Below are 112207 nucleotides of genomic sequence, written 5' to 3'. Positions count from 1 at the left end.
TCGGCGATCAGGTTGCCGGTGAGCTCGGCCTCGGCTTCCTTGAAGCCGCGCGTGGTCATGGCGGGCGTGCCCAGGCGTATGCCGCTGGTCACGAAAGGCTTTTCGGGGTCGTTGGGGATAGCGTTCTTGTTGACCGTGATGTGGGCCTGGCCCAGCACCGCCTCGGCTTCCTTGCCGGTAATGCCCTTGGCGCGCAGGTCCACTAGCATCACGTGGCTTTCGGTGCGGCCCGAGACGATACGCAGCCCGCGCTTGACCAGGGTGCGCGCCAGCACGTCGGCGTTCTTGGCCACCTGGGCCGCATATTCCTTGAATTCCGGCGCCAGCGCTTCTTTGAAGGCCACGGCCTTGCCGGCGATGACATGCATCAGCGGACCGCCCTGGATGCCGGGGAAAATCGCGGAATTCACCGCCTTCTCGAATTCGGCCTTCATCATGATGACGCCGCCGCGCGGCCCGCGCAGCGACTTGTGTGTGGTGGAGGTGACGAAATCGGCATGCGGCACGGGGTTGGGATACACGCCGCCGGCCACCAGGCCCGCATAGTGCGCGATGTCGACCATCAGCAGCGCCCCGTTGTCGTGGGCGATGCGCGCCATGCGCTCGAAGTCGATGCGCAGCGCGTAGGCCGAGGCCCCGCCCACGATCAGCTTGGGCTTGTGTTCCTTGGCCAACTGCTCGAGCTGGTCGTAGTCGAGCTCTTCCTTGGCGTTCAGGCCGTAGGACAGGAAGTGGTACAGCTTGCCCGAGGCATTGACCGGAGAACCGTGCGTGAGGTGACCGCCCTCGGCCAGGCTCATGCCCAGCACCGTGTCGCCCGGCTTGAGCACCGCCATGTACACGCCCTGGTTGGCCTGCGAGCCCGAATTGGGCTGTACGTTGGCGGCTTCGGCGCCGAACAATTGCTTGAGGCGATCGATGGCCAGTTGCTCGACGATGTCCACGTATTCGCAGCCGCCGTAATAGCGCTTGCCGGGATAGCCTTCGGCATATTTATTGGTCAACTGCGAACCCTGCGCCTGCATCACGGCCGGGCTGGTGTAGTTTTCCGAGGCGATCAGCTCGATGTGCTGTTCCTGGCGGACGTTTTCTTTCTGGATCGCGGCCCAGACGTCGGGATCGACTTTATCGAGGGTAAGTGAGCGGTCAAACATTTGGCATCCTAGATTGGCGGGTATGGCGGGAAGCAAAGGAGGGAATTTTAGCGCGATCCATGGCCGAGCCCCAGGCAAGCGCACTGAAATCTCTATAAATGCGAGCTTTCTGACCCGTAACTTCGGCCAAATGGCAATGGTTTCATGCCAATTTGCGGAAAATTCATATAAAGGGCCGGGCCTGGATACGCCCGCCGCTCCCGAGCCCGTCGTGGTTACGGCCCATCCCGGCCAGGGCCCATCCTGCAGAGCCGTGCCGGGCGGCAAACCTTGCGCAATAGCCCCGCAAGCGCGCGGGGCCGCCCCGGCCCAGCCCCGAACAGCCCGGGGCGGGCCGATACGAAACACGCAGGACTATTTGGCGGCGCCGGCCAGGCGCGGGTTCAGCGTATAGGTGCCGGTAAGCGTGGCCTGCGCCAGCACGTGGCCCTGCATCGCCTTGAGCGCCTGGCCGCCGCTGAAGCTGCCTTCCAGGCCCAGGCTGGCGACGTCCAGCGCATACACGGTGAACACGTAGTGGTGCACCAGGGCGTCGTTCCAGGGCGGGCACGGGCCGTCGTAGCCGAAGTAGTCGCCGCTCATGTCGCGATCGGCGGCGAACCACGAGGTGTAGTCGTTGATGCCTTGGCGCGCGCCATTGGGCGCGACGGCGCCGCCCTTGCCGCGCGGGGTAATGCCGTTGGAATAGGCGCCTTCGGCGATTTCCGTGACCGATGGCGGCAGGTCGGTTATGACCCAATGGTAGAAATCGGCGCGCGGCAGGTCGGCCGGCACCTCGCGCCCTTCCTGGTTGACGTCGTCGGGCTTGGTGGGCACATCGGGGTCATGGCATATCAGCACGTACGACTGCACCGCGGCGGGCGGTTCGGACCACGCCAGGTGCGGATTGAGATTATCGGACAGGGCTACGTGGGATGCCTCGTCGATCTTGCCGAAGGCATACCTCTGCGGGATGCTCTGCTGGTCGGAAAACGATGCACTATTGAGCTTCATGGATTCCCTCCTGAGATGATCGAATCAGAATCAATAAGGCCTGTTCACGCCAATGTGACCCTGGCGAACTTGCGCTTGCCGACCTGCACCACATAGGTGCCGGCGGGCAGCATAAGCGCCTTGTCCTCGATGCGGTCACCGTCCACGCGCACGCCGCCTTGCTCGACGTTGCGCTGCGCCTCGGCGCCCGAAGCCACCAGCCCGGCTTCGCGCAGCACCTTGAGTATGCCCAGGGGCGCGGCCCCGAGCTGGACCTCGGGCATGTCGTCGGGGATGGCGCCGTCGCGGAAACGCGCCTCGAAATCGGCCAGCGCGCCCTGCGCCGCCTGCTGCGTGTGGAAGCGGGCGACGATTTCCAGCGCCAGCATGACTTTAGTATCGCGCGGATTGCGGCCTTCTTTCACCTGCTTTTGTAACAACGCGATTTCGTCCATCGAACGGAACGACAGCAGTTCGTAGTAGCGCCACATCAGCGTGTCCGAAATCGACATGAGCTTGCCGAACATGGATGCGGGGCTCTCGGAAATGCCTATGTAGTTGCCCTTGGACTTGGACATCTTGTCCACGCCGTCGGTGCCCTCGAGCAGCGGCATGGTCAGCACGCACTGCGGTTCCTGGCCGTATTCCTTTTGCAGTTCGCGCCCTACCAGCAGGTTGAACTTCTGGTCGGTGCCGCCCAGTTCGAGGTCGGCCTTGAGCGCGACCGAATCGTAGCCCTGCATCAGCGGATACAGGAATTCGTGCACGGATATCGGTATGCCGCCCTTGTAGCGGCGCGTGAAGTCTTCGCGTTCCATCATGCGCGCCACGGTGTAGCGCGAGGCCAGTTGGATCAGGCCACGCGCGCCCAGCGGGTCGCTCCATTCGGAGTTGTAGCGGATCTCGGTGCGCGCCGGGTCCAGCACCAGGCTGGCCTGGGCGTAATAGGTCTTGGCGTTTTCCTTGATCTGCTCGGCCGTCAGCGGCGGACGCGTAGCGTTGCGCCCGCTGGGATCGCCAATCATGGACGTGAAGTCGCCAATGAGGAAGATGACGGTATGGCCGAGGTCCTGCAACTGGCGCATCTTGTTGAGCACCACCGTGTGGCCCAGGTGTATGTCGGGCGCCGTCGGATCCAGGCCCAGCTTGATGCGCAGGGGCACGCCGGTAGCGCGGCTGCGAGCCAGCTTGCGGACGAATTCGGATTCGACCAGCAATTCGTCGCAGCCTCTTTTGGCGATGCGCAGATCGGCTTGGACTTCCGGGGTGAGCGGGGATTCGGGGGACGACATGAGGAACCGTAAGCAGGAATTGGAAAAAAATGCTCGAAATTTCAAGCATATTACGTTAGGATAGCGTGCTAATGAAATCACTGCACAGCGGGTTTGCCGCGTACCGCGGCCCCAGGCAGGATATTATCAGAGCGCTTGCTGCCAGGCCGCAGACAGGCGCCTGCTCTCGGGGAAACCCCGGGGCGCAAGTTTCCACCCCCCACGATCCAGGTTTTGCTTTATGTTCGAAAAAGGGACGCTATTTCATCCCTCCAAGGCGGAGGCTCATTCCGCCCACCACTCCAGATTCCTGTACATCCGTAATGGCTTCGTGTGCCTGACGCTCGGGCTGTTCGTGGCCGCCGCCGCGCTGGCGGTGGTCAAGCCCGGCGATACGGACACCGCAATGCCGCTGGTGCACGCAGTGCGCCGGACGCTCGCGCTGCCTGAACCGTTCCCGGCGCCCTCCGCCAAATTCGACCAGCCGTTCGTCAACCAGACCCAGATCCGTGCCGGCGACACGCTGGCGGCATTGCTGCAGCGCCTGCGCGTCCGGGAACCGGGGCTGCAGAAGTTCCTGACCTACGACAAGAACGCCCGTTCCATCCATATGCTGATGCCCGGGCGCAGCATGGTAGCGGCCGTCGACCGGGACGGACACCTGGCCTGGCTGCGCTACGAGCACACTCCGGGCGTCCGCGAAGGCGGGCGCTATGTCGCCAAGTGGCTGGATGTCGAACCCGACGGCAGCGGCTTCGTGGCGCAGGAATCCAGCGAGGAAGCGCATCCCCAGGTGCGCATGGCCGAAGGCAGCATCGACAGCTCGCTGTACGCGGCCACGGACGAGGCCGGCATTCCCGACGCCATTACCCAGCAGATGACCGACATCCTGGGCAGCAAGATAGATTTCCTGCAGGATCTGCGCGCCGACGACCGGTTCCGCGTCGTCTACCAGTCGTATACGCATGACGGCACCGAGGTGGGGACGGGCCGCATACTGGCATTGCAGTTCATCAACCGCGGCCATCCCCACGAAGCCGTGTGGTTCGACGGCAAGGACGGCAGCGGCGCCTACTACGATTTCGACGGCCACAGCCTCAAGGGCGCGTTCCTGCGCACCGCACTGCAGTTCACGCGCATCAGCTCCACTTTCGGCATGCGGCTGCACCCGCTGCACCGCAAATGGACCAGCCACCAGGGCGTGGATTACGCGGCCCCCAGGGGCACGCCCATACATTCCACGTCGGACGGCACGGTCGAATTCATCGGGCGGCAGAACGGCTACGGCAATGTCGTCATCATCCGCCACGACCGTCACTATTCCACGCTGTACGCCCATCAGAGCCGCTTTGCAGCGGGCCTGAAGCGCGGCGCCAAGGTGAGGCAGGGCCAATTGATCGGCTACGTGGGCGCCACCGGCTGGGCCACCGGCCCGCACCTGCATTATGAATTCCGCGTCGACGGCCATCCGGTCGATCCGCTATCCGTGAAGCTGCCCATCGCCCGCCGCCTGGAAGGGACGCAGCTCGCGGCCTTCGAACACAAGGTTGCGCCCTACCGCCAGCACATTCGTATGCTGGCCGAACTGCAGCGCCACGACATTCAGGTGGCGAGCCGCTGATCGCGGAGCGCCCGCCGATGCCCGGCCTGCCGCAAACCATGAATCCCCGGACAGGGAGTCGGCCATGAGCCAGGAAGTCTTGTACATAGGATTGATGTCGGGCACCAGCACCGACGGCGTGGACGGAGTGCTGGCCAATCTGGCGGAAGCCACCCGGCCGCAGATCCGGGCGCATGTGTCCTTGCCCATGCCCGAACGCCTGCGCCAGGAATTCCTGGCGCTGAACCTGAGCGGCCCCAACGAGCTGGCGCGCGCCGCCAGCGCCGGCAACCAACTGGCCAGGCTGTATGCCGCCGCCGTGCAGGACCTGCTCAAGCAAAGCGGCGTCACGGCGGCCAGGGTGCGCGCCATCGGCGCGCACGGCCAGACCGTCAGGCACGATCCGGCCGCGGGCTACAGCCTGCAGATCAATGCGCCGGCGCTGCTGGCCGAATTGACCGGCATCGACGTGATCGCCGACTTCCGCTCCCGCGATGTGGCGGCCGGAGGCCAGGGCGCGCCGCTGGTCCCGGCTTTCCACGAGGCCGTGTTCAGCAGCGCCGAGATACCGCGCGCCGTATTGAACCTGGGAGGCATCGCCAACGTGACGCTGCTGCATCCCGGCCGGCCCGTGCGCGGCTTCGACACGGGGCCGGCCAATGTGCTGCTGGATCTATGGAGCAAGGAACGCACCGGCAAGGACTATGACGCCGGCGGGCGCTGGGGCGCCAGCGGGCGCACCGACCCCGCCCTGCTCGAGTCCCTGCTGCGCAGCGAGCCCTGGTTCGACGCGCCGCCGCCGAAATCCACCGGACGCGACCTGTTCAACCATGCCTGGCTCGCCAGGCGGCTCGCGCCTTTCCAGGCGCTGGCCGACAACGACGTGCAGGCCACCTTGCAAAGCCTTACGGCGCATACCGTGGCGCAGGCGATAAACCGCTATGCGCCGGAAACTCGCGAAGTGCTGGTATGCGGAGGAGGTGCGCTGAACCGCGCGCTGATGCACGAACTGGAAAGGGAACTGCGGCGGCCCGTATACCCGACGACGCGCCTGGACGTACCCGTGCAACTGGTAGAGGCCCTGGCCTTCGCATGGCTGGCGCAAGCCCATGAACTACGCAAGCCGGCCGGACTGCCGACCGTCACGGGCGCCCGGCATCGCAGCGTGCTGGGCTGCCGTTATCCCGCCTGACAGGCCCCGACAGCAAGGCCCAGGGCATCAGGGTGGCGCCGAAGGCGCCGCGGGGCTACAGGGCCCGGCGGGCCGAATCGGCGGCGCTCAGGCCGAGAACGAAGAACCGCAGCCGCAGGTAGACGCCGCATTGGGATTGCGGATCACGAACTGCGCGCCTTCCAGGTCGTCTTTGTAGTCGATCTCGGCGCCCACCAGATACTGGAAGCTCATGGGGTCGATGAGCAACTGGACCCCGCCCTTATCGACAGTGGTGTCGTCGTCGTTGATGGTTTCGTCGAACGTGAAGCCATACTGGAAGCCGGAGCAGCCGCCGCCCTGCACGAACACGCGCAATTTCAATTCGGGGTTGCCTTCCTCGGCCAGCAGATCCTTGACCTTGGCAGCCGCCGCATCGGTGAAGACGATGGGCGAGGGAGGGGCTTCTTGCAGATCGACGGTTTCAGTCGCGGTACTCATGTGGCACTACTCCAGTGCAAGCGTCTCGCTTGCGCAAAATCCATGGCGTTCAAAAGAAGAACGCGGTCAAGGGCCGTCGCCCAGCGGCACGTCGGCGCTGCCGGAGGCCCGCAGCGTCTTGCCCTCGAAAATATCGAGTGTGACGGTCTGGGGAATGAAACCGTCAGGCAGGCTCAGCAAGCCCTGGCTGCGCTGAAACTGATCGAATTCGATAGCCAGGGCGCCGGGCTGCGCGCCCTGCCCGCCGGCGGCCTGGGCCGGCTCCAACTCTATTTTAACCGTTTTGCCCTGCCTCAGCCCCGTCGCCACGAACTGCATGCGGCCTTTGAAAGGCGCGTCGCCCGCGGCATTGCGCATCAATAGCACGCGGTAGTGCAGCACGGGGCCCTGGGCCCGCACCTCGAAGGCGCGTATGCCGATGCTGCCCTTGGGCCCGGGAGGCAGCAACTGGTCGTAGAACGCCAGGCGGTCGCGCGCGCGGGCCAGTTCATCCTGGGCGTGCTGCAGGCTGGCTTCCAGGCCGCTGCGGGTGCTCTGCTCGACCGAGAGCTGCCCCTGCAGCAGGTCGACCTTGGCATGCAGCCCGGCCAGGTCGTCGGCGCTGCGCGCCACGCTCTGCTGGTATTGGGCCTGCAGGCGGGCGTAATCGCGGCCGGCATCGTGCCGGCCCCAGAGGCGGCCGATCGCCGCCCCGGCCGCCAGGCTCAGGACGAGCACAGCCACGATCGCCCACGGCCGCCGCCCCGTCGTTGCGGGACGGGTTGGCGCCGGCTTGATGTCTTGCGTCATGGATGCACAGACCGGTGCGCGGCCGGGGAGTTCCCCGCCGCCGCCATTACGGCAGCACGGCCACGTGCTCCAGGCCGGTGGCTTCGGGCAGGCCGAACATCAGGTTCATGTTCTGCACCGCCTGGCCGGACGCGCCCTTGACCAGGTTGTCCTGGATCACCAGCACGACCAGTTGATCGCCGCCGCCCGGACGGTGCACGGCGATACGCAAGTGATTCGAGGCGCGCACCGAACGGGTTTCCGGCAGGCTGCCGGCGGGCATGACGTCGATGAAAGCCTCGTCGGCGTAGCGCTGCTCGAACAAAGCCTGGAAGTCGGTGTCCATGGCCTCCGGCAAGATGCGGGCGTAGATCGTGGAGAACATGCCGCGGATCATGGGCACCAGGTGCGGCACGAAGGTCAGGCCCAGGCCGTCGCCGGCGATGCGCCGCAATTGCTCGAGGATCTCGGGGTGGTGGCGATGCCCCGCCACGCCGTAGGCCTTGAAATTATCGCCGGCCTCGGAATAAAGCGTGCCGACCTCGGCCTTGCGCCCCGCGCCGGACGTGCCGGACTTGCAATCCGCAATCAGGTGCGAGATATCGACCAGGCGCTTGCCGCCTTCGATCAGCGGCGCCAGGCCCAGGATGACGGTGGTCGGGTAGCAGCCCGGGTTGCCGACGACCCGCGCACCTGCGATGCGTTCGCGGTTGAGTTCGACCAGGCCGTAGACCGATTCTTCCAGGATGTCCGGGCAGGAATGCGGCATTTTGTACCACTTCTCGAAGACTTGCGTGTCGCGCAGGCGGAAGTCGGCCGCCAGGTCGATCAGGCGCACGCCATGGCCCAGCAATTCCTGCGCCTGACTCATGGCCACGCCGTGGGGCGTGGCGAAGAAAACCACGTCGCACTGGTCCAGCGCGGCGCTGTCGGGCGTCTGGAAGCGCAGGCCGACACGGCCGCGCAGGTTGGGGAACATGTCGGCCACCGGCATGCCGTCTTCCTTGCGCGAGGTGATGACGGTGAGCTCCACGTTCGGGTGCTGGGACAGCAGGCGCAGCAGTTCCACGCCCGTATAGCCCGTGCCGCCCACTATGCCTGCCTTGATCCGAGGAGATGCCGCCGTCATGATGTTTCACCCAGAAAGAAATGCGATATGCGTTGAATATATGCCCGCCGGCCCGAAAGGCCGGGGCCCGATGATTGATTATGCAACAAGCCTGCGGCTTGCGCAGGGTACATGGACAAATACCCGGGGCTCGAAAGCCCAAAATCCGAAAACCCGAAAATCCGAAAATCCGAAAACAAAAACCCCGGCGCAAAGCCGGGGTTTTTGCAACTTGGCGAGGCGCATGGCCTCGCACCGCACAGCTTAGCGTTTGCTGAACTGTTTGCGGCGTCGGGCTTTGTGCAGACCGACCTTCTTGCGTTCGACTTCGCGGGCGTCGCGCGTGACCAGCCCGGCTTGCGACAGCGAGGGCTTGAGCGTCGCGTCGTAGTCGATCAGGGCACGGGTGATGCCGTGGCGCACCGCGCCGGCTTGGCCGCTTTCGCCGCCGCCATGCACGTTGACCTTGAAATCGAACGATTCGAGGTGGCCGGTCAATTCCAGAGGCTGGCGCACGACCATGCGGCCGGTTTCGCGGGCGAAGTATTCATCGACGGGCTTGCCGTTGACGACGATGCGGCCCGATCCTTTCTTGAGGAACACGCGAGCCACCGAAGTCTTGCGGCGGCCGGTTCCGTAATTCCAGTTACCGATCATGAGCTATCCTTAGAATTCCAGCGGTTTGGGCTGCTGAGCCGTATGCGGGTGCTCGGCGCCGGCATAAACCTTGAGCTTCTTGATCATGGCGTAACCGAGGGGGCCCTTGGGCAGCATGCCCTTGACAGCCTTCTGGATCGCGCGACCGGGGAAGCGCTGCTGCATTTTCTCGAAGTTCGTTTCGGAAATGCCGCCCGGATAGGTCGAGTGACGGTAGTACTTCTTGTCGTGCGACTTGTTGCCGGTAACGACGATTTCGGCTGCGTTGACGATGACGATGTAGTCGCCAGTGTCGACGTGGGGCGTGAATTCCGGCTTGTGCTTGCCGCGCAGACGGCGTGCGACTTCGCTGGCCACACGACCGAGGACTTTGCCCTTGGCGTCAATCACGTACCAGTCACGCTGGACTTCATGCGGCTTGGCCACAAAGGTCTTCATGATGGTTCCTGATAAATGTTCAAAATGCACGCCTTAAATAAGAGCGCGCCGCTTGTTTTCCAGCGCCTGAAGGGACCCGTCTAGGCGTTATGTTCCGCCCGTACACGATTCTTTCAGCCCGGCAATGCCATTGATTCGGCCCGCAGTTTGACCTGCTGGCGGTTGGCCCTGCTTCCTACTTACTCTGTTCGGCCCTGCTGTTGGCCCTGTTCGACCTACAACGACAACCTGCAGTTTGGGGACCATCCCGCCGCCATCTAGCCGCTAGGGCTAAGGCATACACCACTGGAAAGCCAGCCATCATAGCATAATTCCTTGATTTTTCAAGCCCTATAGCATGGGCCGGGGCATGCCCGGAGGCTGCGGGCACGCGGCCGCGACCCCCTGACGACGGCTCCGCGGCCTGCCCCGGATTTCGCCACAAACCCCAGCTACCGGGATTTCGCCTCTTAAATAAGGTAACCGCCGCTAAATTATCGTTTTCCACGGGTTTCAATCCGCAACGAATTGCGTGATAATCCGATCCTTGCCTGGCCCGACGGGGCCCAGGCGGCGCAGGAATGCCGGGGATACACCCATTCCCGCGTATTTCAAACTGAATACCAATACAAGGGCATTCACCATGCACAGCACCCGCAAGATCCTCCTGGCATCCCTCATCGCCGCAGGCAGCATTTCCATGGCCCAGGCGGCCGACATCAACATCGGCATGGCCGAAGCCCTGTCGGGCGGCGCGGCCCAGTACGGCCACTCCATCCGCAACGGCTTCGAACTGGCCGCCTCCGAGATCAACGCCGCCGGCGGCATCAACGGCAGCAAGATCAAGCTGGTCGTCGAAGACGAACAAGGCAAGAAAGAAGAAGCCATCAACGTCTTCAAGAAACTGATCTTCCAGGACAAGGTCCTGATGGTGTTCGGTCCCACGCTGTCGAACTCGGCACAGGCCGCCGACCCGATCGCCCAGGCTGCCAAGACGGTCGCCTTCGGCACGTCCAACACCGCCGACGGCATCACTTCCATCGGCAACTATGTCTTCCGCAATTCCGTCACCGAAGCCGACGTGCTGCCCGTGACCATCTCCACCGCCCAGCGCAAGCTCGGCATCAAGAAGGTCGCGGTGCTCTACGGCAACGACGACGTCTTCACCAAGAGCGGCTACGACAACTTCAAGAAGGCCCTGGCCGACCTGAAGATCCCCGTCACCGCCACCGAAACCTTCGCCAAGGGCGACGTCGACTTCAAGGCCCAGCTCACCAAGATCCAGAGTACCCACCCCGACGCCATCGTCCTGTCGGCGCTGCTGGCCGAAGGCGGCCCCATCATGGTGCAGGCCCGCCAGCTCGGCATCAAGCTGCCCTTCATCGGCGGCAACGGCATGAACTCGGTCAAGATCTTCGACCTGGCCCCCGGCGCAGCCTCCAACGACCTGTGGGTCGGCAGCCCCTGGTCCATCGACAACAACACGCCTGAAAACACCAAATTCGTGGCTGCCTACAAAGCCAAGTACAATACGGCCCCCGACCAGTTCTCGGCGCAGTCCTACGACGCCATGTACATTGCCGCGCAGGCCCTGAAAAAGGTCAAGCTCACCGGCAACCTGGCCGCCGACCGCACGGCGCTGCGCGATGCGCTGCCCGCCGTCAAGTGGACCGGCGCCACCGGCGCGTTCGAATTCACGCAAGCCAAGAACAAGGCGGGCAAGCCTGCCGGCTACGACGCCAAGCAGACCGCCATCATCAGCGTGACGCACGATGGCAAATACATCATCGAGAAATAAGCAATAAGCGCCCGGCGCCGAGAACGCCGCCGCTTCGGAAACCTGCATGCTGGAACAGCAATTCATCAATGCCCTGTCGCTAGGGTGCGTATACGCCTTGTTTGCCTTGGGCTTCACGCTGGTTTTCGGCGTTCTCGGCATCATCAACCTGTCGCACGGCGCCGTCTTCATGGTCGGCGCCTACGCGGCGCTCTACGCCATCGCCACCCTGGGCCTGCCCCTGTGGGCCGGCCTCATCGTGGCCTTCATTGCCGCCGGGGTGCTCGGCGCCCTCATAGACTGGCTGGTGCTGCGGCCCTTGCGCCACCGCGGCGCGCCGCACCTCATCCCCATGATCGCCACCATAGGGATAGGCATCATACTGACCAACGGGGCGCAGGGCATCTTCGGCGCCAACAACCTGCGCTTCCCGCAAGGCACGGTTCCCAACCAGACGCTGCTGATCGCCGGCATGCACATGACCGTGGTCGAGATCGGCATCATCTTCGTTTCGTTCGCCCTGATGGCGGTGCTGATGTATGTCATGCGCCGCACGCGTTTCGGGCGGGCGCTGCGCGCCGTCGCCGAATCGCCCAAGGCCGCGTGGCTGCTGGGCATCGACGTCGAGCGCCTGTTCCTTACCACTTCTTTCGTGGCTGGCGGCCTGGGCGGCATCGCCGGCGTGCTGATCGGCCTGTACTCCAACGCACTCTATCCGCTGATGGGCGAACCCATATTGCGCAAGGGCATCGCCGTGGTCATCCTCGGCGGCCTGGGCAACATACCCGGCGCCATGATAGGCGGCCTGTTCCTGGGTTTTTCCGAAGTCCTGTCGGTGGCCTATATCGGCTCCACCACGCGCGACGCAGTGGCTTTCGGCTTGCTGTTCCTGGTCCTGCTGCTGCGTCCGCAGGGCCTGTTCGGCAAAGTAGTGCAGCGCAAGGCGTGACGACATGAGCAGTCTGGCAACTTTCTGGGCCATTTACGGCAATGTGGTCATGTCCCTGGGCACCAATGCCCTGCTGGCCCTGTCCATCTGGCTGACCCTGGTCTGCGGCATGCTGTCCATCGCCAACGCGGCTTTCATGGGCATAGGCGCCTATGCGGCGGCCATACTCACCATGAACTACGGCGCGCCGTTCGGGGTCTCGCTGGCCGCGGGCATGATAGCGCCGGCAGTCCTGGCGGCGATCATCGGCCTGCCGACCATACGCCTGTCGGGCGTCTACCTGGCCATGGCCACCCTCGCCTTCGGCGAAGTCGTGCGGGTGATCGTCCTCAACACCGAATCGGTCACCGGCGGCGCGCTGGGCCTGAACGGCATTCCGCAACTGACGCAATGGTGGCACGTGCTGCTGGCCGTGGTGATCGTGCTGCTGGTGCTGTGGCGCCTGCGCGTATCGAAGATCGGCCGCGCCTTCGACGCCATACGCGGCGACGAAACCGCCGCCAGCCTGATGGGCGTGAACGTGCGCGCCAACAAGCTGCTCGCCTTCGTGCTCGGCGGCGCCATCGCCGGCCTGGCGGGGGCCCTGAACGCGCATCTGACGTTCTTCATCGGCCCCAACGAATATGGCTTCGAACGCGCCGTCGAGATTCTGACCATGACCATACTCGGAGGCATCAGCGGCCTGATCGGGCCGCTGCTGGGCAGCACCATCATCACCTTGCTGCCCGAAGTGCTGCGCGGCTTCGACAGCTTCCGCCTGGTCGCCAACGGCCTGATCCTGGTGCTGATCGTATTGTTCCTGCCACGCGGCATCTGGGATCCGGCCCGCTACGCGCAATGGCTGCGCAAGGGAGGCAAGCGCCGTGCTTGAACTCTCCAATATCTCCATGCATTTCGGCGGCCTGCACGTCCTGCATGATGTGAACATCAAGGTCCCGCAGGGCTCGATCTTCGGACTGATCGGCCCCAACGGCGCGGGCAAGACCACCGTGTTCAATATCATCACGGGCCTGCTCACCCCCAACGGCGGACGCATCACCTTCGACGGCCAGAATCTCATCGGCCTGAAGCCGCATCGCATCACGCGCCTGGGCATCGCGCGCACCTTCCAGAACATCCGCTTGTTCAAGGAAATGACGCTGCTGCAGAACGTGGTGGTGGGCGCCTATCGGCACATGCAGTACGGCGTGCCGTCGCTGCTGTTCGGGCTGCCGGCGTTTCGCCGCCAGGAAGCCCAGGCGCGCGAACGCGCCATGGAACTGCTCGGCTGGATGAAGCTGGACCACAAGGCCCACGACCTGGCCGACAATCTTTCCTACGGCGAACAGCGCCGCCTGGAACTGGCTCGCGCCCTGGCCACCGAGCCCAAGCTGCTGCTGCTGGACGAACCCGTGGCGGGCATGAATACCGGCGAGCGCGCCGAACTCATGCATGAAATCCAGGCCATACGCGCCCGCGGCTATACCATCCTGATGATCGAACACGACATGCATTTCGTCATGGGGCTGTGCGACCAGATCGCCGTGCTGAACTTCGGCAAGATCATCGCCTTCGGCCAGCCCGAAGCCATACGCAACAATGAAGAGGTCATCGAGGCCTACCTGGGCCGCGACGACGAAGAAGAAGACGCGGCCACGGAGGTGCAGGCATGAGCGCGCCCGCCCCAGCCGTGCACGCAACGCCTGCGGGCGCCGACGCCGCGCAGCGGCCGGCGGCCGCGCTCGAGGTGCGCGGCCTGACCGTGCACTATGGCCACATCGAGGCGGTGCGCGGCATCGACATGGCGCTGGAACCCGGCGGCATCACCGCGCTGGTGGGCGCCAACGGCGCCGGCAAATCGACCACGCTGCTGGCGCTGTCGGGCCTGCTGCCCAAAGTTTCCGGCTCGGTGATCTTCGAAGGCGAAGACATCACGCGGCTCGCGCCGCACCAGATCGTGGCGCGCGGCATCGTGCAGGTGCCCGAAGGCCGCGCCATCCTGACCACCATGACGGTGCGCGAGAACCTCGAACTGGGCGCCTATCGCCGCGGCAACAGCGGCACGCCCAAGGATTTCGACTACGTCTTCGCGCTGTTTCCCAGGCTGAAAGAACGCCTGGACGGCGTGGCCGGCAATCTGTCCGGCGGCGAACAACAAATGCTGGCCATCGCCCGCGCGCTGATGGCCAAGCCCCGCCTGCTGCTGCTGGACGAGCCGTCGATGGGCCTGGCGCCCATCGTGGTGCAGGAAATTTTCCGCGCCCTGCGCTCCATCAACGCCGACGGCCTGACTTTGTTCCTGGTCGAACAGAACGTGCGCCAGGCCCTGAAGATAGCGCAGCGCGGCTACGTGCTGGAAAACGGCAGCATGGCCCTGTCGGGCTCGGGCAAGGAACTGCTCAATCACCCGCGGGTGCTGCAGGCCTACCTGGGGGTCTGAGGCAAGGCGCCCTTGCCTCTTTTTCCCCCGCCGTCCCGCTAAAGACCCATATCAGGTACCGGCGATCGACATCTGCTCGATGAGTATGGAACCAGTGGTCTTGGAGCCGCGCGTGATGGTGTCGGCGCCTACCGCCGCAACCTGCCTGAACATTTCCGCCAGATTGCCGGCGATGGTGATTTCTTGCACGGCGTGGCGGATTTCCCCGTCCTCGACCCAGTAGCCGAAGGCGCCGCGCGAATAATCGCCGGTGACATAGTTCACGCCCTGGCCGATGAGTTCGGTCACCAGCAGGCCCCGGCCCATCTTGCGCAGCATGGCCGACAGGTCGTCGCCCGGGCGCGTCAGGCGCGAGGACAAGGCCAGGTTGTGCGAGCCCCCGGCATTGCCGGTGGTGCGCATGCCCAGCTTGCGGGCGGTGTAGCTGGACAGGAAATAGCCTTGCAGCACGCCGCCGGCCACGACCTCGCGCGCCTGGGTGCGCACGCCTTCGTCGTCGAACGGGGAGCTGCCCATGGCGCCGTCCACGTATGGGTCTTCGGCCACGTCGAGGTGCCCGGCCATTACCTGCTTGCCCATGGAATCCACCAGGAAGCTGGTCTTGCGATACAGCGCGCCGCCGCTGGTGGCCTGCACCAGCGCCCCCAGAAGGCCGACGGCCAGCGGCGCCTCGAACAGCACCGGGTAGCGGCCCGTGGCCACGCGCCGCGCCGACAGGCGCGACAGTGTGCGCTGCGCCGCATAGCGGCCCAAGGCGGCCGGATCGGCCAGCCGGGCAGGATCGCGCTCGGAGCTGTACCAGTAGTCGCGCTGCATGTGCGCGCCGCGCCCCGCAATGGGCGCCACCGACAGGCCGTGGCGCGAATACGGATAGCCGCCCATGAAGCCGCGCGAATTGCCGAGCACGAAATGGCCTTCGTAGGCGCTGGCGGAGGCGCCTTCGGTGTTGGTGATGAGACGGCTGGTGGCGCGCGCCGCGCGCTCGGCCTGCAGGGCCAGCTCGGCCGCCTGCTGCGACGAGATGTCCCAGGGATGATGCAGGTGCAGGTCGGGATAGTCGTGCGCCAGCAGCTCGGCCTCGGGCAGGCCTGCGGCCGGATCTTCCGCCGTATAGCGCGCAATATGCCAGGCGGCCTCGACGGTTTCCTGCACCGCCTTGGTGGAGAAATCCGAAGTGGAAGCCGAACCGCGCCGCTGGCCGGCGAACACCGTGACATCCAGCGACCGGTCGCGGGTCTGCTCGACGGTCTCGATGTCGTCATTGCGCACCGACACCGACAGGCCGCTGCTTTCGGAGACTTCGGCCGCCGCGTCCGAGGCGCCCACGCTGCGGGCGTGCCGCAAGGCCTGTTCCACCAGTTCGCGGAAACGCGCCTGGTTTTCGGCTATGGGCAGACGGGTATATGAATGTGTATGTTGGGTCATTGCGGCTCTTTCAATCCTGCTCTTTCAGGTCAGGCGGTTATCATAGCCAATTAAAGAAGAATGTTTTCGTCCCCGCCATGCCCAATCACCCCACGGAACCCATCGAAACCGACGCCGAGCGTCCCAGCAAATCGCAGGTCAAGCGCGAGATGCATGCCTTGCTGGATCTCGGCAAGCGCCTGGTGGAGCTGTCCACCGACAGGCTGCGCGAGCTGCCTCTGGAAGAAAAGCTGTACGACGCGATCCGCGAGGCGCAGCGCACCCCGGGCCGCGAAGGCCGGCGCCGCCAGGTGCATTACGTCGGCAAGCTGATGCGCGCCGCCGACGCCGATGCCATCCGCAGCCGCCTCGACGCCTGGGAAAACGGTTCGCGCGAGCAGACCGCCGCCATGCATCGCCTGGAAAGCCTGCGCGAGCTGCTGCTGCGCGACGACCAGGCGCTGACCAAGCTGCTGGACGAATACCCTGGCGCCGATACACAGCAACTGCGCACCTTGATCCGCGCGGGCCGCAAAGAAGCCCAGAACAACGCCGCACTGGGCCCCGGGCAGGAACCCCAGCGCAAGCACTACCGCGCGCTGTTCCAGGCCCTGAAGGCCCTGGCCGAGGCGCAGGACGGGGACAGCCCATCGACACAGGAAACCGCATGAACGCTCCGCTACTGGACTGCCTGGAAATCGAAACCGCGCCGAACCCGAGCCATGCGGTGATCTGGCTGCACGGCCTGGGCGCCGACGGCCACGATTTTGCTCCCATAGTCCCCGAACTGCGCCTGGGGGCGGCACCCGCCGTGCGTTTCGTCTTTCCGCACGCGCCAGTGCGGCCGGTGACGCTGAACAACGGCATGGCCATGCGCGCCTGGTACGACATCACGCTGCTGGCCGCGGGCGCCCGCGAGGACGCCGGCGGCATACGCGCATCGGAATTGGCGGTGCGCGCCCTGATCGAGCGCGAGAACCAGCGCGGCGTCCCGACCGACAAGATCGTGCTGGCCGGCTTTTCGCAGGGCTGCGCCATGACGCTGCACACCGGCACGCGCCTGCCGCAGAAGCTGGCGGGCATGATCGGGCTGTCCGGCTACCTGCCGCTGGCGGATACCTTCGCGGCCGAGCACAGCGACGCCAACCTGGACACGCCCATTTTCATGGCGCACGGCCTCTTCGACCCGGTGGTACAACTGGCGCGCGGGCAGGCCTCGCAGCATATATTGGCCGAGGCGGGGTTCGACGTAAGCTGGAAGACCTACCCCATGCCGCACTCGGTGTGCGCGGACGAAATCGCCGATATCGGCGCCTACCTGAGGCGGGTGCTGGCCTAGGGCCTGTTCACCCTGAGCCAGACCGCGCCGCGGCAAGCGCGCGGCGCTCAGCCGCCCGAGCCTTCTCCCAGATCGAGCCAGACGCGCCGCATGGTCGGGTCCTCGGGATCGCCGTCGTTGCGCAGGCCCAGGCGCGTCATCAGGCTCAGCATGGCGTGGTTGGACGCCAGCACCAGCCCGTCTATATAGGTCAGGCCCTGCGAGCGGGCCGCCTCGATCAGCGCCTGCATCAGGCTCATGCCCAGGCCGCGGCGCTGCCAGGCGTCGGCGATCACCAGCGCATATTCGGCGCCGCGCCCGTCGGCGTTGCGCAGGTAATGGGCGAAGCCGATGATCTCTTCGCGCGGGTGCCCGCGATGTTCGGGATTGGGCACCTGCATGGTGGCCACCAGTGCCAGTTCCTTGTCGTAGTCGATGCGCGTGTAGCGCTCGAGCATGCGCGGGGTCAGTTCGCGCAGCATGGACACGAAGCGCATGTAGCGCGATTCATCGGACAGGCCGCGCACGAAGTTTTGCAGGGGCTCGGCGTCTTCCGGACGTATCGGCCGCAGCGTCCAGGGCTGGCCGTCGGCAAAATGCCGATACTGCACCAGGCGCGCCGGGTACGGGTGAATCGCCATGTGCCGGTAACCCGACTGTTCCGGCAATTGCTCCGCGGCGCGGGCCGTGAGCTTCAAGTCTATGGCGCCGGCCTGCAAGTGGGTCGAGCCCGCATACAAGGGCTCGATGCTTAGCGATTCCACGTCGTCGAGCAGCGTCACCAGGTTGGATATGTGTTCCAGCGCCTCGCGCAGCAGCTCGAAGGCCGCGGGACTCATCTGGCGCGACAGGACGCGGCGCCAGAGCGCGCTGCGCTCGACCAACTGGCGCGCCAGGAAACTGTTGAAAGGCGGCAGGTCTATGGCCCGGTCGTGGACCTGGTCGAGGCTGCCGTCGCCCGTCCCGAATTGCACATAGGGTCCGAGCCGCGCGTCGCGCTTCACGCGTATCGCCATGGGGGTGGCGATCTCGGCCGCAAGCGCCGGATCCCGGGCCGGGGCGTCGCAGCGCACCGGAATGGCGAAGCAGTCCAGCACCTGCTGGCACTCGGCGGCGCCGAGCCGGGTGCGGCCGGCGGCGCGCGCGGCGCGCAAGACAGCGCGCGCCTCGTCCACGCGCGGCGGACGATCCAGCGGTTCAGGCGGCAAGGTCTGCTGCGCCAGCACCTGGTTGTAGTGGTAGGCGGCCAGGATGCCGAAGGCGTGGGCCGCCGTCTCGGGGGTGCGGAATGCCGGGGTGCCCACATCGTCGAGCAGATGCCGCAAGCCGCGCATGCTGGCGTCCCCCATGAAGCAGGTGATGATGGGCTTGCGCGCCTGCGGGGCCAGCGTGGCCAGTTGCCGCGCGACAGCCGACATATCGCTCAGGGGATCGGGCGCCAGCAGCACCAGCACGCCGTCCACCCCGGAGTCTTCGACCAGCGCGCCAAGAATCTGCGCCACTCGGGCCGGATCCAGGGCCGCATGGGTAACTACCGGATTGTGCGTCTCCGCACCCGGCTCGAGCAGCTCGCGCAAAGTCTTGAGCGTGGGCGCGGAGAATTCGGCGCGCAGCACCGCGGCAGCCGGCCCCATGATGTCCAGGGCCAGGTGCGTCGCGCCATTGCCGTTGGCCAGCAAGGCGATGCGGCGGCCGCGCGGGCGCCGGGCATAACCCAGCACCTTGAGCGCCGAGAACAATTGCACAAAATAGCTTACGCGCACTGCGCCCACGCGCCTCAGCAGCGCATTGAACACGGCATCGTGCTGCGGATCGGCGGCACGCCCCGTGCGCAGCACCACCACGGGCTTGACGCTGGCTGCCGCACGCAAGGCACTGGCGAAGGCCCGCACCGAATCGACGTCCTCGACGTACAGGGCGATGCTGTCGGTGTGGGCGTCCATGGACAGGTATTCCAGCACCTGGGACACGTCGATGATCGCCTCGTCGCCCACCGATACCACTGCCGAGAACCCGAGATTGACGTCCTCGGCCCAGTCCAGCACCGCCGCGGTGATGGATCGCGACTGGGCCACCAGCGCCACGCGGCCGGCCAGGGCGGGCACAGGTTGATGCGTGAGATTGAGGCCCAGGTGCGGGCGCTGCACGCCGAAGGAATTCGGGCCGAGCACCAGGCAATCGTTCAGGCGCCCCCAGGCGCGGCAATAAGCCATGTCTTGCAAGCGGTCGGCCGAGGGCTGCCCCTGCGGCAGCAGGATCAGGCAGTGCGGCCGCACCGCGCGCACGGCCTGCAGCGCCTCGGGCAGGCGCGCCGGAGCGACGCACACCAGCGCGAGATCGGCGCGGCCTCCCCAGGCAAAAGCCATGTCGGCCTCGCTCAGCTCGATAGGCCCGTCCGCCGGCGCCCTCACGAAGCTGCTGCGCCCGGCCCACAGGCGGACATGGGTCGGGCTGCCCTGCGCGCCCGCGGCCGCGGGCGCCGATGACTCGGCATCCTCCATGGGCAGGCGCCGATCGCTCAGCACCAGCAGGGATTGCGGCTCGAACAGGGCCGCCAGACGATGTCGCAACATGCTTTATCCGGATTCCTGATTGGCTGGATCGCACCCGCCGGCCGGACCGTAGCCGGACGCCGGGCGCGTTCACACTAAAATACTGTTTTACCTACGATGCCATCGCACCGCGGCCATGCCGCGGCCGACGGCCGAACCACGATACACCATGACCTCTGCCCAAACCCCTGTCGTCCGCACACGCTTTGCGCCCTCGCCCACCGGCTACCTGCACCTGGGAGGCGCCCGCACCGCCCTGTTCTCGTGGGCCTATGCCCGCCATCACCAGGGCGTGTTCGTGCTGCGCATCGAGGACACCGACCTGGAACGTTCCACGCCCGAGGCCGTGCAGGCGATCCTGGACAGCATGCAGTGGCTGGAAATGCAGCCCGACGAAGGCCCCTACTACCAGATGCAGCGCATGGACCGCTACCGCGAGGTCGTGGCGCAAATGCTGGCCGCCGGCACCGCCTACCATTGCTACAGCAGCCCTGAAGAAGTCGAAGCCATGCGGGAACGGGCCCGTGCGCGCGGCGCCAAGCCGCGTTACGACGGCACCTGGCGCCCCGAGCCCGGCAAAGTGCTGCCGCCCATACCCGAAGGGCGCAAGCCCGTGGTGCGCTTCAAGAACCCCCAGGAAGGCGCCACCGGCTGGAACGACCTGATCAAGGGCCCGATCAGCTTCGACAATGCCGAACTCGACGACCTGATCATCGCCCGGCCCGACGGCACGCCGACCTACAATTTCTGCGTCGTGGTGGACGACTGGGACATGCGCATCACCCACGTGCTACGCGGCGACGACCACGTCAACAATACCCCGAGGCAGATCAATATTTTACGCGCGCTGGGCGCCGAGCTGCCGCAGTACGGGCACGTGCCCATGATACTCGGGCCCGATGGCGAAAAACTGTCCAAGCGCCACGGCGCGGTCAACGTGATGGAATACGACCGCGAAGGCTACCTGCCCGAGGCCATGATGAACTACCTGGCCCGTCTGGGCTGGAGCCACGGCAACGACGAACTGTTCAGCCGCGAGCAACTGATCGAGTGGTTCGACACCCGCCACCTGAGCAAATCGGCGGCGCAGTGGGACCCCAAGAAACTGAACTGGGTCAATGCCCACTACATCCGGCAGATGCCCGATGCGCAACTGGCCGAACGCGTGGCCCCGCGCATCGCGGCCCTGGGCGGCGACCCGGCCGCGATCGACCTGGCGGCGGCGATGGGCCTGCTCAAGGAACGCGCCGAAACCCTGAACCAACTGGCAGAGGCGGCCATGCTGTTCTGCGGCCCCTACCAGCCCGCCGACGAGGCGCTGCGCGCCCAGCACCTCGACGAAGCCGCACGTGCCGTCTTGCAGGATTTCGCGCAGCGCGCGGCGGCGCTGCCCGTATGGACTACCGAAGCGATATCCGGGGTGGTGCACGATGTCCTGGAAGCCCGGGGCATCAAGATGCCCAAGCTCGGCATCCCGTTGCGCGTGGCCGTCACCGGACGCAAACAGACGCCCGCGGTGGACGCCGTGCTCGCCCTGATCGGGCGGGAAACCGTGCTGCGGCGCCTGGCCGAGATATAAAAAAAAGCGCGCACGCCCGAGGGCGTGCGCGCCGTCTTGCTGCCGGCTGGCTTATTTCAGGCCGAACAGCCCGCGCAGCCGCGACAAGTCTTCGGCCAGTGTCTGCACCGGGCCGACCAGCGCCTTGCGGTCCGCGGACGTCAGCTTGTCGTAGGTCTCGAAGCCGCCCTGGGGCGTCTTGTACTTGGCAAGAATGGCGTCGACGGTGGCGAAATTCTTCGCGATCTTGTCGGCAAAAGCCGGATCCTGCTTGCGGATCAGGGGATCGAGCAACTTCACGATCACCTGGGCGCCGTCCACATTGGCCTGGAAGTCCCACAGGTCGGTGTGGCTGTAGCGGTCTTCCTCGCCGGAGATCTTGGTCGCCGCAACTTCTTCCATCAGCGCCGCGGCGCCACCCACCACCTTCGAGGGCGGGAACACCAGCGTCTTGATGCGGCTCTGCAATTCGAGCACGTCCTTCATCAGCTTGTCGGCAAAGGGCGCCAGGCCCTCGGTGCTGTTCTTGGCGTACAAGCCGTATTCGATGCGGTGGAAGCCGGTGAACGCCGGGTCGCTCTCGCGTTTTTCATGATCGTCGGCGCGCGAGTCGATGGAGCTGTCCAGGTCGCTGAAGAGTTCGGCGATGGGTTCGATGGACTCGTAGTGCGTGCGCGTAGGCGCGTACAGTTCCTTGGCCTTTTTCAGGTCGCCCGCCTTGACGGCATCGGTGAAGGCCCGCGTCTGCGTGACGAGCTGGCCGACTTCTTTCGAGACATATACCTTGTAATCCGCGATCGGCTTGACCAGATCCAGCGGCGAGACCGCCGCGCCGGCTACCGTCGCCACGCACAAGGAAGCGACTGCCAACAAGGCCGCCAGGCCCGTTTTTATGCTCATTGCTTGTTTCTCCCAGATTGTGAAATACAGCCTATTTGATATTTAAGTAAAGCCCCGCGGCCCCTCAGGCCCGCAGCAGCCCCTGCCCTAGAAAATCGCCCTCGCGCTCGGCCCCCGGCAAGACGAAGAAATAACCGCCGCCGACCGGCTTGATGTATTCCTCCAGAGGCTCGCCATTGAGCTTGCTCTGTACTGCGATGAACCCCTCGGCGAGATTGGCCTGGTACACGATGAACAGCAGCCCCATGTCCATCTGGCCGTTCTTGGCCACACCGTTCGAGTAATTGAACGGCCGGCGCAAAATGAGATGGCGCCGCGATTCCGGCGTACGGTCATCCGCCAGGCGGATGTGCGAATCCAGCGGCGTGACCTTGCCCTTGGGGTCACGGCTGTAGTCGGGCTCGTCGAATTCCTTCTTGCCGTCCATCGGCGCCCCGCTCGCCTTGCGGCGTCCGAAGATGGATTCCTGTTCTTGCAGCGGCGTACGGTCCCAGCGCTCGACGAACATGCGGATGAGGCGCACGGCCTGGTAGCTGCCATGCGTGGCCCAGGCTGGCTCGCCGTCTTCCGGCCCGACCCAGACGACGCGGTCCATCATGTGCTCGTCGCGCGAATCGGGGTTGGCCGTGCCGTCGTGGAAACCGAGAAGATTGCGCGCACTGCCGGGACGCTGGCCGGCCACGGCGGGAACGGTAGGCACCGTCCCTTCCTGCTTCCACCTCAGATACAGCAGGTCGGGCGTATTCTTGACGATGTCGCGCAGGGCATGGATGTTCGAGTCCGGCGTGTGCGCGCAAAACTGCAGCAACAAATCGCCGTGGCACAGGCTCTCGACCAGCGCATCGTTGGGAAAACCCGTCATGCGCGTCAGGTGGCGCGGCTTGTGGGCAGCCAGGCCGAAGCGCTTGTCGAACAGCGACTCGCCCACCGACACGGTGATCGTCAGGCCGTCGGGCGTGATCACCGGCCCCAGGATGCCCGAATCGGGCGGCGGGTAATTCGGGTCGATCTCGGGCACCGGGCCGCCCTGGGTAAGAAAGGCGATGCGCTCGGTCAAGGTGCGAAACAAACGTTCCAGGCCTGCGCGGTCGCTGGCCAGCACGTCGAAGGCTGCCACCATGCCGGAGGCCGGCCGGGGCGTCGTGATGCCCTGCTGGCGCAGGCCATGGAAGGGATATTTATCCTGCAGGCTGGCGCCGGTAGTGGGCGCATCGGTAACCATCGCCTCGTCGGAGGCGGGCCGGGCAGCGGGCTGGGCAGACGGGGCCGCGCGCGCCAGGTCGGCGGCCAGGGCTCCGCCCAGCGCCCCCGCGCCGGCCAGCAAGCGCCTGCGTTTGGGCGAACCGAGTGTTTCGAGGGTATCAACAGTAGGTTTTGTCATGGAATTCCCTGGCATTCATGGGTCCGGGCGGTGGCGGCAATGCGCAGGATCGCTGCGTGGGCGAGCAGCAAGGGTACGCCCACCAGGCCGGTCCAAGGCTTCATTGCGCCGACCCGTTCAATCAAAGTCCGAGAGCGGGGTTGATGCGTCCGAGATCGGCCGACAGCGCGTGCAACTGCTTGGCCAGCGTAGCGCGCACGGCCGGGGCGACGCGGGCATCATCGGGGTATCCCGAAGCATCGCGCAAGGGCTGCAGCGTACCGGCCGCCGCCGCGAAGCCATCGGCGACCGATTTTTCGAGCGCGGCCTGGTTCTTGAGCAGCGGCTGCAGCAGCCTGTAGATCTCGTGTACCCCGTCGAGGGTCGCGGCGGCCTGGGCCACGCCGTCCTGGGCGTAGGGCTCGGGCTTGACGTCCAGCGCCGAAGCCATTTGTTCGAGGCGCCTGGCGCCCAGGGTCGCCAGTTGGGCGGGCTTGAGAGACAGTTCGTCGATGCGGCCGGACAGCGTGTCCACGTCCGCCACCAGCGCCCGGGCCACCGGCACCAGGGACTGGAGCTGGCCTTGCGCATACAGGCCGTATTCGATGCGGCGGAATCCGCTGAACGCGGGATCGGACTCGCGCTGGTCGAAATACGCCGCGCTGGCGTCCAGGCGATGGTCGAGATCGGCGAACAAGCCGGCCACCGGCCCGACGCGGGCATAGGCCTGGTGCGCGGCAAGGTAGGCGGCACGCGCCTGGGTCGAATCCGCCGCCTCGATGGCGTCGGCCAGCTTGCGGGCGGCCTGCGCCAGCGCGGCCGACTGGGTTCCCAGATAGACCCGGTATTCGGACAGCGGGCCGACGAAATCGGCCAGCGAGGGCGCCGCCGCCATGCTGGCTTGCGAGGCCTCGGTCGGCGTCACGTGCAGGCGACCGCGGGGGTTGCTGAGCAGGCCGCAGGTAATGGCGTAATCGCCGGGCGCCAGGTTGGCCGTCAGCGTCTGGGTGAAGCCGGGCACGATGTTCTCGCGCTCTTCGACCACCATCACGCCGTCCAGGATTTCCCATTCCACCGCGCGATCCGAGGTGTTCTGGATGCGGAACACGGTCTTGCCGGCGGGCACCGTCAGGTTCTCGGGGGTGCAGGCGTGCGCGCCCACTTCCACGGACACGACGCGGTCTTCGCTCGCGCGGTTGAGCTGGGCGTGACGCGTGCCTATATAGAAAAGTACGAATCCGGCCAGCACGAACAGCACGGCAAACAGCAGCGCAAGGCGCAGGCCGCGCATCGAAGGGGCCGCAGCGGCCGGATTGGAGCGTTGATTCATGACCGCGAGTACTCCGCCGCCACGGCGGGGACCCGTGCCGGACGCAAAAACAGATATAAAGTGACGACCAGGAACACGCTATAGGCGCACACCTCGCTGACCGTCGGCGTGTCCTGGTAGCCGAATATGCCCGAGAAGAGCGTACCGACGGCGCTGCCCACGGGCAGGATGCCGCTCAGGTCGACCACCACGCTCTGGAAATGGTTCCAGAGGCCCGCCTCGTGCAGCGCACGGATCGAGCCGGCCAGGATGCCCGCCGCCACGACCAGGATGAATATGCCGGTCCAGCGGAAGAAGCGCCGCAGGTTGAGCCGCACGCCGCCGACGTAGATGCCATAGCCGATGACCGCCGCGCAGACCAGCCCGAGCAAGGCGCCGAGCGGCGCGGCCAGGCCTTCGCTCTGCTGGAAAGTAGCCAGCAGGAAAAACACCGATTCCAGCCCTTCGCGCGCGACCGCAAAGAAGATCATGGCGATCAGGCCATAGGCCTTGTGTCCCGGCTGTGCCAGCGCGGCGTCCACCGAGGCCCGCAATTCATTGGCAATGGAGCGGGCCGCCTTGCGCATCCAGAAAACCATGGAAGTCAGCACGCATACGGCCAGCAGGCCGACCAGGGCTTCGAACAATTCCTGGAGTTTCTGGGGAAATTCGGCACTGGCGAACTGCAGCGCGGCGCCGACGAACAGCGACAGGCCCGCGGCCAGCAATATGCCCAGCCAGACCACGCCGAGCCACTGCCCACGCCCGGTCTGCTTCAGGTAGCCGGCAACGATGCCCACGATCAAGGCTGCTTCGATACCTTCGCGAAGCATAATGAGAAACGGAACGAGCATGCCCTAGATATACCCAGTGATTCGAATGCAATAAGCGCGCAAGGCGCTTATGATGTCACAGCGCGAACATTAAGGCAAATGATTCTCATTAAGCGGATAGATAGGCAGCAAATGCAGAAGAATAAGCCTGTGCAAACGGGAGGGGCCGGCCTCAGTAAGGCAGCCGATAGCCCTGCGGCATGCGCCGCGCCTTGAGCACGCCGTCGCGGCCGCGCAAGGTCAGGGCCGAGCCGGCCTGCGACACTATGGCATAACGATTGACGTAGATCGGGTCGTGCAGGTCCACGGCCGCGCCATTGGACTGCGTGGTGCGCAGCACCAATGCCTGCCCTTCGCGATGCCAGCAGCCCGATTCGTCCAGGCCCTGGGGCGGCCGCTTGCCGCGCACCAGTTGTTCGGCATAGGCCATGGTGCCGTCGGGATGCAGCACGAAGAGAGTGCGCAACTGGCCGGCGATGCCTTTTTCGCGGCCCACGCTGAGCCAGGTGCCGATCAGCGCATCGCCCTGCGGCGCGGCCCGGCACTGCACGGTTTCGGCATGCTTGACGGCGGGTGCAGGCGCGGGCTTGTGCACGGCACAACCGGCGAGCAACGCCAGCAGGGAGCCGGCACACAGTGCGGGAATGCGGGATCTATATAAAGGAATCATCGCGAGAAGCCTTAGGTAACAGTCGCGGCAGGCACCGGTTATCGTAGCAGAACTGCCGGACGCCCGGACACGCCCGCACGCCTTGGCGGCCGGCTGCTTGATCTGCATCAATGACAAGGGCCGGGACGAGTGACAGGATGGGGAAGCCGCAGACGCCGCGGCATGGCGCAGGCACAAGCCCCGCGCGCCGGCCATGTGGGCCGGGTGCGAGCACGGCCTGGCCGCCCAGCCGGCGCCGCGGAAACGACATGGACACGAACAAAGCATGAGTTATCCCGTACTGGTCACGCTGCATCTGTTTGCCGCATTTATCTTCGTAGGCACGGTCTTCTTCGAAGTGCTGATGCTCGAAGGCATACGCAAGCACGTCCCCGCCGAGGCCATGAAACAAGTCGAGACCGCCATAGGCCAGCGCGCGCGGCGCTTCATGCCCTTCGTGCTGCTGGTGCTGTACGGGGCCGGCATCGCCATGGCCTGGCAGCACCGGGACGTGCTGGCGCACCCTTTTGCCAGCAGCTTCGGCACCCTGCTTACGCTGAAAATCGTCCTGGCCCTCAGTGTGCTGGGCCATTTCATCACCGCCGTCACGCTCAGCGCCAAGGGCAAGCTGCGCTCGCGGCATTTCCGGCGCATCCACTACAGCGTATTCCTGCACATGGTGGGCATCGTGTTCCTCGCCAAGGCCATGTTCTACCTGCACTGGTAGCAAACGCGACACACATAGATCGAATTGGCTTCTCTTATCGGGCATTGGGCCCTATCATGCCAGCCATGGATGCCCTCTCGCCCAATTCGCCCATGCCTCACGCTCCCGGCCGTCCACCGGCAACGGGCCGCCCGCCCCGTTACGACTTCAGCCTCATCGACCGCCTGCCGAGCCTGGACGTGGCCGGCTGCCGCCTGTATTTCGGGCACGATGCGGCGGCCCCGGCGCCGGCGCTGCTGTTCGTGGCCGGCGCCTACCATGGCGCCTGGTGCTACAGCAATTACCTGGATTACTTCGCGCGCCGCGGCGTATCCTGTTTTGCCATAGACCTGCCGGGGCACGGCAATCTGGCACAGGCGGGCGCGACAGACCTGGACATCACAACCCTGGGCAGCCACCTGGAACAAGCCTGCCGGGCGCTCGGCCGCCCCCTGGTGCTGGTCGGGCACAGCATGGGAGCCCTGCCGGTCATGCTGGCGGCCAGCCGCGGCGCCGCCCATGCCATGGTGCTGATGGCGCCCTCGCCGCCCGGCAACCTGCCCGGGGCCCGCGCACTGCCCGAAGTCCCGACGGACAGCCTGAAGGCGCCGCCGGCGGAATCGGAAATCCGCCGGCGCTTCCTGGCCGTGGGCGACGAGCGCGACGTCACCCCCATCGTCGAGCGGCTCACGCCCGAAAGCCCCGCGATCCTGAACGACCGCTACCTGCTGCGGGTAGCCGTGGACCCCGCTGCGATACGCTGCCCGGGCGTCTGCCTGGAAGCCCAATTGGACACCCCCGACCGGCATCCCGAAGGGCAGGACCGGGCCATTGCCGATTTCCTCGGCCTGCGGCATGCGGTGCTGCACGGCCAGCCGCACTGTATGATGTACTCGGACCGATGGGCGCAGAGCGCCACGGCGCTGCTCGAGTGGTATCGCAGCCTGACTGCCGAGGCCGGCGGCCGATACTGAGCCGCAGGCCGCCGGGGCGCCCGGCGGGCCGGACCCGGACCATAAACCCATGCGCGGCCTCGACCGCGCGCCCAGGAGGAAGACATGCCCACGATCCCATCCCTCGCCCGCTACGCCACCACCCTGCTGGCGGCCGGCGGCTTGTGCCTGCCCGCGGCCGGCTCGGCCGCCACGGCCTGGCCTTCCAAGGCCATCACCATAGTCGTGCCCTCGGCTGCGGGTGGCGCCGCCGACCTGTCGGCCCGTACGCTAGCGCACTTCCTGACCGGGAAATACGGCGCCAATGTCGTGGTCGAGGACAAGCCCGGCGCCGGCGGCATCATAGGCACCACGGCGGTCAAGCAGGCGGCGGCCGACGGCTATACCTTCCTGCTGTCGACCAACTCCACCCAATCGGCCAACCAGTTCCTATATAAGAAGCTGCCCTACGACGCCGCGCGCGATTTCGTCGACGTGGGCATGCTGGGCAAGTTCGGCACCGTGGCCGTGGTCGCGCCGAGCAGCCCCATCGGCACACTCGCCCAACTGGTGGACGAAGCCCGCAGCAAGCCCGGCAAGGTGTTCTTCGGCTACTACAGCTCGTCCTCGCGCGTGCCGCCGGAACTGCTCAAGCACTACGCCAAGATCCGCATCGAAGGCGCCGCCTACAAGAACATCACGCAGATCCTCACCGACCTGCGCGGCGGCCTGATCCAGTTCGCCTTCGTGGACTACCTGACCGCCATGGGACAGATCCAGGGCGGCAATCTCAAGCCCATCGCCGTGACGGGCGCCAAGCCCAACCCGGCCTGGCCCGGCGTGGCCACTACCGCCAGCGCCTATCCGGGCTTCGTCGTCGAAGGATGGCTGGGGATCTCGGCGCCCAAGGGCACGCCGGCCGATATCGTCGCGAAAATGAACCAATATATGAAGCAGGCCATCGCCGACCCCGCCACCCGCGAGCAGTACGCCAAGCTTGGCCTGCAACCGGAAAGCATGGATGTGGCGCCCTTCCAGGCCTTCGTGAAACAGGACGTGCAGCGCTGGAAGGAATGGGTCAAGACTGCGCAGATCCCGCCGCAGTAGACACCACCGCCGTAAACAGCAAGCATGGTCCAGTAAGTATGGCCGGATAAAAGGCGCGGCCCCCAGCCTGGGACGCGTCACGGCCCTCCGCGGCCAGGCTCCACGGCACTTCCGCGCTTTGTAGCATCAGCCTCCATTCGCGGCGACTACCTCATTCCGCGGCCGGTCTCGCAGGGCCGCCTCAGGGCGCCGGATACCCTTCGCCCGGGCCTGCTCCCCCAGGTCGACGAGCCCGGAAACCGGCGCTAACAATTTTTTGCATCAACACGATAATGGCCCCGGCCGGCTCCCGAAAATGGCGCGAGCCGCGCCGCACGGGCCTTGCCGCCACGCTGCTGTTTCCGTCCCCCGAAAAGACAGAAAATCAAGTGTTTTTTGCACTTGCCTAGGCGCGCGGACGCCACTACAATTAGTAGAACAAAAACAGAAAACCACTACATATAGTGGTTTCGTTCAAAGACTTAATCCACTTTCTGAAGTATCGGACAGCGGTCTTTTTCACCCGCCACCCACGCCAAGAACCCCTTCTGGGCCCGCCATCCGCGGCGGGCTGCAGCATCTTTCAGGAGCATCCATGCAGACCACTCAAATTGCCGACTCACGGCCCGAAGCTGCGCCTTCCCCCGTTCCCGCCCCGGCCAAGCAGAGCGCCGGCAACGTGGGCCAATGGCACAACTTCCACATCATCCGGCGCAACGGCGCCGTGGTGGGGTTCGAACCCGGCAAGATCGCCATCGCCATGACCAAGGCCTTCCTGGCGGTCAATGGCGGCCAGGGGGCCGCTTCGGCCCGAGTCCGCGAACTGGTGGAAAAGCTCACCGCCCAGGTAGTCGGCGCGCTGGTGCGCAACCGTCCCAGCGGCGGCACCTTCCATATAGAAGAAATCCAGGACCAGGTCGAACTGTCCCTGATGCGCTCCGGCGAGCACGACGTGGCCCGCGCCTACGTGCTGTACCGTGAAAAGCGCTCGCAAGAACGCGCCCGCAGCGGCCAGGCCCAGGCGCCCGCCCAGCAAAGCACGCTGAACGTCACCGACAACGGCACGACCCGCCCGCTCGACCTCGCCCACCTGCGCAGCATCATCGACGAAGCCGGCGACAATCTGTCGCACCTGGTCGACACCGACGCCATCCTCAAGGAAACGGTCAAGAACCTGTACGACGGCATTCCCGTCGACGAAGTCTTCAAGTCCGCCATCCTGTCGGCCCGCGCCCTGGTCGAGAAAGAACCTGCCTATAGCCAGGTAACGGCCGGCCTGCTGCTGCACACCATCCGCAAGGAAGTGCTGGGCGAAGAAGTCTCGCAGTCCGACATGGCCACGCGCTACGCCGAATACTTCCCGCGCTTCATCAAGGCCGGCATCGAAAACGAACTGCTCGACCCCAAGCTTCGCCAATACGACCTGCCGCGCCTGAGCCAGGCCCTGAAGGCCGAACGCGACCACCAATTCAACTACCTCGGCCTGCAGACCCTGTACGACCGCTACTTCCTGCACGTGCGCGGCCGCCGCATCGAACTGCCGCAGGTGTTCTTCATGCGCGTGGCGATGGGCCTGGCGCTCAACGAGATCGACCGCGAAACCCGCGCCATCGAATTCTACGAAGTGCTGTCGTCCTTCGACTTCATGAGCTCGACGCCCACGCTGTTCAATTCCGGCACCCTGCACTCGCAGCTTTCCTCGTGCTACCTGACCACGGTCTCGGACGACCTGGAAGGCATCTACGACGCCATCAAGGAAAACGCCCTGCTGGCCAAGTACGCCGGCGGCCTGGGCAACGACTGGACGCCGGTGCGTGCCCTGCGCAGCCACATCAAGGGCACCAACGGCGAAAGCCAGGGCGTCGTGCCCTTCCTCAAGGTGGTCAACGACACGGCCGTCGCCGTCAACCAGGGCGGCAAGCGCAAAGGCGCCGTCTGCGCCTACCTCGAGACCTGGCACCTGGACATCGAGGAATTCCTCGAACTGCGCAAGAACACCGGCGACGAACGCCGCCGCACCCACGACATGAACACCGCCAACTGGATCCCCGACCTGTTCATGAAGCGGGTCATGGAAAACGGCGAGTGGACCCTGCTGTCGCCGTCCGACGCCCCCGACCTGCACGACAAGTACGGCCGCGCCTTCGAACAGGCCTACCTCGGCTACGAAGACAAGATCGCCCGCGGCGAACTGAAGCTGTACAAGAAGATCCCCGCCGTCTCGCTGTGGCGCAAGATGCTGTCCATGCTGTTCGAAACCGGCCACCCCTGGCTCACCTTCAAGGATCCTTGCAACATCCGCTCGCCCCAGCAGCACGTGGGCGTGGTGCACGGCTCCAACCTGTGCACGGAAATCACGCTCAACACCAGCGACACCGAAATCGCGGTCTGCAACCTGGGTTCGGTCAACCTGTCGGCTCACCTGCGCCCCAACGACGCCGGCGGCTACGAGCTCGACCACGACAAGCTCCAGCGCACCATCGACATCGCCATGCGCATGCTGGACAACGTCATCGACATCAACTACTACGCCGTGCCCAAGGCGCGCAATTCCAACGCCCGCCACCGCCCGGTCGGGCTGGGCATCATGGGCTTCCAGGACTGCCTGCACAAGATGCGCGTGCCCTTCGCCTCGGACGCGGCGGTGGAATTCTCCGACCGTTCCAGCGAAGCGGTGTGCTACTACGCCTACTGGGCTTCCAGCAAGCTGGCGGCCGAGCGCGGCTCGTACTCCAGCTTCAAGGGCTCGCTCTGGGACCGCGGCATCCTGCCGCAGGACACGCTGGCCATGCTGCGCGAAGAGCGCGGCGGCCACGTCGAGATCGACGACAGCAGCACGCTGGACTGGGACAGCCTGCGCGCCCACATCCACCAGCACGGCATGCGCAACTCCAACTGCGTCGCCATCGCACCCACGGCCACGATCGCCAACATCATCGGCGTCTCGCCGTGCATCGAGCCCAACTACCGCAACCTGTACGTCAAGTCCAACCTGTCGGGCGAATTCACGGTCGTCAACGACTACCTGGTGCGCGACCTGAAAGACCGCGGGCTCTGGGACGAAGTCATGGTCGCCGACCTGAAGTACTTCGACGGCAGCCTGGCGCGCATCGACCGCGTGCCCGACGACCTGCGCGAACTCTATGCCACCGCGTTCGAAATCCATCCGCGCTGGATCATCGAGTGCGGCGCGCGCCGCCAGAAATGGATCGACCAGTCGCAATCGCTGAACATCTTCATGACCGGCGTATCCGGCAAGAAGCTCGACGAAACCTACAAGCTCGCCTGGGTGCGTGGCCTCAAGACCACCTACTACCTGCGCTCCAACAGCGCCACCAACGCCGAGAAATCCACCGGCCGCGGCGGCGAGCTCAACGCCGTCTCGACAGGCTCCGGCCAGCCCGCGGCGGCGGCCCAGGCTGCGGTAGCGCTGCCCGAGGCCGAGATCGTGGGCACGGTGTGCACGCTGCGCCCGGGCGACGAAGGCTTCGAAGAGTGCGAAGCCTGCCAATGAATGAAGTAGACCGGTGTCCCGCCTCGCGGGACACCCACAGAACAGGAAACACATCATGCTGAATTGGGAAGAAGACGTTTCAACACCGGCTGCGGCGCCCGCTCAAGCGCCCGCGCCGGCCCCAGCGGCCGCGCCTATCCGGGCCGCAACCCCGGGCACCGACAATGCCATCGCGGCCCCGGCCGCCGCCGCAGCGGCGCCCAGCCAGTCCGCCAGCCGCGTGCGCGCGGCCGACAAGCGCGTCATCAACGGCAGCACCGACGTCAACCAGCTCGTGCCGTTCAAGTACAAGTGGGCCTGGGAAAAATACCTGGCCGGCTGCGCCAACCACTGGATGCCGCAAGAAATCAACATGTCGCGCGACATCGCCTTGTGGAAGAACCCCACGGGGCTGACCGAGGACGAACGGCGCATCGTCAAGCGCAACCTGGGCTTCTTCGTGACGGCCGACTCACTGGCCGCCAACAACATCGTGCTGGGCACCTACCGCCACATCACGGCGCCCGAGTGCCGCCAGTTCCTGCTGCGCCAGGCCTTCGAAGAAGCGATCCACACCCACGCCTACCAGTACATCGTCGAAAGCCTCGACCTCGACGAATCCGAGATCTTCAACGCCTATAACGAGATCCCCTCGATACGCGCCAAGGACGAATTCCTGATCCCCTTCATCAACGCGATCGCCGACCCCGACTTCAAGACCGGCACCCCCGAGGCTGACCAGAAACTGCTGAAGTCCCTGATCGTCTTCGCGTGCCTGATGGAAGGCTTGTTCTTCTATGTCGGCTTCACGCAGATCCTTGCGCTGGGCCGCCAGAACAAGATGACCGGCGCCGCCGAACAGTACATGTACATACTGCGCGACGAGTCCATGCACTGCAACTTCGGCATCGACCTGATCAACACGATCAAGCTCGAGAACCCGCACCTGTGGACCAGCGAATTCCGCGAAGAGATCCGCGCCCTGTTCTCGCGCGCCGTAGACCTCGAATACGCCTACGCCGAAGACACCATGCCGCGCGGCGTGCTGGGCCTGAACGCCTCGATGTTCAAGTCCTACCTGCGCTTCATCGCCAACCGCCGCTGCCAGCAGATCGGCCTCGAACCGTTGTTCGCCCAGGAAGAAAACCCCTTCCCCTGGATGGCCGAGATGATCGATCTGAAGAAAGAGCGGAATTTCTTCGAAACGCGGGTTATCGAGTACCAGACTGGCGGGGCGCTTAGCTGGGAGTAGGTGTCAGACACAGCATTAAGTGACTCTGTTCACACCAACATGTGACTTTTGAGAGTAATTCTCATTTGTAAACTATTGCTGTCTCAAGGCCGCCAGTGATTCTGCTGGCGGCCTTTTAATTGCACATGAAGGGGATTTTGGCCCCAGAACCGGGGCCAGGAAGCAAGCAGATGAGGAGTCCGATCAGGAGACCGGCTCTGCGAAGCGGTCTTGCTCCGCCGCTAGGCAAATTCCACTTCCACATGGCCGACCGTGGTCCTGCGCCGGACGGGACCAATAACGATAGTCACGTCCCGGCCCAAGCGGGCCAGGCAGTCCAGCATCTTGGTTTCGCTGATGCCATGGAACTGCCCGCGCAACATCATGGACAGCTTAGGCTGGGTGATGCCCAGCACCTCGGCCGCGCGCCGCTGGCTCCACTTCCTGGCCTTGATGGTTTCATCAATCTTCGCGGCAAGCAGTGCTTTGCGGTGCATCGCCTCGGCGTCTGGCATGCCCAGGTCGGCATAGACGTTGCCGCTGCTTTTTTCAATCTCGATCATTTCTTTGCTCCGTGGCTTTGCGCGTGCTCTTGCGCTGCCTTCATCCTGTCCCGGATCAAGTCCATATCCGGCTTCGGGGTTGAGATTCCGTGCGTGGACTTCTTCTGAAAGCAATGCAGGACATAGATTGCATCGCCGATCTTGAGCGCGTAGACGGCTCGGTACGTGCCGCCTTGCGCATCCTCGACGATTTCAAGAACTCCCGCCGAGCCGAACCCCTGCATAGACTTCGCCTGCCGGTGCTTCTTCCCAGCCTGTGCCAGATGCAACGCATAACCAAAGGTGTGCTGCACTTCGTCCGGCATGGCTTTTAGGTCTTTCTTGGCAGACGAGATCCAGAGTAATTCTCTCATCTGTCTAATTATACCTATTTAGGGATAATTCACCAAGCTTAGCCGCCCTGGGACTGGCTGCACCGCATAGGCGAGTGAAAGCCGCCAGAAGGATTTCTGGCGGCTTCAGACTGCTGATAAACCCCTGGTTTTTATGAGCCAGGGGTTTATTTTTAAGGGCAGGCTGCGCAGGGGATTTTGGGGTGGGATCTGAGTCAATCAAACGCTGACGCGCTTGAACAGGCCGCACTGGCTCGGATAGGGGTGGCATAGGGCCGTCAAGAGGCGTAAAAACCGCGCCAGCAGCAGCGCGATCTTCTTCATATTCTGGGCGGTAGCGGCCATCAGGCATTGCTCAAGCACCTTGGATAAACCGCGCATGCGGGCATAGCGATGCCCATGCAACTGTTTGGCGTCGGCGAAGCTGCGCTCGACCGTCTCCTTGCGCCGGGCATAAACCCGCTTGCCCCACTGCGTCAGCCGCCTGGCATCGACCGCCTCCTTGGCTGCCTCCCAGACGTGACGCATCACGATCTTGGTGGGGTTGGCGCTTTGCGTACAGCGTTGCCGCTGGGGGCAGGCCTGGCACTGCCGGGGGTCAGAGTGGTACTGCCGATAACCTTGGCGATTGGTCGTGTGATAGCTCAGCTCCTGGCCTTCTGGGCAAGTGTAAAGGTCGCGTTGGGCATCGTAGACATACTGCCGCTTGTAGAAATAGCCCGGCCGATGGTTCGGCGTGCGGTAGCCGATGATACCGGCTACATCCCGTTGCTCCAGCCCCCAACACACCTGGGGCGTGAAGTACCCCGCATCCAGCCCGACCATGTCCGGCGCAAACCCGAAGCGTTCGCACTGTCGATCCAGGCGCTTCAGATACGGTTGGCTGTCGTGCACATTAGCCGGGGTGACGTAGGTGTCGGTGATGATCGCATGCTTGCCGTCGACCGTGCGGTGGTCCAGATAAAAGAACCCGCGGGGCTTGTCGTCACGCACCATATAGCCGCTGTCCGGATCGGTGCGGCTGACCTTGACCTGCTTGGTCTTGCCTGAGCTCGCATCGCCCGAGCCTCCCTCATTGTGGTCATCCTTGCGCGCCTTCAATGGCTTCTTGCCCGAGGCTTGGCGATCCGCACCCACCGCGGCCTCCAGCTCGGCCAGATAGGCCGCAGGCGCCTGCTCAGCCGGCACGATGTCGTGCTTGTTCTTGTTGGCGCTGGCCTTCAGGTGGGTGCTATCGCTGTACAGCACTCGGCCATCGACCATGCCTCGGCCCATCGCCTGCAGCACGATCTCATCGAAGATCTCTTGATAAATCCCGCTGTCGGCGAACCGGCGTCGCCGGTTCTGGCTCAGGGTCGACGCATCCGGCACCTTGTCCGTCAGACGCAGCCCCAGGAACCACCGATACGCGACATTGACCTGCACCTCACGTATCAACTGCCGCTCGCTGCGGATGCCGAACAAGTACCCCAGCAACAGCAGCTTGAACAACAGCACCGGATCCAAGGCCGGGCGCCCGTTATCCGCACAATATAGATGGGCCACGCGCTCCCGGATGAACTCCAGGTCGATCGCCGCGGCAATCTTGCGCACCAAGTGATCGGAGGGAACCAGCGATTCCAGCGTCACCATCTCCAGCTCATGCTGGTAAGCAGTCGGGGCTCTTAACATGCCTCCATTATGAACAAACCCTCCGTTTTGGGGGAGGGTTTGTCAGCAGTCTGAAGCCGCCAGAAGGATTTCTGGCGGCTTTTTATTGATTACGGTTTATCTTCCAATCAAGGCCCCCTGGCGCTATAGTAATCCGCGCCATCGGGGTATTGCTCCCCGAGCAACTTCGGTGACGATCAAGCTACGCGGGAGGCCTCGGCCGGACCCCGGCGGGGCGGAGATCATGCAAAATGACCGGCCACTAGTCCAAGGAGACGACATGGATGCGCAGATCACACCGAAGGAACAGGAACTGGACGACGACGGCCGCCGACGCAGGGATTTCGTTCGCGGAGGCTTCTCCTTGGGTGGAGCGATCGCGCTCGCAAGCACCGCCTCTGCAGCGCCGAAAGACGAGCACAGGGCGACGGCGACCCGCGCACGTACCGGCGGCAAGCTGCTGGTGCGCTGGCTGGGCGGCGGCGTCACGGAAATCGCCACGCCCGACTACAAGCAGATTGCGTATGGCGACGCGTGGATCTGGAACAACGCAGGCTGGGATCGTTTCGGCGTGAAAAAGCCGCCCGAATACGCCAGCGCCAAGGGATTCGCCGACTATGTCGCGAGCAAGAAGCCCGATGCGGTCTTTGTGCTGCTCACTCACGACCACGGCGACCACATGGGCGACTACTTCGAGATGCTCAAAGCGCTGAGCGACGCCGGCCTGCCGGTCAAGACTAGCGGGCAGAGCGACATGATGCGCTCCGACCTAGGCCTGGTGCCGAAGTTTCGCAAGGCGGGCCTGGAGCCCTCGAAAATCGTGGTGAACGGTGGAGCGGGGATGAACTTTGGGGGAGTGTCGCGGCACGGCGAGATGGTGGCGCACCTGATCCCCGCACTGCATAGCAACCTGTGCTGCTATCCAGCGGCCGGCTTCATACTCGACATCGGCGGCGTCCGTGTGTACCTGAGCGGAGACACCGACCTTTTCGGCGACATGCGCTTGATCGGCGAACGCTATAAGCCCGACCTGGGCGTTGTGTGCGTGGGCGGCGGACCTTTCACGATGGGGCCGCAGGACGCGGCACAGGCCAGCGCCTGGGTCGGGGTTTCCCATGCCATCCCCGTGCATTATGCGCACAACGGGCTGGTGCTCGGTGTCGAGGCGGGCGAGCAATACCGCCAGGCCGCCTCGCACGTGGTGCCCTCGGTGCAGGTCTCGGTAATGAAACCGGGGGAGCAGAAGCTGATCACGGTCTGACGGTGTGCGCCATACCGGCTCGCACGCCTGAAGTAAATTCTAGCGAAACGTTTCTGCTATCTGGTTCGCTGCGTCCCGTAGCGGTTCCAGGTGCGTCATGAGCTTTTCTATGGTCGTACGCTCGGCCGGAGCCTGAATGGCAACGGCCGCGCAGGCGCGTGAGCGGTCGAGCATGACCGGGACGGCGATGGCGATGATGCCGGTCATGTATTCTTCATTATTGGTGCTTACGCGCTTTCGGCGGACTTCGACCAGTTCCTGGCGCAGCTTGTCGAGATCGGTGATGGTTTGGCGAGTCGTGCCGCGCAGGGGCAGCTTCTTCAGCAGGTGTTCTCGTTGCGAACGCGGCAGGAAACTCAGCAAGAGCTTGCCGCTGGATGTGCAGTGATAAGGGACGCGAGAACCTGGGTTCAGTTGGACGCGCAGCGGCCAATTTACCTGCACACGGTCAAGATAGACGATGTCGTCCCTGCTCGATATGGCCAGGTTGCAGGTTTCCTGCACGGTTTCCACCAGTTGCTGCAGGATGGCCCGCCTGGCGGCTGCGGGGCCAGCCCCCATCAGCATGTGGACAGCCATGTTCCGTACGCGAGAAGAACACTCATAGCGGCGGTCGGGCATGTTGCGCGTCACAATCCAGGCGCATTCGAGCTGTTTGATGAGCCGATGCACGGTTTGTTTCGGCAAATCGATTCGTTCCACGATCTCCATCAAAGACAGTGGTTCCCGTGCTTCCGAAATGATTTCCAGGATGCGGAATGCCCGAATTGCTGCGGCATTGGCGTTTGTCGAAGACATCGATCGTGCTTCCATGGTGGGCCGTTTTCCCCATGCTTCGCTGCAGCACGGGCGGTGATTCCACAAATTTAGTCCCGAAAATTGAATATTCCTAGTCTGGCCGGCGGATACGTCATGAAAAGTTCAAATATCGGGACTAGAGACCAGGCCCGTCGAGGTACTTTGGAGCGCATGTAAGTAGGCCATCCAAGAGGGCATCATGGCGTGTGGGACAACACGGATGCCGCCGAAGAGCGAAGTTTCGCAGGACGTCGGCGCATTGATCGAGCGGGCGCGAGCCGCCCAGGTTTCTTATGCGAAAGCGGGGCAGGAAGTACTGGACGAAGCAGTCGCCGCGGTTGCCTGGGCAATCCTCGAGCCGTCCAGGAATCGCCAGCTGGCGGAACGGGCGGTCAAGGACACCGGCTTGGGGAATGTCCCCGACAAGATATTGAAGAACCACCGCAAGACCCTGGGCCTGCTTCGGGACTTGCATGGGGTCAAGACTACAGGCGTCGTTGCTCGTGACCGCAACACGGGCATAACAGAGATCGCCCGGCCGGTGGGCGTCGTCGCCGCAGTGACACCATCCACCAATCCGTCGGCAACGCCCGCCAACAACATAATAAATGCGTTGAAATGCGGCAACGCCGTGATCGTGGCGCCGTCTCCGAAGGGCGTTGGAACCGCCATGCTGCTGCTCGAGTTCATATACGAACAATTCGATCTCTGTGGCCTGCCCCGCGATCTGGTCCAGGTGCTGCCTGCGCCGATCAACAAGGAAACGACTGCCGAACTGATGCGCCAGGCGGATCTCGTCGTGGCCACGGGGTCGCGTTCGAATGTCCACATGGCCTATACCTGCGGGACGCCGGCCTTTGGCGTCGGCGTGGGTAATGTCGTGGCCATCATTGACGAAACTGCCGATATCGAGGAGGCGGCCCGCAAGATTGCCAGATCCAAGACGTTCGACAACGCAACCAGTTGTTCTTCGGAAAACCACCTGGTGATTCTCGACGCTGTCTATGATGCCGCCCTCGATGCGCTGGAGGCGTGCGGCGCTGTGCTGCTGGACGAGGATGAAAAGAGCCGGCTTCAAAAGGCCATGTGGCCGAAAGGAACACTGTCGTCGTCCGTGGTGGGCAAGGATGCGGGCTCCCTCGTGCTGCAGGCCGGCTTGGATCGGATCGCCGCCAGGCAGCCGGCCCCCACGTTCCTGCTGGTGACCGAAACCGGGATTGGCGAGGCATATCCCTATTCCGGCGAAAAGCTGTCTCCTGTCCTGACGATATACCGGGCTCGTAATTTCAACGAGGCGCGGGACACGGTGCGGGCGATCTACGGCTATATGGGGGCAGGCCATTCCGTGGGGCTGCATTCCGCCAAAAAACAGCGTGCGCTGGTACTTGGGGAAACACTGCCGGTATCGCGCGTGATCGTCAACCAGTCCCACTGCTTTGCCACAGGGGGAAATTTCGACAACGGCCTGCCGTTCTCGCTGTCCATGGGCTGCGGTACCTGGGGCGGCAATAATTTTTCCGAAAACATGCACTACCGCCAGTTCCAGAACCTGACCAGGGTGTCCGTCCCTATCGTGGCGAATACCCCAAGCGAGGGCGATTTGCTTGGTACTTATTTCAGGAAGTACGGGCGATGATGATGCAGGCGGATTCCGTGGGCGATCTCGTCACGCTGCGGGCGCAAGACTGCCCGGAAAAGGTCTATTACGTGTGCGCGGAAAGCGGCAAGGAATTGTCGTATGCGGGCCTGCTGCGTACATGCCTCTGGCTAGACCGAAAACTGTCGTCGCTGGGAGTCCGGCCCGGAGATACCGTGTCGGTCTACATGCCCAACGGCGCCAGTACGGCCACGCTGTTGTTGGGAATCATGGCGCTGGGCTTCGTGGCCAACCCCATCAACCTTCTTTGCCAGCCATCCCAGCTCCGGCATGTCCTGCTTCATTCCGACACCCGGCTGGTGTTCACGACGGATAAGCTGGCGGGACAGTTGCATGCACCGCTTTCGGACCTGGGCAGGAATATTGCATTGCAGGTCGTCGATGCTGAAATGCTCGTTGAGGAGGGCGATATCCGTGCAGGCGACCTCCACGTCGAGGCCTTGCACCGTGTCGGGTCGGCCAGCAATGCGCTGCTTATGTATACCTCGGGCACGACAGGCGTACCGAAAGGCGTGATGCTGACGCACGGGAATTTGCTTGCGAGCGCACAAAATCTTTCCCGGGAGCATCTGCTGTCGGAAACGGACAGAGTGTTGGGCTCGCTGCCGCTCTACCATATCAATGGCTTGGTAGTCACCCTGATTGCTCCGCTGGTGCACGGCGGGACGGTGATCATGACCAGCCATTTCTCGGTCTCGGGGTTCTGGCGCGATGTCGCGCGCTACCAATGTACCTGGATCAATGTCGTGCCCACCATGGTCGCCTATTTGTTGAACGATCAGCGTGGCGCGCAGGAGGCTGATCTTGGTGCCGTCAGATTCTGCCGATCTGCATCGTCGGCGCTTCCACCCGAGCATTTGCGGGCTTTCAAGCGTCGCTTCGGAGTCGGCATCATCGAAACCATGGGTCTTACCGAGACCGCGGCGCCGGTCTTCAGCAATCCGTTTCCCGAATCTCAACGAAAGGCGGGCAGTGTCGGGCGCCCTTCCGGTACGCAGGCGCGAATTGTCGACGACGATGGCAATCCTGTCGAAATCGGCCAGCGTGGAGAAATCATTGTTTCGGGAAAGAACGTCATGCCGGGTTATTACAAGGACCCGGAACGCACGCGAGAAGCCTTTACGAAAGATGGCTGGTTGCGGACCGGCGATATCGGCTACCAGGACAAGGATGGATATTTTTACGTTATCGGGCGAGCGAAGGAACTGATCATAAAAGGGGGAGAGAACATTGCGCCGCGTGAAATCGACGAGGCCGTCGTCAAGCATCCCAGCGTGCTGGATGCCGCCGCGGTCGGCATGCCTCATCCTGATTATGGGCAGGACATCGCCGTCTATGTCGTGCTGCGGGAGAACGCCGTGTTCGACGGCGAAGACCTGCGCCGCCACTGCGTGAAAGAATTGGGTAATTTCAAGGCGCCCAGCAAGTTCGTCGTGGTCGATGAGCTGCCAAGGGGGCCTTCGGGCAAGGTTCAGCGCCTCAAGCTCGCCATCCCGGCCTGAGGAATTTTTGACAACTGGAAGTGCAGGTTTCGAAGGAGACATCGATATGCCTCAGTAACGATCCGACAGAACAGACCTTTGGATTTGGACATGGAAAACAGACCATCCTGGGCGATTGCTCGATGCTAGAATCGCCGCAGGAGGAGCATAAGGGGACAAATCATGGCTCCAGTGTGTGAGACAAGCTTCACCTTTCCGGGCGCATCGAATGACGCGGCGCCTCATTCAGAATATTTCTTGACGCCAGGCGGCGGTGGCGGTTTTGCCGGACACGGCAAGAGCGTGCCGCAGCGGCCATTTCGGGCTGTCATGAAGGCATCGCTTCGCGGGCGTCTTTGGCGCCTCGGGGCGGTTGCCGTTGTAGCTTTGGCGACGCAGATGGCGCCTGCCGGGCAGGCCCGGGCGGCCGATTCAGCGCAAAAGCTCATCCGTATCGGCGTGCAGCAGGGCTTGTCCGGCGCAACGCCCCTGAAGTATGTAAAGTGGATCGAAGAGCAAGGCTACAAGGTGGAATGGACCACGTTCCAGAACGCCGGCGCATCATCCACTGCATTGGTCGCGGGTTCCATAGACATGCAGGCTGCCGGGCTGGCTCCCGAGATGGCTCTGGCCACCAAGGCGCCCAACGTCTGGCTGGTCGGCACATCGGAGCTGAACAGTTCCCAACTGGTTGTTTCCGAGAAATCCGGCATATCGAAAGTGGCCGATCTCAAAGGGAAAACCATTTCCACGGCCGGCCCCGGCTCCCAGCAATATGCCCTGTTGGTTGCCGCTCTGGCCAAGAACGGCCTGACAGTCAGGGACCTGCGGTTGATTTCCACGCCTGCGAACACCATGCCCGCATTGCTTGAAAAAGGGTCGATCGACGGCTTTTTTGCCTGGCCTCCCTTTACCAGCCAGGTGCTGCAACAGGGCAAAGGAAAGCTGCTCATTTCCGCAACACCCGAGTTCCATGCAAGCATAGGCGGAAAAGGGCCCTGGGTTGGCGAGGGCTGGGAAGTCAATTCCAAGTTTGCCCAAGCCCATCCCGATGCGGTGATCGCCGTGCTGCGCGCCGAAATCAGGTATTTCGACTTGCTGCACAAGTCGCCCGAGCAAGGGTATGAGCTCATGGCCAAGGCGGCGCACATCTCGCCCGAACATGTCGCCTACATCATCAAGCAGGGCTATGACGCGTATCCCACCGATATCAGGCCGGATCCGGAGGTGATCAAGAGCATGCTGAATCTCATCCAGAATGCGGGGCTGATTTCCCAGGCCAACGACCTGGACAAAGAGAAATTCATCAAGAATTTCATCCACCCCGAGTTTTCCGAAGAGGCGCTGAAAAAGGAACAAGCTGCAGGGAGGACAGGAGCAAAGTGACGCCGGCACTCAATGCCCCCGCAGCCCGGTCTGCGCAAGGCATGGTCCCAAAACTGGGGAACATCCTTGCTGCAGTCTGGATTCCCGTGTTGTTGCTGATCGGCTGGCAGGCGGCCGGCGCCGCAGACCCGGTGGTGCGGGGCGTCATTTCCTCGCCGCTGGATGTAGCGCTTGCCCTGGCGAAAGGCGTGGCCGACGGATCCGTTCTGGCCGATTTGTCGATCAGCCTGCAACGGGCGCTGCTGGGCTGGGCTCTCACCTTGCTGATTACGGTACCGCTGGCGATCGCGGCGGGCCGCTTGCGCCTGTTCAGCCGGATGCTGGTCCCCGTGGTGGATTTGCTCAGGCCTATTTCCCCCATCGCCTGGATTCCCCTGGCTGTCCTGTGGTTCGGGATAGGCCTGGGAAGCAAGCTGCTCATCGTGTTCGTGGTGACCTTCTTCGTGATTTTCCTGAATGTATATGACGCCGTCATACACATTCCTCCGGTGTTCCTCAACGTTTGCCGCACCTTTACACTGTCCCGGTGGTTTTTGCTCTCCAACGTGGTCTTGCCTGCAAGCCTGAGGGGGGTCGTGCTGGGGGCCCAGTACGGCTTGTCGACCGCCTGGGGCGGCGTGATCGTGGCGGAAATGGTGGGGGCGAATCATGGCGTCGGATATCAGATGCTGGCGTCGGCGAACCAGTTCGATCCCACGGGGGTCATCTCTTATATGGTGCTGATCGGCCTGGTCGGCATGACCCTGAACAGCCTGTTCCTGTTGGCGTGCCGCCGAGTGCTGTTGAAGTTCCCGGAGGCATCGGCTTCCCATGGATAATATTATGGTGCGACATCGAACCGGTTCCCTGGACTCGACGCCTGCGTCGCACGGCACGGTGCAGGGTCGCGGCCTGGAAACCCCGGCTCCGCAGCCTGTCCGGCCGCGGCGAGCGGATTGGCTAGCCAGCGGTTCACTGCGCCACTACCCTGCCCTGGTCGGCTTGTTTCTGGTGCTGGTGGTTTGGGAAGGCATCGTGCTGGTGGCAAATCCGCTGCCCGTCATCTTGCCGTCGCCCGCGAACGTCGCCGGCCGGCTGGTAGCGCTTCTGTCGACGCCCGTGGTCTGGGCCGACCTCGGGATCAGTACCGGGCGTGTTCTGGCGGGCTTTATCCTCGGCGCCTTGTCGGGGGTGTTCATTGCCGTGGTGCTTGCAATGAATCCTTTCGTGAACCGCAGCCTGCGCTACTTGCTGATTTCCATGCGTTTCGTGATCCCGTTCGCCTGGGTGCCTATTGCGGCGTTCTGGTTCGGACTCAGCGAAACAGGAAAGGTATTCATCACCTGGTATGCCTCCTTCTTTGTGATCGTGTTCCAGGCTCGTGCGGGCATTGCCGCGGTTCCTGATCTGTATGTCAAGGTCGCGCATACATTCGGCCTGTCTCCGCGCCGGATACTGTGGCAGATCACCTTGCCTGCGGCCTGGCCCAGCCTCGTGGTCGGCATGCGTCTCGGGCTGTCATTTTCATGGGTGGCCATTCTGGCGGCAGAGATGGTCAACGCGAATTCGGGTATCGGCTATTTCATCAATTATTCCGGCCAGTTCCTGGCCACCAATGATGTCATGGCAGGCATGATCATCATTGGTGTGCTTGGCTTCTGTTCCGATCAGCTGTTGTCCTGGCTGGGCCGGCGGATCCTGCCGGGAACGCTCACAGCCATATGAAGCTGCGTCGATTTCCTGTTCGCGCCACTTTGTTGAAGGGGAGCTTTGGTGCTTGATATATCCATCGATCATGTCTACAAGACATGGAAAACTTCGGGCGGACGCGAAGTCAGCGCGCTCGAGGGGGCATCGTTCAATGTGCCGCGAGGAAGTTTCTGCTGCATAGTCGGGCCCAGCGGTTCCGGAAAGAGCACCTTGTTCGACATCATTGCGGGGCTTATTCCCGCCGACGAAGGACAGGTGCTCGTGGGCGGCAAGGCGGTCGAGGGCCCGGGGGCGGAACGAGGGGTCGTATTTCAGGGCCAGTCGCTATTTCCCTGGAGAACAGTCCAGGGAAATGTCGAGTTCGGGCTTGCGGCCCGTGGGATGGGGCGCGCCGAACGCCAGAAAATTGCACGCTCGTTCATTGAGCTGGTGGGCTTGTCGGGGTTCGAAGATGCCTTGCCGAGCACATTGTCCGGCGGCATGTATCAGCGCGCCTCGGTTGCCAGGTCGCTGGCCACTTCGCCGGACATACTTCTCATGGACGAGCCTTTTGGGGCCCTGGATGCCCAGTCCCGGGAAATGATGCAAGCGGAACTTATTCGTATCTGGCAAAGCCAGGGCACCACCATCTTGTTCATCACGCACTCGGTGCAGGAAGCCGTGTTCCTCGCCGACAAGATCATAGTCATGTCCGCCCGGCCCGGCCGAGTCGTTTCCGATATGGAAGTCACGTTGCCCCGCCCACGGGATCGTACCGGCGCCGACTTCGGGCAGGTCATGCGCGACGTGTACGAGCACCTGCATGCGCCCGCCGTCGTATAGCGTTGGAATGGAACATCATGCCTGCAGGATGCCATGTCAGCCTGGATGTCCATGCTTCGACCGATTTCGCAGGCAGGACGCCGTTCGGGCAGAGCGGCAGCTATAAGAAAATCGTCGGGCGCGCTTGTTTCGCCATAGACCCCCATGATCCCGGCTATGCAAGCCTAACGGACTTGCATTTGCTCGCCCCCGGCAAAGATGGCTTGATCCGGTTTGCCGGCGATTTCACCATTCTGTGCCCAATGACGGCCGCTCGGGGCAATCATCGCTTGCTGTTTGAGTGGTGCAATCGTGGCAATAAACTGGCGCTGGGCTGGTTCAACGATGCGCTCCTGTCCAATGAGCCGGCCACCCCGGCCGATGCGGGTAACGGTTTTCTGTTTCGACGCGGCTACGCCCTTGCCTGGCTTGCATGGCAAGGCGACTTGCTCCCTGGGGATGGCCGCATGCTGCTCGATGTGCCGTCTGTACACGCCAGTCCGGCGGTGACGGGGCTTGTGCGGCGCGAGTTCATTGTCGAGGAACCCGGCATTACCATGTTGCCGCTAGGCGGCTCGGCATGCACCATGGCTGCGCGCCCTGCAGGCCGAGATCCATCCCGGGCAAGCCTGGTGCGCCGGCGATATCCCGGCGACCCGCCGCAGCGCATCGACTCTTCGTGCTGGGCCCTTGTCGATGATGAATATCTCTCCCTGGACGGAGGTTTCGAACCGGGATGGATTTATGAGCTGGTGTACGACGCTCGGGATCCACGCGTATTGGGCCTGGGTTTTGCTGCCGTGCGCGAATTTATCGCGTTTCTACGGCGCGAACCGAATCCGGATAAAAACCCCTTGGCAGGGTCTCTGGCCCGGGTCTATGGCTGGGGGCACTCCCAGTCGGCGCGGGCACTGCGCGAGTTCATCTATCGCGGCTACAACGATGACGGGACCGGCAAGCGCTTGTATGACGGGGTGCTGGTGCATGGCTCAGGCGCAGGACGAATCACCCTGGCCGAGCGGTTTGCCAATGGGTCCGCCATGGGCGGGCAGCAGTATGAAGAACATTTCAATAGCGCCGACCGCTTCCCCTTTTCCTACGCGCCTTGCACCGATCACAACACGGGCAAGAGCGACGCGATTCTGCGGCATGCCGAAACCGACCCCCTGGTGATGCATGTGCAGACTGCCAGTGAGTACTGGCAGCGGCATGCATCCCTGGTACACACTGACACGCGAGGCAAGGACCTCGACCAGCCTGCCGGCGTGCGCATATATCATGTGTGCTCGTCCCAGCATGCGGCACCGGTGGCTGCAGCGCCCGTGCCGCAGGGAATATGCCAACTGCCGGTCAACGCCCTGCCGTCCACCTATTTCTTGAGGCCCATGCTCGATGCCCTGGATGCCTGGGCCGGCATGGGCACCTTGCCGCCGCCCAGCCTTTACCCGAAGCGCAGCGACGGTACGCTGGTGGAATACGAAGCGTGGCGCCGTCAATATCCGGACATCGGGGCGCATGCCCTGCCCACGGCACCCAATCGACTGGCATTGCTGGACTTCGGCCCCAATGAGCAGCAGGGCATCCTGAGTATTCAGCCGCCGCGCATCATTGCTGCCGATGCGTATGCAGTGCTCGTCCCTGCCGTGGATGACAATGGCAACGAAACAGGTGGCATCAGGGCTCCGGCACTGCAGGTTCCACGCGCTACCTATACGGGCTGGAACCTGCGTGGCGCCGGCCAGGGCGAAGGCGCCATGTACCTGTTTGCCGGAAGCATGATCCCGTTCCAGAAGGCGGCTGGCGAGGCATCGAGCCAGGGCTCCCGGAAATCTCCGCCTGCCCTGCGTTCTGATGAATCGGCCCTTCATGCGGCCTTGACATGTGCAGCCGAGCATCTATGCCAGCAGGGATTCTTGCTGGAAGAGGATGTCGAACTGGCTAGCCGCAGCGACGGGCTGGCGCCGGAAACCGTATCGATGCCGGGCGCGCGGAATGCTCCAGTTTAGTGTCCGCCGGCCTCACGGCGCAGAGTCGGCAAGCCGACGCCTGCCGCATCGAATCCGCCGTCGACGGCGAGCACTTGGCCATTCACATAGCTGGCGTCCGGTGTACACAAAAAACCGACCGCCGACGCAATTTCTTCCATAGTGCCATAGCGACCGAGCGGAATACTGTCGTAATAGTCGGCCCGGATTGCTGCCGAATGGACTTGCTTGGCCATTTCGGTTTCGACGGGCCCCGGCGCGATTGCGTTGACCCGGATTCCCATGGTTCCGAATTCAACCGCCTGTTGGCGCGTAAGGTGGATGAGCGCGGCCTTGCTGGTGCCATAGGCAACGCGCAAGGTGCTGGCGCGCAACCCCGAGATCGACGCGATGTTGACGATTGAACCGCCGCCGTTCTTTAACATCACGGGTACGCAGGCTTGCGAGCAGAGGAAGGCGCCATCCAGGTTTGTCGCCATCACGTAGCGCCACTCTTCGAACGAGGTCGTGCCCAAGGTCTTGAACACGGCAACGCCGGCATTGTTCACCAGCGCATCGATGCGGCCAAAGTGCGCCTCGATCCGCGCCATGGTCTCTTGCACTTGCTCGGGGTTCGACACGTCGCAGGGCAGCGCAAGTACGCGCTCGTCACCTTGATATTCGAGTGCGGCTTTTGTGAGTTCCTCGGCATTGATGTCGAGCATAGCCACCTGGTGGCCGTGAGCCAGAAACCATCGAATGGTTGCGAGCCCGATGCCGCGCGCGGCGCCAGTTACGACACTGACCGGTAGAGAAGAGTTGGGGATTGTCATATTAAGTTTTGAAGATATTCAAGGCAGTTGGAGATAGTCAGGGTTTGCGCCGCAATTCAAGGCAAGGCAGCTAAACCCATAGCCGCCCCAAAACCCGGCGCGCCGCCCCTTACAAGCGCGACACGTCTGTTTTCCGGATCGTGGGGGGCAGTTGTATCCGGTGAAGTACAAGTTCTTGCTTCATTTTGATTAAACCTTAAGGTGGCATCTTAACGCCCCTTGGAAACAGGGGCTGGCGCGATAGCGGAACTCGCCAGAGCGCGATGTATGGCTTCCAAAGACGGCCTGATATTGCCCGGACCGGCCAGAGTCGGGAAATGCCGTGTCCAGGGTATGGGGAGAACCGCAGTTGCCGGTCTCCTCGAACCCAGCCTGTCTATCGACCGCGCCCGGCAGCGTCTGCCCGTAGCACCTTCTGCAATACCTGGTCCAAGGCGTTGGCAAATGCGCGCCTGTCCGCCTGGCTGAAAGCCGGCGGGCCGCCGGTATCGACGCCAGCGCTGCGCAATTCTTCCATCATGTCCCGCATCGACAGGCGCTCGTTTATGCTGTCGGCGGTGTAGCGCTCGCCGCGTGGGCTGAGCACCAGCGCCCCTTTGCGCAGCACCTCGCTCGCAAGGGGAATATCCGCGGTAATGACCAGGTCTCCGGTAGACGCGTGCTCGACGATATAGGCGTCCGCCACATCGAATCCTCGCGGCACCTGGACGGCCCGGATCAAAGGCGACGGCGGCGTGCGCAGCATCTGGTTGGCCACCAGGGTGAGTGGCTGCTGCGATCGCTGCGCCGCCCGATACAGAATGTCCTTGATGACGGCGGGACAGGCGTCGGCATCGACCCATATATTCATGGATTAAGCCTTCAGCGCCTCGGCCAGCAGCTTGTTCACCAGTTCGTTGACGCTGATGCCGTCCGCCTGCGCCTTGGCATTCAAGGCCGAAATCAATGGCTGGTGCAGTTTGACGGGAAAGGACACCAGGCCTGCGGCCTGGTCCAGGCGGCGCTGTTCGCGCCGATCCACAGCAGGGGCAGCGCCGGCATAGCGGCCCGGCGGCGTGGCAGCATTGAGCTTGCCCATGAGTTTCAGGGCTTTCTGCTTTTCGAGATCGGTTTTTTTCATGAAGAGTCCGGTGTTGCGGCCTGCCAGCGGCAAACTCGCCAGGCAGCATCTTAGAGGATATCGAGAATCGACAGATTACTGCGTCGGAAGCGCAACTCGTGCCCATGTCCGGATGCCCTGGCATATCATTGCCCCCCGGACAAGCTGCAATAAACTACGGGTAACAGCAAATGCTGCCTTATCCCAAGCATACACACCGGACACCATGACGAACAATCTTTTGCCTTCCCGGCGCTCTCCGCACCCCGCCTGGGGTATCGCCGTCTTCGTGCTCATTGCGCTGGCAGGCCTGTTCTATGTGAAGTGGTCGCCGTATTACGGCCGCGCCTTCGTGGCGGCCGATACTCACTCCATCGGCCGTTCAATCCTGACCGGCGCCGATGGCGCCGTGCCCGCCCCTTCCTTGCGGGCGGCGCTCGATTATGCGGTGACCTATGGGCTGGCAATCTGGAAAGCCCTGCTGCTCGGCCTGCTGCTGGGCTCCGCGGTGCAGGCTTTGCTGCCGGGACACTGGATCAAGCGCTGGCTGGGCGGCCTGGGCATGGGCAGCGTCATGACGGGCAGCCTGCTGTCCATCCCCAGCATGATGTGCACGTGCTGCTCCGCCCCGGTGATAAATGGATTGCGCAAATGCCAGGCCGCCCCCGGCGGCACGGCGGCCTACTGGCTGGGCAACACCATGCTCAACCCGGCTACCCTGGTATTCATGGGCTTCGTGCTCGGATGGCGATGGGTAGGGCTGCGCCTGGTGCTGGGGCTGGTGATGGTGATCGGCCTGGGCTGGGTGCTGAACCGCATGAACCGGGGCAGCAATGCCACAGTGGACGTGCCTGCCGGGGCTGACGAACAGGCATCGAGCGACGGGCAGGACATGAGCCCGGCGGCCATACTGCGGCGCTGGGCTCGTGCTTTCTTCAGCATGACGCTGCGCTTGTTGCCTGAATACCTGATTCTCGTGCTGGTGCTGGGCGCCGCGCGTGCCTGGCTGTTCCCGATGATCGGCGCCAGCGTCGACAACAGCGTGCTGTGGATACTGGGCGCCGCGGTGGCGGGCATGCTGTTCGTCATCCCTACCGCGGGCGAGGTGCCTATTATCCAGGCCATGCTGTCGGCGGGCGTGGCCGCCGGCCCGGCCGCGGCACTGCTCATGACGCTGCCGCCGGTCAGCCTGCCGTCCCTGGCCATGGTGGCCCGCTCGTTCCGGCGGACCGATCTGGCTGTGCTGGTCGCCGGGGTCCTGGTCATGGGCGTGCTGGCCGCCGGCGTCGCCATTGCGCTGGGTTTCTGAGCCCCCGGTTTCCACAGGGGCGCCAGAGGCCCGGGCCTATCAAGCTTGCTGCTTGCCTGCAGCCCGGTTCAATTCACCGTGGCGTGGGATTGCTTGACAATCTCGCGCCAGCGGGCGATTTCGCTGGCCAGGTATTTCTTGAAGTATTCCGGGGATTCGGTGATCGGCGCCATGCCCAGGTCGACGAAATGCTTGCGCAGGTCGGGTTCTTCCATGGCCTTGTTGATGGCCTTGTTCAGCTTGTCGACGATTGCGCGCGGGGTGCCGGCGGGGGCTACGATCGAATACCAGGTGGCGACTTCCATTCCCTTGATGCCTTGCTGCGCCATGGTGGGGACGTTGGGCACGGCGGGGAAGCGTTTTGCGGCGGTAATGGCCAGCGCCTTCACTTTGCCGCTTTCCACCAACTGCTTGGCGCTGGGAATGTTGAGGAAGCTGAAGGCCGCCTGGCCGCCGATCACGGCCGCCAATGCGGGCGCCGAGCCCTTGTAGGGCACGTGCGTGGCTTCGAAGCCCCCTTTCAGCTTGAAGAGTTCGCCCGCCAGATGCTGGGTGCTGCCGATGCCGGCCGACGAAAAGTTCAGCTTCCCGGGGTGGGCCTTGCCGTAGGCGATCAGGTCGTGCACCGAGTTGATGCCCAGCTTGGGATTGACCACCAGCAAGTCGGGCGCCTCGGCGAACAGGGCGACAGGTTCGAAGTCCTTGACCGCGTCGTAATCCAGGTGGGGATAGAGGCTGACGTTGATGGCGAGCGCCGTCGACGACAGCGACAGCGTGTATCCGTCCGGCGCCGACCTGGCGACATACGAAGCGGCAATATTAGTGCCCGCCCCCGGCCGGTTTTCCACCACGATGGATTCATGCAGGATGGGCGATATCGCCTTGGCCAGCAGGCGTGCCGAGATATCGTTGCCGCCGCCCGGCGCGTAGCCCACGACAAGCTTGATCGGGTGATCGGGATAGTTGGCCGCCGGGGAAGCCGCGCAGGCGACGCCAACCGAGGCCAGGCAGCCCAGCACGCCAGCGGCTATGGAACGATGGAATTTCATGATGTGTAGTCTCCTTGTGTAGTAGTTAGTGGTACTGATTTACGTCTTAGGTCATGCGAGTTTCCCGCCGGACAGGGTGTCCCGCCGCGGACAAAAGCACGCCGTCCTCGCGGGCACGGGCCAATTCGGCGATCGAGTTGTAGCCGATCATGCCCAGGGTCCGCACCACCTCGGCCTTCAGGATGCGCATGGCATGCGTGACGCCGGCTTCGCCAGCCACCACGTTGGCGAAATTGAAGGGACGGCCGATGAAAACGAAGTCCGCTCCCAGGGCGAGCGCCTTGACGATATCAGTGCCGCGGCGGAATCCCCCGTCGACCATCACGGGGATCTGCGATCCGGCGCCCCTCAGTGCGTCGATGATCGCGGGCAGCATGCGCGTGGACGAGGGGCTGCCGTCGAGCTGGCGGCCGCCATGGTTGGAAACGATGAGGGCGTCCGCGCCCAGCTCGCTCGCAATGCGGCAATCGTCGGGATGCAGTACTCCCTTGACGATGAGCTTGCCCTTCCAGAATTCCCGGATCATGGAAAACCGGTCCCAGGTCATATGGTCTTTGGAGGCATGGTCCCGAATGGCGCTGGCCGAGACGATGGGCGCGCCGCGCGAGGCGAAGGAGTTCTCGAAATGGGGCATGCCGCTGCGCCAGAGCGTCCGCAAGAAGACTTGCGCCAGCCAGCGGGGATGCGACAAGCCGTCCCACATCAGGCGCAAGCCCGGGCGCAGCGGGGTGCTGAACCCGGCGCGAACCTGGTTTTCCCGGCTTGCGCCGATAAAAGTGTCGAAGGTGAGGACCAGGTTCTTGTAGCCGGCGGCCTGTATGCGCTGCAGCAAGGGGGTGGTGCGCTCGAGGTCGCCGGGCAGATAGGCCTGGAACCAGGCGTCGGGATTGGCGGCGATCATGTCCTCCATGCGCACCGTGGAGGTGCCGCTGACGATCATGGGAATATGGAAGGCATGCGCGGCACGCGCGAGCGCTATGTCGCCCCGGTAGGCCGACAGCCCGCAAAGCCCCATCGGGGACACGCCGAAGGGCGCCGCCCATTCCGCGCCGAGCAAGGTCCTGGATATGGATCGCTGCGAAACGTCCCGCATCACGCGGGTCAAGAGCATGTAATCGGCAAAGACCGCCCGGTTTTCTCTCAAGGTATGGGTGTCTTCGGTGCCGCCGGCCACGTATTCGTATATGGCGCGGGGCAAGAGGCGGCGAGCCCTGCTTTGGAAATCATCGAGCGAGAAGATGCGTTTCAGGGCCCTGGGTTCCATTGTCTGTTGCGTCTAGTGCGGGAAAAGGCGGCTCGGAGGCATATATGGGCCGTCGCGGTGCCCAGGCAGCAGCCTCTTCCTTGGCAACAGCGGTCATCGACGCAATACCCAGGCGGCCAAAACCGGAACCAGCGCGGACGAAAATAGTCTCTGTGCCCGGCCCGGCAGGTGGCCATCGCGTTTTAGTATGAGCCTTCGCCGGCAAACCCGCATTCGGTCTGGCCGAACGCCTGTTTAATATAAATGAATGGTCGCGCGGCCCTGCCGGGCTGGGTACGGGCAGTCCCGAAAGCATGGCGGGCCCGTGGACGATCGCGGCGCCGCGAAGCAGGTCATTTGCAGGTATACCGGCGCCAAGGCTTGGATCATTTCCCCTCTCATATATTATGGGCGCGCAGCACATGCTTCTGCCCCGAACCGGATCGACATGAATACCCGCATCGACTTTCCCAACCCGCGCGACCCTGCCGCGGCCCGCCTGAGGCGGCGCTTCGGCGCTCCGTCGGCGGTGCTGGCCGCTCATCGCGCCGACGACGTGGTGCCGCTGCTGAATGCAGCCGAACAGGCTGCGCGAGCCGGGCACTGGTGCGTGGGCTGGCTGCGCTACGAAGCCGCGCAGGCCTTCGACGCGGCCTTTGCCGATGCACTGCATGAGGTACCGCAAGGAGAACCTCTGGCATGGTTCGGCGTGCACGAACAGGCGGAGGACTGGCCGGAAAAAGACTCCACCGCCACGGATGCGCCACCGGCAGTCTGGCAGCCCGGCATCGAGCGAGCGGCATTCGATGCGGCGGTGGCCGCCATCCAGGAAGGGATCGCGGCCGGCGACTGCTACCAGGTCAACCTCACCACACAACTGGCGGGCAGCCTGCAGGGCGATGCATCCGCACTGTTCGCGGCGCTGCACAAGGCGCAACCCTCGGGCTACGTGGCCGCGATCGACAGCGGCGCGCAACAGGTGCTGTCGGTATCGCCCGAGCTGTTCTTTGACTGGGACGGAGCACGCATCCTGACCCGGCCGATGAAAGGCACCGCCCCGCGCGGCGCCACGCCGGATGAGGACGCGGCCCGCGCGGACGCCATGCGGGCTTCGCCCAAGGAACGCGCGGAAAACGTGATGATCGTGGATCTGCTGCGCAACGACCTGTCTCGCATCGCGCTGCCGCACAGCGTACGGGTGCCGCGCCTGTTCCATGCCGAGCCACTGCCCACGGTCTGGCAGATGACCTCGGATGTCGAGGCCATCACCCGGCCCGGTACGCGGCTGGCGGACGTGTTCGATGCGCTGTTTCCCTGCGGCTCGGTCACCGGCGCGCCCAAGCGCCAGGCCATGCGCTGGATCCGGCAACTGGAACCCGGCCCGCGCGGCGTCTACTGCGGCGCCGTGGGTGTGCTGCGGCCGGCCCGAACGCCGGGCGGCGTACATGCCACCTTCAACGTGCCGATCCGCACGGTGGCGGTGCGCGGCACCGAGCTGCGCTGCGGCATCGGCAGCGGCATCACGTCCAGCAGCAGCGCGGAAGCCGAATGGCAGGAATGGCGCCACAAGCGCGCGTTTCTGGGCTGAAGATATGCAGGATCCATGTTCGGGAGCTTCCGAGGCGTAAACGATGACGAATTCGACGAAGGACTTCGACATTCTCGAAACCCTGGCGCTACGCGGCGGCTCCTATATGCATCTGCCGCTGCACCTGGCTCGCATGCGGGCGGCGGCCCGCCATTTTGCCTATCCCTGGCCCGAATCCCGCATCGCGCAGGCGCTCGCGCTGCTGCGCGAACGGCATGCGCAAGGCGACTGGCGCATACGCCTGGCCTTGAGCGGCGACGCGCACATGGAACTGGAAGCCCACCCGCTGCCGCCCACCGCCACGCCCGTGCGCCTGCAACTGGCCCGCGAACCGCTGGCCAACGCCGTGGCCCATGGCGACTGGGTGCGCTTCAAGACCTCGCGGCGCGGGCACTATACCGATTTGCAACCAACCGATGCTTCGGTATACGACACCATACTGTTCAACGAGGACGGCGAATTGACCGAGACCACGCGCGGCAACATTGCCGCCCTGCTGGACGGCCGCTGGGTCACGCCGCCGCTGCGCTGCGGCCTGCTGCCCGGAGTCGGCCGGCAGGTATGCCTGGATCGAGGACGCCTGGCCGAGCAAGCGATCAGGCTGGACGACGTGCCGCGCACGCAGGGCTGGGCCTTCGTCAACAGCCTGCGCGGCTGGCTGGATGCGGAACTGGCGGATTGAGTCCTGCCGGCGGCGACCCGGGCCATATCCCTATCCCGCAACAAGAGCATCGGAATCTACCCCGGCAATCATCCGCCGAGGCAAGCGCCCCAAGCTATTGGATCAGGGGCGTGCAGAGTCCACGTAGAGGCCCAGCAAAGCCGCCAGCCTGTCGGTTCTTTCAGAGGCCGTTGCGCCGCCTTGGCCTATGGCCACACATTCGCCCGCGACGCGCTCGGCCAAGTCTAAACGGTCTACCGGAACACCGGTATCGAGCAACTCGTCCGTCTGCGCCACCAGCACCAGCGCGCCGACATCCTTGTTCATGAGCAAGGCCATGCAGCGCGCAAAAAGCCCCTGCGCGGCCAGCGGCACCAGGCCGCCGTCCGGCCCCACCGTTTCCATGTGGCTCGTGACATAACAGGCGTGCCCCTGGGCCATCCACTGCTGTTGCAGGGTGAGCGCCCTGGCCGCCGCACCTTCGGCGCCCATCACGATCGCGACGGGAATGCGGCCATCGCCCTCCATCAGCCGCCCCATCAACTCGTGCAAGGTACCCAGGGAGCTTGGGCTGGCGCCCAGCAAAGGAGCAAGGTTGACCTCGTTGATGGCGGCGCCGTTCTCGTGCCAGGGCCGTGTGATGTCGGTGGAAATGATATCGACGCCGGCGACGTCCAGTCCGAACAACGCCGCGGCGCGTATCGCGATGGCCGCATTATCGGCGTGCAAGGTGCGCGAGTAATCCTCGTCCAGGCCGCCCCACTCCGTCGATTCGATGCGGCGCAGCGCAGCCCATTGCCCCGCGCCCAGTATGCTGTCCGGCGCCAGGCCGGCGCGGGCCAGGGCAGCCCTGGCCAGATCGTCCAGCGGATAGGCGGGGGGCCGGTTCCAGGCCGGCAGGCTCATTTGCCGTTCGTTGGCGGCCTGAATACATTCCGCAACGCTCATGCGCCCGTCGCCTTCGACGGCGATGGGCTGGCGCTTCACGGTATACAGCACTCGCCCGCGCACGACCAGCAGGCGATGACAGACGCCGGCAACGGCGCGCTCGACCAGCACTTCCTTGGAAAATTGCGCAGCATGACGAAAAGCGTCGCGCATTGCCTGCGCGGAATCGACATCGACCGTCACGCCTTCGCCACGGTCGCGGTCGACGGGCTTGACGACCAGCAAGCCGCCCAGATTGCGCGCCGCCTGCAGTGCGCCGTCTTCATCCGCGACCAGATAGTGATCGGGCACCGGCAAGCCGGCCTGGCGCATCCACTGCGCCGCGATGAACTTGTGCTGGGCCGCTTCGGCGCCTATCAGGGAATCCGTTTCCACCTTGCTGCGCCGGGTGCGCAGTGCGCGTTTGCCCCAGCCCAGTTGGAAAATGCCATTGCCCAGATGGCGCCACGGAACCCGGCATTCCTGGGCGGTCCGAAGTATGTGGATGGACGATTTTCCCGCCGGCAGGCTCGCCCGCAAGGGCTGCAGCACGTGCTCTTCCAGTTGCCGGTACAGCGCCTCGGGCCGGGCGGGACGCTCCGGCGCCACGGCCATCTCGAGCACCAGCGAGGTCGCCCAGTTGTAGGCCAGGTGCGTGGACTGCGCGGGAATGAAATCCACGCGCGGCACCGCAACCGTGCACAACCAGGCTCCCGCCTCTTTTTCGTCGGCGCGGCAGGACAGGATCCGGCCCGGCTCGAACACCGGAATGCGCGCGGCGCGCTGCAGCCCCGCCGCAATCTGCAATATGCGCCACATCGCGCGGGCCGCGTCATGCCCGGATGCGGAATCCTCGGTTTGCGCCAGCAAAGGGATGTCCAGCTTCCCGGACCACCAGGCATCGAACGCAGCCCAATCGACGGCCGACGGACATTGGCCCAGCCTTATCGTCAGCACCTGGTCGGGCTGCCGCAGCCCATGGTGAAAACCGGAATAGCTGATGCTGTCGATGATCATGAGTTCGAGTCCGGACGCGCAGCAACGAAACGATATCGGACGCCGGCCGACCCGGCGCCCGCGCCGCTCACCATGCCCCCTTCTGTTCCGGCACGGAGCGGACCAGGGGCAGCGCCGCCAGGCGCAGCAGCGCCAGGAAAGCATAGACCCATGCCTGGACTGCGCCCTGGTGCTCGTTGCCGACCAGGATCGCCGTAACGATAGACACCGTGACGATCGCGCCTGTCTGCAGCGACAAGGTGCGCAAGGCGGCCAGCATGGAAGACGACTCGGGCGCGAGCTGCAGCCCGGCGTTGCGCATGGCCGGATTGATGCTGCCGTTGCCCGCTCCCACCAGGAAAGCGGCAAAGGCCAGCCACGCATAAGGCGAAATGCCCCACTGCGGAGGCAGGGCCAGCAGCAACAGGCCCGCCACCGACAGCACGCTGCCGACATACAGCGGCAGGCGATAGCCGCTGCGACGCAGCAGCATCACCGCCGAAAGCGAACAAATCATGGCGGCCGCGCCCTGGGCGGTCAGCAGCGAACCCGAGCCCACCGCACTGATGCCGTAGCGGTTGACCGCATATAGCGGCACCAGCGCCATGGCTCCGATTATCGAGCCGCTGAAAATCATGTTGACGAGATTGACTGCGCCGAACCCCGGGCCGTAGATAAAACGAGGAACGATGAACGGCGCCGGGACGCGCTGGATGTGCCGGAAGAACATCACAAAAGCCACGCATGCCAGCACCAGCAGCCCCACGAACCAGGCCCAGCCCACGCCGAAGCGCATTTCGCCCAGGGCGCTGATCGACAGCATGCCGGCAAGCAGGCCCATGCCAAGCAGCACGATTCCCGGAATATCCATCTTCCGCAGCCGCTTGGCGCCGCGCGGGCGATCGTGCGGAAGGTAGCGCAGCGCCAGGAACAAGATCAGCAGGCCTATGGGCACATTGACGTAGAACACGTCGCGCCAGGACAGCCAGGTGACGAAGAAGCCGCCGAAGATCGGCCCGATCATGGCGCCCACCGGAAAGATGCTGCCGAACAGACTGACATAGCGATCCCGCGAGCTGCCGAAATGATCGACGATGATGCCCGTCGCCGACGGCGTGAAGCCGGCGCCGCCCGCGGCCTGCAGCACCCGCAGGACAATGAGCAGATATATGTTGTCGGCCAGCCCGCAACCCAGGGACGCCAAAGTGAAGGCCACCGTCGAGCCGATGAAGATCCGCCGGCGTCCGAAACGCTCGCTCAGTTTGCCGCTGATGGGCAGCATCAGCACGAAGCCGAACGAATAGGCGGTGATGGTCCAGCCCGCCAGGTTGACGGACGCCTGCAGGCCATGCTGGATGGCGCGCAGCGCCGTGGCTACGATGGTCGAATCGATCGCCATCATGAGCAACGCCATGGAAATGACGGTGAAGATTCGAACCTGTTGGACTGGCTTTTGTGAGTGATCCATCATGCGATGCGCAGCGCACGGAAATAAGCAGGGCCCGATTGTACTGCCGCGGTCCGGCGCGAACTTCGCGCGCCGCCGTGCTTTCGAACAGCCCAAGGCGCGCGTTTGCGTGGATGAATCGCGCACTTCGATTGATCTCATGCAGCGTGCAATAGTCAGTTAAAGCGCTGTCTTCGGCTATTAAACGGTGTGATAAAAACAACAGGCGATGTACGCCGCAAACAACGCGCGCAAGTGATCGCCGCATCGATCGACGCGCGCGCAAAGTCGCCGAACGCAATGATTTCGCGCATCGCCAAATGTCGCGATGTTTTTTCAGGCCGATGGAAATGCCGAGATTCGAGGATCACTTCTTTCCATAGTTGTCAATAATGCTTGGTATTGAGTGACGCTTACGTTAGACTTTAGGCGTACGAAGCACAGAGTGCTTTGTACGCTTGCGCCATTTGAGATGGGTCGCACCCTTTTCGTGGGGGCCATATCAAATGGGTGAATGTGCCAAACCACTCGATCCCAAGGAGCTTCACTATGGCAACTGCCAAAAAGGCCGCCAAGAAAGCGGCAGCAAAGAAAGCCGTAAAGAAAGCAGCACCCGCAAAGAAAGCAGTGAAGAAGGCCCCCGCTAAAAAAGCGGCTGCCAAGAAAGTAGCAGTCAAGAAAGTCGCCGCGAAGAAAGTAGCGGCCAAGAAGGCGCCGGCGAAAAAAGCCGCCGCCAAGAAAGCAGTCAAGAAAGTAGCAGCCAAGAAAGCCGTAAAGAAAGTCGCGGCCAAGAAGGCAGTCAAGAAAGCCGTCAAGAAAGTAGCAGCCAAGAAGGCGCCGGCGAAAAAAGCCGCTGCCAAGAAAGCCGCGAAGAAGGCGCCGGCAAAGAAAGCCGCCGCCAAGAAAGCGCCGGCGAAAAAAGCTGCGGCCAAGAAGGCGCCGGCAAAGAAAGCCGCCGCTAAAAAGCCCAGCGTGAAGGCTGCCGCCAAGACGACCAAGGCTACGACTGCTGCACCGGCCGTCAAGAAAGCCGTCAACCCGGTCGCCGCTTGGCCGTTCCCCACGGGCGGCCGCCCGTAAATCGCGCGTCGCACGCATCGACGTGAGCGGCTGAAGCAAGCCGCGGCCTGCGCCGGCAACAATGGCGCAGGCTTCGACGACAGACTGAACTGCCCGCAATGCCGGGCAGTTTTTTCATGCGACAATGGGCGACTGCAATAGCTCTTACCGGCCCATCATGTTCGGCGACGCTCTACATTTCATTCTCAACATCGCCTGCACTCTGTTCGGGATCGCCCTGATCGTCCGTGCCTGGATGTACGCGATCCGCCTGCATCCCTTCAATCCCTATTCGCAGGCCGTGCTGCGCATCACCGACTGGCTGGTGCAGCCCTTGCGCAAGATACTGCGGCCCAGCGGCCGCATCGACTGGCCCAGCCTGCTGGCCAGTTGGCTGACGGCCCTGGTGTTCCTGCTGCTGAGCTGGCTGCTGCTTACCGGCGCGCTGCCGCCTCCGGGCACTATCGTCCCGGCCTTGGTGGCAAGTGTCTTCACCGTGCTGAAATGGGCGCTGAACCTGGTGCTGTGGCTGACGCTGATACAGGCGATTCTTTCCTGGGTCAATCCGCTGGCGCCGGTCATGCCGGTGCTGCACACGCTCACCGCGCCCTTGCTCGATCCGATACGCCGGGCGCTGCCCAATACCGGCGGCCTGGACTTCTCGCCGCTGGTGCTGCTGGTGCTGGCGCAATTGGGCATGATGCTGCTGGAACACCTGAGCTTCAGCGTGTTCGGGGTCTAGCCCCGCGCAGCTCGGCCGGCGCACTGCGGCAGTCGCGCGGATGGCCGATGGTGGCGGCGGTCGCCGCCCCTATTCCGTATGGGTTCGTGCCGGCGATACGCATGCCGGCTGTGCGAATGCCGGCGATATGAACGGCCGGCGCTTGAATCGCCGGCCAAGCGCGATGCCGGCGCGCAGCCGCCGGCACCGGATTCCCGCCAATTACATCGGCACGACGCGAGTCGGGCCGCCGCCGCTGATCAGGCGCACGCGCTGCCCCGGAGAAATCGGCACGTCGGCCGCTTGCGCGATGACGCGCGTTTCGCCGTTGTCCAGGCGGATGGTGATTTCCAGGCCCTGGGTGCGGCCGGCCTGGTTCTCGACGGCGTTGCCGAGCAGGCCGCCGGCGATGGCGCCGCCGACCGTGGCCAGCACATTGCCGCCGCCCCGCCCTATGGTGCTGCCCACCGCGCCGCCGAGCACGCCGCCGGCCAGGGCGCCGACGCCCGACGTGCCGCGCTGTTCGATGAGCACCGGCCTGACGGATTGCACCGTGCCGGTGCGCACGACCTGTTCGCGCTGCGCCTGGTCGTAGGTGTACACGGACCCGGAGGCCGTGTCATTGACGCAGCCGGCGAGCATGGAGGCCGCGGCGAGCGTTGCGGCCAGGGCCAGCAGCCGAGGGGCGCGTATCGCGAGCGAGGGATATTGCAGATTCATGGAAAACTCCTGACGGACGCCCATGCTGTATGGCGGTCCGGCCGCGGCCGCAGGCCGCGAACGGGGGGTGAAAAAAATATGCGATGCAAGATGCCGAAACCTGTGATTACAGATCCAGACCATAGTGGCGCTGCAAGGCGGCGCCGATCTGCTCGCGGCTGGGCCGATGGTTCTGCGGCCCCCGTGAGGCAATTTTAAAAGCCCCCATGACGTTCGCCAAGCGGCAGGCATCGGCCAGCGGCCACTGCCGCACCAGGCCGTAGAGCAGGCCGGCGCGATGGGCGTCGCCGCAACCCGTCGGGTCCACGACCTGCTCGGCCCGCAGCGGCGCGATATCCACCTGGTCGCCGTCCGTATACAGGGTAGCGCCTTCGGCGCCGCGGGTCACGACCACGGCGCGCAAGCCGCGCGCGATGTCCTGCATGGCGCGGCCGGTGCGCTGCTCGACCACGCTCGCCTCGTAATCATTGGCGGTGAGGATGTCGGCCAGCCCCAGCATCTCTTCGATATCGGCGCCTGAAAACAAGGGCATGGCCTGGCCCAGGTCGAATATGAAGGGGATGCCGCGATTCTTGAGCCGGCGGGCGTGGGCGAACATGCCCTCTTTGGCGTCGGGCGCGACAATGGCCCAGGCCGCCTCGGCCTGCCCTATGTCGTTATCCGCCGAGCACTGCATGGCGCCGGGATGGAATGCGGCGATCTGGTTATTGTCCAGGTCGGTGGTAATAAAACATTGCGGCGTGTACATATCGGGCATGACGCGCACCAGCCGGGTGTCTATGCCCTGCTCGCGCATGCGCGCCAGATAGTCGGCGGCGTCGGCGCCCACCGTGCCCACCGGCAGCGGGTTGCCGCCGAGCAGGCGCAAGTTGTAGGCGATATTGCCCGCGCAGCCGCCGTATTCCTTGCGCATGGTCGGCACCAGGAAAGACACGCTCAACGACTGTACGTTGTCGGGCAGAATATGCTCCTTGAAACGCCCCTCGAACACGGCAATCGTGTCGAAGGCGATCGAACCGCAAACCAGCACCTGATCAGACATCCTCATCCTTTGGAAGTTCAGAAAAACGGGGTGGAAAGATAAAGCTCAGGGAAAGAACTTGCCGAGCTGATAGCCGTTCACGTGGTAGCCGGTGACGGTCAGGGGAACGGCCAGCGCCACCTCGCTGTGCGGCGCAAAGGGCGAGCCGCGCAGCCCGGACGGCAGGTATTCATTGGGCGCCAGGTTCTTCTTGGACACCACCGACCCGGAAAAGTCGACCAGGTCCAGCGTCAGGGTGGGCCATTCCTGCGCGCGTGCGTCATTGTTGCGCAAGGTCAGTTGCAGCAGCATGCGGCTGCTGTCCTTGCCGCCGTTCGCGTTCTTGGCACCGGCCGGCGCGCCGCTCTCGGGCAAGGCGCGCAGCGACGAATTGGTGATGGAGATGAGCAGGATGCGGCGCGCATAAGGCACGTCGCACTTCAGTGAAGCGCAGACCTGCTGCAGCAAGGGCCGCAACTCGGGGGAATGATCGGCGATCTGGCCGCGATAGATATAGGCGAGCTGGCCCAGCAGCGCAAGCAAGGCAAGCAAGGAAAGCCCGCCCCAGAATACCCGCAGCACGCCGCGCCAGCGCCGATCGCGGGTTTCCAGGAATTCGGGCAGAGATTCTTCTGCTTCGTCGCGCCGCGGCTCTATGTAGACGGAGGGCCGTTCTGTATGCCCGCGCTCGGGGTCGGCGTAGACGGCCGGACGCGCCTCGGCGGCTTCGTCCCATTCGTCGGCATGCTGCCCGGCGTCATCCGGTACCAGCATGTCCGGGTCTGTCTCCGGCTCGTCCGCATCTACGCCCAGCGAGGGCTCGGACCGCTGCCGCGGCGGCAGATGCGCCGACGACAGCGTGAAGCGCGGACCGTCGTCGCCTTCAGCGTCGGCGGTCATGCGGAATCTGCTATCGGCAGCCGGTTCCTGCGGCGCCGCGCTCGCCCGCGCCGCGGGACGCTGGCGCAGGACCTGAGGCATGGCCGCGGCTTGCGCTTCGTCCGGCTCGGCGGCCGCAGGCTTCGGCGCAGCCGCAGACGCGACCGCCGGCCGCATGGTCGACCAGGAACGCGCGGGCTCGGACGGCGGGTCGTTCGGCACCTGAACGGGCGCGGCCTGCGGCGGCGATACCGGAGCCACAGCGGGATCCGGCGCGGATCCGGCCGCCGCATCCCTGGCCTGTTCGCCCGCCACCACGGCCTCGTAGCCGTCGAAGATATGCGCGCAATTGACGCAACGGATATAGCCCTTGCGCAACTGCAGTTGCTCGAGGGTGGCCGGAAACACCGTTCCGCAGCGGGGACATTGCGTGCTCAGTTCCATGGGCCGATTTTATCGCCTAGTGGCGCTGCCCATGCAGGCACACCCAGCCGTCGCGTGCGCGCCAGACTCGCAGCTCGAGCCACGGCGCATAGGCCTGGGCCACTTCCTCGGCCTGGCGTTCCAGGACGCCGGAAAGCACCAAGTGGCCGCCCGGCTCCACGCGGCCGGACAGCATGGGGGCAAGCAGCTTGAGCGGGCTGGACAATATATTGGCCACCACCAGTTGCGACAGCCCGGCGGGCAGTTCGTCCGGCAACAGGGCCTGCAGCTCGACGCCATTGGCGCGCGCATTGTCGCGGGTCGCCTGCACCGCCTGTTCGTCGATGTCGACCGCCCAGGTGCGGCCGGTGCCGAGCATGCGCGCGGCGATCGCCAGGATGCCAGAGCCGCAGCCATAATCGAGCAGCGTCTCGCCGCCCGCTACATGTTCGGCCAGCCATTCCAGGCAGAGATGTGTAGTGGGATGGCTGCCGGTTCCGAACGCCAGCCCCGGGTCGAGCTCCAGGCGCACCGCTCCTTCTTCGCGAGTCTCGGCCGGCGCCGGGATTTGCGGATCGTCGCGGTGCCAGCTCGGCACTATCCAGATGCGGCGGCCCACTTGTATGGGCCCGAACTGGGACTGGGTCAGGCGCACCCAGTCGGCGTCGGGCACCTCGCGCAGCGACCAGGCCGGATCCGGCGCCACGCCGGATTCGACTGTGGCCTGGGCCAGGATTTGCGCGGGATCGGCGCCGTCGGGCAGCAGCGCAACGATGCGGTTGCGCTGCCAGGCCTGCACCTCGGGCTCCAGCCCGGGCTCGCCGAACAACGGGCGCTCGGCCTCGGTATCGGTGTCGGCGTCCTCGACGCAGACCGAGAGCACGCCCGCTTCGAGCAGGGCATCCGACAAGGCCTCGGCCTCGGACTGCAGGCAATTCAGGACGAGTTCACGCATAGAAATTCCGACGGAAAGCTGCGGCCGGGGTTGACGCGGATTGCGCGATCAGGCGGCGGGCCGCCTTCGATCGCGGATAGACTGCAGGCCCGCCACAACCCGGCCGCGCAGGGCGCTCAGGGACGCTGCGCCAGTTTATGCTCGAGATAATGGATGCTGGTGCCGCCTTCCCTGAAGCGCGCGTCCTGCATCAGTTCCCGGTGCAGGGGGATATTGGTCTGGATGCCCTCGACGACCATTTCCGACAACGCGATGTCCATGCGCGCCAGGGCCTGCTCGCGGGTGTCGCCGTGGGCCACCAGCTTGGCGATCATGGAGTCGTAGTTGGGAGGCACCGTATAGCCGCTGAACACGTGCGAATCCATGCGTACGCCCGGCCCGCCGGGAGTATGCCAAGTGGTGATGCGCCCCGGGCTGGGCATGAAATTGAACGGATTCTCGGCGTTGATACGGCATTCGATGGCATGGCCGCGTATCTCGACGTCGCGCTGGCGCAAGGTGAATTTTTCGCCCGCCGCGATCAGGATCTGCTGGCGTACCAGGTCGACACCGGTGATCATCTCGGTAACCGTGTGTTCCACCTGTATGCGGGTGTTCATCTCGATGAAATAGAACTCGCCGTTCTCGTACAGGAATTCGAAGGTGCCGGCGCCGCGATAGCCGATCTTGCGGCAGGCGTCGGCGCAGCGTTCGCCGATGCGCTCGATCAGGCGGCGCGCAATGCCGGGCGCCGGGGCTTCTTCGATGATCTTCTGGTGGCGCCGCTGCATCGAACAGTCGCGCTCGCCCAGCCACACCGCGTTGCGCCCGCCGTCGGCCAGCACCTGGATCTCTATATGGCGCGGGTTCTCGAGGAACTTCTCCATATAGACTTCGGGGTTGTTGAAGGCCGCGCCCGCCTCGGAGCGGGTCAGGGTCACCGCGTTGAGCAGGGCGGCCTCGGTGTAGACCACGCGCATGCCGCGCCCGCCGCCGCCGCCAGCCGCCTTGATGATGACCGGATAGCCGACCTCGCGGCCGGTGCGCAGGATTTCCTCGGGATCGTCGGGCAAGGCCCCGGCCGAACCGGGCACCACCGGCACCCCGGCCTGGATCATGGCCTGCTTGGCGCTGACCTTGTCGCCCATGACGCGTATGGATGCCGGCGTCGGGCCGATGAAGACGAAGCCGCTTTTCTCGACACGCTCGGCGAAATCGGCATTCTCGGACAGGAAGCCGTAGCCGGGGTGTATGGCCTCGGCATCGGTGACTTCGGCCGCCGAGATCAGCCGCGGCATGTTCAGGTAGCTGTCGCGCGCCGCGGCGGGACCGATGCATACCGATTCGTCGGCCAGGCGCACGTACTTGGCGTCGCGATCGACCTCGGAATACACGACCACAGTCTTGATGCCCATCTCGCGGCAGGCCCGCTGTATGCGCAAGGCGATTTCGCCGCGATTGGCAATAAGAATTTTTCCAAACATTGGTGGACTCAGCCGATGACAAACAGGGGTTGGCCGTACTCGACAGGTTCGCCGTTCTCGACCAGGATTTCCTTGATCACGCCGGACTTGTCGGCCTCTATCTCGTTGAGCAGCTTCATGGCCTCGATGATGCACAAGGGCTCGCCTTCTTTGACTGCCTGGCCCAGTTCGACGAAAGCCGAGGCGCCGGGGTTGGGCGAGCGGTAGAAAGTGCCCACCATGGGCGACTTGACCACATGGCCTTCGGGCACAGCCGGCGCAGCCGCCGCGGGCGCTGCAGCCGGCGCCGCCGCTGCGGCGACCGGCACGGCCGCCACGGCGGGCTGCAGCGGAACCGCCGCAGCCGTCTGCGAGAACTTGACGATTCTCACCTTGCCTTCGCCCTCGGTGATTTCGAGCTCGGCGATGCCCGATTCGGCGACCAGGTCGATCAGGGTTTTAAGTTTTCTGAGGTCCATAAATACGTCCCGTGACGATGTCCGGCGCCCGCGGCGCAGGACTGATGATGATGTTGATGAAAAACGCCGCCTAGGGCCTGTTTACACTAAAAGAGGAGCCGCACTGGTGGGTCAAGGCATAGCGCAAGGCCGCCTCGTACCCGTAAGCCCCGAGCCCCACAATCACCCCTTGCGCGGCATCGGACAAATAAGAATGGTGACGAAAGGATTCGCGTTTGTGCACATTGGAGAGATGCACTTCCACGAACGGTATGGCCACCGCCGCCAAGGCATCGCGCAGCGCCACGCTGGTATGCGTATACGCCGCGGCATTGATGATGATGAAATCGACGCCCTCGCCGGCAGCGGCCTGGATCCGGTCGACCAGCGCGCCTTCGTGGTTGCTCTGGAAGACGCTGCAGCGCACCTGCGCTTCGCCGGCCACGCGCAGCAGGCCGGCATTGATGTCATCGAGGCTCTGCCGGCCATAAACCTGAGGCTCGCGCGTACCGAGCAGGTTCAGGTTCGGTCCGTGCAGAACCAGGATATGCTGCGCCATAATGTGTATCCGTGTCCGAAAGTTCGCTTTTTACGCTAAAAAGCGCCATTTGTCTATTAAATATAGATAATTCACAATCGGTATTGGGGGCAATCGCTATTGAAAGGCGGGTTCTGGAGCGCCCTGCGGCCCAGCGAGGCGGCCTTGGGTTTCCGCGTAGCGGCCGGCGCGCCATGGAGCAAAGACTACGAGCCGCGGCCTTGCGGCAGGGTCACGCGGCCAGGCCTTGGATGATCCGCTCGAACTGCGCGGGCTTGATCTGCCCGAGCACGCGATCGATCTGGCGGCCTTTGGCATCGAACACCACCGTAAACGGCAGGCCGCCCGCCTGGTTGCCCAGATCGCGCATCAATTGTATACCGTCGTGTCCCGTGACCAGCAAGGGGTAGGAAACGTGCACCTTGTGCATGAAAGCGCGGATGTTGACCGCAGTATCCACCCCCAGCCCCACGAACTGGACCGACGGATACTTTTTGTGCAGGGCGTCGAGTTCGGGCATTTCCTTGACGCAAGGCGGGCACCATGTGGCCCAGAAATTGGCTACTACGGGCCGGCCGGCCCAGCGCGACAAGGACACCGCCGCGCCTTGCGTGTCGGGGAAACTCTGCGACAGCAAGGGCGCCGGGCCGAAGTCGTCGGCGCGGGCCGCAACTGGGCCCAGCGCCGCCGCCAGCGCGACGGCGGCGCCGCGGCCCAGGAAAACGCGCCGCGAGGCGGCGTGCCCGGAATTCGTTTGGAATGCGGATTTCATGATCTTTTCATCATACACCGGCGCGGGTCGCGAGCAGCGGGCCGGCGCCCGGCGTCCGGTCAATATAGTTACCCACTTACAATACGCGCCTGGAGGATAGTCATGCACCTACATATTCTGGGGATCTGCGGCACGTTCATGGGCGGGCTGGCGCTGGTGGCGCGAGCCGCCGGCCATACCGTCACCGGCTGCGACGCCGGCGTCTATCCCCCCATGAGCACCCAGCTCCAGGAACAGGGCATACAGCTCATCGAAGGCTTCGGCGCGGACCAGATCGGACTGGCGCCCGACCTGTTCGTGGTCGGCAACGTGGTAACGCGCGGCAACCCGCTGATGGAGGCCATCCTGGAACAGGGCTTGCCCTACACCTCGGGCCCGCAATGGCTGGGCGAGCACGTGCTGCAGGGCCGCCACGTACTGGCGGTGGCCGGAACCCACGGCAAGACCACCACCAGTTCGATGCTGGCATGGATACTGGAACATGCGGGCCTGAAACCCGGCTTCCTGATCGGCGGCATCGCCGCCGACCTCGGAGTCTCGGCGCGCTACCAGCCGCAGCAGCCGCTGTTCGTGATCGAGGCCGACGAATACGACACGGCGTTCTTCGACAAGCGCTCCAAGTTCATCCATTACCGGGCGCGAACGGTGGTGCTGAGCAACCTGGAATACGACCACGCCGACATATTTCCCGACCTGCAGGCCATCGAGACCCAGTTCCACCACCTGGTGCGCACCATACCCGCCGGCGGACGCATCATCCGCCCCGACGAATCCGCGGCGCTGGACCGCGTGCTGGCGCGCGGCTGCTGGACGCCCGTGGAACGCTTCGGCGGCCAGGGCCGCTGGCAGGCGCAGACGCTGTCCGCAGGCCCGAACCGCGAAGAACGCTACGAGGTGCTGCGCGACGGCGCCGCAGTCGGCAGCGTGCAATGGGATCTGACGGGCGAGCACAACCGCATGAATGCGCTGGCCGCGCTGGCCGCTGCCGAATGCGCCGGCGTGACGGTGGAACAGGGGCTGCAGGCCCTGTCGCAATTCGCCGGAGTGAAGCGCCGCATGGAATTGCGCGGCACGGTGCGCGGCATCGCGGTGTTCGACGACTTTGCCCACCACCCCACCGCCATCGCCACCACCCTGGCGGGCCTGCGCCGCCGGGTCGGGGATGCGCGCATCCTGGCGGTGCTCGAGCCGCGCTCGAACACCATGAAGCTCGGCACCATGGCCGCGAAACTGCCGGAGGCCCTGCGCGATGCCGACCTGGTGTTCTGCTTCGGGGCCAGCCAGGGCAAGCATGCGCTAGGCTGGGACCCTGCACAGGTGCTGGCGCCCCTGGGCGCACGCGCCTCATCCTACGACGATCTGGATACAATGATCGCAGCGATAAGCGCCGCGGCGCGACCCGGCGATTCGGTGCTGGTCATGAGCAACGGCGGCTTCGGCGGCATCCATCAAAAGCTCCTGGACCGTCTCTGATACAAATTTGCCATCGAAAAGACAAGAAGCCGCGCAGCCGCAGACAGTCCGCACGGCAAGGCGCAGCGAGGCCCCGGTCTTTTCGATAGCAGCCCCGCGAAACCTGGCGCAAGGTGTCCCATGATTCTTTATCTCCACGGCTTCAGATCCTCGCCCGCGTCGGCCAAGGCGCAGATGCTCGCACAGGCCATGCAGGAACGCGGCCTGGCGCAAGAATGGGTATGCCCGCAGTTGCCGCCCAGCCCGCGGCACGCGCTGGATCTCGCCCGCCACATCGTCGGGCGGGCGCAGGCCGAACGCGGCCTGGACCCGGCCACGGGCCTGGCGCTGATCGGTTCTTCGCTGGGCGGCTACTATGCCGCCTGCCTGGCCGAGCAATGGGGCTGCCGCGCGGCGCTGCTCAACCCGGTGGTGCACGCGGCGCGCGACCTGGCCACCCAGGTGGGCGAACATACGCTCTATCACTCCGACGAGCCGTTCAGCTTCTTGCCCGAATACGTGGACGAACTGGCCGACATGGCGGTAGGGCGGCCGGTGCACCCGCAGCACTATTTCCTGCTTGCGGCCACCGGCGACGAAGTGCTGGACTGGCGCGAAATGACCGATTGGTACGCGGGCTGCAAGGGCCGCGTAATACAGGGCAGCGACCACGGGCTGTCCGATTTCGGGCAGTGGCTGCCGGAAGTGCTGGACTTCGCCCTGGACGCGCCCGCGCCGGGCCGTTGAGCCCGGCCTGACATACTCCGGCATGCCCCTGCGGCATGCCATGCACAAGACTTTATTTATTTATTCATGTACGTACTCTACGAAGAAAGCGGAAATTTCAAGGCGGAAAAAATCTTCTCCCAGGGCGAATCCAGCCTGCAGGTCGAATCCGAATCCGGCAAGCGCAGCAAGATCAAGTCCGCGGCGGTGCTGTTCCAGTTCGAGCAGCCCGCGCCCGCGCAACTGCTGAGCGCCGCCCGCGAACAGGCGGCCCAGATAGAGATCGACTTTCTTTGGGAATGCGCGCCCCAGGAAGAGTTCGAGGCCGTCGAATTCGCGCAGGACTACTACGGCCGCCCGCCCGACGCAGTAGAAAAAGCCGCACTGATCTTCGCCCTGAACGATGCGCCGGCTTATTTCCACCGGCGCGGCAAGGGCCGCTACCGGCCTGCGCCTCCGGACATCCTGGCCGCGGCGCTGGCCGCCATCGAGAAAAAGCGCAAGCAGGCCGAGCTGCAGCAGGAATGGACACAGCAGATGGTGGCCGGCACCCTGCCCGGGCCGGTGGCCGAGGTGGCGCAGTCCCTGCTGGTGCGGCCCGACAAGAACTCCATGCAATGGAAGGCTTTCGAGGCCGCCGTCGAACAATCGCACACCAGTCCAGAACGGCTGCTGCTGCGCCTGGGCGCCTGGCCGAACCCGCTGGCCCTGCATCGCCAGCGCTTCCTGGCCAGCCATTTCCCCAAGGGCACAGGCTTTCCCGCCATACAGGTCCCGAGCGCCGGCGCCGAACTGCCGCTGGCCGAGGTAGAAGCCTATTCGGTCGACGACTCCAGCACCACCGAAATCGACGATGCGCTGTCGGTGCGCCAACTGGACGACGATACCGTGCAAGTGGGCATACACATCGCCGCGCCCGGCCTGGCGATCCTGCGCGGCGGCGAGCTCGACCACATTGCGCGCGAGCGCATGTCCACGGTGTATTTCCCCGGCGAGAAAATCACCATGCTGCCCGGCGAGCTGATCGCCGCGTATTCGCTGGACGCCGGCAGCCCGCGGCCGGCGCTGTCCCTGTATGTCACGGCGCGCCTGTCCGACGGCGAAGTGCTGGAACACGAGACCCGGGTCGAGCGCATCCAGGTCGCCAAAAACCTGCGCCACGACGAACTGGACGAGGCGATCACCGAAGCGGCCCTGGACGACCCGGCCGCGCCGCTGCCATATGGGCAGTGGATGCGCCCGCTGTGGCGGCTGGCCCTGGCCCTGTCGGCACGCCGCGACGAGGTGCGCGGCAAGCCCGAGAACAACAACCGCGTCGAATACAGCTTCCGCCTGGAAGGCTCGCCCACCGATCCGGACACGCCGGTGCGGCTGGTGCCGCGCCGGCGCAACGCGCCGCTGGACCGGCTGGTGGCCGAATACATGATACTGGCCAATAATCTGTGGGGCGGGCTGCTGGCGAAACACGGCGTACCGGGCATCTACCGGTCGCAACAGGCCGGGCGCGTGCGCATGTCCACCCAGGCCCTGCCGCACGAGGCGATAGGGGTGCCGCAATATGCCTGGTCCACCTCGCCGCTGCGGCGCTATGTCGACCTGGTCAACCAATGGCAGATCCTGGCCACCGCCGAACACGGCGTGTCGGCGCGCCTGGTGGCCCCGTTCAAGCCGCGCGACGCCGACCTGCTGGCCATCATCGGCGCCTTCGATTCGCAATACGCGGCCTGGGGCGATTTCCAGAACGCCATGGAACGCTACTGGTGCCTGCGCTGGCTGCAGCAGCAGGGCCTGCGCGAGGTGCAGGCAGCGGTGCTGCGCGACGATCTGGTGCGGCTCGCCTGCGCGCCTTTCGTCACGCGCGTGGGCGGCCTGCCCGAACTGGAGCGCGGCCAGGTCGTCTCGCTGGAAATCATGGGCTGCGACGAATTGGCGCTGGAACTGGACTGCCGCTATCTGGCATTAGGGTCCGCCCAGGCCTGAAACGCCATGGGTACTTCCGCGTCACCGCCGCGAACGGCCAATACCGGCGCCCCGATCGGGTTTTCGGGGTTATGGGAACGCCGCCGCTATCTCTACGCGGGCCTCGCGGTATCGCTATGCATCCACCTGGCGCTGCTCGCCCTGCGCCTGGCGGCGCCCCCCAAGCCCGCGCAGGTCAGCCGGCTGCAGGTGGCGCTGGTCAACGCGCGCAGCGATTCCGCGCCGCTGCGCCCGCGCCTGCTGGCCCAGCAGGCGCTGGACGGCGGCGGCAACGCCGATACGGGGCAGGCGGCTACGCCGCTGCCGCGCAATACCGACGAATCGGCCAACGAGATCGTGCTGCAGGCGCTGCGCAAGCGCCAGGCCGAACTCGAAGCCGAGCAGCGCGAACTCTATACACAATTGCAGGCGCGGCTCAAGACACCGCAGGCGCGCAAGGCCCCCGACCTGTTCGAGCAATCGGCCGACCCCGGCAAAGACGAGCGCTACCAGCAAAGCCTGATGCTGAACGCGCGCATCGGCGCCCTGGAAGCGCGCATCGAGCGCTACAACGCCCGGCCGCGCGAGCGTTTCACCGGCCCCTCGGCCGCCGAGGCCGACTACGCGCAGTATGTCGAGGCATGGCGCAAGAAGATCGAGCTGCTGGGCACCGAGCACTATCCGCAAGGGCCGGCCGGCGGCCTGCACGGCGATCTGCAACTGACGGTATATATTAGGAAGGACGGCAGCCTGGTCCGCATGGAGATCGACCGGCCGTCCGAACACGCCGAGCTGAACCTGGCCGCACGGCGCATCGTGCAGTTGGCCGCGCCGTTCGCGCCGCTGCCGCCCGCGGTCGCGGCGCGCACCGATGTGCTGGCCATCACCCGCACCTGGCATTTCATCAACAACAGCCTGAACACTACCCAGACACCGTGAAGCCCGCCCCCGCCGCAATGAAACGCTATGCCGTCATCGGCAACCCCGTAGGGCACAGCCGCTCGCCGTTCATACACCAGCACTTTGCCATGCAGACCGGCATCGCACTGGAATACGGACGTATACAGGCCGCCGAAGAAAACTACGCCGACACGGTACGCGGTTTCTTCGAGCAAGGCGGGCTCGGCCTGAACGTGACGGTGCCTTTCAAGGAAGCCGCCTGGCGCATGGCGGACCGCCTCAGCGCGCGCGCGCGGCTGGCCGGCGCGGTCAACACCTTGTGGATGGAGGACGGGCTGCTGCACGGCTGCAATACCGACGGCGTGGGCCTGGTGGGCGATATCGAGCGTATTGGCGTCGGGTTGCGCGAGCGCCGGGTGCTATTGCTGGGAGCCGGCGGCGCGGCCCGCGGCGTGCTGGCGCCGCTGCTGGAAACGGGTTGCGCCCGGTTGCACATAGCCAATCGCAACCCGCTGCGCGCCGGCGAACTGCGCGCCCGCATGGCCAAGGAACTGCCGCAGCACGCCGCGCGGCTGACGGCGGGCGGGCTGGACGAGTTGGACGCGCGCGATGGACAATGGGACGCGATCATCAACGCCACCTCCAGCAGCCTGGGCGGCGGCGGCCTGGCTCTGCCCGACGGGCTTTACGCCCCCGGCGCGCTTGCCTACGACATGATGTACGGCGCCCTGCCCACCGCCTTCCTGCAGCAGGCTCGCGGCCAGGGCGCGACGCTGCTGGCCGACGGACTGGGCATGCTGGTCGGCCAGGCAGCGGCCAGTTTCGTCATCTGGCACGGCGTACAGCCCGAGGTGGCCGCCACCCTGGCGGCATTGCGCCAGGAACTGCACCGCGCTGCCCCGCCGTCATGAACAGGCCCTGAGAGCCATGGGCGGCAGACGCAAACCGAAACGACGCAGCATGCCGGGATCGCTCCTGGCGATAGCCGTGTGCGTGCTGCTGCTGTACGAATTGGGCCTGTTCGCCATGATCGTCTGGTACAAATACCAGAACCCGGACAGCAGTGCGTTCATGACCGCCACCCTGGCGCAACTGCGCGCCGCCGATCCGCATGCCAGCCTGCAGCACCGCTGGGTGCCCTACGGGCAGATCAGCACCGCGCTCAAGCGCGCCGTGATCGCCTCGGAGGATTCGAATTTCACGGGCCACGACGGCGTCGAATGGGACGCCATCCGCCAGGCCTGGGCGTACAACCTCAAGCAGGAAGAAATGGGCACGCACCGGCGGCGCGGCGGCTCCACCATCACGCAGCAACTGGCCAAGAACCTGTTCCTGTCCGATTCGCGCTCGTACCTGCGCAAGGCCCAGGAGCTGGTGCTGGCCTATATGCTGGAACTCGTCATGAGCAAGCAGCGCATACTCGAGCTCTACCTGAACCTGGCGCAATGGGGCACCAACGTCTTCGGCGCCGAAGCGGCGGCCAAACACTACTATCATGTGAATGCCCGCATGCTCAACAGCTACCAGGCGGCCAGGCTGGCGGCAATGCTGCCCCGGCCGGACTATTACGACCACCATCGCGACACGGCCTACCTGAGGGGCCGCGCCCACGTCGTGGAGCGGCGCATGCGCCTGGTCGACCTGCCCGACAATTCCTGAGGCCGCCGGCGCGGGCCGGATCAATGCGTCCGGGCCGATGCCGCCGGCGGCCGGGTTTTGTTAAGCTTGCGGGTATCGCGACACCCGCCCCCATTTACGCACAGGAAACATAGCCGCCACGATGCGCACCGCCCGCCGTTACCTAGCCAGCGAAATATATCGCTCCAGCGCCGTCGTACTGATCGCCCTGGTGGGCCTGTTCACCTTTTTCGCGCTGATCGATGACCTGGACAACGTCGGCCCCAAATTCACGCTGCTCAGCCTGTTCTACCTGCAGGCCCTGGAACTGCCGACCCGGCTCTACGACCTGCTGCCCATCGGGCTGCTGATCGGCGCAGTGCTGGCGCTGGCCGGCCTGGCCCAGCGCAACGAACTGGTGATCCTGCGGGTCTCCGGGGTCAGCGGCATGAAGATGCTGTCCATGCTCTGGATCATCACCATACCCCTGGTGGTCGGCGCCTTCGTCCTGTCCGAGGTCGTCACGCCGGCGGCCGAAATCAAGTCCAGCGAGGCCAACCTGGCGCTGCTGGGCAGGGCCGAGGGCGGCCGCCTCAATAGCGGCTACTGGTTCAAGGAGCCGATGCCCGACGGCGGCACCCGCGTCATCAATATCTCGCGGCTGCTGGCCAGCGGCGGCGTGGCCGGCGTCACGCTGTACCAGTTTCGCAAGGGCCAGGAACTGAGCTCCTTCACGCAGGCCCAGGACGGCCATTTCAGCGACGGCCACCTGGTGCTGGAACACATCACCGAATCGACCATAGACCCCGCCGCGCGCAGTGCGCTGGCCGATGCGGTGCAGCCCACCACGCCGCTGGTGCATATCAAGACCCTGCCCGAGGCCTCGTTCAGGACCACGCTGACTCCCGAGCGCCTGATCGCGCGCATCCTCACGCCGGAGCGCATGTCGATCCAGGACCTCATCGACTACATCAAGTACCTGGACGCCAACAAGCTGCAGACCGACAGGCAGGTGGTGGCGCTATGGCGCAAGATCGCCTACCCATTCACCTTGCTGGTCATGATCACCATCGCCGCGCCCATAGGCTTCATGCAGACGCGCCGCGGCAGCGTGGGCAGCAAGGTATTCATCGGCATATTGCTGGGCGTGGGCTTCTTCATGCTCAACCAGCTCGCCCTGAACGTCGGCATGCTCAGCAAATGGGCGCCATGGGTCACGGCGCTGGTGCCCGACCTGGTGGTGCTGTGCATGGCCCTGGGCACCCTGATCTTCATGGAAAACCAGCACCAGGTACGCCGTTTCTCCGAGACGCGCTGGCCCTGGAGCAAGAGGCCGGCATGACGAACATGGCCCTCGGGCCGTCCGAAGCACACACCGCAATCTCCGACACCAGCGCCGCCGCGCAGCGGAACATCGGGGCGGCTGCGGGCCGCGGCGACATCTGGGTCATCGGCGACCTGCAGGGCTGCAGCGCGCCGCTGGCCCAATTGCTGGACCATCCCGAAATAGCCGGCGATGCCACGGCCCGCTACTGGTTCGCCGGCGACCTCGTCAATCGCGGGCCGGACTCGCTCGCCGCCTTGCGGCGCGTCAAGAGCCTGGGCGATCGCGCCGTGGCCGTGCTCGGCAACCACGACCTGCACCTGCTGGCCGTGGCGGCGGGCATACGCCCCGCCGGCAAGTCCGACACGCTGGACGACGTGCTGGCCGCACCCGACGCCGCGGAATTGATCGACTGGCTGCGGCATCGCCCGCTGGCGCACTACGAAGGGCATCATCTGCTGGTGCACGCCGGCGTGCTGCCCTGCTGGGACGTGCCGCAGACGCTGGCCCTGGCGGCCGAGGTCGAGCAGGCACTGCGCGGCCCCGACTGGCGGGCGCGGCTGGAAAAAATGTACGGCAACCGGCCGGTGCAATGGAAGGACGACTATCACGGCGGCAAGCGCATGCGGGTCATCATCAATGCGCTGACGCGCATGCGCATGTGCGACGCGCAAGGCCACATGGAACTGTCGCACAAGGGCCCGCCGACTTCCGAGGCGGGCCTGGTGCCCTGGTTCGATGTCCCGAACCGCGCCATCGCCGCGCAAGACACCGTGGTGTTCGGCCATTGGTCGGCGCTGGGCCTGCTGCTGCGGCCCGATGTCATCTGCCTGGACACTGGCTGCGTGTGGGGCGGCAAGCTGAGCGCGCTGCGGCTGCGCGACCGGCGCCTGGTGCAGGTGTCCTGCACGCAATACCGCAAGCCCGCCAGCGACTGATTCAAAGACAGGGCCGGGCAGTTGCTATCTTCGCCGGCAGGCCCATGCCAGGCCGCGTCCATGGCCCGCGACGCCAGGCCGCAGACGCCGCCTCATACCAATCGGCTTTCAAAGAGATAAAAATCCCGCGTGTGAATTTTTATATTTTTGGCTGCGGATGGGTATCAGGCCGCCGCCGGCTCTCGTGCCGCCACCACTGCCCCGCGGATCGCGCCATGCACGCGCGCGGCCGTGCTGGCGCGCCCGCGCGCCCGGCAGTCTTCGTTGGACAGCGGCGCGAGGAATTCCGCCTCGACCGCTATGCCCGTGGCGCCCAGCAGGCACCACAGGTTCTGGATCAGGTTCTGCTCGCCTACGAAGGCCGCGAGGTCGCTGCGCCGGCCGTGGTGCAGGAAGCGCAGCGCCACCGGCTGCACGTCCACGCCGGCCTGGATGGCCGCCTCGAACAGGCTGGAATGAAACGGCCCCACATCGAAGCCCGGCGAGGTCGTGCCTTCGGGAAACAGGCCCACCACTTCGCCGCGGCGGAAGCGCTCGGCCATCTGCAGGCCCACGGCCCGGATGGCCTGGCGCTGGCCGCGCTCTATGAATACCGTGCCCGCCCCGGCCACCAGCCAGCCCAGCACCGGCCAGCGGCGGATGTCGCTCTTGGCGACGAAGGCTGTACAGCGCACGCTGTTGAGCACGAAGATATCGACCCACGAGACATGGTTGGCCACCCACAGCACCGGCGCGCCGCGCACCGGTTGCCCGCAGATCCGTACACCCACGCCGCACAGGCGCATCAGGATGCGCGACCAGCGGCTGTTGACCGCCCCGCGGGCGCTCAGCGACAGCCAGGGAAACACGCAAACCACGGTAAGCAGGCCCAGCACGATCCAGATGGCGACACAGGGCGCGCGCAGCGCGAACAACAGGATTCTCAAGCAGCCTCTCGCGAAAAGTCGAAAACAATGTCGCGCAATGATATTCGATAAAAGCGCCCGGCCGCCTGGCGCAGCCGCCGCGGACGGACCGCGCTCAAGCGCCCAGCGCGTCGAGATAGCGCTGCAGGATGACGGCGGCCGCCACCGCGTCGTCGGGCTCGTTGGTGCCGAGTATGGCCTGCGCCTCGACGCTGGAACCGCGTTCGTCGACCAATTCCACCTTCAAGCCGTAGCGCCCGTGCAATTGGTTGGCGAAGCGGCGGCAGCGCATGGTCGCGTACTGATCGCCGCCTTCTGGGGTGAGCGGCAGGCCGACGACCACCCGGTCGGGCCGCCATTCCTGCAACAGGCGGCCGATCGCGGCGAAGCGCTGCTCGCGCGTGACCGGCGCGAGGATTTCCAGCGGCCGGGCCTGGCGGGTCAGGGTGTTGCCGATCGCGACGCCGATCTTGCGGGTACCGTAGTCGAAGGCCAGCAGGGTTTCGTCAATCATGGCCGGCGCCGCCGGCCAGCATGATCGGGTCTATGCCCAGCAAGCGCATGGCGGCCTCGTAGCGGTTTTCAGGCGCCGTGTCGAACAGGATGCTTTCGACGGCCTGCACGTTCAGCCAGGCATTCTGCGCCATTTCGCTTTCGAGCTGGCCGGCCCCCCAGCCGGCATATCCCAAGGTGACCAGCAAGTGCGCGGGCCCGTGCCCCTGCGCGACATCCTGCAGCACGTCGCGCGAGGTGGTCAGGGCCATTTCGCCCAGCCGGATGCTGGAACCGTAGTCGCCGGCCGGCGCGTGCAGCACGAAACCGCGATCGGTCTGCACCGGGCCGCCGAAAAAGACCGGCGCGTCCTTGACCGGCCCGATCTCGAGCGAAAGATCGAGATCGATGCGCTCGAGCAGATTGCCGACGGTGAGATCGGTCGGCCGGTTGATCACCAGGCCGAGGGCCCCGTGCTCGGTGTGCTCGCAGACATAGATGACGGTATCGGCGAGATTGCCATGAACCATTCCCGGCATGGCGACCAGGAATTGGCGCGACAGGTCGACGCTGTTGCCGCTGTGGGACTGCGTGGCGGAGGTTTCCATGGTCCTTGCTCCTGGTTTTTGCCTGCTTTACCTTTTTACCCGCACTTTCAGCCGGTTTCCAGTTTTCGAACCACGCCCGTGGAGGCTCGCCCAGGGCGGCACGCGACACGAGGACAAGCCGCAGGACTGCGAACGGGGCAGATTGCGGCCCGACACAGCGGAACGGCCGCCGCGCCGGGCGCCTGCCGGGATCAGACTTCGATCAGTTCGAAATCCTCTTTGCGCGCGCCGCATTCCGGGCAGACCCAGTTCGGCGGCACGTCTTCCCAGCGCGTGCCCGGGGCTATGCCCTCTTCGGGCAGGCCGGCCTCTTCATCATAGATCCAGCCGCAAATCAAACACATCCAAGTTCGCATATTATGTTACCCACAGAAGACCGAAGGCCCGGGCGCAATGGCGCCCGGCAAACCCGGTCCGTTAGATTAGAATGGGGTCGGCGGGCCATTCGACAAGACGTCCGGTCCGCAACCGCAATTTCTGCGATCATAACCAAAGATTTCCGCCCATTTCCGCAATCCGTCGCTCCGTGCCAGAAACCAATCCCCCGTTAGTCCTTATTTTCGGTCCTTTCGACCCCAGCGGGGCAGGTAGCCTGCCTGCCGATGCGGTTACTTGCGCCGCCCTGGGCTGCCACGCGCTGAGCACTGTAACGGCCCTGCACGTGCAGGACACGGCCAGCGTCGAAGACATCCAGCCCGTCGCGCCCGAAACCATCGACGACCAGGCCCGCTGCCTGCTCGAGGACATGGCGGTGCAGGCCATCAAGATCGGCCCGCTGTACACCGCCGAATCGGCCAGCGTGGTGGCGCAGATCGCCGCCGACTACAGCAAAGTCCCCCTGGTTCTGCACCTGGGCGCGATGCCCGGCGCCGCGGTGCTCGAAGACAGCGACCCCGAAGAAGCCCTGGGCGCGACCTTCGAACTGCTGCTGCCCCAGACCGACATTGCCATCGTCGAGCACCAGTTGCTGCTGCAATGGCAGGCCGAAGGCTTGCTGCCCGAAGTCGAAGGCGGTTCGGCGGCCCACGCGCTGCTGCAATACGGGGCCCGCTGGGTGCTGACCACGGCCACCCCCATGCGCCCCGGGCTGTCTTCATACCTGCTGCAGGGCCAGCGCAACGAAACCCATAGCTGGCCCTGGGCCGCGCCCGCCGCCCGCGTGCACGACGCCGGCGGGCCCCTGGCCTGTGCCATCGCCGGCCAACTGGCCCGCGGCCGCGGCGTCGCCGAGGCCGTTCCCGCCGCGATCGAACAGGCGGCCGCGCTGTCGGCGGCCTCGTTCCAGCCCGGCATGGGGCAGCGATTGATCCGCCGGAGCCTCGCATGACGGCCGGGCTGCGCTTTCCCCGCGGCCTGTATGGCATAACTCCCGAATGGGACGACACCCCGCGCCTGCTCGACGCGGTGCGGGCCGCCGGCGACGGCGGCATGCGCGCGCTGCAGTGGCGCCGCAAGACCGGCAGTGCGCCCGACAGGCTGGCGCAGGCCCGGGCCTTGCGCACCCTGTGCACGGAACTGGGCATCGTATTCATCGTCAACGACGACTGGCGCGTGGCCGCCGAGGTCGGCGCCGACGGCGCACACCTGGGGCGCGAGGACGGCAACGTCCGCGAGGCCCGCCTGGCGCTCGGCCCGCAGGCCATCATAGGCTGCTCCTGCTATAACGAGCCCGCCCTGGCCAGCCAGGCGCTGGAAGCCGGCGCCGACTATATCGCCTTCGGCGCCGTCTATCCGTCCACGGTCAAGCCGCAGGCGGTGCGCGCCACCCTGGATCACATCCGCCGCGGCCGCGAACTGGCCGAAGCCGCCGGCGCCGCGACCCGGCCCGCCGTGGTGGCCATAGGCGGCCTGGACCCGTCCAACGCCGCGCCGGTCATCGCCGCCGGCGCCGACAGCATCGCCCTGATCAGCGGCCTGTTCGCCGCCGCCGACATCCGCGACGCCGCGGCCCGCTGCCGCGCGCTGTTCGACGCCTAGGGCGGCCTCTCCATCCAGAATCCCACATCGCTACACAGAGCCACATCATGTCCCGTAATCCCGAACTGTTCGAACGTGCCTGCCAGACCATTCCGGGCGGCGTCAATTCCCCGGTACGCGCCTTCCGCTCAGTGGGCGGGGCGCCGCGCTTCATCAAGCGCGCCCAGGGCCCCTACATGTGGGACGCCGACGACGTCCGCTACATCGACTACATCGGCTCGTGGGGCCCGGCGATCCTCGGCCATGCGCATCCGGAAGTCGTGCGCGCAGTGCAGGAAGCCGCCGTCGGCGGCCTGTCCTTCGGCACGCCCACCGAATCCGAAATCGAAATCGCCGAGGCCATCGCCGCCCGCCTCCCGTCCATAGACAAGCTGCGCCTGGTGAGCTCCGGCACCGAAGCCACCATGACCGCCATCCGCCTGGCGCGCGGCGTGACGGGGCGGTCCAAGATCGTCAAGTTCGAAGGCTGCTACCACGGCCACGCCGACAGCCTGCTGGTCAAGGCCGGCTCGGGCCTTCTGACCTTCGGCACGCCCACCTCGGCCGGCGTGCCGCCGGAATTCGTCCAGCACACGCTGGTGCTGGAATACAACAAGCTCGACGCCGTGCGCGCCGCCTTCGAGAAAGAAGGCAAGGACATCGCCTGCATCATCGTCGAGCCCGTGGCGGGCAATATGAACCTGATCAAGCCCGCCCCCGGCTTTCTCCAGGGCCTGCGCGAACTCTGCACGCAGTACGGCGCGCTGCTGATCTTCGACGAAGTGATGACCGGCTTTCGCGTCGGCCCGCAAGGCGTGCAAGGCCTGACCGGCATCCGGCCCGACCTGACCACGCTGGCCAAGGTGATAGGCGGCGGCATGCCCGTGGGCGCCTTCGGCGGGCGCGCCGACATCATGGAACACATCGCCCCGCTGGGCGGCGTCTACCAGGCGGGCACGCTCTCGGGCAACCCCGTGGCCGTGGCAGCCGGCCTGGCGACGCTGCGCCTGCTGTCGGCCCCGGGCTTCTACGAGCACCTGTCGGCGCAAACGGCCAAGCTGGCGCAGGGCCTGACCGAACGCGCCCGCGCCGCCGGCATAGCCTTCAGCGCCGACCACATCGGCGGCATGTTCGGCATCTACTTCAGCGAGCAAGTCCCCACCAGCCTCGCGGAAGTCTCGGCCTGCAACGTGGAACGCTTCAAGAAATTCTTCCACGCCATGCTGATCAAAGGCGTGCACTTCGCGCCCTCCGCCTTCGAGGCGGGCTTCGTCTCGGCGACGCACGACGACGCCGTCATCCAGGCCACGCTGGACGCGGCCGAGCAGGCTTTCGCCAAGCTGTAGAAACGTGGGGCCCGGGGCCCGGTCCCCACACCCGCAACACCACGGACGGCGGCCCAAAACCGCCTTCGACTACGACCAGGGCTTTGGCCTGCGCACGCCACACCCCACTCACCGGCCGGAAAACAAGCAGCCATCACAAACAGCCGCTATAAACACCTTGCCCGGTCCGCCGACGGCGCGGCTGAAGCAGTTATTACAAGTCACGACGAGAGCAGTTATCGCATGCCGCGGCGTGAACAGTTATCACATGCCGCGTCGTGAGCAGTCATCGCATGCCGCATCGTGAGCCGGGGACCCCGGAGGAGACCGAAGCGCAGGCGAGTCTGCCGAGCATCGGAACTCCGCAGGGCAGCCCCGGCGGCTAAAGAACTCAATGCTAAAGAACTCAATGCTAAAGAACCCAATGTTCAAGAGCCCACTGCTTGAGAACCCGCGTCCCCCGGCGGCACCACCGCCGTAACCTCGATCTCCACCCGCGCGCGGTCCTCGACCAGTTCCGCGACCTCCACCGCCGTCATGGCCGGATAATGGCGGCCGATCACGTCCCGGTAATGGCGTCCCACCTCGCGCAGGGCGTCGACATATTCTTTCTTATCGCACACATACCAGGTCATCCGGGTGATGTGTTCCGGCTTGGCGCCCCCCTGCTCCAGCACCGCCACGATATTGCGCAGCGCCTGCCCGGCCTGCTCGGCGAAGTCGTCGGTCTCGAACCGCTGCTGGCCGTTCCAGCCGATCTGGCCGCCCACGAACAACAGGCGGCTGCCGGCCGCGAACTCCGTCATGACACCATTGGCATAGCCGCGCGGCGCCATCCAGCCGGGGGGTTGCAATATCTTCATTCCTTATTCCTCATGAAACTGTTGGATGCGTATCGACTATCGGATGCGTATTCGTTCAGGCGTTCTTGCGCAGCACGAAACGCTGCAGCTTGCCGGTTTCGGTACGCGGCAGGGTGTCCACGAACTCGATGCGGCGCGGATACTTGTAGGGCGCGATCACGGACTTGACGTGCTCCTGCAGCGTCTTGACCATGGCCTCGCCCGCGGCATGGCCAGGCTTGAGCACCACGTAGGCGGCCACGATATTGCCGCGCTCGGCGTCGGCTACCCCCACCACCCCACACTCGGCCACCGCCTCGTGGCGCAGCAGCGCGTCTTCCACTTCCGGGCCGGCGATGTTGTAGCCGGCGGAAATGATCATGTCGTCGTTGCGCGCCTGGTAATAGAAATAGCCGTCATCGTCCATCGTGAAGGTGTCGCCCGGCAGGTTCCAGCCGTTTTGCACGAACACCCGCTGGCGCTCGTCGTCCAGGTAGCGGCAGCCCGTCGGCCCCCTGACCGCCAGGCGGCCCACCGTGCCGCTGGGCACGGGCTTGAAATCCGCGTCCACGATCTGCGCCACATAGCCCGGCACCACCTTGCCGATCGCGCCGTGGCGCACCTCGTCGCCGGCGCTGGACACATAGACGTGGATCATCTCCGTGCCGCCGATGCCGTCTATCATTTCCAGCCCCGTCGCATCCTTCCAGAGACGGCGCGTGGCTTCGGGCAGGGCCTCGCCCGCCGATACCGTCTTCTTCAAGGTCGACAGATCGTACTTGGGCGCCAGCCCCGCCATCTGCCGGTAGAACGTCGGCGCCGTGAAGCTCATGGTCACGCCGAATTCCTGCACCGTGGCCAGCAGTTCGTCCGGCGTGAGGCGTTCGGTCAGCACCACCGAGCCGCCTTCGCGCAAGGGGAAGCACAGCAGCCCGCCCAGCCCGAAAGTGAACGCCAGCGGCGGCGTACCGCACACCACATCGTCGGCGCAGGTGCGCAGCACATGCCTGGAAAAGGTGTCGCACATCGCCAGCACATCGCGATGAAAATGCATGCAGCCCTTGGGCTTGCCGGTGGTGCCGCTGGTGAAAGCGACCAGGCATACGTCGTCGATAGCCGTATCGCAGGCCTGGAAATGGGCCGGCTTGGCCGCGGCCAGGGTGTCCAGGCTTTCCTCGCCGTTCTCGTTAAAGTAGCGCAGTTGCTTCAGCTCGGGGCAGAAGTCGGGATGATGCGCGTCCAGGCAGCGCTCGACTTCGTCGGCCAGCCGCGCGTCGCACAGCACCGCCTGTATCTTTGCCTTCTGGATGATGGGCTTGAGCTCCGACGAACGCAGCAAGGGCATGGTCGGGACCGTCACCAGCCCCGCCTTGACCGCGCCCAGCCAGGAGGCCGCCATCATCACATTGTTCGGCCCGCGCAGCAGCACGCGGTTGCCCGGCACCAGCCCCATGTCCTCGACCAGCACGTGCGCGACGCGGTTGGTCAGCTCCATCAACTGCAGGTAGCTCATGCTGCGCTTCTTGCCGCCTTCGCGCCAATGCAGCGCCGCGCGCTCGCCCTGGCCGCGCGCGACGATGGCGTCGACCAGTTCCACCGCGCAGTTCAGCCGCGCCGGATACGCCACGTCGGGATTGCCCTCCAGCAGCAGCTCGGGCCATTCTTCCAGCGGCGGCAGATGATCGCGGGCAAACGTGTCTTTGTGGGCCGATACTTCCATGTTCATCTCCTTTCCAGTCCTGCCGCCCTGCGCCCGCGGACTCGGTCCGGCGCGCGGCCGGCCTTCCCTGCGGCAAGAGCGGCAACTCTTCCTTTTTCCGCCCGACCGGCTTCAGCCGGCGGCGGCCTCTTTAAGCAATTCGCGCGCGATGATCAGTTTCTGTACCTCGGTGGCGCCTTCGTAGATCCGCAGCGCGCGGATCTCGCGGTAGAGTTTTTCCACCGGCGCGCCGCTGACCACGCCGGCGCCGCCGTACATCTGCAAAGCGCGGTCTATGACGCGCTGGGCCGATTCGGTGGCCGCCATCTTGGCCATCGCCGCCTCGCGCGTGGTGCGCACCCCTTTGACGTCGCGCAGCCATGCCGCGCGATAAGTCAGCAGCGCCGCGGCGTCGATCTCGGTGGCCATCTCGCCCAGCGCGGCCTGGGTCAGTTGCAGGTCGCCCAGGGTCTGGCCGAACATGCGGCGCGAGCGCGCCCGCGCCAGCCCTTCCTGCAGGGCGCGCCGGGCGAAGCCCAAGGCGGCGGCCGCGACCGAGGCGCGGAAGATATCCAGCGTCATCATGGCGATCTTGAAACCCTGGCCCGCCTCGCCCAGCCGATGCGTCAGCGGCACCCGGCAGTTGTCGAAGCGCAGCGTGGCCAGCGGGTGCGGCGCAATGACATCGATGCGCTCTGAAATGGACAGGCCCGGCGTGTCGGCATCGACCACGAAGGCGCTGATGCCGCGCGCGCCGGGCGCTTCGCCGGTGCGCGCGAACACGCAATAGAAATCGGCGATGCCGCCATTCGATATCCAGGTCTTGCTGCCGTCCAGCACATAGCTGTCGCCTTCCAGGCGGGCGGCGCAGCTCATGGCCGCCACGTCCGAACCCGCCTCGGGCTCGGACAATGCGAAGGCCGCGATCGCCTCGCCGCTGGCAACCTTGGGCAGGTAGGCCAGGCGCAGCGCGTCGCTGCCGGCTATCGAAATGGCGCCGCTGCCCAGGCCCTGCATGGCAAAGGCGAAGTCGGCCAGCCCATCGTGGCTGGCCAGGGTCTCGCGCACGATGCACAGGGCGCGCGAATCGATCGCCGGCCAGCGGCCGCCCCAACTGCCTTGCGGGCCCATGGGCACGGCCACCCTCAGCCAGCCGGCTGCGCCCAGTCGCGCCACCAGGTCGCGGCAGGCCGCATCGGTGTCGCGATGGTCGACCGCGGCCAGGGTGCTGGCGCACCAGGCACGCAGGCCATGCGCCAGCTCGTGGTGGCGTTCGTCGAAGAACGGCCATTGCAGCCAGTTGTCGTCGCTAGTCATCTCAGTCGCCCTGGAACACGGGCTTCTGCTTGGCCACGAACGCCTCGTAGGCCCTGCGGAAGTCCTTGGTCTGCATGCAGATGGCCTGCGCCTCGGCTTCGGCCTCGATGGCCTGCTCGACGCTCATGGACCATTCCTGCAGCAGCAGTTTCTTGGTCACACCGTGCGCGAAAGTGGGGCCGTCGGCCAGGCGCCGCGCCAGCTCTTGCGCCGCCCGCAGCACCTCGCCGCTTTCGTGCAGGCCGTTGAAGAAGCCCCAGGCCAGGCCCTCGTCGGCGCTCATGGCGCGGCCGGTGTACAGCAGTTCGGAAGCGCGGCCCTGCCCTATCATGCGCGGCAGCAGCGTGCAGGCGCCCATGTCGGCGCCGGCCAGGCCCACGCGCGTGAACAGGAAGGCCGTGCGCGCCTGGGGCGTGCCCAGGCGCATGTCCGAGGCCAGCGCCACCATGGCGCCGGCGCCGGCGCAGATGCCGTCGACGGCGGCCACGATGGGCTGCGGGCACAGGCGCATGGCCTTGACCAGGTCGCCCGTCATGCGGGTGAACTCGAGCAATTCGGGCATGCTCATGCGGGTCAGCGGCCCGATGATTTCGTGCACGTCACCGCCCGAGCAGAAATTGCCGCCCGCCCCCACGACCACGACCGCCTTGATGTCCGTGGCGTAGACCAGCCCGCGAAACAGGTCGCGCAGTTCCGCGTACGAATCGAAGGTGAGCGGATTCTTGCGTTCGGGACGGTTCAGGGTGATGGTGGCCACCTTGGCGTCGTCCGAGACTTCCCAGAGGAAATTCCTGGCTTCGTAGCCGGCATACGGGCGCTTGTGATGCGCCATGGTGTGTACGACTTGTTCCATGCAAAGACTCCTGTTCGTCATGGGCCGGGTCGCGAGGAGCCCGGCGCCGATAATCCTGCTGCCGCATATCGCGCGGCGCCGTTTCCGGCTGCCGCTTCGAGGCCACGTCGGCCCCGCCCCGGCCGGCCGCCGCTAGCCGACCATCACTTCTCCCCCGTCGACGGGTATGGACTGCCCGTTGATCGCGCCGGCCTGCGGCAGGCACAGCCACTGCACGGCGCTGGCGACCTCTGCGGGCTGCACCAGCCGCCCCTGCGGATTGCGCTCGGCCAGCTTGGCGCGCGCCTGTTCCGGACTCATGCCGGTCTTGCCGCTGATATTGGCGACCGCCTCGCGCACGATGTCGGTCTCGGTGTAGCCGGGGCAAACCGCGTTCACGGTCACGCCCTTGCCCGCGGCTTCCAGGGCGACCGAGCGGGTCAGGCCCACCACCGCGTGCTTGGCCGCGCAATAAGCGCTGACATAGGCGTAGCCGACCAGCCCCGCCGTGCTGGCGACATTGACGATGCGCCCCCATTGGCGCTGCAGCATGCCGGGCAGCGCCGCCTGCATGCAATGGAAGGTGCCGGTGAGATTCACCGCCAGCATCTGCTGCCACTGTTCTTCGGTCAGGCGGTCGAAACGCTGGCTGACCGCCTGGCCGGCGTTGTTGACCAGGATGTCCACGGCACCGAAACGCTGCACTGCCGAGGCGAAGGCGGCATCCACAGCCGGGCGCTGCGCCACGTCGCCGCTGGCGGTGTGCACCTCGCCGTGTCCGGCCAGCGCCGCCGCGGCCTGCTGCAGGGCTTGCGGGTTGCGCCCCAGCAGGGTCACCCGCGCGCCTTGCGCCAACAGCGCGCGCGCCACTTCGAACCCTATGCCGCGCGAAGCGCCGGTGACCAGGGCATGCCGCCCCTGCAACGCCGCGCCGGCAGGCCCTGCGTCTCGGTGAGCTGCGGCGCCCGTGGAGCCGGCAGCCGCGCTCATTTGCCCACCTGCTGCGCGTAGGCCGCGGCCCGCTCGAAATTGGTCTCGAGCTGGCGCTTGGCGGGGAAGTACTGCTTGGGCCACGCCACGTCGGTATAGCCGATGCGCGCCGATTCGCGCAGCGTCCAGGCCGCGTCGGCCAGGTGCGGACGCGCCAGCGCGCACAAGTCGGCGCGGCCCGAGGCAATGATGCTGTTGACGTGGTCGGCCTCGAAGATGGCGCCCACGGCGATCGTGGCCACGCCGGCTTCGTTGCGCACGCGGTCGGCAAAAGGCGTCTGGAACATGCGGCCGTAGACCGGCTTCTCGGCCTTGCTGACCTGGCCTGACGAGCAGTCGACCATGTCGGCGCCGGCCTGCTTGAAATGCCGGGCGATCTCGATGGCGTCGTCGGCGGTGATACCGCCCTCGACCCAGTCGTGCGCCGAGATGCGCACCGACATCGGCAAGTTCTCGGGCCAGGCCTCGCGCACCGCGTGGAAGACCTCGAGCGGATAGCGCAGGCGGTTCTCGAGCGTACCGCCGTATTCGTCGGTGCGCTGGTTGGTAAGAGGCGAGATGAAGCTGGACAGCAGGTAGCCGTGGGCGCAGTGCAGCTCGAGCCAGTCGAAGCCGGCCTCGCGGGCGCGCCGCGCCGCGGCCACGAACTGCTCGCGCACCTCGTCCATCTGGGCGCGCGTCATTTCCTGCGGCACCTGCGACACGCCCTCGATGTACGGGATGGGCGAGGCCGACACCAGCGGCCAATTGCCCGAGGGCAACGGCAGGTCGGTACCTTCCCAGCTCACGCGCGTCGAACCCTTGCGCCCGGCGTGGCCCAACTGCATGCCGATGCGGGCGCTGCTGTTGCCGTGCACGAAATCGACGATGCGTTTGAAGGCATGCATCTGCGTGTCGTTCCACATGCCGGGGCAGCCCGGGGTGATGCGCGCCTCGGGCGAAACGCAGGTCATCTCGACCATGACCAGGCCGGCGCCGCCCATGGCGCGCGCGCCCAGGTGCACCAGGTGGAAGTCGCCCGGCACGCCGTCCACGCTGGAATACATGGCCATGGGCGAGACCATCACGCGGTTTTTCAGGGTGACGCCGCGCACGGTGTAGGGCAAGTGCATGGGCGGCACCGCCTGGCCCTGCGCGCCGGCGCCGGCCTTGCCGGCCATCCAGCGTTCATAGCCTTCCAGCCAGCCCGCATCGCGCAAGCGCAGGTTTTCGTGGGAAATGCGCTGCGAGCGGGTCAGCAGCGAATAGGCGAATTGCTCGGGTTCGAAGGCGGCGTAGCGCTCGACATTCTCGAACCACTCGGTGGAGTTGCGCGCCGCGTTCTGGATCTTCAGCACCTCGACGCTGCGCACCTCTTCGTAGTGATGCAGGGCGGCGCCCAGGTCGCCCGGATGTGCACGGATGGAGCGATCCAGTTCGATGGCATCCTCGAGCGCCAGCTTGGTGCCCGAGCCGATGGAGAAATGCGCGGTGTGCGCCGCATCGCCCATCAGGACGATGGGCACCGAGCGGCCGCCGGGCAGCGCCTGGCGGCGCACCCAGGTATTGCAGATGACGCGAGGGAAGCGGATCCAGATGGCCGAGCCGCGCAAATGCGTGGCGTTGGAGACCAGCCGGTTGCCGTCCAGCCAGGGGGCGAACAGCTGCTCGCAATAGGCGATGCCGTCTTCCTGGCTCATGGCGTCCAGCCCCGCGGCCTTCCAGGTGGAGTCCAGGGTTTCGACGATGAAAGTCGACATGCCTGGCTCGAACTGGTAGGCATGGGCCTGGAACCAGCCGTGCTCGGTCTGCACGAAGGCGAAGGTAAAAGCGTCGAAAGTCTTGCGGGTACCCAGCCAGACGAAGCGGCACTGGCGCGTGTCGATGTCCGGCTGGAAGGTGTCGGCATAGCGCGTGCGCACGCGGCTGTTCAGGCCGTCGGAGGCGATCACCAGGTCTGCCTGGTATTGCTCGGCCAGCGCCTGGTCGTCGGTGACGTCGGTTTCGAACACCAGCTTCACGCCCAGTTGTTCGCAGCGGGCCTGCAGGATGTTGAGCAGCTTCTTGCGGCCGATGCCGATGAAACCATGCCCGCTGCTGCGCACGCTGCGGCCCCGGTAGTGGATTTCGATGTCGTCCCAGTGGTTGAAGGCGGCGCTGATTTCCTCGGCCGACACGGGGTCGGCCTGGCGCAGATTGTCCAGGGTGGCGTCGGAGAACACCACGCCCCAGCCGAAGGTGTCGTAGGGACGGTTGCGCTCGACCACGGTGACTTCGCGGCTGGGGTCGGCCAGCTTCATGAGCAGGCCGAAATACAGGCCCGCGGGGCCTCCACCTATACATAAGACGTTCATGCTTGTTTCTCTCCGGGCGCGGAGCCGGGACGCGAGGGCCCGGCAGAAGGCGGACGCCATGCCGGGCCATCCGTCCAAATATTTTAGGTTTAAACTATATAGCCAAAAAAAGGCGCCCGCAAGTGGTATTTGCGATCGGAGTTGGAAGTCGTCGGCCGGGCCGTGCCGGGCCTTGCGGGAACCGCTGGCCCGAGGGCGGCGGCCAGCGGCCGGCACAGCAGAACAGTCAGCAGGAGACCTCGCCCGGCCGCCTTCCCGCTCGGCCATGCAGCGGCAGCCGCCCTGCCGGCATCCCCTTGCCTCGCGACGCCCCCAAGCCATCGGACGGGCGCCCGGACCAGGCGGCCCGCAGGCTCCGACTCAGTCCGTCAGTCCGTTCAGGGTCTGCAGCAAGGTGGCGCGCGACTGGCCGATGACGGCGCCGCGCCAGTCGTCGTGGTCGGGGTAGAAAGTGGCGCGGTGCACCGCCTTCAGTTGGCGGCGCAGTTCCGGGTCGGCCTGCGGATGGCTTTCGAGCCAGCGGTCGCCGCGCAGCGCCATGAGTACCTCCGCCAAGGGCCGGGTGCCGTATTCCAGGGCCAGGAAAGTGCGCTGCGGCACGTCCGTGCATTCTTCCAGCATCGCCTGTACCAGCGTACCGGCGATATCCACTGTGCTGGACTCGGCGCCGAAGATGGGCACGAGGTCCAGCCCCCACCAGCGCAGCGCCCGTTCGTAGTCCGCCCCGGGCGGCTGCACGAAGATTTTCTCGGCGTGGCCGTAGGGCCCGAGGCCGGTGTGGTAGTCGATCCAGGCCATGCGCTCGCGGCCGCGGCCGTATTCGCGGCAGATCTGGCGCAGCACGCGATTACTCCAGGCCGGCGCGACGCCTCCGTAGAACAGGCCGTCGGCATGCGTATGCTGGCCCTTCATCACGGCCTCGCCGTAGGCGCGCTCGCCGCGCGTGCGTATGAAGTCCTGGATGGCCGCCTCGTTGTCGGGGCCGGGAGGCCACGCCTCGGTCAGCAGCACCGGATGCAGGTCGGCGTAATGCGCGTTCGCCGGCAGCGGCCGCGCGTAATCGCAGAAATTGCGGTTCAGGTCGATATTGTCTTCGTTGGTACGGTGGCCGTACGAAAACCCATAGGGGTTCAAGGCATGCACCAGCAATATGCCTATGCCCGCGTCGCCGGCCTTGCGCATCAGCGCCTCGTCGTGCAGCAGCGCGATCTGGCAGCCCGAGCCGCAATAGCCCTCGGCCCCGTGCGTGCCGGAGCTAAGCATCAGCAGCGCGCGGGCATCCTCGGGCCCGACGTAGGCCGCGTCGATGGCCAGCTCTTCGCCGTCCACCCCCGGGCCCACGGGGTTGACGAAGCTGCGCACCGCGTGGCCGCCGGTGCGCGCAGCGGCCAGGAAGGACTGCCGCGCGTCGGCGTAGGTAGCGGAAAAGAATTTCTCGAACATGACTGGGGTATCCCGTGGAGTTTGTTGGCGGGCAGACCGCCCGGCGGCCGCAGGCGGGCGGGCCGTCGTCCGGCCCTTGTGGTTTAGGATTAAAAAGTGTTTGCCTTTACAATTCAAGCTGTTTCCATAATGCCATGGAAGGCGCGGCAGGCCCGCGGCCGCGAGTCCGGCGCCGCAACGGCATCCCGCGGGGCGTGTAAGGCCACTTGCGAATCAAATGAGCGACACTCACGAAACCCTCGAACCGTCCCCCCTGCCCGACCTGGAAAGCCGGACGGTGCCGGAAGACCACCACGACCTGCGCCTCTGGCTGCGGCTGTTGACCTGCTGCAACCTGATCGAGGGCGAGATCCGCAGCCGCCTGCGCGTCGAATACGAAACCACGCTGCCGCGCTTCGACCTCATGGCGCAACTGCTGCGCGAGCCCGCCGGCATGAAAATGAGCGAACTGTCGCGCCACATGATGGTGACCAACGGCAATATCACCGGCATCACCGACCAGCTCGAAAAAGAAGGCATGGTCGAGCGCATCAAGGTCGCGACCGACAGGCGCAGTTCGCTGATCCGCCTGACCGCGCGCGGCAAGCGCGTGTTCCGCAAAATGGCCCAGTCGCACGAGCACTGGATACGCGAGATGCTGGGCGGGCTGTCCGAGAAAAGCCACAAGGCCCTGTACGAGGCGCTGGGCGAACTGAAGCTGCTGAACCAGCCGCGCCGCAACGGCAAGCCCTGACGCGGGCTCCTGGCCGAAGCGGCAAGCTCCGCCGGGATCTTGGCGCGACGCCGCACACGGCACCAGCGGCATGGCCAGGCAAGACAGGCCGATCGCCGCACTGCGTATCGGTACGATCCTCCCCTAGCGAATTGCCGGCACCGCGACCGCGCAGCGCGCTAAAATCGCCGCGTCCGCCCCCGGGCCCGCAGCGACCCAGGCCGGATTCCCCACCCGAGGCTTTCCATTCCCGGGTTTTCTGTTTCCGGGTTTTCTGTTTCTTAGCAACGCGCCGCCGCGCCCCGCATCGCGACCCGCACAACCTCCGTCGAGCACACTGCCATGGCCGTCAATCTGCACGTACCCCCCGAATCCGCAATCTTCCCCGTCGCAGGCGTGGAGATCGGCATTGCCGAAGCCGGCATACGCAAGGCGGGACGACGCGACCTGACGGTGTTCCGCCTTGCCGAAGGCAGCGCGGTGGCCGGCGTGTTCACCCGCAACCGCTTCCGCGCAGCGCCCGTGCAGGTTTGCGAAAGCCATCTGGCCGCCGGCAGCGGCGTGCGCGCCCTGGTGATCAACACCGGCAATGCCAACGCCGGTACCGGCGCCCAGGGACTGGACGCCGCCCGCCAGACCTGTGCCGCGCTGGCCGGCCTGCTGGGCATCGAAGCGCAGCAGGTGCTGCCCTTTTCCACCGGCGTGATCCTCGAACCGCTGCCGGTGGAGCGCCTGACCGCCGCGCTGCCGCAGGCGGTCGCCAGCCTGGCCCCGGGCAATTGGCATGACGCCGCCTACAGCATCATGACTACCGACACCCAGCCCAAGATCGTCTCGCGCCGGCTGGACTTGGACGGCACCACCGTCACGATCACCGGCATCAGCAAGGGCGCCGGCATGATCCGGCCGAACATGGCCACGATGCTGGGCTATCTGGCCACGGACGCCGGGATCGATGCCGGGCTGCTGCGCAGCGCCGCCTCGGCGATCGCCGACCGGTCCTTCAACCGCATCACCGTCGACGGCGACACGTCGACCAACGACTCCTTCATCATCATGGCCACGGGCCGCTCGGGCCTGCGCATCGAGTCCGAGGTCGACCCGCGCTATGCCGCCCTGTATGCCGCGCTCGAAGCCGCCGCAGCCGAACTGGCGCAGAAGATCGTGCGCGATGCCGAAGGCGCCACGAAGTTCATGACCATACGCGTGGAAGAAGCCGGCAGCACCGAAGAGGCGCTCAAGGTGGCGTACTCGGTGGCCCAGTCGCCGCTGGTGAAGACCGCCTTCTACGCCTCGGACCCGAACCTGGGCCGCATCCTCGCGGCCATCGGCTATGCCGGCATCGACGACCTGGACGTGAACGGCATCCGGCTCTGGCTGGGCGACGTGCTGGTGGCCAGCCAGGGCGGCCGCCACCCCGAATACCAGGAAGAAGACGGCCAGCGGGTCATGAAAGAGCCCGAGATCCTGGTGCGCATCGCCCTGGGACGCGGCAACGTGGCCGATACCGTCTATACCTGCGACTTCTCGCACGAGTACGTCAGCATCAACGCCGACTACCGGTCCTGACCCGGGAGCCCGAGGCGGCGCCCCGGATCCATCCTGGCCCGGGAGCACCTACCTGCTCCCGCCTCAGGCGCCCGCAACTATTTGACTTCAAAAACAAATTCACGCTATGATAGCGAGCTTGGCATTTTGCCAAGCATATTTTTTCGAGGTATACCCTAAATGTATGCGGTCATAAAAACCGGAGGCAAGCAGTATCGTGTTGCCGCCGGCCAAAAACTCAAGGTAGAACAGATACCGGCAGACATCGGGCAAGAAATCACGCTGGACCAGGTTCTCTCGGTAGGCGAAGGCGACCAACTCAGGATTGGTACGCCCTTGGTTACTGGAGCCGTGGTCAAGGCAACGGTTCTTGCGCAAGGCCGGCACGACAAGGTCAAGATCTTCAAGATGCGCCGTCGCAAGCATTACCAGAAGCACCAAGGCCATCGTCAGAACTACACCGAAATTCGCATCGAAGCCGTCACGGCCTGAGATCGAAGCACCGGTTTTGTATAGCAGGAGCTAAACATGGCACAGAAAAAAGGCGGCGGCTCGACCCGCAACGGACGCGACTCAGAATCGAAGCGCCTCGGCGTCAAGGCATACGGCGGCCAGCTGATCCCCGCCGGTTCGATCATCGTGCGCCAGCGCGGCACGCGTTTCCACGCCGGCACCAACGTCGGCATGGGCAAGGACCACACCCTGTACTCGCTGGTAGACGGCACGGTACAGTTCGCGGTCAAGGGCGCGCTGAACAAGCATACGGTTTCCGTAGTCGCCGCAGAATAGGCGCCGCAAGCCCGGTAGTCCCAAGCCCTGCCTGATGGCAGGGCTTTTGTTTTAGAATGGGCGGTTGCACGCACATCACCAGCAGGCACATCAGAACATCATGAAATTCGTCGACGAAGCCACCATAGAAGTCATTGCCGGCAAGGGCGGCAACGGCGTGGCGAGTTTTCGCCGCGAAAAATTCATACCCAAGGGCGGCCCCGATGGCGGCGACGGCGGGCGCGGCGGCAGCATCTACGCGGTGGCCGACCGCAACATCAATACGCTCATCGATTTCCGCTATGCCCGCCTGCACCGCGCCCGCAACGGCGAGAACGGCAGGGGCTCCGACCAATACGGCGCGGCGGCGCCCGACATCACGCTGCGCGTGCCCGTGGGCACGGTGATCTACGACGCCGACACCGGCGAGCAACTGTTCGATCTCGACCGCCACGGCGAGCGCGTCACGCTGGCCGCAGGCGGGGCCGGCGGCATGGGCAATATCCATTTCAAGTCCAGCGTCAACCGCGCGCCGCGCCAATGGACCCCGGGCCGCGAAGGCGAGCAGCGCCGCCTGCGCCTGGAACTCAAGGTGTTGGCCGACGTCGGCCTGCTGGGCTTGCCCAATGCCGGCAAGTCCACACTGATCAGCAAGATTTCCAACGCCCGGCCCAAGATCGCCGACTATCCCTTCACCACGCTGCATCCCAACTTGGGCGTGGTGCGCACATCGGCCTCGCGCAGCTTCGTGGTGGCCGATATTCCCGGCCTGATCGAGGGCGCCTCCGAAGGCGCCGGGCTGGGCCATTTGTTCCTGCGCCACTTGTCGCGCACGCGCGTGCTGCTGCACCTGGTCGACGTCTCGTCGCCCGACCCCGATCTCGACCCGGTCGAACAAGCCGCCGCCGACGCCCGCGCCATAGTCGAAGAGCTGCGCCTGTACGACGCCGAGCTCTATGCCAAGCCGCGCTGGCTGGTGCTCAACAAGCTGGACATGGTGGCCGACCCCGAAGACGTCACTCGCCGCCTGTGCGAGGCGCTGGACTGGAAAGGGCCGGTATTCGGCATTTCGGCGCTGGACGGCATGGGCACGCGCGAATTGGTGTGGCGCCTGCAGGACTGGCTGGACGAAGAACGCCGGCGGGCCCAGCGCGCCCAGGACGAGGCCGACGGCACCTACGTGCCCGAAGACCCGCGCTTCGATGCCGCGCGAGGCCCGGGCGACGATGCCGCCGGGCAGGCCGACGCCGAGCGCGCGCCGCCCCCGGGCACGGACGACTGAAGACACGCCGCCCGCGCGGCGCGCCCGTGCAGCCAATTCCGCAGCCCCTTCCTTACGCAATCCGTCCCCTATAGCGCAGCAGGCATTATGCCCACCAATACCGCCACCTCTTCCGTTGTCGCCAAGGCCAAGCGTCTGGTCGCCAAGGTCGGGTCCACGCTCGTCACCAACGAAGGCAAGGGCATAGACCTGGCGGCGGTCGGGCAATGGGCGGCGCAGATCGCGGCGCTGCATTCCCAGGGCCGGCAGGTAGTGCTGGTGTCCAGCGGCGCAATCGCCGAAGGCATGGCGCGGCTGGGCTGGGCCCGGCGCCCGAGCACCATGAACGAGCTGCAGGCGGCCGCCGCGGTCGGGCAGATGGGCCTGGCCCAGGCCTACGAAGCTGCCTTCGCCAAGCACGATATACGCACCGCGCAGATCCTGCTGACGCACGAAGACCTGGCCGACCGGCGCCGCTACCTGAATGCGCGCAGCACGCTCTACACGCTGTTGGCGCTGGGCGTAGTGCCCATCGTCAACGAGAACGACACGGTGGTCACCGACGAGATCCGCCTGGGCGACAACGACACGCTGGGCGCGCTGGTCACCAACCTGATCGAAGCCGACGCGCTCATCATTCTTACCGACCAGCGCGGCCTGTACAGCGCCGACCCGCGCAAACATCCCGAAGCCCGCTTCATCGACGTGGCGCAGGCCGGCGACCCGGCCCTGGAAGCCATGGCGGGCGGCGCCGGCAGCGGCATCGGCACGGGCGGCATGATCACCAAGGTGCTGGCCGCCAAGCGCGCCGCCAATAGCGGCGGCCATACCGTGATCGCCTCGGGGCGCGAGCCCGACGTGCTGCTGCGCCTGGCGCGCGGCGAAGCCATCGGCAGCGAACTGCGGGCGGCGCTGCCGGTGCGCTCGGCGCGCAAGCGCTGGCTGGCCAACCACCTGCGCCTGCGCGGCCGCGTCACGCTGGACGCCGGCGCGGTGCGCGCCATCACGCAGGGGCACAAGAGCCTGCTGCCGATAGGCGTGATCGCCGTGGAAGGCGAATTCGAACGCGGCGATGTGGTGGCCTGCGTCGACCAGCACGGCGTGGAATGCGGCCGCGGCCTGATCAATTATTCCGCCAACGACACGCGCCGCATCCTGCGCCAGCCCAGCAGCCATATTACCGAGATACTGGGCAGCATGTCGGACGAAGAGCTCATGCACCGCGACAATATGGTGTTTGTCAGGCCGGCCGCAGCGGCCCGCAAGGCCGATTCGTAGCCGCCGGGCCTACCCCGCCACGGCGCCGTGCGCCAGTTCCCTGGGCACCAGGTGCTCGCGGGCAGGCAGGCTGGCCAGGCGTTCCTGCAGGAATTCGATGAAGACGCGCACCTTGGCCGGCATCAGCCGGGAAGGGAATAGCGCCATCAAGGGCATGGGCTGCAGTTCCCAGTCGGGCAGCACTCTTTGCAGGGGCTCGCCCACGTCCGCTTCGCTGGGGCTGTAGATAGGCAAAGGGACAATGCCCACGCCCTGCGCGGCCAGGCGCTGCAGCATGCCCATATTGTTGATGGACAGCCTGCCCGAGACGGTGACTTCTTCCGTGCGATTGCCCGATTTCATGACCCAGATCGAGCTGGCGCGGCTGCCGCGTGTGCGCAGGCACTGGTGGCGCAGCAGGTCGGTCGGTACCGCGGGCCGGCCATGGCTGGCCAGGTAGTCGGCCGAGGCATACAAACCCATGGACATGTTGGCAATGCGGCGCGATATCACGCCCGAATCGGGCTGCAGGCCGAAGCGCAGCACGAGGTCGAAGGCATCGGCAAGCAGATCCACGGCATGGGCGCTCAGGTCGATATCGCATTCGATGTCCGGGTATTTTTCGCAGAAATCGCGGAATATGACCGGCATGAAGCTCAGCGAGAAGCTGACCGGCATGGAAATGCGCAGGCGCCCTTTGGGCTGCTGCGCCACTTCCAGCAACTGCTCGTGCGCGATGCGCGCCTCGGCCACCACATGCTGGCAGCGCTCGAAATAGACCCCGCCCGCCTCGGTGAGCTCGATCTTGCGAGTGCTGCGATTGAGCAAGCGCACGCCCAGGCGGCGCTCAAGTTCGCTGATGCGCCGCGACAGCGTCGATACCGGCATGTCCAGGGCCTCGGCGGCACGGCTGAAGTTCTTGCGCCTGGCCACTTCCACGAACAGCGCGATGTCGTCCAGGGAGGGGTCCATAGTTTTTTCCAAAAACACCTATAGTTTTTATATTTTTCTATAGTATACCCCTCTTATTATTCTATATATGGAAATATATTTGTCATGAACTAGGGTTTATACCAGGACTAAAAAAGCACACACTAACTCCATCGAAAACGGCCTGCAACACAGCGCAGGCACGGCAAGACAAGAAGCCGTTGAATTCTTGAGATACAAATGGAGTTAGATATGAAAGCCCTCGCAAGTGCCCTGATGATTTCCGCTACCCTGATTGCCGGCGCAGCGCAGGCAGCCTCCCTGAATGACGCCCCCAAGACCCGCGCCCAGGTGGTTGCCGAGCTGCAGCAAGCCCGCGCCCAGGGCCAGCTCAGCAGCGGCGAACTGGACTACCCGCCCGCCATCGCGCAAGCCAGCACCAAGAGCCGCGCCCAAGTGCAGCAAGAATTGGCCGCCGCCCAAGCCGCGGGCCAGATCCAGGTCGGTGAAGATACCAGCTATCCGGTGATCGCCGCCTCCGGCCCCAGCACCGTGACCCGCGCTCAAGTAGAAGCTGAGTACACCCAGCTGGCCGCCTCGGGCCAACTGCCGCAAGTCGCGTTCTGATCGGGGCCTGCGGTTGAAAGAGCGTGCGGCGCGGTAGCGCCGCCGCCTTCCCGATGACAAGGCCGCGAACTGGCGGCCACATTCCCGCCGGACATCCGCCCATGAATGTCCGGCAACACGGACCGGTCTCCTGACCGGCCCATCGCGCCCGGCCCTTGCGGCCGGGCTTTTTCATTTCACCATGACTCCGGTGCCGCATTTCGTTGGTACGCGCCTAAACCCGATGCAGCAGGTTTATCAATAAGTTAGGCGGGTTCAACATATGCCGGTGCTTTCCGAAACCTGATCCGCTTTCCCCTCTGTTGGCCCCTATGAGGCTCTCGGGAATCGGGTCGTTCCGAGGAGTCAGCATGGCAAAACTCAAGCTCACCAAGTCCGCAGTTGATGCGGCTCAACAGCGGATGTTTAGCCGGCACCGCCACCACCAGCGGATCGTGCCATGCGGGCATGGCAAGCAGGCCATCGCCCACATCATCGGACTGCACGAATCCCGCATCGTAGAGGTCTTCGCGCAGCCCCGCGATTTGCTGCGACAGCGGTATCTCGGCCAGATGAATCCCGACTTCGGGATCATCGTCCCGACACTTCGCCAGGAAGGCGCTCAAGCGCGGCGGCGTGATGCCGTCGGACAGGGCAATGCGCAGTTGGCCGTCGTAACCGGCGGCGACCGCCTTGGCCCCTTCGCGGGCCTGCTGCAAGGCAGTGAAGATGCGCGGCACATGCTCCTTGAAAATCTGCCCGGCACGCGGATGAACAGCCGGACGCCCAGGTCTTCTTCCAGTTCCTTGATCGCCCGCGACAATGGTGACTGCTCGATGTGCAGTTTCTCCGCTGCACGGGCGAAATGAAGTTCTTCGGCGACGGCTAGGAAGCAGCGGAGATGACGAAGCTCCATGTCTTCTCCTCAAGATCACGCTCTGTGTCTCGCTGATTCGCTGTGCTTCTGCCCATTCGGATAGACAGTCGAGTTCCACGCTCGCAGCAAGTCCGTGCTACCTGGAAGCCGGTGCGCGACTTCCCGTTTCTCCGAGAAGTGCCAGACCGAGCGCCGCAACGCCGATGGCAGCACCGACCCATCCAACCGCCGGTAGTCCATGGCCGAGGCTGATAGGCAGGCCGGCCAGCAGCGGAGCGACCGTCAGGCCTGCTTGGAAGGCCGACGAGTTCATCGCACCGGCCAGCATCGGCGCTTCGGGCGCAACGACGTAGACCCGGCCCCACACCGCCGGATTCAGCAGGAAACCCGCCACACCCAGCAGGAACACCAGCGAGACAGTCGCCGTGGCATCCGACGCTAGCACCGCGACTGCGGCGGATACGAGGATCAGGCCGAGGATGCCTGCCACGAGCGTAGTGAACGGGCGGCGATCCGCCGTGCGCCCGCCGATCGTCAATCCGATGAAGGCGCCAATGCCGAACAGCGTCAGCACAGCCGGCAACCAGTGCGCCGGCAATCCGCTGACGCCGAGCAGCAGTGCTCCCAAATAGCCGAACGTGCCCATGTAGGAGGCCGTGGTCGCCGCCGTCGTGGCAAAGGCCAGCCAGAGGACGGGGCGCCGCATCGCGCGCAACTCGGTCCTCAGATCGGGTTCCTGTGCGCCGCCGGGCGTCTTGCTCGGCAGGACCAGAAGACCGGCGACTGCCGCCACGGCCGTGCCGGCCACCACCGCCCAGAACCCGCCGCGCCAGCCGGTGGCCTCGCTGATGAACGTCCCCGCAGGCCCTCCCAGGACCATAGCGACGGTCAGGCCGCTGACCACGATGGACAGCGCCCTGGCGTGCCGGTCCGGCGGCGCGAGCTGCACGGCCGTGGACGCTGCGACGGCCCAGAAGCAAGCATAGGCCAGCCCCATCGCGAAGCGGGCGACGAGAATGGGCCAGTAGCCCGAGGCCAGCAGGCTGACCACCGTCGCGGCGATGAAGGCGCCTTGGCTGGCGACCAGCGCGACGCGCTTGGGCCATCGCAGCGCCAGGATGGCGAACGGCGGCGCACCGATTAGTGCGCCGATGGCAAATGCGGAGATCAAGGTGCCCGCCATGGGCAGGCTGATCTGCAAGTCGCCCGCAATCATCGGGAGAATGCCTCCCATCAGGAACTCGGCGCTGCCCATCGCGAACAGGCTCAGGGCGAGCAGGTAGACGGCCGGCGGCATCGACTTGATGTGTTTTCTCGTGGTCATGTTGGAGTTCCTCTTTTCTGTCCTGGACGTGGGCTTGGGCAAATGGCTCAAGTCCAAACCCGCTTGAGTACGTTTGCTGACAGATAGAGGCCGCAACCAAAAACCGCGTGCGTTGCCAGACTGCGCAGGCAGTTCTTGAGAGGCGTGGGCGTGCGCGACCCGGCGATGCCGGCTCCCATGGCGGGCTGCATCACGAAAAGGGGGAACACGACCGTTGCCATGCCCAAGACCAAGGCCGCTTCCCAGGTGGGATCGCGCACCCAGCCAGTCCCGCAGACGAGCACCAGCAACGCGGCGAATGCGATGCCGACCCCATAGTGAATGGCCCAGCCCAGCGGGAGCTCGCCGCGGACGGGGGCTGCCTTGCCGATGCTCGCGTGTGCCAGTTGACCTCGCAGCAGATGGCCAGCCCAGCGTCCGACGAGCGCGTAGTTCAGCGTCGGTGCACTCAGCGCCTTCAGGAGCACTGTCCACAGGTCCATCACCAGGGTCGCCCCGATGCCGATCAGCACCGCCCTTGCCATCTCGTCCATCGTCATCATGTCTACTCCTCGCCGTTGCCATTGCCAAAAACCTGATTTGGTGGCAGGATAGAAGTTAAAGTTAACTTCAAGTCAAGAGAGTCCATGGACATTTCGGAAGTCGTCCGGCGCACCGGCGTGCCGGCCTCCACGCTGCGGTTCTACGAGAAGAAGGGGTTGATCTCGGCGACCCGAAGCACCGGCGAGCGGCGGCACTTTGCGCCAGATGTGCTCGATCAACTGGGACTGATCGCCCTGGGGCAAGCTGGCGGCCTTTCGCTGGACGAGATTGGCGCCATGCTGTCACCCACCGGCGCACCCCAGGTCGACAGGAATCTGCTGATGGCCAAGGCCGATGAGATCGACGCCACCATCAAACGCCTGCGGGCCATGAGCGAAGGGCTGCGCCATGCCGCGGAATGCCCCGCGCCCAGCCATGCGCAATGCCCGACGTTCCAGCGCTTGGTCAAGGTGGCAGCGGCGGCCCGATTGAAGCAAGGCCGGGTGACAACTCCCGGTGCAGGCAAGCCAAAGCAGATGGCGCGCGGCGCTGACGCGGCCAATTCTCACTAGACGATTGCGGGCCCGCGCGCCCGATTTCCCATGTCACACCACCGCCGTGTACCGTCGCAGCAATCTGCTGCCCCAGCCGTTGCTCGATCACTGGCTTCCACGGCACGAGGCTGAACCCTATGCCGTCGTCCAGTGTCGCGTACCGACCGCTGGCGAACATTACGCTCCGGCGGTAGATGCCGGCCACGCCCTATCTGTCGAATAATGCGTACACATGGCGCATGTTCGAGGTCTGCCTGTTTCGCTGCACATTACTGCTGCGATGCACCTATGTGGCTCTTAAGCCCCAAGAGCCGACAGAGCTTGAAAGCTGGCAATCGTATTGCGCTACGTAGCTTTTCCCGCCGCCAAGCCCATGCATTCGGAGCTTGACAACGGACATTTTCATGGGCAGCGGCTTGTCTATGCCGGGCTGTCGATGGCGATTATCGATGTCAGCCCGACGATGCCGGCCCGTGGATGTCGGCCTGTTGGCGCCGCCTTGCGGACCGGGCTTGTCGATCCAGTCAGGGGACCGGGCCCGTTGCCCGTTGCCCGTTGCCCGTTGCCCGTTGCCCGTTGCCCGTTGCCCGTTGCCCGTTGCCCGTTGTGTAGATGATGGCCCGTCGGCGCCGGACTACCGGTTCACTTTTGCGCCGGGATGAGCAAGGTTTCCTTGACCTCTTCCATGACGATGCAGCTCTTGGTCTGCGTCACCCCGGGCAGCCGCAGCAGGATGTCGCCCAGCAGGCTGCGGTACTGGCCGATCTCGCCGATGCGCGCCTTGACGAGGTAGTCGAAGTCCCCGGACACCAGGTGGCATTCCTGCACTTGCGGAATACACAGGATCTCGCGGCGGAAATCGTCGAAGCTGCGATCGGACTTGCTGGACAGGGATATTTCCACGAACACCAGCAGCGCCGCGTCCAGCGCCGCAGGCGCGACGCGCGCGTGATAGCCGGTGATGACGCCGTCGCGCTCCAGCCGCTTGACCCTTTCGGTGCAGGGCGTGACCGTCAGCCCCACCGTCTCGGCCAAGTCAGTCATGGACATGCGGCCATCGCGCTGCAGGAGATCGAGTATGTGCCGGTCCAGCTTGTCCAGAGCGCGCACTGGCTGGCGCTGCACCCTCATGACAGTCTCCTTTTTTCAGTCTCCGCAGCCACTTGCCCGGCTTTCAACAGCCACCGGTTCAGCCTTCAGCAACCGCTTGCCCGGCCTTGGATAGCCACTTGTTCAATCTTCAGCAGCCACCCATCCAGCTTTCAGCAAATACGCCTGGAAACTCTATTTTTTCATTAAAAAACACTGCACATTGTGCCCTAGAATAATGAAAATACATAGTATTCTGACTCGCGCACCATGAAAATCATTATCCTCGGCGCCGGAGTCATCGGCGTAAGCAGCGCATACTACCTGGCCGAACAAGGCCACGAAGTCACCGTGCTCGAGCGCGAGCCGGGCCCGGCCTGCGAAACCAGCTTCGGCAATGCCGGCCAGGTTTCTTTCGGATATTCCTCGCCCTGGGCCGCGCCGGGGGTGCCGCTCAAGGCCCTGGAATGGATGTTCGCCAAGCACCCGCCGCTGGCCATACGCCCCGACGGGACCCTGTTCCAGTTGCACTGGATATACCAGATGTGGCGCAACTGCACCGCGGCGCGCTATGCCGTCAATAAAGAGCGGCTGCTGCGCATTTCGGAACACAGCCGCGAATGCCTGGCCCAATTGCGCGCCCGCACGGGCATCGAATACGAAGGCCGCCAGCTTGGCACCCTGCAAGTTTTCCGCAAGCAGAAGCAACTGGACGCGGCGGCGCGCGACATCCGCGTGCTCGAAGCTGCCGGCATACGCTACGAGCTGCTGGGCCGGCAGGAACTGACACGCAGCGAACCGGCGCTGGCCGCCAGCCTGCACAAGCTCGCCGGCGGGCTGCGCCTGCCCGACGACGAAACCGGCGACTGCCGGCTCTTCACGGGCCGGCTCGAGGCCCTGGCCCGCGCGCTCGGCGCGCAGTTCCGCTACGGCATCACGGTCGACCGCCTGGAACATGCCGGCGGCGAAATCACCGGGGTGCGCTGTGCCGGCCAGACCCTGCAGGCCGATGCATATATAGTGGCCCTGGGCTCGTATTCCACGCCGCTGCTGCATGGCCTGGTGCGCCTGCCCGTCTATCCGCTCAAGGGCTATTCCATCACCGTGCCCGTCGCCCGCGACGAGGCCGCGCCCGTCTCGACCCTGCTGGACGAAACCTACAAGATCGCCATCACGCGCTTCGACCGCCGCATCCGCGTCGGCGGCATGGCCGAGATCGTCGGCTACGACAAATCTCTCAATCCGCGCCGCGAACGCACGCTGGAAATGGTGCTGCGCGATCTTTTTCCCGAAGGCTACCAGCCCGGCAATGTGTCGTTCTGGACGGGCCTGCGGCCCAAGACGCCGGACAGCACGCCCATCATCGGCGCCACCGGCATCCGCCGCCTGTACCTGAACACGGGCCACGGGACGCTGGGCTGGACCATGTCCTGCGGCAGCGGCCAGTTGATCGCGGACATCGTCTCGGGCAAGCCGACGGCAATCCGCAGCGACGACCTGGCGGTAAGCCGCTACGCCTGAGGCAAGCCCGCGGCGCGCGGGCGCCGGCCAGCTCGTGCGGCTGGCGCTTGCGCGGCTTGTGCTTGTACTTGTGCTTGTGCGGCATGTGCATGTCCCGCCAGCCAATATGCATGTCCCGCCACCTTGCCGCGTGGCTGTCCGTAGCGGACGCAGCAGGCCGCGCGCAGGGAACCTATGGCCGGCACGACACTCGAAGCACCGAGGCCCAGGCCTGCAATTCGGAAGCCTCCGATTGCGTTACGTCCGCTGACAGGATCCGGGCGCGCCCGCTACGGCATCCTTGAGCGGTCATGAGATAATGCACGCCATGGACATGACATCCCGCATGAGTACGCATTTCGACGATGCCCTCGACGCCTTCAAGGCCGCCAGGGAACTCGCCGCGCCGCTGGCGGCCGCCGTCGATCTGCTGTTCGGCTCGCTCAGCAACAACGGCAAGATCCTGGCCTGCGGCAACGGCGGCTCGGCCGCGGACGCCCAGCATTTCATCGCCGAACTGGTGGGCCGCTTCGAACGCGACCGCCTGCCCCTGGCCGGCGTGGCCCTCAACACGGACACGTCCATCATCACCGCGGTCGCCAACGACTATGGCTACGACGCAGTCTTCGAGCGCCAGGTGAATGCGCTAGGCCAGCCAGGCGATATCCTGGTGGCCATTTCCACCAGCGGCAACTCGCCCGGCGTGGTGCGCGCCGTCGAAGCCGCGCACGAGCGCGAAATGCCTGTCATCGCCCTCACGGGCAAGGGCGGCGGCCAGATCGGCGCCCTGCTGTACGAAACAGATGTCCACTTATGCGTTCCGCACGACCGCACCATGCGCATCCAGGAAATCCACATCCTGCTGCTGCATGCGGTATGCGACGGTATCGACGCCTTGCTCCTGGGAGACACACTCTAATGCTGCCTACCATCACGCTGCCTGCCTTCACCGCGAAACGCGCCCGTTCATTGCTGCTGGCCGGCCTGGCCGCGGCCAGCCTGTGCTCGCTGTCGGGCTGCGGCCTGTTCGTCGTGGGCGGCGCGGCCGCCACCACTGCCACCGTAGCCAGCGATCGCCGCACGGCCGGCGAACAGGTCGACGACAAGACCATACAGGTCAAGTCCGCCAACGACCTCGGCGCCATCGTGGGCAGCCAGGGCCGCGTCAACTCCACGTCGTACGCGGGCTGGCTGCTGCTGGTCGGCGACGTGCCCTCCGAGCAAATCAAGCAACAGGCCGGCGACCGCGCCGCCAAGATTCCCAAGGTCAAGCGCGTCTTCAACGAACTGCGCGTCGGTCCCATCACCCCGCTCAGCGTGCGCAGCAACGATACCTGGCTGACCTCCAAGGTCATGGCATCGCTCATCGACACCAAGGGCGTGCCGACACGCACCATCGTCGTCACCACCGAGCGCGGCGTCGTGTACCTGATGGGCAAAGTCACCACTACCGAAGCCGAGCTCGCCGCCAAGGTCGCCTCGGGGGTGAGCGGCGTGAATAAAGTTGTAAAATTATTCGAAATTGTCTCGCCCGAGAGCCTGCAGCAGCGTTCCAGCCCGGCTCCGATCCAGGACAATGGGGCCAGCGGTACCAGCACCACTTCAACCCCGGCGCCCGCCGCCCCTTCGGGCGGTGCCCAAACCATGCCAGTGCAATGAAAAAAGTCCTGTTCAGTCTGATCGCCGTCGTCGCCCTGGCGGGCGTCGCCTTGTGGCAGTTCTCGGGCTCGGCCCGGGCCGCCGCCCCCGACGTCACTTTCGTGTCGCTCACCGGCCAGAAGATCACGCCGCAAGATCTGCGCGGCAAGGTCGTGCTGGTCAAGTTCTGGGCCACCGACTGCGCCACCTGCATCCAGCAGATGCCCGACATGATCAAGACTTACGACGCCCTGGCCCCCAAGGGCTTCGAGGCGATCGCGGTCGCCATGCAGTATGACCCGCCCAACTACGTCAAGAACTACGCCGAGACCCGCAGGCTGCCCTTCCCCGTGGCCATCGATGCGCAAGGGCAGATCGCCAAGGCCTTCGGCGACATCAAGCTCACGCCCACGGCCTTCCTGATCGACAAGCAGGGCCACATCATCAAGCGCTACTTGGGCAACTACGACAAGACCGCTTTCCTGAACACCGTCCAGAAGGCGCTGGCCAGCTAGGGCCTGTGCTACGACCGCATGCGCCCGAGGCCGCCACGCGGATTCTCGGGCTTTTCATTTCCACGCCGGGCCGCATGGCCATGACAACGCCGGCCGCGGCGGTTCCATCCCAGCACCGGGGCCACTCGTACACGCCAACCCTCGTTCGCCGCTCATGAATAATCCATCCGATACCGCTACGCTCGCCTCCACCGTCAAGGCCGATGTGCTGTCCGAGGCGCTGCCCTATATCCGCCGCTTCCATGGCAAGACCGTGGTCATCAAGTACGGCGGCAATGCCATGACCGAAGAGCCGCTGCAGCGCAGCTTCGCCCACGACGTGGTGCTGCTCAAGCTGGTGGGCCTGAATCCCGTCGTGGTGCACGGCGGCGGCCCGCAGATCAACAGCGCGCTCAAGCGCATCGGCAAGGAAGGCAATTTCGTGCAAGGCATGCGCGTGACCGACGCCGAGACCATGGAAGTGGTCGAATGGGTGCTGGGCGGCCAGGTGCAGCAGGACATCGTGATGATGATCAACGAGGCCGGCGGCAAGGCCGTGGGCCTGACCGGCAAGGACGGCTGCCTGATCCAGGCCCGCAAGAAGCTGCTGGCCGACCAGGACAACCCCGGGCAATGGCTGGACATCGGCTATGTGGGCGAGATCATGCGTGTCGAGCCGGCCGTGGTCAAGGCGCTGCAGGACGACCAGTTCATTCCCGTCATTTCGTCCATAGGCTACGGCGAGGACGGCATGTCCTACAACATCAACGCCGACATAGTCGCCGGCAAGATGGCCGAAGTGCTGGGCGCGGAAAAGCTCATCATGATGACCAACACCCCGGGCGTGCTCGACAAGAACGGCCAGTTGCTGCGCAGCCTGTCGGCGCAGACCATCGACGAGCTGTTCGCCGACGGCACTATTTCGGGCGGCATGCTGCCCAAGATCTCGTCGGCGCTGGAAGCCGCCCGCAACGGCGTCAATTCCGTGCACGTGGTCGACGGCCGGGTGCCGCACTGCCTGCTGCTGGAAATCCTCACCGATCGCGGGGTGGGGACCATGATCAGCTCGCACTGACGCGAGCCGCGCTCGAAGTGCGTACGGGTATCGCGCAAGCGCGCCGCGGCATCGTCCGCGGCGGCCGGTCGGCGGCGGCCGGCACGGTCTGGCTGTTCGACCTGGACAACACCCTGCACGACGCCTCGCGCGCCATCTTTGCGGCCATAGACCGCAGCATGACCGAGGCCGTCATGCAGTCGCTGGACCTGGATCGCGAGGCCGCCACGCGCCTGCGCACCAGATACTGGAAACGCTACGGCGCCACTGCCATCGGCATGGAACGCCACCACGGCGTGGACATCGACGCCTTCCTGACGCTGAGCCACAGCTTCGAGATCGCCCCGCTGGTGCATGGCGAAACGGGCCTGGCCCGCAGGCTGGCGCGCCTGCCCGGCCGCAAGATAGTGCTGACCAACGCGCCGCTGCCCTATGCCTGTACGGTGCTGCGCACGCTCGGCATCCTGCGCCAGTTCGACAGGGTCTGGGCCATCAATCACATGCGCCTGCAGGGACGTGTGCGCCCCAAGCCGTCGCTGGCGCTGATGCGCCAGGTGCTGGCGCAACTGCGCGTGCCCGCCGCCCGCGCCGTGCTGGTCGAGGACACGCTGGGCAATCTGCGCACGGCCCGGCAGGCCGGCATGCGCACCGTGCACGTCTATCATCCAGGCACGCCGTTTTCCGGCAAGCACAGCGGCCGCAGCCATCACGTGGGATTGCGCGTAAACTCCGTGAGCGAACTGCTGCTGGGCCGGCGGCCGTTGCGTCGCTGAACTGGTGCCGCGCGGCGCCGCACATAGCAAATACCATCAGAAAAAGAGGGAGACCACGACATGAGGCGGCACATGCGAAGCCCGCGGGCCTGGGCGGCCCTGCTGACGGCGGCGGGCAAGCATCCATGACATTGCGATCCGGCACACGCCAGGCCCTGATCCTGGAAACCCTGGCCGCGATGCTGGCACAGCCGCATGCCGCACGCATCACCACCGCGGCGCTGGCCGACAAGATGGGCGTGTCGGAAGCCGCCCTGTACCGGCATTTCTCCGGCAAGGCCGCAATCTACATGGCGCTGCTGGATTCCATCGAAGCGCAGTTGTTCGAAGACCTGGGGCACATAGCGGCCGCAGAAGACCAGGGCGCGCGCCGGCTCGGCCGCCAGGTGCATGCCCTGCTCTTGTTCGCCGAACGCCATCCGGGGCGCACCCGCATGCTGACGGGCGACGCCCTGGTCACCGAGGACTGGCAATTGCAGGTCAGGCTCGGCGCGCTGATCGACGCCATCCAGGCCGAACTCGCCGCCAGCGCCCAGGCCGCGCACCCCGATCTGGCGCTGGCAGCCGACCCGCAATTGGCCGGCGGCCTGCTGATGCACTGGGTGAGCGGGCGCTGGCTGCGCTATGCGCAAACGAGCTGGCAGGCGCTGCCTACGGCGCGCCACGCCGAAGAGCTGGCGCTGATGGGGCTGCGGCTGCCCTGACCGGCACGGCCCCGCATCAACTGCGGTGGCCGCAGACCGCGCAGCCGGGATCGCGCTGGTAGGCGATTTCGTGCCAGCGCATCGATAGCGCGTCCAGGCACAGCAGGCGCCCCACCAGGGGCTCGCCGACCCCGGTCAAGACCTTGATGGCTTCGGCGGCCTGGGTGCTGCCTATGATGCCGACCAGCGGCGCCAGCACGCCCGTGGTGGCGCAACTGATTTCGCGCGCGCCCTCGTTTTCGGGAAACAGGCAGTGATAGCAGGGCGAGGCGCCGCTGCGCAGGTCGAACACGCTGACCTGCCCGGCGTAGCGGATGGCGGCCCCCGAGACCAGCGGCTTGCGATGGACCACGCAGGCGCGATTCAGTGCGTGGCGGGTGGCGAAGTTGTCGGTGCAGTCCAGCACCAGGTCGACGCCGGGCACGAGCTCGTCCAGGCGGCCCGCATCGAGCCTGGCCACTTCGGCCCGTACCTGCACTTCGGGATTGAGTTCGGCAAGCATCTGCCGGCCGGATTCCGCCTTGGGCCAGCCCAGGCGCGCGGTGGTGTGCAGTAGTTGGCGCTGCAGGTTGCTGAGTTCGACCTCGTCGTCGTCGGCCAGGACGATGCTGCCCACGCCCGAGGCGGCCAGATAGGACGCGGCGGGCGAGCCCAGCCCGCCCGCCCCGACGATCAGCACGCGCGCGCCGAGCAGGCGTTCCTGGCCTTCGATGCCCAGCTCGTCGAGCAGGATGTGCCGCGCATAGCGCAGCAACTGCGCATCTTCCATTAGGGCCTGTTCACACTAAAAGGGGTGCCGCACTGGCGGGCAGAAGGCCGCCAGGCTAGGCGCGGGCGAGGCCGCGTGGCCGCCCCACGCAACGAGTCCGCAACGACGCATGGCGGCCTTCTGCCCGCCAGCCCGCAGGGTGACCACAAAAGAACCTGCCCCTCGGCGTTGCTCATGCTCGCCGTGGTCCCGCCACGGCTGTGCTTCGCGCCTTGATGGACAGGTTCTTTTGTGGCCATGCGGCACCCCTTTTGGTGTGAACAGGCCCTAGTGCAACTCGATCAGCCCATGCGGAGTGATGCGGAAGCGCTCGATCTTCTGGCCGGGGACTGTCTGCGGCGCCGCGCCGGGCACGGGCTGGTCGCTCGAGCCCGGCCCTTGCGGTTTCACCTTACTTTTTTTTTCAGCCGGTTCGGTCTTGCTGCCTGCGTCGCCGCCTGTGGCCGCGGGCTTGGCGGCCTTCTTGCTGGCGGCCAGGATCAGGCCCGGCTCGATCTTGTGCACCTTGCGGCCTTCGAGGAAATTGACAGCCTGGCGCAACTGGAAGTCGTCGGTGCCGCCGAACTCGAACATCTTGGGCTCGACCTTGGGCTTGGTGGCGCTGGCCTTTTCTTCGTCGGCGCTTTCGTCGGTAACCGCGCTATTGAGCAAGTGGTGCTTGAGGTCGACCTCGCGCGGCAGGCGGAACAGGTTGCCCTGCGGCGTGTCGTCCACGACGATGTCGGGTTCGACGCCGGTGACCTGGATGGAGCGGCCGCTGGGCGTGTAGTAGCGCGCAGTGGTGAGCTTGATGCCGGTGTCTTCGCTGAGCGGCAGCACGCTTTGCACCGAGCCTTTGCCGAAGGTGCGGTTGCCCATGATCTTGCCGCGCTTGTGATCCTGCAGGGCGCCGGACACGATTTCGGAGGCCGAGGCCGAACCGACGTTGACCAGCACCACCATGGGCACGGTCTTGGTCCAGCCCGGCACCGTGGACACGCCGTCGGCCTGGGTCGCGTAATACTGGTGGTTCGACGAGGGCACGCGGCCCTTGGTGGAAACCACCAGGTCGTTGGACTTGAGGAAGGTCGAGGCCACGCCGATGGCGCTGTCGAGCAGGCCGCCCGGATCATTGCGCAGGTCGAGGATCAGGCCCTTGGGCGTATGCTTGGGATCCAGCGCGCGCAACTGCTTGACCAGGTCGGGCACGGTGGTTTCCTGGAACTGCGAAATGCGCACGAAAGCGATGTCGCCGGACAGCATCTTGCTGCGCACGCTGCGCACCTTGATGATGGCGCGCACGATCTTGATCTTGAGCGGCTTGGCCTGGCCTTCGCGCTTGATGGTCAGGACAATGGAAGTATTGGGTTCGCCGCGCATCAGCTTGATGGCGTCGTTCAGCGTCATGCCCTTTGTGGGCTTGCCGTCGATCTCGGTGATGAGGTCTCCGGCCATGATGCCGGCGCGCGCGGCCGGCGTGTCCTCGATGGGGGCGATGACCTTGGGCATGCCGTCTTCGCTGCCGATTTCTATGCCCAGGCCGCCGAAGCCGCCCTGGGTGATGGCCTCCATTTCCTTGAAGGCCTCGGGGTCGAGGTAGGCCGAATGCGGGTCGAGATCCGTGAACAGCCCCTTGATCGCGTCGTCGATCAGGGTCTTGTCGGACATGGGTTCAATGTAGCTGCTCTTGATCGCCGAGAACACATTGGCGAACTGCTGCAGCTCTTTGAGCGGCAATGGGTCGCCGCGCTGCGCCGCGGCAGAAATGCCCAGGCTGATCAGGATTCCCCCGGCCACACCCAAAGCCACCAAACCGAAACTGCGAAACCTGCGAGCGCCCATGCATATTCCCAAATAGACTCTTTTCACGGCTGGCGGCCGCAAAGGCCCAGCCCCATCACGCAGCCGGGACAGGCCGTGCCGAATGCGTAGACATAAGAGCACATAGTACCGAAATTAATGCCCCAGCCAAAGCAGCGGATTCACCGGCACGCCCGCGTGCCGGATCTCGAAGTATAGACCGGGCTCCACCTGGCCGCCGGTGGCCCCTACCGTGGCAATGGTTTCCCCCGCACGGACGATGTCGCCCACCTGCTTGAGCAGGCTCTGGTTGTAACCGTAGATGCTGAGGTATTTCTCGCCATGGTCGATGATCAGGATATTGCCGAAACCCCTGAGCCAACTGGCATAAACCACCCGGCCCGCCGCCACGGCATGCACCGCGGTTCCCGCCGGGGCGCGCAGCACGATGCCGCGCCACAACCCGCCGTCGGGCCGGCTCATGCCGAAGCGGCCCTGTACCTCGCCGCGCACCGGATAGGACAGGCCGTGCGTCAGGCCGCCGAAGCCGCCCGGCGGCGCCAGGCGCGGCGCCGGCTCGGACGTCGCCGGGGC

The 112207-nt window shown here is 65.2% G+C and carries 106 protein-coding genes and 2 pseudogenes (1 of these 108 cut by a window edge); 54 read left to right on the top strand and 54 right to left on the bottom strand.

Annotated elements, in window-relative coordinates; translation table 11 throughout:
- The 3 genes from glyA to tyrS all read right to left on the bottom strand — a co-directional run.
- On the bottom strand, nucleotides 1–1154 hold the 5' portion of the coding sequence (gene glyA, locus KVP10_RS11040) for a serine hydroxymethyltransferase (protein ID WP_217964652.1). It extends 91 nt beyond the left edge of the window; 1154 of the gene's 1245 nt are visible here — the first part of the coding sequence; it begins with the start codon at nucleotides 1152–1154; its stop codon lies beyond the left edge, outside the window.
- A gap of 354 nt (nucleotides 1155–1508) precedes the next feature.
- The gene (locus KVP10_RS11035) at nucleotides 1509–2147 is read right to left on the bottom strand and encodes a YbhB/YbcL family Raf kinase inhibitor-like protein (RefSeq protein ID WP_217964651.1); all 639 of its coding nucleotides are present in this window, start codon (nucleotides 2145–2147) and stop codon (nucleotides 1509–1511) included.
- A 44-nt stretch (nucleotides 2148–2191) separates the two neighbouring features.
- A complete protein-coding gene (gene tyrS, locus KVP10_RS11030; RefSeq protein WP_217964650.1) occupies nucleotides 2192–3418 on the bottom strand; it encodes a tyrosine--tRNA ligase in 1227 nt (408 codons plus the stop codon).
- A gap of 220 nt (nucleotides 3419–3638) precedes the next feature.
- On the opposite strand from tyrS, the gene KVP10_RS11025 reads away from it, so the two are divergent.
- Nucleotides 3639–5018: a M23 family metallopeptidase gene (locus tag KVP10_RS11025; protein WP_217964649.1), complete on the top strand. Its 1380-nt coding sequence runs from the start codon at nucleotides 3639–3641 to the stop codon at nucleotides 5016–5018.
- A gap of 64 nt (nucleotides 5019–5082) precedes the next feature.
- Complete coding sequence (locus KVP10_RS11020) at nucleotides 5083–6189, top strand: anhydro-N-acetylmuramic acid kinase (protein ID WP_217964648.1); 1107 nt, start codon at nucleotides 5083–5085, stop codon at nucleotides 6187–6189.
- Nucleotides 6190–6276: 87 nt separating this feature from the next.
- On the opposite strand, the gene erpA is transcribed toward KVP10_RS11020, so the two are convergent.
- From erpA to rplM, 5 genes are all read right to left on the bottom strand, one after another.
- Nucleotides 6277–6648, bottom strand: coding sequence for an iron-sulfur cluster insertion protein ErpA (gene erpA, locus KVP10_RS11015; RefSeq protein ID WP_217964647.1), 372 nt, complete (start codon nucleotides 6646–6648; stop codon nucleotides 6277–6279).
- Nucleotides 6649–6714: 66 nt separating this feature from the next.
- Nucleotides 6715–7371: a DUF6776 family protein gene (locus tag KVP10_RS11010; RefSeq protein WP_217964646.1), complete on the bottom strand. Its 657-nt coding sequence runs from the start codon at nucleotides 7369–7371 to the stop codon at nucleotides 6715–6717.
- 112 nt (nucleotides 7372–7483) lie between these two features.
- Nucleotides 7484–8545, bottom strand: coding sequence for an N-acetyl-gamma-glutamyl-phosphate reductase (argC, locus tag KVP10_RS11005; RefSeq protein WP_246600583.1), 1062 nt, complete (start codon nucleotides 8543–8545; stop codon nucleotides 7484–7486).
- Between the two features lie 243 nt (nucleotides 8546–8788).
- Entirely contained in the window at nucleotides 8789–9181 is a 393-nt protein-coding gene (rpsI, locus tag KVP10_RS11000; RefSeq protein ID WP_217964645.1) for a 30S ribosomal protein S9, read from the bottom strand.
- Nucleotides 9182–9190: 9 nt separating this feature from the next.
- Nucleotides 9191–9619: a 50S ribosomal protein L13 gene (rplM, locus tag KVP10_RS10995; protein WP_217964644.1), complete on the bottom strand. Its 429-nt coding sequence runs from the start codon at nucleotides 9617–9619 to the stop codon at nucleotides 9191–9193.
- A 622-nt stretch (nucleotides 9620–10241) separates the two neighbouring features.
- Between rplM and KVP10_RS10990 the strand changes: the two genes are divergently transcribed.
- Genes KVP10_RS10990 through KVP10_RS10970 form a run of 5 tightly spaced genes read left to right on the top strand, consistent with a single transcriptional unit; the run spans nucleotide 10242 to nucleotide 14743 of the window.
- The gene (locus KVP10_RS10990) at nucleotides 10242–11396 is read left to right on the top strand and encodes an ABC transporter substrate-binding protein (RefSeq protein ID WP_217964643.1); all 1155 of its coding nucleotides are present in this window, start codon (nucleotides 10242–10244) and stop codon (nucleotides 11394–11396) included.
- A gap of 46 nt (nucleotides 11397–11442) precedes the next feature.
- The gene (locus KVP10_RS10985) at nucleotides 11443–12324 is read left to right on the top strand and encodes a branched-chain amino acid ABC transporter permease (RefSeq protein WP_217964642.1); all 882 of its coding nucleotides are present in this window, start codon (nucleotides 11443–11445) and stop codon (nucleotides 12322–12324) included.
- A gap of 4 nt (nucleotides 12325–12328) precedes the next feature.
- On the top strand, nucleotides 12329–13195 hold the full coding sequence (locus KVP10_RS10980) for a branched-chain amino acid ABC transporter permease (RefSeq protein ID WP_217964641.1): 867 nt from the start codon (nucleotides 12329–12331) through the stop codon (nucleotides 13193–13195).
- Nucleotides 13188–13976: an ABC transporter ATP-binding protein gene (locus KVP10_RS10975; protein ID WP_217964640.1), complete on the top strand. Its 789-nt coding sequence runs from the start codon at nucleotides 13188–13190 to the stop codon at nucleotides 13974–13976. Before KVP10_RS10980 ends, KVP10_RS10975 begins: the two co-directional genes overlap by 8 nt.
- A complete protein-coding gene (locus KVP10_RS10970) occupies nucleotides 13973–14743 on the top strand; it encodes an ABC transporter ATP-binding protein (protein WP_217964639.1) in 771 nt (256 codons plus the stop codon). The genes KVP10_RS10975 and KVP10_RS10970 overlap by 4 nt, the downstream gene beginning before the upstream one ends.
- A 51-nt stretch (nucleotides 14744–14794) precedes the next feature.
- Here the strand turns inward: KVP10_RS10970 and pmbA are convergent, their stop codons facing one another.
- On the bottom strand, nucleotides 14795–16168 hold the full coding sequence (gene pmbA, locus KVP10_RS10965) for a metalloprotease PmbA (RefSeq protein ID WP_217964638.1): 1374 nt from the start codon (nucleotides 16166–16168) through the stop codon (nucleotides 14795–14797).
- A gap of 77 nt (nucleotides 16169–16245) precedes the next feature.
- Between pmbA and yjgA the strand changes: the two genes are divergently transcribed.
- Together yjgA and KVP10_RS10955 are read left to right on the top strand one after the other, a co-directional pair.
- A complete protein-coding gene (yjgA, locus tag KVP10_RS10960) occupies nucleotides 16246–16818 on the top strand; it encodes a ribosome biogenesis factor YjgA (RefSeq protein ID WP_217964637.1) in 573 nt (190 codons plus the stop codon).
- Complete coding sequence (locus KVP10_RS10955) at nucleotides 16815–17486, top strand: alpha/beta hydrolase (protein WP_217964636.1); 672 nt, start codon at nucleotides 16815–16817, stop codon at nucleotides 17484–17486. Before yjgA ends, KVP10_RS10955 begins: the two co-directional genes overlap by 4 nt.
- 47 nt (nucleotides 17487–17533) lie before the next feature.
- On the opposite strand, the gene KVP10_RS10950 is transcribed toward KVP10_RS10955, so the two are convergent.
- Nucleotides 17534–20038 carry a bifunctional acetate--CoA ligase family protein/GNAT family N-acetyltransferase gene (locus tag KVP10_RS10950; RefSeq protein WP_217964635.1) on the bottom strand — a complete coding sequence of 835 codons (2505 nt, stop codon included), beginning with the start codon at nucleotides 20036–20038 and terminating at the stop codon, nucleotides 17534–17536.
- Nucleotides 20039–20186: 148 nt separating this feature from the next.
- On the opposite strand from KVP10_RS10950, the gene gltX reads away from it, so the two are divergent.
- Nucleotides 20187–21596 carry a glutamate--tRNA ligase gene (gene gltX, locus KVP10_RS10945; protein ID WP_217964634.1) on the top strand — a complete coding sequence of 470 codons (1410 nt, stop codon included), beginning with the start codon at nucleotides 20187–20189 and terminating at the stop codon, nucleotides 21594–21596.
- A 51-nt stretch (nucleotides 21597–21647) separates the two neighbouring features.
- Here the strand turns inward: gltX and efeO (KVP10_RS10940) are convergent, their stop codons facing one another.
- The 5 genes from efeO (KVP10_RS10940) to KVP10_RS10920 form a co-directional block, all read right to left on the bottom strand.
- Nucleotides 21648–22475 carry an iron uptake system protein EfeO gene (efeO, locus tag KVP10_RS10940; RefSeq protein ID WP_217964633.1) on the bottom strand — a complete coding sequence of 276 codons (828 nt, stop codon included), beginning with the start codon at nucleotides 22473–22475 and terminating at the stop codon, nucleotides 21648–21650.
- Between the two features lie 64 nt (nucleotides 22476–22539).
- On the bottom strand, nucleotides 22540–23856 hold the full coding sequence (efeB, locus tag KVP10_RS10935; protein ID WP_217964632.1) for an iron uptake transporter deferrochelatase/peroxidase subunit: 1317 nt from the start codon (nucleotides 23854–23856) through the stop codon (nucleotides 22540–22542).
- Between the two features lie 121 nt (nucleotides 23857–23977).
- Nucleotides 23978–25165: an iron uptake system protein EfeO gene (efeO, locus tag KVP10_RS10930; RefSeq protein WP_217964631.1), complete on the bottom strand. Its 1188-nt coding sequence runs from the start codon at nucleotides 25163–25165 to the stop codon at nucleotides 23978–23980.
- A complete protein-coding gene (gene efeU / locus KVP10_RS10925) occupies nucleotides 25162–25998 on the bottom strand; it encodes an iron uptake transporter permease EfeU (RefSeq protein WP_217964630.1) in 837 nt (278 codons plus the stop codon). Before efeU ends, efeO (KVP10_RS10930) begins: the two co-directional genes overlap by 4 nt.
- A 151-nt stretch (nucleotides 25999–26149) precedes the next feature.
- Complete coding sequence (locus KVP10_RS10920; RefSeq protein ID WP_217964629.1) at nucleotides 26150–26647, bottom strand: hypothetical protein; 498 nt, start codon at nucleotides 26645–26647, stop codon at nucleotides 26150–26152.
- A gap of 265 nt (nucleotides 26648–26912) precedes the next feature.
- On the opposite strand from KVP10_RS10920, the gene KVP10_RS10915 reads away from it, so the two are divergent.
- The 5 genes from KVP10_RS10915 (at nucleotide 26913) to KVP10_RS10895 (ending at nucleotide 34095) form a co-directional block, all read left to right on the top strand.
- Nucleotides 26913–27353: a CopD family copper resistance protein gene (locus KVP10_RS10915; RefSeq protein WP_217964628.1), complete on the top strand. Its 441-nt coding sequence runs from the start codon at nucleotides 26913–26915 to the stop codon at nucleotides 27351–27353.
- Nucleotides 27354–27445: 92 nt separating this feature from the next.
- Nucleotides 27446–28306, top strand: coding sequence for an alpha/beta hydrolase (locus KVP10_RS10910; RefSeq protein ID WP_246600580.1), 861 nt, complete (start codon nucleotides 27446–27448; stop codon nucleotides 28304–28306).
- A gap of 84 nt (nucleotides 28307–28390) precedes the next feature.
- A complete protein-coding gene (locus KVP10_RS10905) occupies nucleotides 28391–29371 on the top strand; it encodes a Bug family tripartite tricarboxylate transporter substrate binding protein (RefSeq protein WP_217964626.1) in 981 nt (326 codons plus the stop codon).
- Between the two features lie 574 nt (nucleotides 29372–29945).
- Complete coding sequence (locus tag KVP10_RS10900; RefSeq protein WP_217964625.1) at nucleotides 29946–32864, top strand: ribonucleoside-diphosphate reductase subunit alpha; 2919 nt, start codon at nucleotides 29946–29948, stop codon at nucleotides 32862–32864.
- 55 nt (nucleotides 32865–32919) lie between these two features.
- A complete protein-coding gene (locus KVP10_RS10895) occupies nucleotides 32920–34095 on the top strand; it encodes a ribonucleotide-diphosphate reductase subunit beta (protein WP_217964624.1) in 1176 nt (391 codons plus the stop codon).
- A 221-nt stretch (nucleotides 34096–34316) separates the two neighbouring features.
- Here the strand turns inward: KVP10_RS10895 and KVP10_RS10890 are convergent, their stop codons facing one another.
- The 3 genes from KVP10_RS10890 to KVP10_RS10880 form a co-directional block, all read right to left on the bottom strand.
- Nucleotides 34317–34637, bottom strand: coding sequence for a helix-turn-helix domain-containing protein (locus tag KVP10_RS10890; RefSeq protein WP_217964623.1), 321 nt, complete (start codon nucleotides 34635–34637; stop codon nucleotides 34317–34319).
- On the bottom strand, nucleotides 34634–34990 hold the full coding sequence (locus KVP10_RS10885; RefSeq protein ID WP_246600579.1) for a type II toxin-antitoxin system RelE/ParE family toxin: 357 nt from the start codon (nucleotides 34988–34990) through the stop codon (nucleotides 34634–34636). The genes KVP10_RS10890 and KVP10_RS10885 overlap by 4 nt, the downstream gene beginning before the upstream one ends.
- A 198-nt stretch (nucleotides 34991–35188) precedes the next feature.
- A complete protein-coding gene (locus KVP10_RS10880) occupies nucleotides 35189–36640 on the bottom strand; it encodes an IS1182 family transposase (RefSeq protein WP_217964622.1) in 1452 nt (483 codons plus the stop codon).
- A gap of 259 nt (nucleotides 36641–36899) precedes the next feature.
- Between KVP10_RS10880 and KVP10_RS10875 the strand changes: the two genes are divergently transcribed.
- Entirely contained in the window at nucleotides 36900–37880 is a 981-nt protein-coding gene (locus KVP10_RS10875; protein WP_217964621.1) for an MBL fold metallo-hydrolase, read from the top strand.
- A 39-nt stretch (nucleotides 37881–37919) separates the two neighbouring features.
- Here KVP10_RS10875 and KVP10_RS10870 read toward each other — a convergent pair whose 3' ends face one another.
- Nucleotides 37920–38693: an IclR family transcriptional regulator gene (locus KVP10_RS10870; protein ID WP_246600578.1), complete on the bottom strand. Its 774-nt coding sequence runs from the start codon at nucleotides 38691–38693 to the stop codon at nucleotides 37920–37922.
- A 205-nt stretch (nucleotides 38694–38898) separates the two neighbouring features.
- On the opposite strand from KVP10_RS10870, the gene sauS reads away from it, so the two are divergent.
- The 7 genes from sauS to KVP10_RS10835 all read left to right on the top strand — a co-directional run bounded on the left by sauS (nucleotide 38899) and on the right by KVP10_RS10835 (nucleotide 47698).
- Nucleotides 38899–40314 (top strand): acylating sulfoacetaldehyde dehydrogenase, encoded by a 1416-nt coding sequence (sauS, locus tag KVP10_RS10865; protein WP_246600577.1) that lies wholly within the window; start codon nucleotides 38899–38901, stop codon nucleotides 40312–40314.
- Nucleotides 40311–41837, top strand: a complete 1527-nt coding sequence (locus tag KVP10_RS10860; protein ID WP_217964619.1) for an AMP-binding protein — start codon at nucleotides 40311–40313, stop codon at nucleotides 41835–41837. The genes sauS and KVP10_RS10860 overlap by 4 nt, the downstream gene beginning before the upstream one ends.
- A gap of 378 nt (nucleotides 41838–42215) precedes the next feature.
- Nucleotides 42216–43202, top strand: a complete 987-nt coding sequence (locus KVP10_RS10855; protein ID WP_217964618.1) for an ABC transporter substrate-binding protein — start codon at nucleotides 42216–42218, stop codon at nucleotides 43200–43202.
- A 41-nt stretch (nucleotides 43203–43243) separates the two neighbouring features.
- Nucleotides 43244–44020 carry an ABC transporter permease gene (locus tag KVP10_RS10850; protein ID WP_217964617.1) on the top strand — a complete coding sequence of 259 codons (777 nt, stop codon included), beginning with the start codon at nucleotides 43244–43246 and terminating at the stop codon, nucleotides 44018–44020.
- Nucleotides 44021–44192: 172 nt separating this feature from the next.
- Nucleotides 44193–44906, top strand: coding sequence for an ABC transporter permease (locus tag KVP10_RS10845; protein ID WP_343218730.1), 714 nt, complete (start codon nucleotides 44193–44195; stop codon nucleotides 44904–44906).
- A 48-nt stretch (nucleotides 44907–44954) separates the two neighbouring features.
- Complete coding sequence (locus KVP10_RS10840; RefSeq protein WP_217964615.1) at nucleotides 44955–45713, top strand: ABC transporter ATP-binding protein; 759 nt, start codon at nucleotides 44955–44957, stop codon at nucleotides 45711–45713.
- 2 nt (nucleotides 45714–45715) lie between these two features.
- Nucleotides 45716–47698: an alpha/beta hydrolase domain-containing protein gene (locus tag KVP10_RS10835; protein ID WP_217964614.1), complete on the top strand. Its 1983-nt coding sequence runs from the start codon at nucleotides 45716–45718 to the stop codon at nucleotides 47696–47698.
- Here KVP10_RS10835 and KVP10_RS10830 read toward each other — a convergent pair.
- The 3 genes from KVP10_RS10830 to KVP10_RS10820 all read right to left on the bottom strand — a co-directional run bounded on the left by KVP10_RS10830 (nucleotide 47695) and on the right by KVP10_RS10820 (nucleotide 49609).
- Complete coding sequence (locus KVP10_RS10830) at nucleotides 47695–48489, bottom strand: SDR family NAD(P)-dependent oxidoreductase (RefSeq protein ID WP_217964613.1); 795 nt, start codon at nucleotides 48487–48489, stop codon at nucleotides 47695–47697. The two genes, KVP10_RS10835 and KVP10_RS10830, sit on opposite strands and share 4 nt — an antisense overlap.
- 376 nt (nucleotides 48490–48865) lie before the next feature.
- Complete coding sequence (locus tag KVP10_RS10825; protein ID WP_217964612.1) at nucleotides 48866–49339, bottom strand: YaiI/YqxD family protein; 474 nt, start codon at nucleotides 49337–49339, stop codon at nucleotides 48866–48868.
- Between the two features lie 3 nt (nucleotides 49340–49342).
- Complete coding sequence (locus KVP10_RS10820; RefSeq protein ID WP_217964611.1) at nucleotides 49343–49609, bottom strand: hypothetical protein; 267 nt, start codon at nucleotides 49607–49609, stop codon at nucleotides 49343–49345.
- Nucleotides 49610–49829: 220 nt separating this feature from the next.
- Between KVP10_RS10820 and KVP10_RS10815 the strand changes: the two genes are divergently transcribed.
- Nucleotides 49830–50897: a permease gene (locus KVP10_RS10815; protein WP_217964976.1), complete on the top strand. Its 1068-nt coding sequence runs from the start codon at nucleotides 49830–49832 to the stop codon at nucleotides 50895–50897.
- A gap of 68 nt (nucleotides 50898–50965) precedes the next feature.
- Here KVP10_RS10815 and KVP10_RS10810 read toward each other — a convergent pair whose 3' ends face one another.
- Both KVP10_RS10810 and KVP10_RS10805 read right to left on the bottom strand, forming a co-directional pair.
- The gene (locus tag KVP10_RS10810; RefSeq protein WP_217964610.1) at nucleotides 50966–51946 is read right to left on the bottom strand and encodes a Bug family tripartite tricarboxylate transporter substrate binding protein; all 981 of its coding nucleotides are present in this window, start codon (nucleotides 51944–51946) and stop codon (nucleotides 50966–50968) included.
- A 46-nt stretch (nucleotides 51947–51992) separates the two neighbouring features.
- A complete protein-coding gene (locus KVP10_RS10805; RefSeq protein ID WP_217964609.1) occupies nucleotides 51993–53210 on the bottom strand; it encodes an alpha-hydroxy acid oxidase in 1218 nt (405 codons plus the stop codon).
- Between the two features lie 427 nt (nucleotides 53211–53637).
- On the opposite strand from KVP10_RS10805, the gene pabB reads away from it, so the two are divergent.
- Together pabB and KVP10_RS10795 are read left to right on the top strand one after the other, a co-directional pair.
- Nucleotides 53638–54777, top strand: coding sequence for an aminodeoxychorismate synthase component I (gene pabB, locus KVP10_RS10800; protein WP_217964608.1), 1140 nt, complete (start codon nucleotides 53638–53640; stop codon nucleotides 54775–54777).
- 43 nt (nucleotides 54778–54820) lie between these two features.
- Nucleotides 54821–55459, top strand: coding sequence for an aminotransferase class IV (locus KVP10_RS10795; RefSeq protein ID WP_217964607.1), 639 nt, complete (start codon nucleotides 54821–54823; stop codon nucleotides 55457–55459).
- Between the two features lie 102 nt (nucleotides 55460–55561).
- Here the strand turns inward: KVP10_RS10795 and KVP10_RS10790 are convergent, their stop codons facing one another.
- Nucleotides 55562–57382 carry a hypothetical protein gene (locus KVP10_RS10790; protein ID WP_217964606.1) on the bottom strand — a complete coding sequence of 607 codons (1821 nt, stop codon included), beginning with the start codon at nucleotides 57380–57382 and terminating at the stop codon, nucleotides 55562–55564.
- A gap of 67 nt (nucleotides 57383–57449) precedes the next feature.
- A complete protein-coding gene (locus tag KVP10_RS10785) occupies nucleotides 57450–58775 on the bottom strand; it encodes an MFS transporter (protein WP_281421975.1) in 1326 nt (441 codons plus the stop codon).
- Between the two features lie 543 nt (nucleotides 58776–59318).
- On the opposite strand from KVP10_RS10785, the gene KVP10_RS10780 reads away from it, so the two are divergent.
- Nucleotides 59319–59888 (top strand): histone H1-like DNA-binding protein, encoded by a 570-nt coding sequence (locus KVP10_RS10780; RefSeq protein ID WP_217964604.1) that lies wholly within the window; start codon nucleotides 59319–59321, stop codon nucleotides 59886–59888.
- A 157-nt stretch (nucleotides 59889–60045) separates the two neighbouring features.
- Entirely contained in the window at nucleotides 60046–60609 is a 564-nt protein-coding gene (locus KVP10_RS10775) for a YggT family protein (RefSeq protein ID WP_217964975.1), read from the top strand.
- A 201-nt stretch (nucleotides 60610–60810) separates the two neighbouring features.
- Here KVP10_RS10775 and KVP10_RS10770 read toward each other — a convergent pair whose 3' ends face one another.
- The 8 genes from KVP10_RS10770 to KVP10_RS10735 all read right to left on the bottom strand — a co-directional run bounded on the left by KVP10_RS10770 (nucleotide 60811) and on the right by KVP10_RS10735 (nucleotide 67796).
- Complete coding sequence (locus tag KVP10_RS10770; RefSeq protein ID WP_217964603.1) at nucleotides 60811–61308, bottom strand: outer membrane lipoprotein; 498 nt, start codon at nucleotides 61306–61308, stop codon at nucleotides 60811–60813.
- Between the two features lie 106 nt (nucleotides 61309–61414).
- On the bottom strand, nucleotides 61415–62350 hold the full coding sequence (locus tag KVP10_RS10765; protein WP_217964602.1) for a carbohydrate kinase family protein: 936 nt from the start codon (nucleotides 62348–62350) through the stop codon (nucleotides 61415–61417).
- Nucleotides 62351–62395: 45 nt separating this feature from the next.
- Nucleotides 62396–63652 carry a zinc-ribbon and DUF3426 domain-containing protein gene (locus KVP10_RS10760; protein ID WP_217964601.1) on the bottom strand — a complete coding sequence of 419 codons (1257 nt, stop codon included), beginning with the start codon at nucleotides 63650–63652 and terminating at the stop codon, nucleotides 62396–62398.
- Between the two features lie 16 nt (nucleotides 63653–63668).
- Nucleotides 63669–64586, bottom strand: a complete 918-nt coding sequence (gene prmA / locus KVP10_RS10755) for a 50S ribosomal protein L11 methyltransferase (protein WP_217964600.1) — start codon at nucleotides 64584–64586, stop codon at nucleotides 63669–63671.
- A gap of 116 nt (nucleotides 64587–64702) precedes the next feature.
- Nucleotides 64703–66049: an acetyl-CoA carboxylase biotin carboxylase subunit gene (gene accC / locus KVP10_RS10750; RefSeq protein WP_217964599.1), complete on the bottom strand. Its 1347-nt coding sequence runs from the start codon at nucleotides 66047–66049 to the stop codon at nucleotides 64703–64705.
- A gap of 8 nt (nucleotides 66050–66057) precedes the next feature.
- Nucleotides 66058–66507, bottom strand: a complete 450-nt coding sequence (gene accB / locus KVP10_RS10745) for an acetyl-CoA carboxylase biotin carboxyl carrier protein (protein WP_217964598.1) — start codon at nucleotides 66505–66507, stop codon at nucleotides 66058–66060.
- Nucleotides 66508–66577: 70 nt separating this feature from the next.
- The gene (gene aroQ / locus KVP10_RS10740) at nucleotides 66578–67045 is read right to left on the bottom strand and encodes a type II 3-dehydroquinate dehydratase (RefSeq protein ID WP_217964597.1); all 468 of its coding nucleotides are present in this window, start codon (nucleotides 67043–67045) and stop codon (nucleotides 66578–66580) included.
- Between the two features lie 211 nt (nucleotides 67046–67256).
- Entirely contained in the window at nucleotides 67257–67796 is a 540-nt protein-coding gene (locus KVP10_RS10735; protein WP_217964596.1) for a TlpA family protein disulfide reductase, read from the bottom strand.
- Between the two features lie 102 nt (nucleotides 67797–67898).
- Between KVP10_RS10735 and mpl the strand changes: the two genes are divergently transcribed.
- The 8 genes from mpl to KVP10_RS10695 all read left to right on the top strand — a co-directional run bounded on the left by mpl (nucleotide 67899) and on the right by KVP10_RS10695 (nucleotide 76712).
- Complete coding sequence (mpl, locus tag KVP10_RS10730; RefSeq protein ID WP_217964595.1) at nucleotides 67899–69269, top strand: UDP-N-acetylmuramate:L-alanyl-gamma-D-glutamyl-meso-diaminopimelate ligase; 1371 nt, start codon at nucleotides 67899–67901, stop codon at nucleotides 69267–69269.
- A gap of 120 nt (nucleotides 69270–69389) precedes the next feature.
- Nucleotides 69390–69995 carry a YqiA/YcfP family alpha/beta fold hydrolase gene (locus KVP10_RS10725; RefSeq protein ID WP_217964594.1) on the top strand — a complete coding sequence of 202 codons (606 nt, stop codon included), beginning with the start codon at nucleotides 69390–69392 and terminating at the stop codon, nucleotides 69993–69995.
- Nucleotides 69996–70061: 66 nt separating this feature from the next.
- On the top strand, nucleotides 70062–71954 hold the full coding sequence (locus KVP10_RS10720) for a ribonuclease catalytic domain-containing protein (RefSeq protein WP_217964593.1): 1893 nt from the start codon (nucleotides 70062–70064) through the stop codon (nucleotides 71952–71954).
- 6 nt (nucleotides 71955–71960) lie between these two features.
- Nucleotides 71961–72872 carry an energy transducer TonB gene (locus KVP10_RS10715; RefSeq protein ID WP_217964592.1) on the top strand — a complete coding sequence of 304 codons (912 nt, stop codon included), beginning with the start codon at nucleotides 71961–71963 and terminating at the stop codon, nucleotides 72870–72872.
- Nucleotides 72873–72889: 17 nt separating this feature from the next.
- Nucleotides 72890–73744: a shikimate dehydrogenase gene (aroE, locus tag KVP10_RS10710; protein ID WP_217964974.1), complete on the top strand. Its 855-nt coding sequence runs from the start codon at nucleotides 72890–72892 to the stop codon at nucleotides 73742–73744.
- 49 nt (nucleotides 73745–73793) lie between these two features.
- The gene (gene mtgA / locus KVP10_RS10705; protein WP_246600575.1) at nucleotides 73794–74492 is read left to right on the top strand and encodes a monofunctional biosynthetic peptidoglycan transglycosylase; all 699 of its coding nucleotides are present in this window, start codon (nucleotides 73794–73796) and stop codon (nucleotides 74490–74492) included.
- 121 nt (nucleotides 74493–74613) lie between these two features.
- Entirely contained in the window at nucleotides 74614–75792 is a 1179-nt protein-coding gene (lptG, locus tag KVP10_RS10700; protein ID WP_217964590.1) for an LPS export ABC transporter permease LptG, read from the top strand.
- 71 nt (nucleotides 75793–75863) lie between these two features.
- Nucleotides 75864–76712: a symmetrical bis(5'-nucleosyl)-tetraphosphatase gene (locus tag KVP10_RS10695; protein ID WP_376810985.1), complete on the top strand. Its 849-nt coding sequence runs from the start codon at nucleotides 75864–75866 to the stop codon at nucleotides 76710–76712.
- Between the two features lie 164 nt (nucleotides 76713–76876).
- On the opposite strand, the gene KVP10_RS10690 is transcribed toward KVP10_RS10695, so the two are convergent.
- The 4 genes from KVP10_RS10690 to KVP10_RS10675 form a co-directional block, all read right to left on the bottom strand.
- Nucleotides 76877–77638, bottom strand: a complete 762-nt coding sequence (locus KVP10_RS10690; RefSeq protein ID WP_376810981.1) for a lysophospholipid acyltransferase family protein — start codon at nucleotides 77636–77638, stop codon at nucleotides 76877–76879.
- Between the two features lie 94 nt (nucleotides 77639–77732).
- On the bottom strand, nucleotides 77733–78131 hold the full coding sequence (gene ruvX / locus KVP10_RS10685; protein ID WP_217964589.1) for a Holliday junction resolvase RuvX: 399 nt from the start codon (nucleotides 78129–78131) through the stop codon (nucleotides 77733–77735).
- Nucleotides 78124–78717: a YqgE/AlgH family protein gene (locus KVP10_RS10680; RefSeq protein ID WP_217964588.1), complete on the bottom strand. Its 594-nt coding sequence runs from the start codon at nucleotides 78715–78717 to the stop codon at nucleotides 78124–78126. Before KVP10_RS10680 ends, ruvX begins: the two co-directional genes overlap by 8 nt.
- Before the next feature lie 191 nt (nucleotides 78718–78908).
- On the bottom strand, nucleotides 78909–79073 hold the full coding sequence (locus KVP10_RS10675; RefSeq protein ID WP_102068856.1) for a rubredoxin: 165 nt from the start codon (nucleotides 79071–79073) through the stop codon (nucleotides 78909–78911).
- Nucleotides 79074–79243: 170 nt separating this feature from the next.
- Here KVP10_RS10675 and thiD point away from each other — a divergent pair, with 170 nt between their 5' ends.
- Genes thiD through hemL form a run of 3 tightly spaced genes read left to right on the top strand, consistent with a single transcriptional unit; the run spans nucleotide 79244 to nucleotide 82019 of the window.
- Nucleotides 79244–80044, top strand: coding sequence for a bifunctional hydroxymethylpyrimidine kinase/phosphomethylpyrimidine kinase (gene thiD, locus KVP10_RS10670; RefSeq protein ID WP_343218721.1), 801 nt, complete (start codon nucleotides 79244–79246; stop codon nucleotides 80042–80044).
- Nucleotides 80041–80694: a thiamine phosphate synthase gene (gene thiE, locus KVP10_RS10665; RefSeq protein ID WP_217964586.1), complete on the top strand. Its 654-nt coding sequence runs from the start codon at nucleotides 80041–80043 to the stop codon at nucleotides 80692–80694. Before thiD ends, thiE begins: the two co-directional genes overlap by 4 nt.
- A 47-nt stretch (nucleotides 80695–80741) precedes the next feature.
- On the top strand, nucleotides 80742–82019 hold the full coding sequence (gene hemL / locus KVP10_RS10660; RefSeq protein ID WP_217964585.1) for a glutamate-1-semialdehyde 2,1-aminomutase: 1278 nt from the start codon (nucleotides 80742–80744) through the stop codon (nucleotides 82017–82019).
- Between the two features lie 407 nt (nucleotides 82020–82426).
- On the opposite strand, the gene KVP10_RS10655 is transcribed toward hemL, so the two are convergent.
- The 7 genes from KVP10_RS10655 to KVP10_RS10625 form a co-directional block, all read right to left on the bottom strand.
- Nucleotides 82427–82861 (bottom strand): RidA family protein, encoded by a 435-nt coding sequence (locus tag KVP10_RS10655; protein ID WP_217964584.1) that lies wholly within the window; start codon nucleotides 82859–82861, stop codon nucleotides 82427–82429.
- 55 nt (nucleotides 82862–82916) lie between these two features.
- Nucleotides 82917–84560, bottom strand: a complete 1644-nt coding sequence (locus KVP10_RS10650; RefSeq protein ID WP_217964583.1) for an AMP-binding protein — start codon at nucleotides 84558–84560, stop codon at nucleotides 82917–82919.
- 111 nt (nucleotides 84561–84671) lie between these two features.
- The gene (locus tag KVP10_RS10645; RefSeq protein WP_217964582.1) at nucleotides 84672–85856 is read right to left on the bottom strand and encodes an acyl-CoA dehydrogenase family protein; all 1185 of its coding nucleotides are present in this window, start codon (nucleotides 85854–85856) and stop codon (nucleotides 84672–84674) included.
- A gap of 1 nt (nucleotide 85857) precedes the next feature.
- The gene (locus KVP10_RS10640) at nucleotides 85858–86709 is read right to left on the bottom strand and encodes an enoyl-CoA hydratase family protein (RefSeq protein ID WP_217964581.1); all 852 of its coding nucleotides are present in this window, start codon (nucleotides 86707–86709) and stop codon (nucleotides 85858–85860) included.
- A gap of 132 nt (nucleotides 86710–86841) precedes the next feature.
- Nucleotides 86842–87678 (bottom strand): SDR family NAD(P)-dependent oxidoreductase, encoded by an 837-nt coding sequence (locus KVP10_RS10635; protein WP_217964580.1) that lies wholly within the window; start codon nucleotides 87676–87678, stop codon nucleotides 86842–86844.
- Nucleotides 87675–90011 carry a bifunctional salicylyl-CoA 5-hydroxylase/oxidoreductase gene (locus KVP10_RS10630; protein WP_217964579.1) on the bottom strand — a complete coding sequence of 779 codons (2337 nt, stop codon included), beginning with the start codon at nucleotides 90009–90011 and terminating at the stop codon, nucleotides 87675–87677. The genes KVP10_RS10635 and KVP10_RS10630 overlap by 4 nt, the downstream gene beginning before the upstream one ends.
- Before the next feature lie 360 nt (nucleotides 90012–90371).
- Nucleotides 90372–91454, bottom strand: a complete 1083-nt coding sequence (locus KVP10_RS10625; RefSeq protein WP_217964578.1) for a M14 family metallopeptidase — start codon at nucleotides 91452–91454, stop codon at nucleotides 90372–90374.
- A 217-nt stretch (nucleotides 91455–91671) separates the two neighbouring features.
- On the opposite strand from KVP10_RS10625, the gene KVP10_RS10620 reads away from it, so the two are divergent.
- From KVP10_RS10620 to proB, 6 genes are all read left to right on the top strand, one after another.
- Nucleotides 91672–92187 (top strand): MarR family winged helix-turn-helix transcriptional regulator, encoded by a 516-nt coding sequence (locus tag KVP10_RS10620; protein ID WP_217964577.1) that lies wholly within the window; start codon nucleotides 91672–91674, stop codon nucleotides 92185–92187.
- 321 nt (nucleotides 92188–92508) lie between these two features.
- The gene (gene argJ / locus KVP10_RS10615; protein ID WP_217964576.1) at nucleotides 92509–93735 is read left to right on the top strand and encodes a bifunctional glutamate N-acetyltransferase/amino-acid acetyltransferase ArgJ; all 1227 of its coding nucleotides are present in this window, start codon (nucleotides 92509–92511) and stop codon (nucleotides 93733–93735) included.
- A gap of 159 nt (nucleotides 93736–93894) precedes the next feature.
- Entirely contained in the window at nucleotides 93895–94206 is a 312-nt protein-coding gene (gene rplU / locus KVP10_RS10610) for a 50S ribosomal protein L21 (protein ID WP_217964575.1), read from the top strand.
- Nucleotides 94207–94242: 36 nt separating this feature from the next.
- A complete protein-coding gene (gene rpmA / locus KVP10_RS10605; RefSeq protein ID WP_088604106.1) occupies nucleotides 94243–94503 on the top strand; it encodes a 50S ribosomal protein L27 in 261 nt (86 codons plus the stop codon).
- 100 nt (nucleotides 94504–94603) lie between these two features.
- Complete coding sequence (gene obgE, locus KVP10_RS10600) at nucleotides 94604–95764, top strand: GTPase ObgE (RefSeq protein ID WP_217964574.1); 1161 nt, start codon at nucleotides 94604–94606, stop codon at nucleotides 95762–95764.
- 87 nt (nucleotides 95765–95851) lie between these two features.
- On the top strand, nucleotides 95852–97021 hold the full coding sequence (gene proB / locus KVP10_RS10595) for a glutamate 5-kinase (protein ID WP_217964573.1): 1170 nt from the start codon (nucleotides 95852–95854) through the stop codon (nucleotides 97019–97021).
- Nucleotides 97022–97030: 9 nt separating this feature from the next.
- Here the strand turns inward: proB and KVP10_RS10590 are convergent, their stop codons facing one another.
- The gene (locus KVP10_RS10590) at nucleotides 97031–97972 is read right to left on the bottom strand and encodes a LysR family transcriptional regulator (protein WP_217964572.1); all 942 of its coding nucleotides are present in this window, start codon (nucleotides 97970–97972) and stop codon (nucleotides 97031–97033) included.
- A 210-nt stretch (nucleotides 97973–98182) separates the two neighbouring features.
- Between KVP10_RS10590 and KVP10_RS10585 the strand changes: the two genes are divergently transcribed.
- Nucleotides 98183–98557: a DUF4148 domain-containing protein gene (locus KVP10_RS10585; protein WP_217964571.1), complete on the top strand. Its 375-nt coding sequence runs from the start codon at nucleotides 98183–98185 to the stop codon at nucleotides 98555–98557.
- A 362-nt stretch (nucleotides 98558–98919) separates the two neighbouring features.
- Here the strand turns inward: KVP10_RS10585 and KVP10_RS21425 are convergent.
- From KVP10_RS21425 to KVP10_RS10565, 3 genes and pseudogenes are all read right to left on the bottom strand, one after another.
- Nucleotides 98920–99452: pseudogene (locus tag KVP10_RS21425) on the bottom strand (LysR family transcriptional regulator); the annotation flags it as partial.
- 97 nt (nucleotides 99453–99549) lie between these two features.
- A complete protein-coding gene (locus tag KVP10_RS10570; protein WP_217964569.1) occupies nucleotides 99550–100737 on the bottom strand; it encodes an MFS transporter in 1188 nt (395 codons plus the stop codon).
- Nucleotides 100738–100784: 47 nt separating this feature from the next.
- Entirely contained in the window at nucleotides 100785–101279 is a 495-nt protein-coding gene (locus KVP10_RS10565; protein WP_217964568.1) for a DUF2938 domain-containing protein, read from the bottom strand.
- A gap of 84 nt (nucleotides 101280–101363) precedes the next feature.
- Here KVP10_RS10565 and KVP10_RS10560 point away from each other — a divergent pair, with 84 nt between their 5' ends.
- Complete coding sequence (locus tag KVP10_RS10560) at nucleotides 101364–101831, top strand: helix-turn-helix domain-containing protein (protein ID WP_217964567.1); 468 nt, start codon at nucleotides 101364–101366, stop codon at nucleotides 101829–101831.
- 16 nt (nucleotides 101832–101847) lie between these two features.
- Here the strand turns inward: KVP10_RS10560 and KVP10_RS21295 are convergent.
- Nucleotides 101848–102018, bottom strand: a pseudogene (locus KVP10_RS21295) (DUF3363 domain-containing protein); the annotation flags it as partial.
- A gap of 437 nt (nucleotides 102019–102455) precedes the next feature.
- Nucleotides 102456–102944, bottom strand: a complete 489-nt coding sequence (locus KVP10_RS10550) for a winged helix-turn-helix transcriptional regulator (protein ID WP_217964566.1) — start codon at nucleotides 102942–102944, stop codon at nucleotides 102456–102458.
- Between the two features lie 228 nt (nucleotides 102945–103172).
- Between KVP10_RS10550 and KVP10_RS10545 the strand changes: the two genes are divergently transcribed.
- The 7 genes from KVP10_RS10545 (at nucleotide 103173) to slmA (ending at nucleotide 109065) form a co-directional block, all read left to right on the top strand.
- Nucleotides 103173–104423, top strand: coding sequence for a D-amino acid dehydrogenase (locus KVP10_RS10545; protein ID WP_217964565.1), 1251 nt, complete (start codon nucleotides 103173–103175; stop codon nucleotides 104421–104423).
- A gap of 307 nt (nucleotides 104424–104730) precedes the next feature.
- Nucleotides 104731–105321: a phosphoheptose isomerase gene (locus KVP10_RS10540; protein ID WP_217964564.1), complete on the top strand. Its 591-nt coding sequence runs from the start codon at nucleotides 104731–104733 to the stop codon at nucleotides 105319–105321.
- Nucleotides 105321–106061 (top strand): BON domain-containing protein, encoded by a 741-nt coding sequence (locus KVP10_RS10535; protein ID WP_217964563.1) that lies wholly within the window; start codon nucleotides 105321–105323, stop codon nucleotides 106059–106061. Before KVP10_RS10540 ends, KVP10_RS10535 begins: the two co-directional genes overlap by 1 nt.
- A complete protein-coding gene (locus tag KVP10_RS10530; protein WP_217964562.1) occupies nucleotides 106058–106555 on the top strand; it encodes a peroxiredoxin family protein in 498 nt (165 codons plus the stop codon). Before KVP10_RS10535 ends, KVP10_RS10530 begins: the two co-directional genes overlap by 4 nt.
- A 154-nt stretch (nucleotides 106556–106709) precedes the next feature.
- Nucleotides 106710–107609: an acetylglutamate kinase gene (argB, locus tag KVP10_RS10525; protein ID WP_217964561.1), complete on the top strand. Its 900-nt coding sequence runs from the start codon at nucleotides 106710–106712 to the stop codon at nucleotides 107607–107609.
- A gap of 17 nt (nucleotides 107610–107626) precedes the next feature.
- Nucleotides 107627–108361, top strand: a complete 735-nt coding sequence (locus KVP10_RS10520; protein ID WP_217964560.1) for a pyrimidine 5'-nucleotidase — start codon at nucleotides 107627–107629, stop codon at nucleotides 108359–108361.
- A 125-nt stretch (nucleotides 108362–108486) separates the two neighbouring features.
- A complete protein-coding gene (gene slmA / locus KVP10_RS10515; RefSeq protein WP_217964559.1) occupies nucleotides 108487–109065 on the top strand; it encodes a nucleoid occlusion factor SlmA in 579 nt (192 codons plus the stop codon).
- A 16-nt stretch (nucleotides 109066–109081) separates the two neighbouring features.
- On the opposite strand, the gene KVP10_RS10510 is transcribed toward slmA, so the two are convergent.
- The 3 genes from KVP10_RS10510 to KVP10_RS10500 form a co-directional block, all read right to left on the bottom strand.
- Nucleotides 109082–109834: a HesA/MoeB/ThiF family protein gene (locus KVP10_RS10510; RefSeq protein ID WP_217964558.1), complete on the bottom strand. Its 753-nt coding sequence runs from the start codon at nucleotides 109832–109834 to the stop codon at nucleotides 109082–109084.
- Between the two features lie 267 nt (nucleotides 109835–110101).
- The gene (locus KVP10_RS10505; protein WP_217964557.1) at nucleotides 110102–111655 is read right to left on the bottom strand and encodes a S41 family peptidase; all 1554 of its coding nucleotides are present in this window, start codon (nucleotides 111653–111655) and stop codon (nucleotides 110102–110104) included.
- Nucleotides 111656–111769: 114 nt separating this feature from the next.
- Nucleotides 111770–112207, bottom strand: a 438-nt coding sequence (locus KVP10_RS10500) for a murein hydrolase activator EnvC family protein (protein ID WP_217964556.1), incomplete at its 5' end; no start/stop codon positions are given.

The organism is Candidimonas humi, from assembly GCF_019166065.1.
Taxonomy (GTDB): Bacteria; Pseudomonadota; Gammaproteobacteria; order Burkholderiales; family Burkholderiaceae_B; genus Candidimonas; species Candidimonas humi.
This window is presented reverse-complemented; position numbering and strand designations above follow the sequence as displayed.

Bases quoted from the DNA above. Each gene is read 5' to 3' on its own strand.
- KVP10_RS11035 (WP_217964651.1), bottom strand. From the start codon at position 2,147: ATGAAGCTCAATAGTGCATCGTTTTCCGACCAGCAGAGCATCCCGCAG.
- tyrS (WP_217964650.1), bottom strand. From the start codon at position 3,418: ATGTCGTCCCCCGAATCCCCGCTCACCCCGGAAGTCCAAGCCGATCTG.
- KVP10_RS11025 (WP_217964649.1), top strand. From the start codon at position 3,639: ATGTTCGAAAAAGGGACGCTATTTCATCCCTCCAAGGCGGAGGCTCAT.
- KVP10_RS11020 (WP_217964648.1), top strand. From the start codon at position 5,083: ATGAGCCAGGAAGTCTTGTACATAGGATTGATGTCGGGCACCAGCACC.
- erpA (WP_217964647.1), bottom strand. From the start codon at position 6,648: ATGAGTACCGCGACTGAAACCGTCGATCTGCAAGAAGCCCCTCCCTCG.
- argC (WP_246600583.1), bottom strand. From the start codon at position 8,545: ATGACGGCGGCATCTCCTCGGATCAAGGCAGGCATAGTGGGCGGCACG.
- rpsI (WP_217964645.1), bottom strand. From the start codon at position 9,181: ATGATCGGTAACTGGAATTACGGAACCGGCCGCCGCAAGACTTCGGTG.
- rplM (WP_217964644.1), bottom strand. From the start codon at position 9,619: ATGAAGACCTTTGTGGCCAAGCCGCATGAAGTCCAGCGTGACTGGTAC.
- KVP10_RS10990 (WP_217964643.1), top strand. From the start codon at position 10,242: ATGCACAGCACCCGCAAGATCCTCCTGGCATCCCTCATCGCCGCAGGC.
- KVP10_RS10985 (WP_217964642.1), top strand. From the start codon at position 11,443: ATGCTGGAACAGCAATTCATCAATGCCCTGTCGCTAGGGTGCGTATAC.
- KVP10_RS10980 (WP_217964641.1), top strand. From the start codon at position 12,329: ATGAGCAGTCTGGCAACTTTCTGGGCCATTTACGGCAATGTGGTCATG.
- KVP10_RS10970 (WP_217964639.1), top strand. From the start codon at position 13,973: ATGAGCGCGCCCGCCCCAGCCGTGCACGCAACGCCTGCGGGCGCCGAC.
- pmbA (WP_217964638.1), bottom strand. From the start codon at position 16,168: ATGACCCAACATACACATTCATATACCCGTCTGCCCATAGCCGAAAAC.
- yjgA (WP_217964637.1), top strand. From the start codon at position 16,246: ATGCCCAATCACCCCACGGAACCCATCGAAACCGACGCCGAGCGTCCC.
- KVP10_RS10955 (WP_217964636.1), top strand. From the start codon at position 16,815: ATGAACGCTCCGCTACTGGACTGCCTGGAAATCGAAACCGCGCCGAAC.
- KVP10_RS10950 (WP_217964635.1), bottom strand. From the start codon at position 20,038: ATGTTGCGACATCGTCTGGCGGCCCTGTTCGAGCCGCAATCCCTGCTG.
- gltX (WP_217964634.1), top strand. From the start codon at position 20,187: ATGACCTCTGCCCAAACCCCTGTCGTCCGCACACGCTTTGCGCCCTCG.
- efeO (WP_217964633.1), bottom strand. From the start codon at position 22,475: ATGAGCATAAAAACGGGCCTGGCGGCCTTGTTGGCAGTCGCTTCCTTG.
- efeB (WP_217964632.1), bottom strand. From the start codon at position 23,856: ATGACAAAACCTACTGTTGATACCCTCGAAACACTCGGTTCGCCCAAA.
- efeO (WP_217964631.1), bottom strand. From the start codon at position 25,165: ATGAATCAACGCTCCAATCCGGCCGCTGCGGCCCCTTCGATGCGCGGC.
- efeU (WP_217964630.1), bottom strand. From the start codon at position 25,998: ATGCTCGTTCCGTTTCTCATTATGCTTCGCGAAGGTATCGAAGCAGCC.
- KVP10_RS10920 (WP_217964629.1), bottom strand. From the start codon at position 26,647: ATGATTCCTTTATATAGATCCCGCATTCCCGCACTGTGTGCCGGCTCC.
- KVP10_RS10915 (WP_217964628.1), top strand. From the start codon at position 26,913: ATGAGTTATCCCGTACTGGTCACGCTGCATCTGTTTGCCGCATTTATC.
- KVP10_RS10910 (WP_246600580.1), top strand. From the start codon at position 27,446: ATGCCTCACGCTCCCGGCCGTCCACCGGCAACGGGCCGCCCGCCCCGT.
- KVP10_RS10905 (WP_217964626.1), top strand. From the start codon at position 28,391: ATGCCCACGATCCCATCCCTCGCCCGCTACGCCACCACCCTGCTGGCG.
- KVP10_RS10900 (WP_217964625.1), top strand. From the start codon at position 29,946: ATGCAGACCACTCAAATTGCCGACTCACGGCCCGAAGCTGCGCCTTCC.
- KVP10_RS10895 (WP_217964624.1), top strand. From the start codon at position 32,920: ATGCTGAATTGGGAAGAAGACGTTTCAACACCGGCTGCGGCGCCCGCT.
- KVP10_RS10890 (WP_217964623.1), bottom strand. From the start codon at position 34,637: ATGATCGAGATTGAAAAAAGCAGCGGCAACGTCTATGCCGACCTGGGC.
- KVP10_RS10885 (WP_246600579.1), bottom strand. From the start codon at position 34,990: ATGAGAGAATTACTCTGGATCTCGTCTGCCAAGAAAGACCTAAAAGCC.
- KVP10_RS10880 (WP_217964622.1), bottom strand. From the start codon at position 36,640: ATGTTAAGAGCCCCGACTGCTTACCAGCATGAGCTGGAGATGGTGACG.
- KVP10_RS10875 (WP_217964621.1), top strand. From the start codon at position 36,900: ATGGATGCGCAGATCACACCGAAGGAACAGGAACTGGACGACGACGGC.
- KVP10_RS10870 (WP_246600578.1), bottom strand. From the start codon at position 38,693: ATGGAAGCACGATCGATGTCTTCGACAAACGCCAATGCCGCAGCAATT.
- sauS (WP_246600577.1), top strand. From the start codon at position 38,899: ATGCCGCCGAAGAGCGAAGTTTCGCAGGACGTCGGCGCATTGATCGAG.
- KVP10_RS10860 (WP_217964619.1), top strand. From the start codon at position 40,311: ATGATGATGCAGGCGGATTCCGTGGGCGATCTCGTCACGCTGCGGGCG.
- KVP10_RS10855 (WP_217964618.1), top strand. From the start codon at position 42,216: ATGGCGCCTGCCGGGCAGGCCCGGGCGGCCGATTCAGCGCAAAAGCTC.
- KVP10_RS10850 (WP_217964617.1), top strand. From the start codon at position 43,244: ATGGTCCCAAAACTGGGGAACATCCTTGCTGCAGTCTGGATTCCCGTG.
- KVP10_RS10830 (WP_217964613.1), bottom strand. From the start codon at position 48,489: ATGACAATCCCCAACTCTTCTCTACCGGTCAGTGTCGTAACTGGCGCC.
- KVP10_RS10825 (WP_217964612.1), bottom strand. From the start codon at position 49,339: ATGAATATATGGGTCGATGCCGACGCCTGTCCCGCCGTCATCAAGGAC.
- KVP10_RS10820 (WP_217964611.1), bottom strand. From the start codon at position 49,609: ATGAAAAAAACCGATCTCGAAAAGCAGAAAGCCCTGAAACTCATGGGC.
- KVP10_RS10810 (WP_217964610.1), bottom strand. From the start codon at position 51,946: ATGAAATTCCATCGTTCCATAGCCGCTGGCGTGCTGGGCTGCCTGGCC.
- KVP10_RS10805 (WP_217964609.1), bottom strand. From the start codon at position 53,210: ATGGAACCCAGGGCCCTGAAACGCATCTTCTCGCTCGATGATTTCCAA.
- pabB (WP_217964608.1), top strand. From the start codon at position 53,638: ATGAATACCCGCATCGACTTTCCCAACCCGCGCGACCCTGCCGCGGCC.
- KVP10_RS10795 (WP_217964607.1), top strand. From the start codon at position 54,821: ATGACGAATTCGACGAAGGACTTCGACATTCTCGAAACCCTGGCGCTA.
- KVP10_RS10790 (WP_217964606.1), bottom strand. From the start codon at position 57,382: ATGATCATCGACAGCATCAGCTATTCCGGTTTTCACCATGGGCTGCGG.
- KVP10_RS10785 (WP_281421975.1), bottom strand. From the start codon at position 58,775: ATGGCGTTGCTCATGATGGCGATCGATTCGACCATCGTAGCCACGGCG.
- KVP10_RS10775 (WP_217964975.1), top strand. From the start codon at position 60,046: ATGTTCGGCGACGCTCTACATTTCATTCTCAACATCGCCTGCACTCTG.
- KVP10_RS10770 (WP_217964603.1), bottom strand. From the start codon at position 61,308: ATGAATCTGCAATATCCCTCGCTCGCGATACGCGCCCCTCGGCTGCTG.
- KVP10_RS10765 (WP_217964602.1), bottom strand. From the start codon at position 62,350: ATGTCTGATCAGGTGCTGGTTTGCGGTTCGATCGCCTTCGACACGATT.
- KVP10_RS10760 (WP_217964601.1), bottom strand. From the start codon at position 63,652: ATGGAACTGAGCACGCAATGTCCCCGCTGCGGAACGGTGTTTCCGGCC.
- prmA (WP_217964600.1), bottom strand. From the start codon at position 64,586: ATGCGTGAACTCGTCCTGAATTGCCTGCAGTCCGAGGCCGAGGCCTTG.
- accC (WP_217964599.1), bottom strand. From the start codon at position 66,049: ATGTTTGGAAAAATTCTTATTGCCAATCGCGGCGAAATCGCCTTGCGC.
- accB (WP_217964598.1), bottom strand. From the start codon at position 66,507: ATGGACCTCAGAAAACTTAAAACCCTGATCGACCTGGTCGCCGAATCG.
- aroQ (WP_217964597.1), bottom strand. From the start codon at position 67,045: ATGGCGCAGCATATCCTGGTTCTGCACGGACCGAACCTGAACCTGCTC.
- KVP10_RS10735 (WP_217964596.1), bottom strand. From the start codon at position 67,796: ATGAAATCCGCATTCCAAACGAATTCCGGGCACGCCGCCTCGCGGCGC.
- mpl (WP_217964595.1), top strand. From the start codon at position 67,899: ATGCACCTACATATTCTGGGGATCTGCGGCACGTTCATGGGCGGGCTG.
- KVP10_RS10725 (WP_217964594.1), top strand. From the start codon at position 69,390: ATGATTCTTTATCTCCACGGCTTCAGATCCTCGCCCGCGTCGGCCAAG.
- KVP10_RS10720 (WP_217964593.1), top strand. From the start codon at position 70,062: ATGTACGTACTCTACGAAGAAAGCGGAAATTTCAAGGCGGAAAAAATC.
- KVP10_RS10715 (WP_217964592.1), top strand. From the start codon at position 71,961: ATGGGTACTTCCGCGTCACCGCCGCGAACGGCCAATACCGGCGCCCCG.
- aroE (WP_217964974.1), top strand. From the start codon at position 72,890: ATGAAACGCTATGCCGTCATCGGCAACCCCGTAGGGCACAGCCGCTCG.
- mtgA (WP_246600575.1), top strand. From the start codon at position 73,794: ATGCCGGGATCGCTCCTGGCGATAGCCGTGTGCGTGCTGCTGCTGTAC.
- lptG (WP_217964590.1), top strand. From the start codon at position 74,614: ATGCGCACCGCCCGCCGTTACCTAGCCAGCGAAATATATCGCTCCAGC.
- ruvX (WP_217964589.1), bottom strand. From the start codon at position 78,131: ATGATTGACGAAACCCTGCTGGCCTTCGACTACGGTACCCGCAAGATC.
- KVP10_RS10680 (WP_217964588.1), bottom strand. From the start codon at position 78,717: ATGGAAACCTCCGCCACGCAGTCCCACAGCGGCAACAGCGTCGACCTG.
- KVP10_RS10675 (WP_102068856.1), bottom strand. From the start codon at position 79,073: ATGCGAACTTGGATGTGTTTGATTTGCGGCTGGATCTATGATGAAGAG.
- thiE (WP_217964586.1), top strand. From the start codon at position 80,041: ATGACGGCCGGGCTGCGCTTTCCCCGCGGCCTGTATGGCATAACTCCC.
- hemL (WP_217964585.1), top strand. From the start codon at position 80,742: ATGTCCCGTAATCCCGAACTGTTCGAACGTGCCTGCCAGACCATTCCG.
- KVP10_RS10655 (WP_217964584.1), bottom strand. From the start codon at position 82,861: ATGAAGATATTGCAACCCCCCGGCTGGATGGCGCCGCGCGGCTATGCC.
- KVP10_RS10650 (WP_217964583.1), bottom strand. From the start codon at position 84,560: ATGGAAGTATCGGCCCACAAAGACACGTTTGCCCGCGATCATCTGCCG.
- KVP10_RS10645 (WP_217964582.1), bottom strand. From the start codon at position 85,856: ATGACTAGCGACGACAACTGGCTGCAATGGCCGTTCTTCGACGAACGC.
- KVP10_RS10640 (WP_217964581.1), bottom strand. From the start codon at position 86,709: ATGGAACAAGTCGTACACACCATGGCGCATCACAAGCGCCCGTATGCC.
- KVP10_RS10635 (WP_217964580.1), bottom strand. From the start codon at position 87,678: ATGAGCGCGGCTGCCGGCTCCACGGGCGCCGCAGCTCACCGAGACGCA.
- KVP10_RS10630 (WP_217964579.1), bottom strand. From the start codon at position 90,011: ATGAACGTCTTATGTATAGGTGGAGGCCCCGCGGGCCTGTATTTCGGC.
- KVP10_RS10625 (WP_217964578.1), bottom strand. From the start codon at position 91,454: ATGTTCGAGAAATTCTTTTCCGCTACCTACGCCGACGCGCGGCAGTCC.
- KVP10_RS10620 (WP_217964577.1), top strand. From the start codon at position 91,672: ATGAGCGACACTCACGAAACCCTCGAACCGTCCCCCCTGCCCGACCTG.
- argJ (WP_217964576.1), top strand. From the start codon at position 92,509: ATGGCCGTCAATCTGCACGTACCCCCCGAATCCGCAATCTTCCCCGTC.
- rplU (WP_217964575.1), top strand. From the start codon at position 93,895: ATGTATGCGGTCATAAAAACCGGAGGCAAGCAGTATCGTGTTGCCGCC.
- rpmA (WP_088604106.1), top strand. From the start codon at position 94,243: ATGGCACAGAAAAAAGGCGGCGGCTCGACCCGCAACGGACGCGACTCA.
- obgE (WP_217964574.1), top strand. From the start codon at position 94,604: ATGAAATTCGTCGACGAAGCCACCATAGAAGTCATTGCCGGCAAGGGC.
- proB (WP_217964573.1), top strand. From the start codon at position 95,852: ATGCCCACCAATACCGCCACCTCTTCCGTTGTCGCCAAGGCCAAGCGT.
- KVP10_RS10590 (WP_217964572.1), bottom strand. From the start codon at position 97,972: ATGGACCCCTCCCTGGACGACATCGCGCTGTTCGTGGAAGTGGCCAGG.
- KVP10_RS10585 (WP_217964571.1), top strand. From the start codon at position 98,183: ATGAAAGCCCTCGCAAGTGCCCTGATGATTTCCGCTACCCTGATTGCC.
- KVP10_RS10570 (WP_217964569.1), bottom strand. From the start codon at position 100,737: ATGACCACGAGAAAACACATCAAGTCGATGCCGCCGGCCGTCTACCTG.
- KVP10_RS10565 (WP_217964568.1), bottom strand. From the start codon at position 101,279: ATGATGACGATGGACGAGATGGCAAGGGCGGTGCTGATCGGCATCGGG.
- KVP10_RS10560 (WP_217964567.1), top strand. From the start codon at position 101,364: ATGGACATTTCGGAAGTCGTCCGGCGCACCGGCGTGCCGGCCTCCACG.
- KVP10_RS10550 (WP_217964566.1), bottom strand. From the start codon at position 102,944: ATGAGGGTGCAGCGCCAGCCAGTGCGCGCTCTGGACAAGCTGGACCGG.
- KVP10_RS10545 (WP_217964565.1), top strand. From the start codon at position 103,173: ATGAAAATCATTATCCTCGGCGCCGGAGTCATCGGCGTAAGCAGCGCA.
- KVP10_RS10540 (WP_217964564.1), top strand. From the start codon at position 104,731: ATGGACATGACATCCCGCATGAGTACGCATTTCGACGATGCCCTCGAC.
- KVP10_RS10535 (WP_217964563.1), top strand. From the start codon at position 105,321: ATGCTGCCTACCATCACGCTGCCTGCCTTCACCGCGAAACGCGCCCGT.
- KVP10_RS10530 (WP_217964562.1), top strand. From the start codon at position 106,058: ATGAAAAAAGTCCTGTTCAGTCTGATCGCCGTCGTCGCCCTGGCGGGC.
- argB (WP_217964561.1), top strand. From the start codon at position 106,710: ATGAATAATCCATCCGATACCGCTACGCTCGCCTCCACCGTCAAGGCC.
- slmA (WP_217964559.1), top strand. From the start codon at position 108,487: ATGACATTGCGATCCGGCACACGCCAGGCCCTGATCCTGGAAACCCTG.
- KVP10_RS10510 (WP_217964558.1), bottom strand. From the start codon at position 109,834: ATGGAAGATGCGCAGTTGCTGCGCTATGCGCGGCACATCCTGCTCGAC.
- KVP10_RS10505 (WP_217964557.1), bottom strand. From the start codon at position 111,655: ATGGGCGCTCGCAGGTTTCGCAGTTTCGGTTTGGTGGCTTTGGGTGTG.